The organism is Methylobacterium sp. FW306-05-D (assembly GCF_058782155.1).
In genome coordinates, this window is the sequence record NZ_JBYSXL010000011.1 from 1 (window position 1) to 82,416 (window position 82,416).

An 82,416-nucleotide genomic window follows, 5' to 3' on the forward strand; every position below is an offset into this window, starting at 1 on the left:
AGAAGACGACCGTCAGCTTCATGGGCGTCCTCTGTCTTGCCGCGGCCCTCGATTGGCTCAAGCGATGACAGACCCTAGCCTCTTGGGTGCTAACGCGTCATGGGCTCGAAGTGACACCAAGCAGCCGTCTTAAGCTACTGCAACAGGTCGCCGAGGCCGCGCTCGATGCGGGCTGGGCAATGAAGCGAGCCGCGCAGGGCGACTATACACCAGACCCAAAAGCTGCTCGGTTCCCAGCGATTGCAACCGGAGCCCCAGCGTCAGGCATCACCCTCCTCAGCATATTCGAGCATTGGCAGAGGGAGACAAGGCCGTCCCCTGCTACGCTGGCAACATGGAAGCCCGTTCTTGTGTCCCTACGCCTCCACGTCGATGACCAGCCTGCTGCTCGGCTGACGGTCGAAGACATCACGACTTGGAAAGACAAGCTGATTGCACAAGGCCGTTCGGCCAGCAACATCAACGGCACCTACCTCGCATGCATCCACGCCCTCCTAGCCCACGGCGTACGCAGCGGTCTGATTTCGCAGAACGTAGCGGCGGGAATTGGTGTGAAAGTTAAGCGCATAGCCGGCACAAGTATGCTGCCCTACGAAGACACGGAGGTCGCGACACTTTTGGCACTTGCTGCCAAACAGGAGCATGTAGCTCGGCGTTGGATACCCCTGCTGGCAACGTGCTCCGGTGCGAGAGCGGGCGAACTCGCACAACTCTGGGCCGAGCGCGTGCGCGAAATCGATGGTATCCTCGCGATGGAGCTGCGACCCGCTGAGGACGGCGGCACATTCAAGAATGCCGGTTCAGAGCGGGTCGTACCACTGCACCCGGCGCTTGTTGAGGCAGGTTTCCTAGACTTTGTTCGAGAAAAAAGGCGTGGGCCATTGTTCTACGGCCGAAGCACGGGACATGGCGAGCGCCATGCCTCGAAGGGCACCGTCAATCACCTTGCTGGTTGGATTCGCAAACAGCCCGGCTTCGACAATCGACGCAAAGCACCGAGCCATGCGCTACGGCACTGGTGGAAAAGCACCGCTTCAAGGGTCGGCATTCCTGACAGCCGTGCCGATGCCATTCAGGGACATAGAACACACGGTGAAGCCGCTCGATACCGTCATTTTGACCTCGCAACGCTCGCAAGAGACGTAGCTTGTATACCCGTACCTGGGATCGCGAGTGCGTGGGGGTCTAATGGATCGACTTCGCGATAAGAAGGGCTGCGCGGATGCTGATCAGCAGGAAGGACCTTGTGGACGCGAGCTCGCCAGAGGCGCTCGTCAAACGCATCCTACAAGCCGAGCCAAACCTTTCGGCGTCCGTGCCAATCCATGAGCTGTGCGCGCGCGTCGGCATCCTGAGGGTCGAGGACGCCGAGACTGCATAGTTCGAGGGCGGCGTCGTTACCGATGCGAAGCGGTTCGAAGGAGTTATCCTTGCCAAGCAGCGGAGGCAAACCGCGCTGCCACTTCACCATCGCGGATGAACTCGGCAACTTCCTGATGGCGCACCAAGTCCTAGATCAGGCCGGCCGGTTCCTGTGCAGGAATTCTGACCTTCTGCGCCTTACGGCCAAGGCCCGCGACCAGCGGCAGCGCAGGGAGATAGAGGTCAACCACTTCGGCGCTCTCGTGCTGATGCCCCTGCACCTGCTGCGGGACGCGATAACGGCTTTCGCGCCTCCGAATTGCAGATAAGCACTACAACCGCCGTCGTCGGGAATGCCGGGCATGCGAGATCCTGCCTCGCATCGCGCGCTGCGGAATCGACTGATGTGAGCGCTTGGGTCGGCACTGCTGGGTCAGGAAGCTCACCCTGACGCGACCGACCTGCTTTCGCCGCTTCACCTTCTGCTACGAACCGCGCGTCGACATCCATATCGCCCCCCAACGGTATTTGTTTACGGACTCGTTCCACGACGAGTGCCAAAAATTGTATTGAGCACTCCTAAGAGCTGGGCGACGAGTTGTGCATCAATTAAAAAAATCGGTTGCGGAGGGTAGTGCTGGGAAATGAATTGAAGCTCACGCAAGAGCAATTATGGTATGCACGGCCGCTTTTCAAACGGCGATCATAATGATAGGTTTTAGTACCTCAAAAGGCGCATATTATAATAAAATGAATATACTCAAGCCTCGCCTGGGTTCGATCGATCAGGGATCCATTTTCTCATGCGCAAGAGCTCTGAGGTACGAGAATTCTGCTGTATACGGCATTGTACTTACTGCAAGGTGTGACATAGTTCAAGAAAAATTTCCAGTCTTGAACTATATACCAATCGTGACATTAGATGATTGGCTCCAATGTGATGGCGCGGAAATTCTCAAAACAAGAGCAATAAGCGATACCGAGTCTCGTCTGCACTCCTCAATGACAGCCGTCGACGTAGCTATCAGCTTGTTAAATTCTCAAACCCCACATGATATATTGATGAATATTTTTATGGCAGAGTCTGCTGTTCCAAAAATAAAAAAGGGCCTTCCAAAGTTCGCTGAGATTGTTTCAAAAATCGTGTTCTTAGAAGATTTTGAAATAAGCTCTACAGAGCATATAAAGAAACTATACATTGAAAACGCGAGTTTATCAAGAGCGGTTTTGAAGGAGCTGGTTTATCATAAGCTTAGTGGATACTATTTTTTTGAGCAGGTAACAGAGGGAGGGAGTAAGGACGGATTCGTTGCCCTTCTCCGTGAGGTCGCAAATATCCCTCGCGTGCTAGCAAAAAAAATATCAGAGGGGATAGATAAAGATGATCAATTATTCCAAGATCTTCCACATTTAACGCAGCTTTTGAATTTTAAGCACGAAACGTTTGCGATGCCGTTAGGTGAGGTTCCATCCCCTCAACTAGAACATTTCATGCAGGTTTTTTCCAACCTGTTTGGGAGAATTGGCATTGAAGACTTAGATGAAGATTATGCAAATAATATTGTAATAAGACAGCCACGTTGATTGGAAGAAAAATGAAATACATCGTATTAGACTTGCAAGCGATTGACGAGTTCGTAAGCAATCGATTTTTGCAATCAACCGAGTACGAAGCCGGGGCTAATCTCGCATGCTGTCTTATGGGCGAAAAACATGAAACTGAGATTGCAGCAAGGATTAATGCTGTTTCAAATAACGATGGAATATTTATGATTAGAGGGGGTGAAAGTCCTACGTCGAAGTACCTTATCATAGATTGTGAGCAATCTGAAATATTCAGTGGAATGAATAGATCCGATACACTATTCGCATTTCAGAAGTTGATACGTTTCTCGAAGAAACTGTGGCAAGGTTTTACGTTGACATTTTCGGAAAGGGTATTCTCTGGTACTTCCAAGGCCGTTCTTTTTGTCCGTAAAGGGTATCAACCGGCTCCTTTCAGGATAACTCTTGAGAAAGATCCATGGGGTGAACGGCTTGCTAAGCGTGGGCATAAAGGGAATTTTATTCTTGCTTACAAAGCTGGACATGAGGGGGGGGATGCAGCGAAGGAAATTGCTGGCCTTACAAATTTCCGGAAAGCTTATGAACTCATCACGGAAACAAGCGGAAAGCTGACTATAAAGAAAATTTCTAGCACAGGTAATGTTGAGGCTGGTAATCAGCTAAATGTATCAACACTTGCTGACGTGGATGGGAAAAGTACCAATTCGCTATTCAAGGCCTATAGCGACTGGCTACCCTTGATGACGACTCAGCAGCGTAGATTTGTGGAGGCGCCGCTTGGCGTCCCATATCGAATTGAAGGGGCGGCAGGAACAGGGAAAACCTTGTGCTTGATGCTCAAGTCTATTTATTCGTTGAAAGCTGCAGAACAGGAGGATCAGAATCTCAATCTTGTATTTGTTACCCATAGCGATGCCACTAAGCGATCCATACTTGATGTCCTCAATGTGATGGGTGGGCAAATCTATGTTAGTGCAGACAGAAATTCGAGTTCGCAAACCCTGAAGGTTTGTACTCTGTCTGAATTATGCGCGGAGGAATTGCGGCAATCGATCAGTGCGTCCGAGTTTATTGATCGTGATGCGATGGAGTCGAAAGGGCTTCAGTTACTCTATATTATGGAGTCTATAACTGAGGTCATGGAAGTAGATTTTCCATCACATGAGAGGTTTCTATCGGAAAAATTTGCAAGCTTCATGCGCGCAGACGATAAGTGGAAGCTTGCAGAAATGCTTCAGCATGAAATAAGCGTCGTTATTAAAGGTCGCGCTGCGGAAAATCTTGATGTTTACAAGAAGCTTCCGCCTTTAAAATATGGAGTTCCTATATCAAGTAATTCGGACAAGGGCTTCGTATATACTGTTTTTAGGGCATATCAAAAGAGACTGGGTGCCGTGGGGCAATTCGATACTGATGACGTGGTCATTTCCGCTATAGGTCAATTAGACACCCCAATCTGGCGCAGGCGTCGTGTCCGAGATGGATATGATGCTATTTTTATAGATGAAACTCACTTGTTCAACATTAATGAGTTGAGCATATTCCATTTCTTTACTAAAGTTTCGGGTCCTTACGCTATAGCTTATTCGGTCGACCGTTCTCAGGCGGTTGGAGATAGAGGCTGGACTACCCACGATATTACGCTCGGCCTTACGGCGCAGGAGGGCGATGAATCCTCAAATGAAGGTGAGCGTATAAATACAGTATTTCGGTCGTCGCCTGATATTGTTAATCTCGCCTTTTCAATCGTGTCGTCAGGTGCAACGCTGTTCACGAATTTTGACAACCCGCTCGATCATACCGCTTCGGGTTTCACTGACGCTGAGGAAAGGTTGTCTGAAGCACCAGTATTTCTTAGCGTGCCAAACGAATCAGCGATGATCGATGTCGCGTTCGAGCGGGCTGAGCAGCTACAAAAAGATCTCGGATGTAAGCGCAGCGAAATATTGATTGTCACGTTGGATGAGAAAATACTCGATAAACTTTCTAGCTTTGCGCATGAAAAAAACAAAGCGCATTTAGTTCTACGCAAGCGTGGAGATTCATTGGCAGTAAAATCAGCAAGTGCGTCGGGGCAGATGATTATCGGTCATGCTGACTACGTTGGTGGTCTAGAGTTCTTTGCAGTGGTTCTTGTCGGAATCGATGGAGGCCGAGTTCCTCCGGCGGCAGACGATCTCAATGAAAGCAGCAAGAATTTTCTGAGCTATGCTTCCCATAATCGCCTTTATGTCGCGGTAAGTCGGGCGAAATATCGTGTAGAGTTTATTGGTGAAAAAGCGAGAGGGCCGAGTAAGCTGTTGACCTCGGCGATTGCGGAGGGACTTTTGAACATACGGGATGCTGAATAACGATTTTAATGGAACGGCATTTTTGTGTTTCCACGTAGCAGGCGTAACTCCAAGGTATACCCCTGCGTGACGTAACTCTTCGAGGCCGGCTAGCGTCACATCGGGGTTGACGGGGCTATTTGACGTTACGGTACTGACCTTGGGCCTAACACCTTGAGGTGACACCCCATGGCCCGCATCGGTTACGCCCGCGTCAGCACCCTCGACCAAGATCTCGACACCCAACTCGCTCGCCTCAAAGCCGAAGGCTGCGGCATCGTTCGCTCAGAGAAAGTCTCTGGGGGCTCGCGCCACGGCCGGGCCGAACTCGCCACCGTCATCGAGTTTCTACGCCCAGGCGATGAACTGGTCGTCACCCGCCTCGACCGTCTCGGGCGCGACACGCGCGATGTGCTCAACCTGATCCACGAGGCCGAGCAGCGTGGGGCCTTCGTCACCGTGCTCGACCCGCATGTTTCGACACGGGGCGAAATGGGCCACGTCGTGCTGACCGTTCTCGGCATGGTGGCGCAGATGGAGAGACGCTTCATCAAGGAGCGGCAGCGTGAGGGCATTGAGCGGGCGAAGGCTGAGGGCGTCTACACTGGCGGTGCTCGCCGGCTCGACCGCGAGCGCGTTCGAGCCCTGCACGCCGAGGGCATTGGCCCAGCCGCCATCGCTCGTGCGGTCGGCTGCTCGCGGATGCAGGTCTATCGCGTGCTTCAGGAGCAGGCGGCAAGCTGATACAGCTCTGCTTGGTACGAAGAGCATGTGAGGGTTGAAGCGGTGGCGCAGCGCGGACGACCGAGGAAGATTGCGGGAAGCGACACCATCCCGGCGAAGAAGGCCGTCGGGAACGGAGGCAACCTCGGTTTCGAGGCCGAAATGTTTAAAGCCGCCGACAAACTGCGCGGCAACATGGAGCCCTCAGACTACAAGCACGTCGCGCTCGGGCTTGTCTTCCTCAAGCACATCTCCGATGCCTTCGAGGCGAAGCATGCTGCGCTCCTCGGGGAGGATGCAGCGGCGGCCGAGGACAAGGATGAGTACGTCGCCGAACGCATCTTTTGGGTGCCGAAGGATGCCCGTTGGTCGCACCTGAAGGCGAATGCGAAGCAACCGAGCATCGGGACGATGATCGACGATGCGATGCGAGCTATCGAAGCCGAGAACCCATCGCTCAAAGGCGTCCTGCCAAAGGACTATGCCCGGCCCTCTCTCAACACAATCATGCTGGGCGAGTTGATCGATCTATTCTCCAACATCGCCATGGGCCGCGAGAGCGGCGAGTCGCTCGACATGCTCGGCCGCGTCTACGAGTACTTCCTCGGCCAGTTCGCGGGAGCAGAGGGCAAGCGGGGGGGCGAGTTCTACACGCCTCGATCCGTCGTGCGCCTGATGGTCGAGATGCTGGAGCCCTTCACCGGCCGTATCTACGACCCATGCTGCGGCTCGGGCGGTATGTTTGTTCAGTCGGAGCGCTTCGTAGAGAGCCACGGCGGCCGGCTCGGTGACATTGCCATCTATGGCCAGGAGTCGAACTACACGACGTGGCGGCTCGCCAAGATGAACTTGGCCGTGCGCGGCATCGACGCGGACATCCGCTGGAACAACGAAGGCTCGTTTCACAAAGACGAACTCAAAGACCTCCGCTTCGACTACATCTTGGCCAATCCGCCATTCAACGACAGCGATTGGGGCGGCGAGCGCCTGCGAGAGGATGCGCGCTGGAAGTTTGGCGTGCCGCCGGCTGGTAACGCCAACTTCGGCTGGCTCCAGCACATCGTCCACCATCTCGCGCCTGCTGGGACGGCAGGCGTTGTGCTCGCCAATGGCTCGATGTCGTCGAACCAGTCCGGGGAGGGAGACATGCGGCACGAACTCATTCGCGCCGACATGGTAGATTGCATGGTCACGTTGCCGGGGCAGCTATTTTACTCGACACCGATACCGGCTTGTCTGTGGTTCTTCGCCCGCAACAAGAACCCCGGCAATGGCATGCGCGACCGGCGGGGCGAGGTCCTGTTCATCGACGCTCGCAAGCTCGGACGCATGGTGGACCGAACCCGGAAGGAGTTTACCGAAGGCGACATCGCCACGATCACAAACGCCTATCACGCATGGCGAGGCAAGCGGGAGGCAGACGACTACGCTGACGTGCCGGGTTTCTCAAGAGCTGCGAAGCTTACCGAGATTGAAAGCCAAAGCTTTGTGCTGACGCCTGGGCGCTATGTAGGCGCGGCTGATATCGAGGGCGACGAAACGCCGTTTGAGCAAAGAATACTAACGTTACAGGCAGACCTGGAGGGGCATTTCGAGGAGTCAGCGCGACTAACCTCCGCCATTCAAACACGGCTTGCGCAGATCATATGAACACAGGACTTCGGCTTGGGGATTGCTGCCTCAAAATTGGAAGCGGCGCGACACCGCGCGGCGGAAAAAGTACGTATTCTTCCGCCGGGCCATTTGCTCTTATTAGAAGTCAAAATATAAGGAATGAAGGATTTGAGCGCGTCGGACTTGCGTTCATTTCTGCCGAGCAGGCCGATGCGCTCAACGGAGTTACTGTTTTTGTCGGTGACGTCTTGCTGAACATCACGGGAGACAGTGTTGCTCGCGTGTGCCAAGTGCCGAGTCATGTCATTCCAGCTAGGGTCAATCAGCACGTCGCAATAATTAGACCTGATCCAACCAAGATCGATCCGAGATTTCTGCGTTTCTATCTAATCTCGCCTCCTATGCAATCTCATATGCTTGGAATGTCGGCGGCAGGCGCTACGCGGAACGCTCTGACTAAAGGAATGATCGAGAACTTCCGCGTTCCTGCTTTGGCGATACAGGAGCAGAGAAAAATCGGAGACCTTCTTGGCATTCTTGAGGACAAGATCGACCTCAATCGGCGCATGAACGAGACCCTGGAAGGGATGGCGCGGATGATCTTCAAGGATTGGTTTGTCGATTTTGGGCCGGTGCGCGCCAAGATGGAAGGCCGCGATCCGCCCGGCCTTGCGCCTGAGATAGCGGCGCTTTTTCCGGATCGGTTCGGTGAGGATGGGCTGCCGACAGGCTGGGTCCAGCTTGCATTGGCTGAGGCCGCCAATCTCTCCTCTGGAGGAACTCCTTCTAAGGCCGAGCCGGAGTTCTGGGGTGGATCGATCCCGTGGATCAGTCCGAAAGCCATGACAGGCATCCACGTCTTCGATGCAGAGGATCGGGTTACCGAGACAGCCGTCGGGCGCGGAACACGTCTGGCTTCGAGCGGCTCGGTGTTGGTGATGGTGCGCGGCATGGGCCTTCACGACGGCGTGCGCATTTCTCAAGCCCGTAGGGAGGTGGCGTTCAATCAGGATGTCAAAGCAGTCATTCCAAAGCGACTGGACGGAGTTCACCTCCTTTACGGCCTCCTCGAAAGGAGTAATTGGCTGTATTCAAAGGTGGAGTCATCCGGCCACGGAACTGGCAAGCTGCCTACGGATGTTATCGAGAGCATCTGTTTTGCAGTACCCCCCGAAGATATTCGAGGTAGTCTAATCGATATAATTATATCTTTGAACGACAAGATCGCTGAGAACGAAGCCGAGGCTCGCACCTTGGCCGCTCTTGGCAAACTAATTCTCCCTAAGCTGATGTCCGGAGAGCTTCGCGTCAGAAACGCAGTGAAGTTGGTGGAAGAGGTCGCCTGATGGAGTCGGCCGCCGCAGCAGTCGTGAGCGTCGAGGAGGTTTCCCTATGGCGTTCCTAACCGAAGCGGTGGTCGAACAGGCACTCATCGAGCAGCTTCGCGATCTCGGCTACGCCTATGCGACCGATGCCGAGATCGGGCCAGACGGGGCTGCGCCGGAGCGGGCGAGCTACGGTGAGGCCCTCCTTCGTCCGAGACTGAGCGCCGCCGTCGCCCGCCTAAACCCCGGCATCCCGGAGGCAGCTCGAAACGATGCGATCTCGAAGATGCTCCAAACGGAGACGCCGACGCTCGTCACTGAGAACCGGCGCATTCACAAGCTGCTGATCGAGGGCGTTCCGATCGAGTTCGAAGGGTCTGACGGATCGATCCGGGGTGGGCACGTCCGACTGCTCGACCTCGATGATCCCGAAGGAAACGACTGGCTCGTCACCAACCAGTTCACCGTGGTCGAAGGCGGAGCGAACAGGCGGCCGGACACCATTGTTTTCGTGAACGGCCTACCGCTCGGCGTGGTCGAGTTGAAGAACCCCGGTAGCGGCACTGCGAGCCTTGCTGGAGCCTACAACCAGCTTCAAACCTACAAGGCCCAGATCAGCACCCTCTTTCGAACCAACGCGGTCCTTGTGACCTCGGACGGGCTGACGGCGCGGATCGGCTCGCTCACGGCGGATGCCGAGCGATTCATGCCCTGGCGCACCACTGACGGCATCGAGATCGCGCCGAAGGGGCAGCCGGAGCTTCAGACGCTGATCGAGGGCGTGTTCGACAAGAAGCGGTTCCTGGCCCTCTTGAAGGACTTCGTCGTGTTCCGCGACGGCATCGAGATCGCGAAGGTCCTGGCCGGCTACCACCAGTTTCACGCCGTCCAAAAGGCCGTGCGAGAAACCGTCATCGCTTCGGCTAAGAACGGCGACCGCAAGATCGGCGTCGTCTGGCACACACAGGGTTCGGGCAAGAGCCTGCTCATGGCTTTTTATGCCGGCCAAATCGTCAAGCACTCGGCGATGGCGAATCCGACCATCGTCGTGATCACCGACCGCAATGACCTTGACGATCAGCTTATGGGCACTTTCGCGTCCTGCGTGGACCTGATCCGGCAGGTGCCTGTTCAAGCCGCCGACCGCGACGACCTCAAGGCCAAGCTCGCAGTCGAGGCCGGCGGTGTGATCTTCACGACCATGCAGAAGTTCGCGCCCGAGAAAGGTGAGACGAGCTTCCCGCTCCTGACTGAACGCCGCAACGTCGTGGTCATCGCCGACGAGGCCCACCGCAGCCAGTACGGCTTCGGAGCCAGAGTGGATGCGAAGAGCGGTGCGCTCTCCTACGGCTTCGCCAAGTACCTTCATGACGCACTGCCGAACGCCTCTTTTATCGGCTTCACCGGAACGCCCATCGAGAAAGAGGACGTGAACACTCGGGCGGTTTTTGGCGACTACATCGATGTCTACGACATCAGCCGGGCCGTTGAGGACGGTGCGACCGTCCCGATCTTCTACGAGAGCCGACTCGCCCGGATCGAACTTAACGCGGACGAAAAGCCGAAGCTCGACGCTGAGATCGAGGCGCTGACTGAGGACGAGGCGAGCAGCGAGCAAGAGCGGCTCAAGCGGAAATGGGCTACGGTCGAGGCCCTGGTTGGCACAGGCAAGCGGCTCGACATGGTCGCGGCGGATTTGGTCCAGCACTTCGAGGATCGCTCCGCCGCGCTGGGCGGCAAGGCCATGATCGTGTGTATGAGCCGGCGCATCTGCGTGGCTCTCTACGATGCCATCGTGAAGCTACGCCCCGACTGGCACAGCAAAGACGACACGCAAGGGGCCTTGAAGGTGGTCATGACCGGGGCCGCGAGCGATCCGCCCATTTGGCAGCCGCATATCGGCAATCGAGCACGCCGCGACCTGATCGCGAAGCGCGCTAAGGACCCGACCGATGCCCTGAGGCTCGTGATAGTGCGGGACATGTGGCTGACGGGTTTCGACGCGCCCTGCATGCATACGATGTACATCGACAAGCCGATGCAGGGGCATGGCTTGATGCAGGCCATCGCGCGGGTGAACCGCGTCTTCCGCAACAAGGAAGCCGGGCTCATCGTCGATTACATCGGCATCGCTCAGAACTTGAAAAGTGCCCTCAGCGTCTACTCCCCTGGCGACCGCAAGGAAGTCGAGATGGAGCCAGGCGCGGCCGAGGCCGTGCTCCGGGAAAAGGTCGAGATCGTGCGGGCCATCTTCCATCGCTTCGACTACGCCTCGGCCCTCCACGGCTCGGCCGGCGAACGCCTCGCCATGATGGCGTCCGCCATCGAGTGGGTGCTCGACCTTCAGCAGAAGGCGGCAGCCGAGGAGACCTCGGAGGAGGGCAAGAAGAAGGCGCTTCGCCGCTTCGACGATGCTGTGGTCGCGCTGACGAAGGCGTTCAACCTCGCGTCGGCCTCGGACTTCGCTCGCGACATTCGGGACGAGGTCGGCTTTTTCCAGGCGGTCAGGGCCGCTTTGATGAAGTCGGCACCCGGTAGCGGAGTGTCCTCGGCTGACCGAGACCTCGCGGTGCAGCAGATCGTCAGCCGCTCGGTGGTCTCGACCGAGATCGTGGACATCCTTAAGGCCGCCGGAATCACCACGCCGGACATCTCGATCCTGTCCGACGAGTTCCTGGCTGAGGTCCAGACGATGAACCGGCCAAATCTCGCGCTGGAAGCGCTCAGGAAGCTAATCGCGGGCGAGGTGCGATCTCGCAGCCGCACGAACGTCGTCGAGACCCGCGCTTTCTCTGAGCGTTTGGACGCCGCCATCGCCCGTTACCACTCGAACGCGCTGACGACCGCCGAGGTGCTCCAGGAACTGATCGCCCTTGCCCGCGAAATCCGCGCCTCACAACAGCGGGGCGAGGAGCAGGGCCTCTCGCCCGACGAGATCGCCTTCTACGACGCGTTGGCAGAGAACGAGAGCGCCGTTCAAGCTATGGGTGACGTGAACCTACGGGTGATCGCTCACGAGCTTCTCGTGCAGGTTCGCGGTAGCCTATCGGTCGATTGGGTGCATCGAGAATCCGCCCGCGCCCGCCTCCGTGTGCTCGTGAAGCGCATCCTACGTAAATACGGCTATCCGCCCGACCTCCAGGACATAGCTGTGCAGACCGTGATCCAACAGGCCGAGGTGCTCTCGGCGCGGTGGGCCGCCTGACGGGCAGATTGCCTGTCGCCGTCCTGCTCTGTTTCGGTGCAGCTCACCGACAGCGCACCCACTCCGACACCCGCCCCTGTTGCCGCAGCACGAAGCCGTCGCGCGTCAGCCGGTACGTGCTCGATTGGAAGATCTCGGGCACGGTGGCATCGTCGATGCGGTGAGAGCCGTCGATCTCCCAAGCCCCGCGCCCCAGCGCCCGGACCGCGTTGATGCGCTGGGGGAACTCGTACTCGTAGGCCCCTGTGCGAGTCTGCGGCCCAAACTCCATCCAGGCATATCCCTCGTAGTCGTCCTGATGGCGGCCCGGATCGGCGCAGGCGCGACGGTCGGCGAACCACCGCCCGCGCAGCTCCTGCGGAAAGGCGGCGCGGGCATCGCGGAACACAATCTCCGGACCCGCGTCAGGGTTTGCCCCTGGGCAGAGGGCGCTGAAGCCGGTCCTGATGATCGGCTCGGTCGAACCCGGCAGCGAGTCCGCCCACAGGTTCTGGCTAAGGTCGAGGAACTGCCACCTTGGCGTCTCGGCAGGACGCTCCCGCAGTTGGTAGGTGCGGCCGTCGAACGCCAGCCGTTTGGCGGAGCAGTTCGCTTGAAGCGTGATGGTCCGGTCCGGCTGATCGTAGCAGGAGCGGAAGCCCTCGACATTCTCCTCACCCTCGTACTCGGTGCAGAAGGTCAGCCGCTCCTTCGCCCCCGACCGGAACGTGGCAGACGCGGTCTCGCTACCCTGGCCCTTCAGCGCCACCGCAACCTGGGACGCCCCGTGCGTGATCGAGACGGCGAGGTCGGAGAGCTGCGTGGAGAAGCGCAGGGGCGGGGCCAGGGCCACGACCTTGAAGGCATTCGCGCTCGCCCAGCCGCCCTTCAACACCGGATGCTCGACCTCGATGAGCTTGCGCGGGTTGTCCGCTGCCGGCACGCCGCCGGGCTTCAGCACGTTGCCCGGAACCATCAGGCGGCAGGCCGGCTCCGCCAGGACTGCTGCCCGGCGCGCATCGCCGGTCTGGCTCATGATGCGTTCGTAGCCCGCCCGGTCGGGACAGAACACCGATCCCACCGGGATGACGCACCAGTCTCCTGGCCTGCACCAGCCCCGCGAGGTCGGCGTCGGTGTCGATATCAGGTCGAGGTCGACAAAATCGCCCCGTGCGGCGTAGTAGAGCGTCGGCACCAGAGGAGTGCCCCCGACCATGTTGAGTAGTGCGATGGCCTCCCCTTGAGCTGTCGCGACTTCGAGGGCAGCGCTATCAGCGATCTGTAGGCATCCCGCCGCCCGCTTCGCCTCCGGCGTCGGCAGCGTGAGGCTTTCGGCCTGGGTGCAGATCCAAATCGGTGGTCCCGGCCGCACGGCGCAGAAGCCGGGTACGCGGCAGGCGGTGGTACCAGCCTGATCGACCGGCGCGAACACGCTGACCGGCAAGTAGCCGACGTGACGGCCCTGCTCGGTCGCGTAGACGACGTTCGGGGACTTCGTTGTCTCGATCATGAGGGAGCGGCCGGCGGCGACGATTTCGCAGGTGCCAGCCCGAACCGCCGTGAGGCCCATCTCCCGTCCTTGCACGGACCCTGCCCCGGCAATACGTGCGGCGTCGTCGAGGTTGCAGGCGAAGGCCGGCTGCGCGAGCCTGCAATCACCTGCCACCCGGCAGTCCAGCGACGTTGAGGCGGCGAACGGGGTAGGCTGCGGGGCCGCATTCGGCGGCGTAAGACTCGGTGGGGTAACTGAGGGCGCGGCCTGCGCAAGCGGCGCGGGTGGGGTGCGCTCCTGCCTAGGCGAGGGCTCGACTGACGGTCGCGGCAGCGGCTGCGAGCGGGACGACGTCAAAGGTGGATCGTCCGCCGGGAGTCGCTTCAGCGTGGAACTTCGGGGGGGCTGAGTGGCTGGGGTGTTGTCGATGCCGCGACCTCCGTTCATCCGGGCAATTGTGTCTGCGGCGCTGCCGGGCACGGGAGGCTGCGGCGGGCGCGCCTCGGCTTCGCCTGAGATGCTCCTGCCCTCTCCTTTCAAAAGCTGGTTGAACTCGGCGAAGACAGCCTGATCGAAGGTAGCGGCGTTGAAGTAGACGATGGCGGCGTTGCCGATAGCGAGGCCGTAGACCTTGCAGTCTGAGGCCCCCTGGATCCGTGCCATGTTGCGGGCGGCAGTCAGCCCGTCCGGCCCCAACCGCTTACTTTCCACCCAGCGGTAGGCGTCCTGCCGGTTCAGGAAGGCATCGATGTCGGCAAGCGCCGCGCCCATCTTGTCGGAGTAAACACACTTATCCTTGCTCGCCTCGTAGGCGGCGATGGCGAGCGCGCCGCTGCCGAAGACGTCGTACTGGGATTGCGCCCGGCAGACGCTTGGGACGAGGCCCACGACCGCCATGGCGGCCACGCCGATGCGGCGCAGGGCCTGCGCGATCCGCTGATGCCACCCCATCGAGTTCCCCTCGTCCATCGTCTGCCTCGTCTGTAATGCGGGACTGTCGGTCCGTCGATTGTCAAGCCGCTGCTCTGGCCCTCTCGCGCGATGGATGCGCGCTCAATCATCGGCTGGAACCTACGGCGGCTGCGCGTCGCGCACGGGCTGTCGCAGGAACGGCTCGCGTTGGCCGCCGGCATCGACCGGGCCTATGTCGGTCGCGTCGAGCGCGGCTCGGAGAACGTCACCATCACGACGCTGGAGGCCATTGCGGGCGCACTCGCGGTGCCGGTCGCCGATCTGCTGCACGAGCCCGCACCGGGTGCGCCCCGGCCGCTGCCGCTGCGAGCAGGCCGACGCGCGAAGAGTGAACGAGCGCCGACCTGAGAGGCGAGCGACGCGGGTGAGGCTGCCGCTCATATCTCGAGGTACGGCGCGATCCGCACGAGCACATCCTAGGCGGCCGTGATCGTCGCCCGCATCTGCAGGTCGAGGTCGCAGTGCATCAGGTTGGACGCAGCCAGCAGCCAGCAGCCACAGCAGCACGGCCGTCATCCGCTTCGCGTCGGCTAACCGCCGGATGCCGCCCTCGAGGTGCAGTGGGCAATCACCCGGTGCGAACGGCCGGTCCTGGCGGATCAAGGAGGGCCAGCCGCCCAGCCGTTCATCGCTCGCCGGCTCGACCACAAACAGTGCGACCCCGGTGGGTGTATTCGCGTCGGCCGTGCCGCGCACCAGCCAGGGGCCGGAGGTCGGTTTGCCGGCGGCCGACAGCTTGCGCCCGCCGACCACCTCAATACTCCTCGGCCAGCACGACGGTGAGCACCCGCACGGTCACCGCCGGGTTGGCGGGGTCAGGCGAATGCCCGTGCAGGTCGCCGTCGTAAGCGTCGATTTTCCAAAGGGCGCGCAGATCGCTGGCCGTGAACGCCCCGACGTCGTGCTCGCCGTGCGAATCGTTGTCTGCGTTGAAGCGCTCGAAGCCTCGCACTGCCGCTGGGACGGCGGCGCGAGTAGCTTCAGGCAAGGCTGCGATGCCGGCTGTGACGACGACCCGCCCGCCGGAGAAGCTCCGGCGGAAGGCATTGTTGAGGTCGCGCACCGGATGACGGCACTCGGCCTCGCGCGAATGGGCCACGGTGCTAGCCCAGCCCCTCCCGCGAACCGGGCGGCATCAGCGCAAGATCCTTGCGAGCGCGGGCAATTTCCGGCTCAGCGGGGAAGTCCCGCCATTGTAGGATAAAGCGGTCGTCCGCCTTAGTGTAGAGAACGACCGCCTCCCACCAGCCTTCCATGGGACCTTGGCAAGCAAGCACGGTGCTGCCGATGCCGATGCTGGCCCAGTCACCTGGGGCCTTGGGGGCACCGCTAGGGCCATCCACCCCGCCCTTGCCGCCCGAGCTTGCCCCAGCGGGCTGAGGGGCCTCAACGGGCTTACCAGCGGCTTTGACGGGCCTAGGCTTGTCGAGGGTGCCGGTAGCAGCGAGTAGCCGGTCGTAGAGGTCACCCTTCACGAAAGGGACGAAGCCCTTGCCGCTTGGGAAAAGCCGGCCGGCGGGCAGGCGCTCGGCGAGGCTCCGCAGGGTCTCCGTGTCGGCAACGGCGAGGTGCAGGCCCATCTGCCGGGCAGCATCCTCGGCTCCCTCTATTTCCTTGCCGGCGAAGCGCGAGGCATGGGGCCGCCCCCGCTCGTCGCGACCGAACAGGATGATGGCCGGCAGCGATTGGGCAGCAGGGGCAGGCGGCGTCAGCAAGGGGGGCGGCATGTGCGGGACCGCGGCGAGGGTGATTTCAGTGCGCAAGGAAGACCTCCTGAAACGAAGAGGCCGCCCGGAGGCGGCCTCGTGAGGGGTAGGATGTGCCCTGCCGACGCAGTGCTGACTGGCCTGTTGGCAAAGCTCGGCGCAGCGGCGTCATGGGCGGCATCCTGGTAATCGCGGCAGTGCCAACGATATAACCTTGTAACAGGACTAATGTCCTATTGTCAACCTCGGGTTGTCAACGGTTCGAAGGCGATGGTTTTGAGGGAGCGCGCCGCCCGCTACCGTGTTCGACCAGCGCCTTGAGGGCGTCGCGCTGGTCGGCGTTCAGGCGCGGACGGGCACCAGGGGCCTTGCTGTCGATCAGCCCGGCAGGGCCATCGGCGTTGAAGCCTATGACGAAAGTCGCGCACCGTCTGCAACCCGACCACGCCAACCTCGGCCGCCCCCGAACGCAGACCACCCGCGGCGATCACAGACAGCGCCAACAGGCGGCGGGTCTGCGCCGGATCACGTGAACCCTTGGCCAGACCGCGCAAGGCTTGCGCGTCGAAATCCGATCGCAGCGGCACTGGAGGAGCCATCGCATCCTCCTCAGGCTGAAAACCCAAGGACTGAATCACAGCCCGCTCAGTACCGCCACTCAGTGCGAGTCCTGATCAACGATGCCTAGTATTACGACTAGGTCGGCTGCTATCCCTTCATGCCAGCAGAGCGAGGAGAATAAGATCCTTTTCTTTGGCGCGGAGGTTAAAGGCTGGATCACCCTATTGTCTTCTACATTGAGCAGCCCGAGCTGCTCGGCCGGCTCCGCGGTCAGCAGATGCTTGCCAAATGACCACCTTTTAGAGGATGCTCTCAGAGCAAGACGGGAATGCACTGAACCAGTCGCCTCCTTGTCAACCAAGTAGACGCTCGAAGCGCTTAAAAAAGTACAGGCAATCTATGCAAGGAAATTGGCTAAGAAAATCAGTGAGCGGGAACACTGTTGTATTTATTCATGGTGTTTTGTCAAGTTCAGATGCTTGGCGGCATCCTACCGGTGCTTATTGGCCTGCCATATTGCATGATGAGCGCGATCTAGAGAACTACGGTATCTACGTATTTGAGTACGGAACAGGCTTGTTTTCTGGGACGTACAGCTTGTCAGATGTAGTAGACTCTCTTAAAGAATTTTTTATTTTGGACGATGTTATAGATTCATCTGGTATAGTTTTTATCTGCCATAGCATGGGCGGCATCGTCGCAAGGCGATACATTGTCCAGCGAGCAAGTGAACTCATAGCATCAAGCAAAAAGATAGGCTTGTATTTAGTAGCAAGCCCTTCACTTGGATCGGCATACGCAAACTGGCTTGGACCACTCGCTCGAGCGTTCGAGCACACTCAAGCGGACGTTCTCCGATTCGAGCAGACAAATGTTTGGCTGAACGATCTTGATCACGATTTTATTAATTTGAAAGAAAGCAAAAAACTTAACATCATAGGCAAAGAGATCGTAGAAGACAAATTCTCGATATTGAGAAAATGGTGGCGGAAACAGGTTGTAGAGCCATTTTCAGGCGCACGTTATTTTGGTGAGCCATACAAAGTACCCAATTCTGACCACTTTTCGATCGCCAAAATCGAGAATTCATTGGCAGTCCAACACAGATTGTTGGTAAAATTTCTGAAGGAGTTTGCACCGGTCGGATTGCCTACAGAGAAAATCTCTAAAACCAAGCATATAACCGCTACTACTTCTCGGCTTGATGAAACGTATAGTGGTGCGCTGGAACAAGCCCGTGTAGATTACGTATCCGATGCACCAAGGGTGATGAGGGCTGTCCTCCCGAGATTGAAATTGATAAACTCAGCCTTAGAGATTTTAGCGCCCTTAGTGGATGCAGGTACTGCTCAAAGTGTCACTCTGATCGGATCAGGAGGATCGGGTAAAACTACACTTGCTACGATGATCGCAGATAATACACGTATCCGTACTCGGTACCCTGATGGTGTGTTTTGGGTTACCGTTGGTCAGAGTCCAGACATTGCCGCGCTCCATGTCAATTGGACGATGAGTCTGCCCGACCGACCAATTACTTTCCTAAATATTGATGCATCAACTGCCTTTCTTCGTTCTTATTTCAAAAGCCGCTCCGCCTTGCTGATCATCGATGACGTGTGGGACGTCACGGACCTATCATACTTCGCTGTTGTAGGTGCATCGTGTAGATCTTTGATCACGACCCGCGAAATGAAGATAGCCACCGCCGCCGATACCGTTTTACTGAAGATTGACGCGCTCTCGCTAGCAGAGTCAAAAGAGCTGCTCAGCATTTCTTCTGGCAAAGAACTCGAAAATGACCTTAACGCAAATTCCCTTGCTGTTAAACTTGAAGGCCTCCCGCTTGCTTTGGTGCTTGCCTCTTATCAGCTCAAAACTGGCATTTCAACAATAGAGCTCAACTCTGCCCTCGAAGCCGAAGTCACCGCCCTGAATCTGTTAGATGTTCCAGGGTTTGAACATGAAAAAAGGTCGGAGATTGCAAAAAATTTAAGCCTAAACGCTTGCATGAATCTTAGCATTCGCCGCCTTGGGTCTAATGATGCTCAGCGTCTGGCTTTGTTGTCATCCTTAGAGCGTGGTCAATCTTTTACAGCAACCACGGCTAAATACCTCTGGGGTGATTTTGATTATCAAGACCCAAAAAATACTCTCAGAACTTTTTGGTCAATGTCGCTTTTGGAACGTGTCGACGAAACAAATACTAGTCATCCAACCTGTTACCGAATGCATTCTTTAGTTAGGTCTCGGTGTAAATCGATGCTCGTAGCTGCGGGGGGCGGCGAACATATGATTGCAGCCGCTCTTACGGCGATGCTGAGGAACATCAACGGCGAGTATCCAGCGCATTGGGACAAATTGGATTTGCAGGACAACCATTTATCTGAAAATATAGTCCAGTATATTTGTAATAGTGGCAACCCGGAACCTCTTCAACATATTCTCACATCGCGCGTGAATGATTCGTCTACTTACTCGCCAAACGCTTGGCGGACTTACCGGGATGCACACTCTAGACCAGAGGAATTTGCGCTAGATATTCAGAAAATTAGAGCTCGTGGCTCATCAAAGGTACGAGATATTCTGGAGTTTGATATATTAACGCGCGGCGCGCTGACTTGGATATCGTTACTTAACATGAACAAGGAGATCGACGCTAGTTTATGCGTAGCGTTAGCAGATGCTCGGCTTTGGAGCGACGGCCTTGCAGCTGCACATGCGCGTCGCCGCTTCAGGCCGCAGGAAATGCTTTCCGTCTCTCACGCACTGGCTGAGCCACTTAGGACGCAACTGGTTTTATCTGCGTTTACCGCTGCATGTATAAATCAATCGAAGATTGAATTGGCTTCCGATCTTGTAGAGTGCGCTGTTCTTGTAAGAGGAGAAGCAGCGACCGACGTGATTAAAAAAGCTACCGCCGTGGTATACTTCCATCTATCTGGCATAAAGTCGTGGGATCGGTGGGAAAATATAAGTTATTACTCTCTTGAAGTGATGCGCGCTGCTATCTTTATGGAGACGAATCATGCGCCTTCGCTGTCTTTGGAACCGCTGATTGCCCGTTCTGTCGATACTTTCCTGCGCAGTTTGTACAAATGGACGTCCGACAACATTAGACCACTTCAGGCAGCTCAAAAGGATGAGCATATCAAGTTTGTACTAATGATCGAGACTGCTCTGCACCTAGCTCAGGTGGGACCGCTTCGGTTCAGAGACGTAGCATCTAAAGCGCTGATTTACATCAACAGCCAGATTGCTAACACAGATGAATACGGGATCATTTCTGCAAAAATCTGTTTGCAGCTCAATATCCTATCGCATCAGGCTTTGAAGAGCATGCTTGTAGATATGATTTGTAGAAAATCTGTGTACGATATCGTTGGAGAGGCGAGTATTAAACTCAGACTGTCGCCAAGCGAAGGGTTAGAAGGGTTGGTCAGGCTTATCATCGACGCCTATAAAGACGACAGCGATTTCTTTGACCGTGTTTGGCAGGAAAAGCCTCTTAGTCGCGTTGCCCTGAGTTTAATTGAGCCATACTTCGTTCTATGGCTCAACAGATCAACCCCGCTTGAGGGGGATTGGCTTCGAACTAAGTGGTTAAGGGAGCTTCTACGTGGATTAGAGGATCGAGGCTCGTTTCTCCCTCAGGGATCCGATCGAGTGAGCCTACAGCGAGGCTTCGGGCAAGTTGTATCGCACTTAGTTTCCCTGGGCCTTGCTGAGGGACGTATTACAAATGCGACCCTAGCAATGGATTTGTTGCGGATCCGCGACGATGTGGACCGAGTCAGTTTGCTTGAAGCCATCTTACCTTGTTTACCCGCTCTCACGATCGACACTGCTGAGAGGATTTGGGTCTCGTTCTCCCATCGGGAGAGTGAGGGGCTTGCATGTTTAATCCTAGGAGCGAAAGTGCCTGCTGAGGCGCAGTTGAGCTACTTAAAAAAAGCGACTACCGCGTTCGTTGCTGCGGAGGCTACAGTGCCAGCTTTACGTGGGCTTTCCGCGTATGGTCGTTACTACGACGGTGAGCATGCGCACGAAATTGCCCGTGCGGCCGTGTCGTTCGCCAGTGGGATTGGTGACGCAGGACGATTAAAAGCGTTCTACGCGATTGCGTCTCTGGATCTACCTCTGAGCGATAGAATGGCGAATCTGCGAGCACCGTTCTGGTTCTCTCCGGACACGATGCCCGTCCATGGATCAATAAGCCCGCTTCAGCGGTCACAGAGCCTGATTTGTAAGCCATTCTGGAAGCATGATGATGCAAGCGAGCTTGACAAAAAACGCTTCCACGATGTTTCGGATCATGATTTCCTTGAAGGAGTTTGTGCTTATTTGTCGGATCTTGTTTTGGACGAAGAGCGTAGCATTGTTTACAAAAAGCTATCCGACATCGCTTGTGAGCTTTCTTTACGAAACATTAAAAGTCATTCATCTGTTATCTCAAGGGCCATGTACGACACGGCGCTAATGTATCCTTGATATATGCAGTTTGCCGCTATGATATATAAATCATAAATATCTATCGCGATATAAATTTCAATTTTCGAAGACATCTGCTTAGCATCGAACTCATTTTAGTTCTGTCAGGGGAAAAATCCACTTTATCAATCTCGTCGATTCCTTTTTTCTTTGGTATGAAGTCGACCGCGTAGGTGTGCGGGACTAACTTAGAGCCTCCCACGGCTCTACTCCAGTCGACGAATTGGCATTGAGCAAAAACCTCAGGTACCTCTACTGGAAGCTTTCAAGAAGGATGCCTTGAAGGGGCGGAGCGAAACATCAGATCGAGGATGCGTCCGCTGCTCGGCAGCAGCGTGCGGTAGAGGTTGGTGACGGCTTCGATGGCCGCCTCGTCGATATGTGTGACGAAGCGGGGCTGCGCGTAGAACAGGGTGTCCGGCGACTTGTCCTGCTTGGCAAATGCCTAGGAGGGTAGCTCGGTGAGGGTTGTCATCGCATTCCTGTTCGCTCGCATCGACTTACAGCAGAAGAGGCTTATTCGACGACGAAGCCCAGTCGCAACCGTGAGCCCGAAACATGAGCCCCGATCCTCGGCACTGTGCTGAGAGTGATCGTCGCGCCTGCCTTCCAAGGGATTGGGAACGATGGGCGATGACGCGACTACGCTTGCAGCCTCAACGGGCCTTGGTCACGACCCAATCCATGATGGCATCGGCAACCGCGCCGTTGTTCAGCTCCAGCATCATCATATGGCCGTTGCCGTGGATGCCGAGATCCGCGAGCGCGAGACGATCCGGCTTTGCACCAGCCTGAGCGAGAAAGGCCCCCGTGCAATCGTCCATCGTCGCTCGGAATGAAGCCTCCCCGGTAACGATGACTGCCGGCACTTTCGCGAGGTTCGGAAGCTGCCGAGCTGGTTCAGCCTGGAGCCAGCAGCGAATCTGACCAGGTCTGGTTGGCTGGCAGCCTGTACCACTGTTAAATCGGCTGGCGAGCCCACCGGTGGCTCGAAGCGGAGCGGCACACGAGTAATGCCGTAGGGCCGGGCGCTAGCCTCACCGACACGCTCGTACCATTCCTCTCCACGCTTGAACTTGATGTCATAGAAGGTTGGCCCGTTCGGCTCGACGGCGACATGCGCCTTCACGAGGTCGGGCCGCTGGTCGGAGATCGCCCAGCCGAAAACCCCGACCTGCGAGTGGGTCAGCACCACTGAAGGACCGATCTTCTCGAGGAGGGCGATAAGCGCCGGATTGACCAACTCCTCGCTCTTCAGCGCATTCGCGATGTACGGCACCTGCGAGAGGTAGAACTGGTCGAAGGCGGCGTTGCCCCGTACACCCAGACCTCGCGGCCATTGGGTATGAAGCCTCGCCTGCGGGAACAATTCGAACCGCTCCTGGCTGGTGAAGATGCTTTCGAGGTCACCCGGAGCAAGGCGGGCGTAGGGGCCGTAGACCTCCGGGTTGTCGCCTGACCGGCCTCGGCCGACCTGATCAACGACGTAGACGGCAAAGCCGCGCTCGACGAAGTGATCCACCCATCCCTGCCGGTCATCGGGGGTGGCGAGAAAGTTGACGCCGGTCTGCGCTGTGCCGTGCACCAGTACGACGGGATAGGGCAGGGTCACCTCAGCCGGGGCGTGGAACTGGACGAACATCTGCCCGGTAGCGAGTTCCTTTCCGCCAACGGTCTCGTAGCGACCACCGACGAAGAAGTAGCCCTCACGCTGGGCCGGTTTAAAGGTCGCCGGTACGCTGGGTGTGACGGCGGCAGGTTCGGCTTGGGTCGTCACTGTGAGCCCGAACAGGGCGCAGACCCCAAGCAGCGCTGGCTTCCGCATCGACATCCTCCCGTGGACGTCTGATGCGTCCTGATGGAAGTACCGGCGCGGGAGGCAGAGCGTGTCCATCCATAGGTCTCGCACGCTCGGCACGCTCCACGGGCAGCTGGTCGCTGCAGTGCTGTGTACGGTCCTTAGGAAAATCGCCGGGCCATCATCCTGGCACCCAGTCTGATCCGATTAAGTGGTCAAAACGAGCAGCCGACGCGGGCAAGAGCAGATCGCGGTAACCCCAGGTCGCACTATGCGAGGCGACCGCCAGTTCGAGTTCGATGGCCCGAAGATCGTTCGGCAGGTCATGCACCGGCAGGGCCGCGAGTTGAGAAACCCGAACGCAGCCCTGTTGGGTTGCCGTCGGGACGTTCCACTGGTGATGCGCCAAGCGGCACGCGCCCTCGACACCAGCGTCACCCGCCTCGACCGCTGCTGCTGCCCGGAAGGCTAGGAGCGAACCCAGCGGCTGCTCGTCGAAGCGTCCCGAGAGATCGTGGTAGGGGCCGGTTGTCGCTGCCGCCGCAACGGTGATCGTGATGCTGTCCTCGCGAGTGGCAAGGCTCGACTGGACCGAAATGGCGAAGCGGCCGTGCCACGACAGGTGATCGAGTCCGAGCAGTCGAAGAGACTGGTTGAACTCGCTGGCGAGGCGGCGCGGCGTGTAATCAGCAAAGGCTGCAATCGGATCTCGGTCCAGAATGACGCCGCCGAAGGCGACCCAGCCGTGCGGCTTGGCCCGGAGAAGCTGGCGGCAGGTTCCGGTCAGCCAAGCGTCGCCGAGGGCGCGACATACGGGACAAGCAGCCGAGGTGCAGGGCGCTGAACTGCTGCACTCGGCGAGGCGGCGTCTGCCCCACTGAGCGAGGGCACCGGGTATCTCGTCGCTGAGATACCGGGCGAGAAGGGCCTGATGACCCACAATCTGAGCCAAGGCGGGGGAGGGACTGACAAAGCGAGCGCGGTTGTGGAGGCCGGCGCGCCACAGGTTAGCGGCGCCGGGGCCGCTGCACCCGCCAGCCGCAACATCGCGGTCCATAGCTTCGATTTCGGCGAGAAGTTCTGTCGACATGAGCGCTGGTCCTCTTGGTGAGGCTGCTCGCGGCAGCCCCGAGCCTTTACGGGACCGGGTGGAGGCCCTTCTCAGCCGTTCGGCAGGCCTGGGCTCTTACAGAGGTGCCGCTCAAGTCTTAACGTCGTCGAGTTCGAGGCTGAATTGCTGCGAGAGCATGCTCTCGAGCTTCGGCGGCTCGGGACGCCGTTCCGGCTTCGAAGTTGATAGCTTTCAACAAGGCCCGACCCTCTCCAGCAGCGAAGCTGAGCGTGTCAAGAGTTTTGCCTGACATGATGTTGGCCATACGAACGAGATCACCAGGGCCAAGCTGATACTTCTTCGTCCTAAACCGACCCGTAGTGGGTGTCGTGATCTCACCAGTGTCGTCGTCGGCAAGAGTCTCCTTCATGGGGTAGATTCGGTACTCATTCACCGGGGCCTTCAGCATGTAAAGGACCTGCCCCTCGATCTCGTCGGGCTGAAGTTCCCGACGGTGAGCTGCCTTCACCCCTGGGATCATGGTGCTGACCCGCCGGTTGATGCCGTCGCGCAGCTCCGTCATTTGCTGGGCCGTTACCCCCCAAACTAGTAGGTGAACATGCCAGGAGACAGCTTTTTGCATGCCATGCAGCACCAAACCGACGTTGCTGTAGAGCGCAGCTTCGACCATGCCGACAAAGCTACAGCCGGGTAGCATCGCGCGTGCCCATTGCTGAAGTGGGAATGGATCGAAGCCGCTCGCTTGATCCAAGGGGTCGGTGAATCGCTCCGCAATGAGGGTGACCCAAAACACCGGCGTGCTCCGGGGGAGCGAGTCGGTGAAGCGGATAACGTGGGCGGTGGCGATCCGGGCGTAATTGATCCGAGCGGTGTAATTGTTAGCCGGTATGTAGAGGGCCGAACTGGGCTCCATATCGATTTGCGCTTCGCGCGTTAGCTGAACATGATTCTTGTGGCCCAGGTCGAGGTAGCGGGCGATACGCCCAGGGTCCTCTGTGTGGGCCGCGATGAACCGAGGCCACGTGTTGAGCGGCTTACGGGCCGGTGGCCGAGGCTGTAGCTTGGGCCGTACACGTCTGGGTCGGGCACGAGGGGCTTTGATGGCGGTTTTGGCTGTAGGTGCCTCTGGCACGGTGGCCGAGGGCATCGGTGGGCTGAATGGTGCCCTGTTTCGACGTTTGGGCGTGGTGGGCTGCGTTACAAAGGTTTGAGCCCCGCTGCCGCGTTGTTGCGTTGTATCGTCTGTGTTTGTCAGACCATTGAGAGGTCCATGTCCCCGTGCAATGATGATGTGTTCAGGAATGTGAAAGCGGGGCATGTTTTCAAATCCTAGTTGTGTGACACAACTGATTTACGGCGCGCCAATCCTTGTTCCTTCGCGCATTTGCAATCCGCGCCCGCGCGAGAGCCTCGTTGATTATATCGAGAGCAGACGCGTCGTCTAAATTTAAAGTGAATATCCACTGTTTTAAATCGATATCGAATCCATCATCAAACGTGTGAGCTAAGTCGACGACTACGGTCGCAAAGATGTCGGTTGCGGGCTTATTAGCGACGACGCCACGTGGATTTCGCCCCTTGATCGTCAGACTGCTCACGCCCGGCACCTGTCAGACCACGCGAGCGCGGCTGCTTAGCCCGTTCAGCCCGATCTGTGAGGTAGCGCAGCATCACTCCGTTGAACGTGTTGAGCACGGCGACGCACTCATCGACCTGCGCCGGCGTCAGCTCGCGCCACTTCGGCCTCGGCAAAATCACGGGGGGAGTGGGGTCATCGTTTTCAGCGTTGAGGTCGTCGAAGTAGGTAGCCTTCGCACCTTTCTTGCGCAGCGCCACCCCCTCGACCCGAAGGGCTTCGATGCCACGACTGTTGATCAATGGGATCACGCGCTCTGGTTTGAACCCCTTATCGAACCGATCCTGAAGCATGCCCGCGTACACCCGCACACGCCGACGAGCGGTCTCTCCCTCTGCCCGAAAAACATAGCGCAGCACGTGCATCAGCATGTGGTTGCGCGCCCGCATCGTGTTCTTGGGCCGATTCGATAGGTTGTCCCAACCCAGATCATTGATGAACTGCGCCCAGGCCCCGTCCGTGCGGAGCATGTAGTAGGCCGAAGCGTAGCCAGCCCCGATGATGCCGACTCGGTGGTCATTAAAACCCGTTTCGAGCGTCGTCATTGCAATCTGAGTTTCGCGGGCGGCTGAGACCGGTGCTTCGCGTGCTAGCGCCACGAGCGCGGCCGGATCGGTAATGGTGACCGTTGCTATCTCTTTGTCGAGCCGCTCAGAAAGGTGCGTCTCGCACCTTTTTGCGCCTTGCTGCTTCCCGTCATCAATCATTGTCTACCTCGGCACTGAGTTCGTCGCCGAGCATGTAGTCTGAGGGTCAGCGCGCAAGTGGGCGAGCAACTGCGAAGGCTTGTGATCGGCATTCAGCACCGTTATACATGCTGCCGAAGGTCAGCCCGTAAGCCGTTGATATCTTTGCCTCTCAGGGGGGCTTGGTGCAAGTCCGTCCCTGGGCACCATTCTCCTGATTTGGCTTTTGCCGTCAGAAACTTGAGCTGGCACAGAGTGTTGCGACAGGCCGACCGTGTTACAACGGCGTGCTTCAGATGCTCTTTCGGCTGGCTCGCTCCGTGAAGCGTTCCGACTCCTCCGCCCGCCAGTTCGTGCAGCGCATCCCTGCCGATGTGCGCCACCTCGCTGTCGGCCGCACGTTGGTGGTGCCGCTAGGCCCACTGACGGTTCGCACGACCCTCACGCCTGCTATGGAAAGCGTCCGGTTCGAGAGAGGCGCCGCGGGTGGCGAGCCTAAGGGGCCGCCGCGCAAAGGCCATCCGGATGCCGTGCGGTTGATGGACGAAGCGTTCGGGCGGGCGGTGGCTGCGTCAGGGACCAACGTGTTGCTGTTCGTGCGCAGGGAGCCGGCCGAGGGCTGAGCTGAAGAGGAGGCCGGGAGTGGGCATTGCGTGCTTCCGGCCTCCACCCATCATGCCTGCATCAAGATCGAAAACGAGCGGCGAGCTTGTCCGCTGCCAAGGGGTCCGCCTTTTGGACGCGAGCGAGAGCACGCTCAGCATCTCGCACTACCGCCTCCCGGTGGCGAGTTTTGATCTCGTTAATGTCTTTCACAATGACTTGCAGCTTGGCGACGGCCGACTCCCTCTCGGCAGAAGTCGGGGCGACCAGTGCCGGCTCGCTGACATCCAGCGCGGCAGGCTCCAGCTTCCTGGCGATCTCCAAGACCGCCTCTGAGATGATCCCGAGTTGCCGGCCGTAGCTGGCGACCTCCTGGATCACAGCGGCCTCAATCTCCGGCACTCCCTCGTACAGGCGCGGGGAGATGTCTTGGCTAACGGGTCCGCTGAGCGGCGCATAGAATGGGAAGGTGAACCACGAGAACCACGTTGGGCTTTCAGACATGCCGCTCCCCTCCAGTCGTGCATGGTGCAATCCTGATGTGAGGCCGGCAGCGACTCAAGCGGTATCTAGGAGAGTCTGGACGCGAGCGGAGGCGCGGAGCGGCTCACAAGCGCGAGCGCCGCAACGGGCGGAGCCCGCACTTCGCCCCTACCTTCCGCAGACATGGCCTTCAGGATGGCTTGTTCCGCAACTCGTGCCGCGCCTGCCAATCAGGGCGATGGCATTAGGCGCCGCCTCAAGTTTTCTAGGATACTGCAGCAACGAAGCATTAGGGCTTCCCACTCGATAATTTGAGCCTGATCAATCTCCCAAATGAAGGTCGCATCCGCAATATAGAGGCGGAAGCCGGTTGTTCGTCCCTTCGGAAGAGTGGGATCATTCCCAGCACTCGCATCATAATCAGCCTCAAGCCACGAAGGGCGATGAGCCATCAAATTTCGCAGGCGAACATACTCCTTGTGATCTTGAATCAGGTTGTCCGCCTCGGCTTGCAGAAGCTCTCGGCGGAATATAAATTTTGATTGATCGACTAGGGTTCCAAGCTTGGCATTGCTTCGCAGGCGTTCCTGCTTGGTTTGGAAAGCAGACCCTCCAATAGCAGCTTCGATCGTTCCAAATTCCTCTAGTAAATTAATATTGACGAGTTCGTTATCGGTAGCGAAGCCAGCGCCTAAGACCCAACCTCGCACGCGCCTCATAGTATCGATCTGACCACTCTGCGTCGGGTGAGGAGTAAAGTCGTCAAACAATGCCACCATACCGCCTGGAGGGATGGAGACCCATCCATCAACACCAATCATGTCAAAGCCTGCTGGCCGGTTCCGTCGCATTGTTCCCCCTCAGAAATCTGACGAACAGCAGGATTTAACATAGGATGTTAAGGCACCGGGAACCATGATCTATGCGACTGTGCTCTCCGCTGCACTCGTTAGGACTCATCTTTAGCCTGATGACCGCGTCGTGCTACAGAACCGTGTCACAAAGGTCCTCAGCGTCTCGGTCGGTGGCTTTAATTTCAACCACTTAGCGGTTAACCTGTCCAATCCATCCCTGGGCACCATTCTCCTGACGCGACATCCGAACCCGGAAACGGCAGTCGATCCAGATCCTTGCGATCGGTCGACCGTGGGTTTGCGGTGTGCCTCGGGACCTCGCTGATCCTGACCTTTCCCTACAGTGCTCCGAGCTGCCCGCCGACGCGTTCGCGAAGCAGGGGCATTCCGCTGGCGTGACAGCGGGCGGTTTCGCGCCCGCAGCGCGCGCGGCCCCCTGCCGCCGCCTTCGTCCTCTACCGGGAGCGCCGATCCGAGCCGGGCGATGGCCGGGCCGCCTTCAGCGCATCGCTGCGCGCGAGGGAACGAACCGCGCACAAGGGGCGTCATCCTTCGACTCTGCGAAGGTGAGGAGACTGCCCATGGACGATGATCGCGTTTGGTCGTTCGAGAAGAGCCTGTGGACCGGGGACGCGGACCATTACCGCGAGCTGGTCGATGACGAATGCCTGATGGTCCTGCCGCATCCGCCCTTCGTGCTCAGCGGCACGCAGGCGATCGAGGCGGTGGCCGCCACGCCGCGCTGGTCCACGATCGAGATCGCCAAGGGGCAGATCTCGCGGCCCCAGGAGGGCCTGATCGTCATCGCCTACAACGCCAAGGCATCGCGCGACGACGAATCCTACGAGGCCAACTGTACCTCGACCTACCGGCGGATCTCGCACGAGGTCTGGCGCGTCGTGCAGCACCAGCAGACGCCCCCCCTCGCCGTTCCCGCGGCCAACGACTGAGTCGCCCGGACGTCGCTCGGATCGGCCGACCACGAGCCTGAGGGTGTTCTGCGCCGAGCGGAACACCCTCTTCGCGGGACTCGGTGCGGTCAGGCGGGCGGCGTGTCCCCGCCGACGTGCAGGGCATGCATTCCCAGCATCACGCTCTCGACCACCGCCCGGGTGTACTCCTCGATCAGGGCCTCCGGCGTGCCGCCGTCGCGCAGCGCCCGGGCCTCGTCCTGCAGGCGCAGGCCAATCGACCCGATCAGGTCCTGGACCTCGGGGGCTTCCGCCCCCTCGCCCCGCATCCGGGCCGCCAGGGCCTCGGCATGGGCCCGTCCGGCCGCGAGGCCGCGGGTTCGCCAGGCGGCCCGTTCCGCGTCGTCCGTCATCGTCCCCCCTTAGCCAGCGCCATAGCCGCCCTTCTCGTTCGTCGGGTGTCGGCTCGGCGAGTGGTCGTCGTAGCCCCCCGTTTCCGGGCCGGGGTCACGGGTGGGCGTGGCCCGGCCAGGCGAGGTCGGGCCAGCCTCGGCCGGATCGTCGCCGACCCGGGGTTCGACCAGGGACCTGCCCTTGGGTGGCGAAACCCCGTCCCTGGACGGCAAGGTCCCGTCCGCGGCGGAAGGCGCCCTGCCCCCGGACGGGTCGGCGTGGGCCTGCGTCGGCGTCGTGTCCGAACTCATGGTGCCGTCTCCGGTTCTTCTCTCATAATGGGAAGAGGCCGCCGAGGCTCGGGTTCCATGCGGAAGGGCCGCGAGGGACGCGGCGTGCTTGTCCCGCGCGTCGGCGCGGCTCGCGAAGCACCGGGGATCGGGGTCGGTGGCGTACAGGCCCCGGAAGGACCCGGTATCGCGGGTCTTCGGTCGCCGGCCCGTCGGGGCCGCACGGTCCGACTCGGTGCGCACGGAATCCCCTGGTCCCGGCATCGCCGACACCACGATCCCGCCGGTCCGCAGCAGGCGGCGGCGCGACGGCATCCGCGCCGCAATCTCGATGGGCCTCGGCAGGTCCGTCGGCAGATCGGTGCAACCGTGCGTGGGCGGGGCAGGTCCGGAGCGGTGCCTGCGACCGGTCGAGGGACTTATCCAGGCAGGCGCGACGGGCCCGGCTGCGGGCATCCTCCGGCCGCGCGTCCGGATGCCGGCATCGCCCGGGAGGGCGGTCGACGAGGCCGCACCGCGACTTCCTGACAAGCACGCCGGGAGCCGCTACGGTCGCGCGGTGATCGGCCCCAATAAATGGGCCCGAAGAAATGGGCCCGAGGAACGGTGGGGTTGATGAGCGAGCAGGGATCGGAGACGGCACCCGTGGTGGGCGCCCGCGTCTCCACCGGCGTTCCCGGGTTGGACGACATCCTCGGCGGCGGCCTGACCGGAAGCCGCCTCTACCTGCTGGAGGGGACGCCGGGCACCGGCAAGACCACCCTGGCGCTGCACTTCCTGCGCGACGGCCTGGATCGCGGCGAGCGCACCCTCTACGTGACCCTCTCGGAGACCGCCGATGAACTGACGGCGGCGGCGGCCGCCCACGGCTGGTCCCTCGACGGCATCGAGGTCTACGAACTCGTCAACGAACTCGGCCTCGACCCCGACAGCGAGCAGTCCATCCTGCACCCGTCCGAGATCGAACTCGGCGAGACCGTCACGGAGGTCATCGCCCGGGTCGATGCGGTGAAGCCCGCCCGGGTGGTGTTCGACAGCCTCTCCGAACTCCGCCTCCTCGCCCAGAGCCCCCTGCGCTACCGGCGCCAGATCCTCGCCCTCAAGCAGTTCTTCGCCAAGCGCGCCTGCACCGTGCTGATGCTCGACGACCGCACCTCCGAGACCGGCGACGTGCAGCTCCACAGCATCGCGCACGGCGTCATCTCCCTGGACCAGACCACGCGCGAGTTCGGCTCGGAGCGCCGGCGCCTCCGCGTGGTCAAGATGCGCGGCATCAAGTTCCGCGGCGGCTACCACGACCTCGTCATCGAGACCGGCGGCCTCCAGATCTTCCCGCGGCTGGTGGCCGCCGAGCATCGGGCGACCTTCGATGCCACGGGCAAGTCGACGGGCTCGCCCGAACTCGACCTGCTCCTGGGCGGCGGGCTCGTCCCGGGCACCAACACCCTGCTGATCGGGCCCTCCGGCGTCGGCAAGACCACCACGGGCATCGCCTGCATGCTGGCCGCCCTGACGCGGGGCGAGACCGCGACCTACTACCTGTTCGACGAGGGCCTCGCGACCCTGCTGACCCGGGCCGCCATGCTGGGCATGGACCTCACGCCCCACATCGCCGCGGGTCACCTGACGATCACCCAGATCGACCCGGCCGAACTCTCGCCCGGCGAGTTCGCCGCCATGGTGCGCCGGGCCGTCGAGGAGCGCGGCTCCACCTTCGTGGGCGTCGACAGCCTCAACGCCTATTTGCACGCGATGCCGGGCGAGGATTTCCTCATCCTGCAGATGCACGAGCTCCTGAGCTACCTGAACCAGAAGGGCGTCACGACCCTGCTGGTGCTCGGCCAGCACGGGATCGTCGGCGAGGTCCGCAGCGACGTCGACCTGAGCTACCTCAGCGACTGCATCGTGCTGTTCCGGTTCTTCGAGGCCAAGGGCGAGGTCCGCACGGCGATCTCCGTGGTCAAGAGCCGGGTCAATGCGCACGAGCGCAGCATCCGCGAGCTGCGGCTCGGGCCCGGGGGCCTGCGCGTCGGCGAGGCCCTGGGCGATTTCCAGGGCGTGCTGACGGGCCTGCCCGCCTATCACGGCCGCGTCGCCATGCTCTCGGGCGCCTCCGACGGCGGGGCCGCGTGATCGGGGCAGGCCCCCTCGAGGAGCGCGTCCTCGTCCTGGCGCCGCGGGGGCGGGACGCCGCCGTGATCGTCCAGGTGCTGGCCGGAGCCGGCGTCGCGGCCGAGGTCTGCGCGGACGCGGCGGCCTGGGTGGACGGCCTCCGGGACGGGGCCGGCACCGCGCTGGTCACCGAGGAGGCGCTTCCCGAGGGCGACGAGGGCCCGCTCTTCGCCTGGCTCGAGGCCCAGGCCCCGTGGTCGGACTTTCCCTTCGTGGTCCTCGCCACCCGCCAGGCCGGCCGTCGCCCGACCCGCGCGGCCGACGTTCTGGAACGCCTCGGCAACGTCGTCCTGCTCGAGCGTCCGATCAATGCCGAGACCTTGGCCAGCGCCGTGGCCTCGGCCCTGCGCGGCCGTCGCCGCCAGTACCAGGCCCGCGCCTATCTCGGGGAGCGCGAGCGGGCCCAGGCGCTGCTGCGCCAGGCGAACGAAGGCTTGGAGATGCGTGTCGCCGAGCGGACGCGGGAGGTCGAGACCGCCCGCGAGACCCTGGCCTTCGCCCTCGATGCCGCCGGACTGGCCTCCTGGGACGTCGATCACATCACCGCCACATCCCGACGCTCGCCCCGCTTCGATGCCGTCTTCGGCTACGCGGCCCCGGGGCGCGACTGGGACCGGGAGACTTTCCTCGCCCACGTCGTGGAGGAGGACCGGGACGCCGCCGAGGCCGCCTTCGCGGCCGTGCCCCATACGGACCGGCTCGAGCTCGAATGCCGGATCCGGCGCACCGACGACACCGTGCGCTGGATCGCGATGCGCGGGCAGGTCAAGCGGGACGAGGCGGGGGTTCCGATCCGCACCGCCGGCATCCTGATGGACCGGACCGACCAGCGCGTCACCGAGGAGGCCCTGCGCCAGGCCCAGAAGATGGAGGCCATCGGGCAGCTCACCGGCGGCGTGGCGCACGACTTCAACAACCTCCTCACCGTCATCGTCGGCGGCCTCGACATGATCCTGCGCCGCCCGGAGCAGCTCGACCGGGTGACGCGGCTGGCGGAGGCCGCCATGGGCGCGGCCCGGCGCGGCGAACAGCTGACCCAGCAGCTCCTGGCCTTCTCGCGCCGGCAGATGCTGCGTCCGCAGACCCTCAACCCGAACCGCCTGCTCCTCGAATTCAAGCCGCTCGCCGAGCGCGCGGCCGGCGGCGCGGTCGAGCTCGCCTTCGAGCTCGATCCCGCCCTGGACCCGATCCGCATCGACCCGGCCCAGTTCGAGGCCGCGGTACTGAACCTGATCGTCAACGCCCGCGACGCGATGGAAGGCATGCCCGGCCATGCCCGGGTCGCAGTGACGAGCCGCAACATCCACCTCGGGACCGCGGCCGTGGCCGACCGGGGCGTGCCCCCCGGTCCGTACATCGTTGTCACGGTCGCGGATACCGGCGCCGGCATCGCGCCGGACCGGCTCCAGCGGGTGTTCGAGCCCTTCTTCACCACCAAGGAGGTCGGCAAGGGCACGGGCCTCGGCCTCAGCCAGGTCTACGGCTTCACCCGCAGTGCCAAGGGCTTCGTCGACATCGCCTCCGAGGTCGGGGCCGGCACCAGCGTGCGGCTCTACTTCCCGCGCTCCACCGACCCCGCCGGCGAGGAACCGAACGCCGCGCCGATCGGCAGCCTTCCGCTGCGCCGCGCCGACGAGGGCGAGACCGTCCTGCTGGTGGAGGACGACGAACAGGTGCTCGGCATGGCCGTGGAGAGTCTGGAGGAGCTGCGCTACCGGGTCATCGTCGCCCGCAATGCCGCCGAGGCCCTGGACCACCTGAAGGGGGTCGGGCGCATCGACATCCTGTTCTCCGACGTGGTGATGCCCGGGGGCATGAACGGCTCGCAGCTGGCGGCGGAGGCGCAACGGGTGCGCCCCGGCCTCAAGGTGCTGCTCACCTCGGGCTACGTCGCCAACCTCGACGAGGGCCAGGTCATCGGCCAGGGCGAGCTGCCGGTCCTGAACAAGCCCTATCGCCGCGACGAACTCGCCCGCTCCCTGCGCCTCGTCCTCGGCGGCGGACGGCCCTGACCCGCCGCCTGTGTTGCGCCCGGGCGACGCCGGCCCCGCAACCGCGCGTTCCCGGCATGGCAAGCCCCCCGACGGCGCGCCGACATGCCATGAGAGCCGGGGGACGATGGGCTGGTTTTGGACCGCAGCATGACGACGACAGGGTTACTTCGGACGACGTACCGCGCGGCGGTCGCCGCCCTCGCCCTCGGGATGGCCGGCACCGTCGCGGATGCCGGCTCCTCGGCCCAGCCGGGCCAGACGGTGGGGCAGCCGCCGGGCGCGCCGCTGCCCGTGGGCCTCTACGTCATCGACACGTCGAGCTTCGGCTCGCGCGACACCCGCCCGCGCGGGACGGAGTCGAACATCAACCTGCCGTCCTTCATCTGGGCCACGCCGGCCGAGATCGTCGGGGGACGGCTGCAACTCGTGGTGCTGCAGCCGATCACGGCCTCCAGCACCCAGGGCGCCGCCTACCAGAGCGGGCTCGGCCAGACGCTCCTCGCCGCGCAGGTCGCCTGGAAGCTCGGACACGACCTCAACTTCAGCTATCTCCTCGGCGCCTATCTCCCGAGCGAGACCAAGATCGTCATCCAGAACCCCGTGCTGCACCAGCGCTTCGCCATCACCTATAACGGCGACGGCTGGAACCTGACCGCCAACGTCCTCTACGGCACCTTCTTCGACACGCGCTCGTCGAGCGGAACCTTCTACCCGGACTTCCTCAACCTCGACCTCACGGCGACGAAGCATTTCGGCAAGTGGGAGATCGGGCCGGTGGCCTTCGGCTCGACCGACCTGCCCACCACCAACCCGGCCTATGCGCGCCAGGGCCAGTTCGCGGTGGGCGGCCTCGTGGGTTACAATTTCGGCCCCGTGAACCTCCAGGCCTACGTCACTCGCGACATCGTCCAGCGCAACTACGCCGGCTTCGAGACCCGCGGATGGTTGCGGGCCACGGTGCCGATCTACCAGGAAAAGAACGAGGCCGCCGAGACGCGGCCCATCCTGCGCAAGTTCTAGGCGCGTTCTCGGGAAGGTTCTGGATAGATCTCGTTCAGATCCGGACAAGCTTCAGGCTAGGTCGAGCACGCCGCCCGCCTGGGCGAAATGCGCGCAATGCGACACTGCACGCAACGGGCGGCCGATCTGTGCGTCTTCCCTTCGCCGGTTGTTCACTCCGGTTCGCTGAGGAGTCCGGCGCATGAAGCACAAGCCCCTGCGGGATCAGGTCATCGTCATCACCGGCGCCTCCAGCGGCATCGGGCTCGCCACCGCCCGGATGGCCGCGCGGCGGGGCGCCCGGGTCGTGCTGGCGGCGCGCAGCACCGACGTGCTCGCCCGCGTGGTCGACGAGATCGCGGCGGAGGGCGGCCATGCCGTCGCGGTGACGGCGGATGTGGGCCGGCGCGCGGACGTGCAGGCGATCGCCGACGAGGCGCGGGCGAGCTTCGGCGGGTTCGACACCTGGGTCAACGTCGCGGGTCTGACCGTCTACGGCCCCTTGAGCGAGATCGACCAGGCCGATCACGAGCGGCTGATCCAGACCAATCTCTGGGGCACGGTGAACGGCTCCCTCGTGGCGGTGGACCACCTGCGCCGGCACGGCGGGGCGCTGATCAATGTCGGCAGCGTCGCGTCCGACCTCGCCTTCCCGTTCCAGGGCCTCTACGCCACCTCCAAGCACGCGGTGAAGGGGTTCACCGATACCCTGCGCATGGAACTGATCGCCGAGAGTGCACCGGTCTCCGTCACCCTGGTCAAGCCGGCCTCCATCGACACGCCGCTGCCGAACCGGGCGCGCAACTACATGGACCGCGAGCCGACGCTGCCCCCGCCGATCTACCCGCCCGCCGAGGTGGCCAACGCCATCCTGCACGCCGCCGTGCATCCGCAGCGGGACATCTTCGTGGGCGGCGGCGGCAAGATGTTCGTCATGGGCAAGGAGTTCGTGCCCGGCGCCTACGATGAGCTGGCCCCCACTATCATCGCCCTCCAGAAGCGCTCGGAGGCGCCCCGCGACCCGAAAGGTGCCCTGCACGCCCCGGTCCGGGCCGGCGAGGAGCGCGGCGACCCGCCGATCTACGTCATGCGCACGAGCGCCTACACGCGCGCCACGCTCCATCCGCTGACCACCCTGACGATCGCCGCCGGCCTGGCGACGGCGGGAGCCCTGGCCCTCGGGCGCCGGGCGAGGCGGCCCCTCTGAGGCGGCCCTTCCCAGGCGGAGGATGGGGTCGCCTCAGGCTTCCGGATTGGTCCGGATGGAGAAGCGGTCGCGGGCGGTGATCCGGTCGGCCACGAGGTCGTGGACCTCGCGCTGATAGATTTCCCGACACAGGAACGCGCGCTCGAGGTCGAGGCGTTCCTCCTCGATGTCGATGTACCAGCAGCGCCGCCGGCCGCTCCAGCGGTAGCTGCGTCCCTTCAGGACCTCCTTGGTGGCGATGGGCGAGCCGGCGGCCCAGACCCGCACCGTCGGTTTGCGGGCGGTCTCGAGCAGGCAGGACAAAGCGAGGCGCCCGGAGGTCTTCAGGGGCGCCGCGAGCAGTGCCAGCAATGCCTGGCAATCGTCGATGGCCCGGTGGCCGTTGTGGAAATAGCCGTAGTCGATCAGCAGGTAACCGAGCTTCAGCCCCTCGTGGCCCTCGTCGCGCCACGGCACCTGGTGGCAGGAGCAGGCCCAGTTCTTCTCGGCGAAGACCGGCCAGCGGGTCTCGCACATCTGGCGGTCGAAGCTGGCATTGTGGGCGATCACCACGGCGGCATCGGCGGCCATGGCCGCCACGGCCGCGTCGTCGATGCACTGACCGGCCACGTCGGCGTCGCCGATGCCGGTCAGGCGCGTGATCTCGGGCGGGATCGGCCGGCCGGGATCGTGGAGCTGGTTGAGGGTGTCGAGCACCCGGTAGACCCGTCCGCTCGCACCGTACTCGAACTTGATCATCCCGAGTTCGATCACCGTATCGCGGGTGTGATCCACCCCGGTGGTCTCGGTGTCGACGATCAGGCCGATGAAGGTCGGCTCGTCCGGCCGCACGACGTCGTCCGCGAAGGGTCGGATCTGGCGGAGCACCCGATACGCGCCCGTGGTCTCGAGGGCGTCTGCGATCGTGTCGAGGGCGTGCATCGATGCCACCATGTCCAGGTCCGGCGGGTCTCCGTTCGCGCGGGCTCGGAACCCGTGCGGCCTCGGCCGGAACCTAGGGGGAGAGGGACGCGGCCGGATAGCCTTGCAAATCCGGCATCCCCAGAAGAATGCCCGTCCTCGGGCAGAGGATCGTCCCGTCCCGGCGCCCCGTCCGGTTCTTCGATCGGCCGCTCAGCGTGAAGGCCCGTCGAGTCCCAGATGCCCGTGAGCTTCGGACGGCGTCATCGTTCTGATGACTTCGTCGGAAAACCCGCGGATGCGAAGCTCGGCCCTCTGACGATTGGTGATCATCAGCGAAACGGCGGTCGATTCCGCCGGGATGCTCTCCGGGATCTCTGGCCGTGCCTCGGCCGCCTGGTCCAGGCGCGCCCGAAACACCGCCTCCGCCGCATCGCGGTCGAGGAACCGCAGGAGATCGTCGTCACCCTCCGCCATCGCGCCGTCCGTTCATCCCGCGCGCCGACAACGCCGCCCGTGCCAATCCGAGCGCGCCCAACGGCTTCGCCCGCAGCTTAATCGAACGCGCCTGACTTCGGCAGCTTCGGATCGCCGGGCGGCCGGCGACCCCCTGTCGCGCCGGCGACGCCGGAGACCCGGGCCCGCCCCCTGTGTCTCGCGGGATCACCCGCCGCCGGTCGCCCGAGGATGCCTCACGGCTTGGCGCAGATGGCCCTGGCTTTGACGGGGACGGCCTCGACGGAGAAGCAGTAGATGTTCGCCTCGTCCATCACGGGACGCTCGCCGCGGCTGCACGTGCCGCTGACGGCGAACTCGTCGGCGTTGCAGGATGCCCGGCAGCGGGTGCCCGCCTCGCAGGTCTCCATCTGGACCCGCAAGGGGGAGCCGACCGGCCCGGGCTTGCCGTCCTGCCCCGCCGGTCCCTGCGCGCCGACAGGTCCGATGGGACCCGCCGGGCCGGGCGGCCCCGGAGCCCCCTTCTCGCCGCGCTCGCCCGCGTCGCCCTTGGCGCCGGCCTCGCCCTTGTCGCCCCTCTGGCCCTGCGGGCCTTCGGGTCCCTGGGCCCCCGCGATGCCCTGGGGTCCCCGGGGACCGACCTGCTGGGCTCCCGGCGGAACGACGGGGGCGGACCTCGCCATGTTGGCGGCATTCGTGATCGCGGGCGCCTGCGGGTCCGGTCGCGCCGCCTGTCCCTCGGGACCGCGCTGCCCGCAGAAGCCGATCACGGATTGGCGGCTTTCGGTGCCGGATCGGAGCGTCACGATGCAGTCGGCCGGGTGATAGGCAAGGCGGAACGCGAAGCGTCCCGTCGCATCGGACGAAACCTTGCCCTTGTCGTCGAGCGTCACCTCCGTCGAGCGCGGTGGATTGAGGCGCCCGGCGACCCGCAACTCGCCGTTGGTGATCATGGACTGCTCGACGACGATCTCAGCGGCCGCGGACGTGCCTGCGAGAGCGAACATCAGCACGGAGACGAGGGGCAGGATCACGGGTGCTTCCTCGATCTGAGAACCCGGAGCAAGCTAAGGAGCACGGCGAGACGTCGTCAAACGCGCATTCTGGTTAGGCCCATCCTCCTGTCGGCCTAGCCGGCGCCCCGAGCCGCCGCGTGAGGGCGGCCCTGGAAGCGGGCGCGGCGCCGAAGTGGGCCCGCATGGAATGGAATTCCGGCCGAACGTGTCGTGGAGCGAAGCGTCCGGGGAGCAGGCCCCATCGGGAGGGCCGCCTCAGATGTAGGTCGAGGCCAGGGCCGGCGAGCCTTCGAGCGCGTGCGCCAGCATCTCCAATCCCTGCGTGATCTGCTGGCGGGTCGAGGGGCCTCCGAGGCAGAGGCGCACGGCCTCGGGCGGCGTTCCGGCCACGCAGAACGGGTCGCTGGCGACGACGCCGAGCCCGGCGGAACGCCCCTGGCTGGCGAAGGCCGAGCGGGTCCATCCCTCCGGCAAGGCGATCCAGGCGTGGAAGCCGTGCGGGTCCGCCGTGTAGGTCTCGGCCGGAAGCAACGCGGTCGCGATGCGCTGGCGCGCGGCGGATTCCGCGCGCACGAACTGCACGATGGCGTCCGCCGTGCCGTCCATGATCCAGCGTGTGGCGAGCGTGGTCGAGATCGGCGAGGCCATCACGGTCGCGGCCCGCAGAGCTCCGCCGAGTGGGAGCGCGGAGCGGGCGCTCGGAGCCACCAGGAAGGCGAGGCGCAGGCCGGCGCCCAGGCACTTGGCGAGTCCGGCCACGTAGTAGGTGATCTCGGGGGCGAGTTCGGCGAAGCTCGGGGGCGGCGCCGGGCAGATATGCGCGTAGGCGTCATCTTCGATGATGGTGACGGCATACCGGCGCGCGACCGCGATGATGGCCTCGCGCCGCGTCCGGGACAGGGTCGTGGTGGTCGGGTTCTGCAGGAGCGGGTTCAGGTAGATCGCCTTCGGGGCGACCCGGGTGCAGGCGGCGGCGAAGGCGTCGGGGTCGACGCCGTGCCGGTCCATGGGCAGGTCGACGAGGCGCAGCCCCAGATGCGCCGTCAGCGAGCGGATGCCCGGATAGGTGATCCGCTCGGCGCAGATCGCGTCACCCGGGCAGGCGATCTGGCCCAGGACGCTGAACAGGGCGCTGTGGGCGCCAGGGCAGATGAGCAACCGCTCCCGCGGCGTGACGATACCCCGCCCCCTCAGCCAGCGCAGGGCAGCTTCCTTATCCTCGTCCGTTCCGCCGAAGCCCTGATAGCGCAGCAGGTTGGAGAGGTCGCCGGAGAGTTCGGCGAAGGAGGCCTGCATCCGCGCCCGCAGGGCCGGGGCATCGGGCTCGGGGGGCAGGTTCATGGTGAAGTCGACGGGCCCGACCCGCCCGGCGGCCGGGCCCGCCGGGCGACCCGCAGGGCCCGGATCGACCACGAAGGTGCCCTGGCCGACGCGTCCCTCGATCAGGCCGCGCTTGTGGGCCTCGGCATAGCCGCGGGACACCGTGGTGAAGTTGAGAGCGAGGGTTTCGGCCAGGGCCCTCTGGGTCGGCAGGCGGGTGCCCGCCGGCAGGCGCCCCGTCCGGATGTCCTCCGAGAGCGCCTCCGCGATGGCGAGGTAATGCGGCTTGCCCCAGCGCTTCAGGTCGGGGGTCCACATCCCGCTCACGACATCCGAGGGCGTCGGTCGCCCGTCTCGCGCTTCTGAGGTCATCCGTTCTCCGAGCACGCCACCAAGATACGATCAATATCTGATTGTATGGGTAGCAAGCTCCATGCCGTGTCGGGACACCACGCATCCACGAATTCCAATACATACAATACGATCAGCTTATGCGATCAAACTATGCATGGTGTGATGCGATGTTGTGCAGATGCCGCTCGAACTATCAGTGCAAGATAGTCATCCAAAACCGCGGTAGGCCGATGATTGAATGTAACTTTGTATGCATTCAACTTACGGCCATTGATGGCTCCATTGATCGGCCTTCGTTGGCACGTCGCTTGCCATGGGGGGAGGTGACCACCGGAGGCTTCGGCTGACGTGGCCCGACCCATCACGGAGTGAAATCCATGCCCGCAGTGAATCGCGAACCCCACAAGAAGGGCGACTTTCTGGTCGACTACGAGGAGAAGGTCTTCGAGGACGTGAAGGCCGAGCCCGGCCAGAAAGCCCTCGTCACCTTCCACACCGTCGCCTTCGAGGGCTCCATCGGCCTCGTGAACCTGCTCCAGGCCACCCGCCTGCAGCGCAAGGGCTTCGACACCTCGATCCTGCTCTACGGTCCCGGCATCACCCTCGGCGTCCAGCGCGGCTTCCCGCGGCTCGGCGACGAGGCGTTTCCGGGCCATCTCAACTTCAACAACCAGCTCGAAAAATTCATGGCCGAGGGCGGCAAGGTCTATGCCTGCCGGTTCTCGACCCAGGCGCTCTACGGCCACGGCGAGGCCGCCTTCATCGAGGGCATCCGCATGATCAACCCCCTCGACGTCCTCGACTGCATCCTCCTGCACAAGCGCGACAACGCGGTGATCATCGACACCTGGACCGTCTGAACGGGCGCTCGGCCCATCGACCGGGACGTCGCACCCGGGGGCCGCGCACCCCCCCCCCCCCCCCCCCCCCCGCCACCGCCGGAGGATCATTCATGTCTGAGAACCGGATCGTGCGGGCCGCCGCCGTCCAGATCGCACCGGACCTCGACCGGCCCGAGGGCACGCTCGAACGGGTGCTCAACGCCATCGACGAGGCCGCCGCCAAGGGCGCCCGCTTCATGGTCTTCCCCGAGACCTTCGTGCCGTACTACCCGTACTTCTCCTTCGTGTTGCCGCCCGCCCTGCAGGGCGCGGAGCACCTGCGCCTCTACGAGCGGGCCGTGACGGTGCCGGGCCCCGTCACGGACGCCGTTTCGGCCGCCGCCCGCCGGCACGGCGCCGTCATCGTGCTCGGGGTCAACGAGCGCGACCACGGCTCGCTCTACAACGCGCAGCTCGTGTTCGACGCCGATGGCACCCTGGCGCTGAAGCGGCGCAAGATCACGCCCACCTACCACGAGCGCATGATCTGGGGTCAGGGCGACGGTGCCGGTCTGACGGTGGTCGAGACCGCGGTCGGGCGCGTCGGGGCGCTGGCCTGCTGGGAGCACTACAACCCGCTCGCCCGCTACGCCCTGATGGCCCGGCACGAGGAGATCCACGCCTCCCAGTTCCCGGGCTCCCTGGTCGGCCAGATCTTCGCCGACCAGATGGAGGTGACGATCCGCCATCACGCCCTGGAGGCGGCCTGCTTCGTCGTCAACGCCACCGGCTGGCTCACCGACGAGCAGGTGGCGCAGGTCTGCCCGGAGGAGCGCCTGCGCGGCGCCTGCCGCGGCGGCAACTGCACCGCCATCGTCTCGCCCGAGGGCCGGCACCTCGCCGATCCGCTCGGCCCCGGCGAGGGCATCCTCATCGCCGACATGGACCTCGCGCTGGTGACGAAGCGCAAGCGGATGATGGACTCGGTCGGCCATTACGCCCGTCCCGAACTCCTCAGCCTCCTCCACGACGACCGCCCGGCCTCGTTCGTGCACCAGCCCATCCATTCGCAACATCAATCCCGGAGCCTCGACCATGGGCAGTTTCCCGCTTCCGACGAGCCTTCCCTCGCTTCCGCCGGACATGGCGGGCCTGGTCGGAATGCCGACGGAGCGCCTGATCAACGCGTTGCAGTCCTACGGCGTTAGGCTCGCCGACAGCCGCGCCGGGGCGCCGAGCCGCCGCGGCGGTGCCGGCCCCTCCGACCACAAGGCGATGACCATCGCGGGCCGCACCGTGATGGTGCCGGTCCATACCGAGACCGCGTTCGAGTCACCGTTCCTGGTGCGTCGACCGGACCCGGACGGGGTCTCGGTGATCGAGCACGAGGGCGCGGTGATCGGGCGGGTGACCTTCCCGGGCAAGCCGCGCTTCTACGCCCTATCGACCTTCGACGGGGTCCCCTACTCGAAGATCGCCGTGCTGCACGGACGCGACGTGCTCGCGACCACCGTGCTGCAGACCTGCATCCGCTACCAGAGCCGAACGAAGACCTGCCAGTTCTGCTCCATCGGGCAGTCGCTCTCGGCCGGCCGCACCGTGGCGCGCAAGACCCCCGAGCAGCTTGCCGAGGTCGCCCGCGCCGCCGTCCTCCTCGATGGCGTCAAGCACATGGTGATGACCACGGGGACACCGAACGCCACCGACCGCGGTGCCGCGATCCTCTGCGAGAGCGCCTTCGCGGTGAAGGCGGCGGTCGATCTTCCGATCCAGGCCCAATGCGAGCCGCCGGACGACGACCACTGGTTCGAGCGCATGAAGGCGTCGGGCATCGACGCCCTGGGCATGCACCTGGAGGCCGTCACCCCCGAGGTCCGGGCCCGGATCATGCCGGGCAAGGCCAGCGTGCCGCTGGAGCGCTACTACGACGCCTTCGCAGCCGCGGTTCCGGTCTTCGGGCATGGCCAGGTCTCGACCTACATCCTCGCCGGCCTCGGCGACGCGCCGGAGGCGATCCTCGCCATGGCCGAGCGCCTGGTCGGGATGGGCGTCTATCCGTTCGTCGTGCCCTTCGTACCGATCTCCGGAACCCCCTTGGAAAGCCACCCGGCCCCGTCGCCGGATTTCATGCACGCGATCCTGCAGCCCCTCTCCGAGATGCTGGGACGGGCGAACCTGCGCTCGACCGACATCAAGGCCGGTTGTGGTCGCTGCGGCGCCTGCTCGGCCCTCTCCACCTACGAGCGCGCGGGGGCGGCGGCATGATCCTCGAACCCGTCGCGCCCTACCGGCCGAGCCACTTCCGGGTGAAGTTCGCCACCTCGCCCTGGGAGCGGCGCGCCTGCGCGGCCCTGCGCCGGCAGGTGTTCTGCACGGAGCAAGGCATCTTCGCGGATGACGACCGCGACGCCATCGATGAGCACGCGATCCCGATCTGCGCCCTCTCGACACTGGCCGGGGACGCCGATGCCGTCGTCGGCACCGTGCGCATCCATGAAGTGGCGGAACGGCCCGGCGAATGGTGGGGCTCGCGCCTCGCCGTCGCCAAAACCTTCCGCGGCACGGCGGCCCTCGGTGCCGGACTCATCCAGGTCGCGGTCTCGTCGGCCCATTCACGGGGGTGCACGCGCTTCCTGGCGCACGTGCAGGACCGGAACGTGCCGTTGTTCCAGGCCCTGCACTGGGCGAGCCTCGACGCGGTGGAGCTCCATGGCCGCCTCCATCACCTGATGCAGGCGGACCTCGCCGCCTACCCGCCGATGCACGACCCCGAGCACGGGCTCGTCACGTTCCGCAGGGCCGCGTGATGACCGCGGCCGTCGACCTCAAGACCCTGGCAGGCCAGATCCGGGATGCCCGTGGCGTCGTCCATAAGCGCGACATCGATGCCGTCGTCACGCGCCTCGGACTGGGGGACCGGCATGCCGCGGTGCCGGTGGGCGACGATTGCGCCGCGATCCCCGACGGCGACGGTCACCTGCTCCTCGCCATCGAAGGCTTCATCGACAGCTTCGTGACCGCCGATCCGTACTTCGCCGGCTATTGCGGGATCATGGTCAACCTCAGCGACGTGGCGGCCATGGGCGGTCGCCCGCTCGCGGTCGTCGACGCCTTGTGGAGCCGGGACGCCGCATCGGCGGACCCGATCCTGGCCGGCCTGTCCGACGCCGCCTCGCTCTACGGCGTACCGGTCGTCGGCGGCCACACGAACACGCGTTCGGAGACCGGGAACCTCGCGGTGGCCGTGCTCGGCCGGGCAGGCCCCCGCCTCCTGACGAGCTTCGATGCTGCGCCCGGCGACGACCTCATCGCCGCCATCGACCTGCGCGGCCGTTTTCGCGAGCCGCACCCGTACTGGGACGCCTCGACCGGGTCGCCGGGCGAACGCCTGCGCGGCGACCTCGCCCTGCTGCCGGGGCTCGCCGAGGACGGTCTCTGCCGCGCCGCCAAGGACATCAGCATGGCGGGCGTCGTCGGCACGGCGCTGATGCTGCTCGAATGCTCGAACGTCGGCGCCGTCATCGACGTCGATGCGATCCCGCGCCCCGACGACGTTCCGATGGCGCGCTGGCTCCACGCCTTCCCGAGCTTCGGCTACCTCCTGAGCGTCCGCCCCGACCGCACCCCGGCCGTCCTCGCGCGCTTCGCCGAGCGGGGCATTGCGGCCGCCAGGATCGGAGTCATCGACGCGAGCCGGGTCGCCCGCATCCGGGATGCCGGGGGCGACGAAGCCGTGGTCTGGGACTTCGTGGCCGGCCCGCTGATCGGCTGCGGCCAGGATGATGGGGGACCGGCATCATGACCGGCCTGCGCATCGCCCTCCTGACGCATTCCACCAACCCGCGCGGCGGCGTCGCCCATTGCCTTTCCCTCGCCGAGGCCCTGTGCGGGCTCGGCCATGAGGCGGTGGTCCACGCCCCCGACCCGTCCGGCCGCGGCTTTTTTCGAGATGCCGCCTGCCCGACGGTCTCCGTCGCCGCCCGCCCCGTCGCCGGCAACACGGTCGATCTCGTGCGGACGCGCATCAACGACTACCTCGTCCACTTCGGATCGCCGGCGGCCTGCGACTTCGACGTCTTCCATGCCCATGACGGCATCGGCGGCAACGCCCTCGCGACCCTGAAGCACCGGCGCCTGATTCCGGGTTTCGTTCGCACCGTCCATCACCTGGACTCCTTCGCCGAACCGCAGCTTGCGGATTGGCAGGACCGCTCGATCCAGGAGGCTCGACACCTCCTCTGCGTCAGCCATGGCTGGACCGACCGCGTCCGGTCGGATTTCGGTGCGACGCCGGAGGTCGTCGGCAACGGCGTCGACACGGCTGCCTACCGGCCCACGCCCGACCTACGGGAGGCCGTGGTTCGGGAGCGCTGGGGGTTGGGCACCGGCCCCATCGTCCTGAGCGTCGGCGGCTTCGAGGCGCGCAAGAACACCCTCGGCATCATCGAGGCGTTCGCGCGCCTGCGTGAGCGCCATCCCGGAGCCCAGCTCGTCATTGCCGGCGGCGCCTCGCTCCTCGACCACGCCTCCTACCGCGCGCGGTGCCAAGCGGCCCTGACCGTTCATGGCCTCGCGGCGGGCTCGACCGGTCCCGTGATCGAGACCGGTCCGGTCCCGCAGGCCGACATGCCGGCCCTCTACCGGGTCGCCGACATGCTGGCCTTTCCTTCCTTGAAGGAAGGGTTCGGCCTGTGCGTGCTGGAGGCCATGGCCTGCGGCGTCCCGGCCATCGTCTCCGACCGGCCGCCCTTCACCGAATACCTCACGCCCGGCGACGCCCTCTTCGTCGATCCGGCCGACCCCGACGACATCGCCCGAGCCATGGCAACCGCCCTGGTGCCGGAGACGCGCGACCGACTGAGGGGGACGGGCTTCGCGCGCGCCGCCGCCCATTCCTGGCAGGCCTGCGCGGAGCGTCACCGCGACGCCTACGCGGGCTGCGCCCGCCTGAGACAGGAGCCAACCCATGCCTGAGATGCATTTTCACGTCCGCTGGCCCGACGGTCGGCGCGAGGCCTGCTACTCGCCCTCCCTCGTCGTGAAGGACTTCCTCACGCCGGGCGAGAGCTACGCCGTCGACGAGTTCGTCGAGAAGACCCGAACCGCCCTCAACATCGCCAGCGAGCGGGTGCGCGAGAAGTACGGCTTCGCCTGCTCCTCCGCCCTGGACCAGCTCGCCCGGATCGAGGCCGCCGCGAAGCTCCAGCCCTCCGATGGCCGGGTCACGGTCGAGACCTTCGAGCCCTGAACCGGCACCCCCCTTGCTGCAAACTCACGGAGTGAGAGCCATGACGTCCCCCTCCCGTCACGTGTCCGTTGCCGTCGTCGGCGGCGGCCAGGCCGGCCTCTCGGTCAGCTACCACCTCAAGCAGCGCGGCATCGCCCACCTCGTCTTCGAGAAGCATACCGCCGCCCACACCTGGTCGACGCAGCGCTGGGACACGTTCTGCCTCGTCACGCCGAACTGGCAGTGCGACCTGCCCGGCCATCCCTATGACGGGCCGGACCCGGACGGATTCATGCGCAAGGACGAGATCGTCGCCTACCTGAAGGCCTTCGTCGCCAAGGTGGACCCGCCGATCCGCGAGGGGGTCTCGGTCACCCGCGTCGCGCGGCGGGAAGACGGCATCTTCTCGGTTCAGACCTCCGAGGGCGACTACACCGCCGACGAGATCGTCGTGGCATCCGGCGGCTACCACACGCCGATCATCCCGCGGATGGCCGAGAAGCTGCCGGACTCGATCGCGCAGATCCACTCGAACCAGTATCGGAACGCCGACCAATTGCCCGAGGGCGAGGTCCTGGTGGTCGGTTCCGGCCAGTCCGGCGCGCAGATCGCCGAGGACCTGCACCTCGCGGGGCGCAAGGTGCATCTGGCCGTCGGGGATGCGCCCCGCTGCGCCCGGTTCTACCGCGGTCGCGACGTCGTCACCTGGCTCGCCGACATGGGCTACTATGAGATGACCGTCGACAACCATCCGCTCCGAGACGGCGTCCGCGACAACACCAACCACTACGTGACAGGCCGTGACGGCGGACGCGACATCGACCTGCGCCGCTTCGCCACCGAGGGCATGAAGCTCTACGGCCTGATGGAGGACTACCGGGACGGCAGACTGCGCTTCCGCGACGACCTCAAGAGTTCCCTCGACCAAGCGGACCGGACCTACAACGGCATCAACGCCGCCATCGACAAGTACATCGCCGAGAAGGGCATCGAGGCCCCGGCGCAGGAGCACTACACCCCGGTCTGGGAGCCGGACGAGCCGGTCACCAGCCTCGCCCTCGACGGCTCCGGCATCACCTCGGTGATCTGGTGCATCGGCTTCTCGCCGGACTTCCGCTGGCTCGATGCCTCCGTGTTCAACGGCGCGGGCAGCCCCAAGCACAGGCGGGGCGTCACGAACGAGCCCGGCGTCTCCTTCATCGGACTGCCGTGGTTGAACACCTGGGGCTCCGGCCGCTTCGGCGCCGTCGGCCGCGATGCGGACTATCTCGTGCAGGTCATCGAGAAGCGTCTGAGGGCCGAGCGGTTCGCCTTGAAGTTCGCGGTCTGAGGCTGGCCTCTGCGGTCGCCGGGATGTCACCCGGCGGCGTCTCCGCGAAAACGTCTCCGAGCTCGTATGCCCCCAAAGCCCCAAGGGACCGTCCAGACACTGTAGAGCCTGTGCCGTTCATGCAACAAGACATGACGACAAGCATTGACAAAGCGAAATTCGGTAGACTCGGCATACTTTAGTCTTAGAATATAAGCATTGATGGATATACATACAAATTGTGTGCAGATCCAGTCAATCAAGATAAATATTCAAAATTGTCGCTACGTCGCCGACGCCGATGCTTCTCGGCGGACGAGGGCGGCTGCCCAATGAAGATCCGAGAAGGGGATTGATGATGTTGAAGAAGTTCGCGGCCGCGGCGGGGGCGTTCGCTGCAATCACCCTGAGTGCGACCGCCTCGTTCGCGCAAGCCACCACCATCCCGGGCGAGCAGGTCGGTCTCGCCGCCGGCGCGCCGCTTCCCGAGGGCATCTACGCCATCGATACTTTCATCTATCGCCGGAACGACGCGCGGTTCTCGACGGATACCGCGATCAACGTGCCGCTCCTGGTCTGGTCGACGGGCTTCAAGCTGTTCGGTGCCAACGTCCAGCCAATACTCGCCCAGCCCACGGTGTTCGGGTTCCCGAACAATCCGGCGGGCGTCCCGAACCGCGACTTCTCGGTCAACGTCGGTACACTCATCGGGTCGATCTTCGCCTGGGATCTGGGCAACGGCTTCGGCGTCAGCTACCTCGCGGCGGTTCACCTGAACGATCTCGATGCCGGCCGCGGGCTGACGCAGTTCTCCTCGAACACCTACCGCCAGGGCTTCGCCGCCAGCTACACCAACGACGGCTGGAACATCACGGCCAACCTGACCCACAACTTCTACGACTCCCCCGGCCGGTTCGAGGGTGCCATCGGGCGGGCCATCGGACCGCTCTACCTCGCGGACGCCCTCCTGCTCGACCTCACGGCGACCAAGAAATTCGGCAAGTTCGAGGTCGGTGCGGTCGCCTACGGGGTGACGGACCTGCCGCTCGGCGGCGGCGACTTCGCGCGAGCCACCGCGCAGGGCTACACCCGGGCCGGGCGCTTCGCGGTCGGCGGCCTGATCGGCTATGATTTCGGGCCCTTCACGGCGCAGCTGATGGTCGCCCGCGACGTCGCGGTCCGGACCCGTGGCACCGAATCCACGGACGGCTTCATCCGTCTCATCGCCCCGCTCTACAGCGCGCCGAAGGCTGCAGACCCGATTCCGGTCAGTCTCGTCCGCAAGTATTGATCCTGAGATCCGCGGCCCGGATCGCCCACACGTGAGGCGAGGTTGCCGCGTCTGCAATCGAAGTGAAAATCCTTCCCAAGGACCCCGCTTCGATAGGGGCCGGGTGGTTCAGTCTCAACAGCTACCGCCACCCGGTCCCGCCCTCCGCAACGGAGTCGGTCGATGAGTTTACACATGCGGTTGGCCGGTGCTGGCTCGCCCCTCTCGGACGCTTCCGGCTACGTCCTGGGCATGCCGCACCTCTGCCCCAACGGCCTTTCGGAGAACTGGCTCTGGAAGGAGTTGGGCCATCGTCACTGGAACTTGATCGCCAAGGCCTATGGCAGGGCGGCGACCGGGTTCGGTTCCATGGGCGACCAGCCCATCTACGCCGCCTTCCGAAACATCTCGCTGCATGGTGGCGACCTTGGCGGCGTTCGGGAGAACGACAGCCTGGATGTACGCTCGACGCTGACGCACCTCTCGGAGACTCGGGTCGTCAGTCGCCATGTCGCCGCGTGTCGGGACCGGTTGATCGCGGATGTGGAGATGACATCCGTGTTCGTCAGGCGCGAGGCCGCGGGCGTGAACCGATCCATCACCCGTGTGAGAATCGCGGGTGCGGGAAGCGCGGAACCGTCCCTGGAGACCATGCCAGCGCAGCCCACGTCTCGTTGTCATGAGACGTTGGCTCACGATACGTGCGTCGATGAGCGCGCGCTCGGTACGACAGATATCACGATGTGCCCACATTTGGACTTCAACGGGGCTGGCCTGCTGTATTTCAGCAGCTTCATCGCCGCGGTGGATCGAGCCGAATGGCATTTCATCGGCAAGCGGGCAGGCCTTTTCTCGACCCGAGGGCGTCAAGCTCGGTTCCACGCGAACATCGAAGTCGGTGATGACGTCACCGTCCGTATGTTTGCATCACAAGTGGGTGCGGTGTGCCGGCATCGGGCGCTTCTGAGTAGCCCAGCGGATGGCAAGCTCTTGGCTGAAGTCGAAACGCACCGCGTGATGTCTCAACCCTGCTTCCTGCTTGCGCGTGAGAATTGATTAGACGCTAAATCAGGTTTATAACGTGGCGTTGACAGTTTTATTCAATAAGATTTCCAAGAGCCTTACGCCTTTAACCAGAATTTGATCGCGTTCCGTCTGTATTTTCCCTTCCATATTGATCGAGAATCAGTGGCGGAACGTCCACTGTTATAAGCGACGCGGATGGTCTGATTTGGTGAGTTTGGGTCGGATGCGGAACGTCCGCTCGCAGGCAAAGAGCCAAAGTCTGTTCCCCACCGAGGCTGTGTGAAAACGCTGTGGTTCTGGTCGTCCCTGCGTAACGGTGGAGGCTCGTCTGACGCGGTTGTTGGAGGAGCGGATCGGCATCACGTCACGCGGCTGCCGGTCCGGCTCGTGTCGTCGACCTGTCCTTCGATGAACGCGATCTTGCGGCCCTTGGTTTTGCCGGTGTGATCCCGGCGGCGACGGGTCGGCCCGGTTATCATCCCGCGACACTGCTGAAGCTCTACCGCTACGGCTACCTCGACCAGATCGCCTCGAGCCGCCGTCTGGAGCGTGAGGCCGGTCGCAGGGCGAAGGCGATCTGTTCGTGCGTGACGCGTTCGCGAGGCATGGCATCCGCCCGCCTTCAGGGTTCAGGGTGCCGAAAACCTTACTTACGCTCAGCGCGGACCGGTTTGATGGGTCAGGGTCACTTCGACAGCCTGCTAATCCGGCAGGATCGGCGCGCAGACCGCGTGGGCGTGGCCCGGCAGGGGCACCACCGCGACGGCGACGCCGTAGATCCGCGCCAGGGTCGCGGGCGTGATGGTGGCGGCGGGCGTGCCGAGGGCGAGGAGGCGGCCCTCGTGCAGCAGCGCCACCCGGTCGGCGCAGAGGAAGGCGTGATCGGGGTCGTGGGTCGAGAGGATGACCGCGATGCCGGCCCGCGACAGGCGCCGGATCTGGCCGAGCACCCGGGCCTGGTTGCCGAAGTCGAGGCTCGCGGTGGGCTCGTCCATCACGACGATCCGCGGCTCGCCGGCCAGCGCCCGGGCGATCAGCACCATCTGGCGCTCGCCGCCGCTGATCTCGGTATAGGCCCGCTCCGCGAGATGCCCGATCTCGAGGGTCGCGAGCACCCGCTCCGCCATCGCCCGATCGGCCGGGCCGGGGCTCGCGAAAGTGCCGAGCCGGCTCGCCCGCCCCATCAGCACCACGTCGCGCACCCGGAACGGGAAGAACGCGCCCTGCGCCTGGGGTACGTAGCCGAGGCTCGCCGCCAGCCGGCGCCGGGACCAGCGCGCGATCTCGGCCCCGTCGAGGCGGATGCGTCCGCCGAGGGGCGGCAGCAGGCCCAGCAGCGTCTTGAACAGCGTGGTCTTGCCGCCGCCGTTCGGCCCCAGCAGGCACAGCACCTCGCCGGGCTCCACGGTGAAGTCGAGGCCGGTGCCGACGGGACGGCGTCCGTAGCCGAAGGCGAGGTTCTCGACGCTGAGCATCAGGCCCAGCCCCGCCGGCCGCTGGCGAGGAGCCAGAGGAAGAAGGGCGCGCCGATGAGCGCGGTCAGGATGCCGAGGGGCACCTCGATGGGGGCGATGGTGCGGGCCACGAGGTCGACGGCGAGGAGGTAGCCGGCGCCGAGGACGAGGGAGGCCGGCAGCAGGCGCCGGAAGTCCGGGCCCACGAGGAGCCGGGCCACGTGGGGCACCAGAAGGCCGATCCAGCCGATCACCCCCGTCACCGAGACCGAGGCGGCGGTGACCAGGGTGGCGGCGGCGATGAGGACAGGGCGCAGGAGGCGGGTCTCGACCCCGAGGGCGCGGGCCTCCTCCTCGCCGAGGCTCATCAGGTTCATGCGCCAGCGCAGGAGCACCAGGGGCACGAGGCCGAGGCCGATCGCCGGCAGGATCGCGCCGAGATCCGCGAGGGTCGTCGAGGCGAGGCTGCCGAGGAGCCAGTAGGTGATGGCGGGCAGCTGGTTGTAGGGGTCGGCGAGCACCTTCAGGAGCGAGATCGCCGAGCCGAGCACCGCCCCGATCGCGACGCCGGCCAGCACCAGCGTCAGCACCGGATCCTGCCGGCGCACCGCCGCGCCGACGGCGTAGACGGCCGCGACCGCGCCGAGGCCGCCGGCGAAGGCCAGGCCCTGGATCGCCGCCACCGGCAGGGACAGGAAGATGCCGAGGACGGCGCCGAGGCTCGCGCCGGCCGAGACCCCGAGGATGTCCGGCGAGACCAGGGGGTTGCGGAACAGGCCCTGGTAGGTCGCCCCGGCCGCCGCGAGGCTCGCCCCCACCACCAGGGCGGCGAGGACGCGCGGCAGGCGGACCTGGAGGATGACGGTCTGCATCGCAGGGTCGGCCCGTGCGGGCAGGCCGAGGAGCCGGGCACCGAGGATCTCGACCACGTCGCCGAGCGGAACGGCGAAGCGCCCGGTGGCCAGCGCCAGCACCACCAGGGCGAGGAGCCCCAGCCCCGGCAGCAGGACGGGCCAGATCCGCGCCCAGGGCCGGCGGCGCGCATCCTCCGCCAGGGCGAGGGCCTCGGTCTCGGGCGTCACGGCTTCGGACCGGCCGCCGCACCCGCGAGGAGCGCCGCCACCTGCCCGTCATCGAGCTCGACATGATAGAAGTGCCGGTAGAAGTCCCGCGTCGCCGCCTCCAGGCCGGTCGGGAACAGGTCCGGATAGAGCACCTGCGCCAGCCAGCGGACGCCGATCAGGCGATTGGCGCCGGGCGGGGCATCGAACCAGCCGAAGGGCAACGCCGGCACCTGATACACCCGCCCCGCCCGCACGGCCCGGAGGCCGGACCAGAGCGGGTCCTCGGCGATGCCGCGCCGGAAGCCCGCATCCTGGGTGAGGATCACGTCCGGGTCCCAGGCCAGCACCTGCTCCGGCGAGACGGTGGCGATGCCGCCGGACCCGGCCGCGGCCGCGACGTTGCGGGCGCCGACCACGCCGAGGAGTTCGACGTTGATCGACCCGCCGAGGCCGGTCTCGAGCCCCTTCGGCCCGCGGGCGTAGTAGACGCGGGGGCGCCGCTCGTCCGGCACCCTGGCGATCACCCGCGCCACCTCCGCCACCGCGGCGTCCGCCGCGCCCGCGAGCTCGGCGGCGGCCGCCTCCGTGCCGAGGAGGGCGCCGAGGCGCCGGTAGCTCTCCGCTGTCCGCTCGAAATGCCCGTCGAGGAGCACGTAGGGAATGCCGGTCTGGGCCTGGACCCGGTCGGCCAGCGAGACGTAGGTCGGCGCGGTGCTGCCGACATCGACGATGAGGTCGGGCCGCAGCCCGAGGACCGCCTCGACATTGGCGGTCCCGCCGCGCCCGGTCAGCCGCCCCGTGGCCGGCAGGTCCCGGGCCGCGGGGGCGAGGTAGGGTTTCTCCTCCGGGGTCGGGCTGCGAATCCAGCCGATCATCCGGTCCGGCGCCAGGGTGTAGAGCAGGACGGAGGCCGGCGGCCCGGCCGCCAGGATGCGGGCCGGGCGCTCGGGCACCTCGACGGTCCGGCCGGCGGCATCGGTGAAGGGCCGTGCCGCGGCCGGCAGCCCGAGGGCCAGGCCCAAGGGCAGTGACAAGGGCAGTGACAGGGAAACGAGGCGGAGGAGGGATCGAAGGCCGGACCGGGATCCGTGGCGGGGGCGTGGAGACGATGCCGTGTTCACAGTCAAAGAACGATCCTCGGCCGGGCCGGCCCTGGTGGCAGTGTAAACGCTCCGGCCCGCCGCGCCTATGGATCGGCCCGCACCGAAGGGCACCGGGCCGGCGGTCACGGCGACGCGCTCCGGCCCGCCGGCGGTCGTTCCGGAGGGCGATGGGGCAGGAGGTCGCCGGTCCTGGGGCGCGGCATGCCCTGGAGCGTCGGCCGGCGCCCCACGGCCGAGAACACCCCGAGGCCCCGCAATTCGACCCGGTCGTCCGCCGCCAGGGCATCGCCGATCCGCGTCAGGACGGCGTTCACCACCGCCTCCACCTCCGTGAGGTCGAGATGCGCGGACTGCTCCCGGGCGCGGGCGATCCGTCCGGACCTGATCACAGGCGAACCTCGCAAGCGTGGGCGGCGTGGGGGCCATGCGCGAGGGCGCGGCCTGTCAGCCGGCCGGAGATCGGACGAGGACGGATCGCCCCGGAGGCTGCCGGAGGCCGGGATCGCACCGGACGACGGCTCGGGGTCGCGCGATCAGGCGGATGCCGACAAAGGTCGCGCCGCCCGCCGATCAGTCCCGTCTCGTCGGCGCGCGGGCGGCATGGGGACGGGCCTGAAAACACAAAAGCTCCGGACATTTGTCCAGAGCTTCGGTCGCTTGAAAGGATTGGTGGGTGCACAAGGGTTCGAACCTTGGACCCGCTGATTAAGAGTCAGCTGCTCTACCAACTGAGCTATGCACCCAACGCCTTGCGGCGGTCGCTGCGGCCCACCAAGTCCGCCGCGACGAGGGGGCTGATAGCAAACGGCCCGGGGGGTGTCCACCCCCGGGGCGTTATTTTCTCGGCTAAACCGAGGCCGGGCTCTGAGCGTGCAGCCGCACGGCCCAGGCTTCGAGCTTGTTGAGGGCCGAGAGGTAGGCGCGGGCCGAGGCGACCAGGGTGTCGGGGTCGGCGCCGCGGGCGGTGACGCTGCGCTCGCCGCTCTTCAGGCGCACCGAGACCTCGGCCTGGGCGTCCGTGCCCTCGGTCACCGCATGGACCTGGTAGAGTTCGAGATCGGCCGCGTGCGGCACCAGGGCCTGGATCGCGTTGAAGACTGCGTCCACGGGGCCGTTGCCGTCGGCCTCCTCGGTGACGACCCGGCCCTCGATGTCGAGCTTCAGCGTCGCCCGCTGCGGGCCGCGGGTGCCGGCGATCACCGACAGCGAGACCAGGCGGATGCGGTGGTGCGCCGTGGCGAGGTTCTCGTCGACCAGCGCCTCGATATCCTCGTCGTAGACGTGCTTCTTGCGGTCGGCGAGCGCCTTGAAGCGCTCGAACACGTCCTGCAGCTGGTTGTCGCTCAGCACGAGGCCGAGTTCGTCCAGCTTCGAGCGGAAGGCGGCCCGGCCCGAATGCTTGCCCATCACGAGCGAGGTCTTGGCGACCCCGACCGAGGCCGGGGTCATGATCTCGTAGGTCTCGGTGTGCTTGAGCATGCCGTCCTGGTGGATGCCGCTCTCGTGCGCGAAGGCGTTCCGACCGACGATGGCCTTGTTGTACTGCACGGGGAAGTTCGTGGCGTGGCTGACGAGCTTCGAGGCGCGGGTGAGCATGGTGCTCTCGATGCCGGTCTCGTAGGGCATGACGTCGCCGCGGGTACGAATCGCCATGACGATCTCCTCCAGGGCGGCGTTGCCGGCGCGCTCGCCGATGCCGTTGATGGTGCACTCGACCTGACGGGCGCCGCCCTCGACCCCCGCCAGGGAGTTGGCGATGGCGAGCCCGAGATCGTCGTGGCAATGCACCGAGAAGATCGCCCGGTCGGCGTTCGGCACCCGGTTGCGGACATCCTGGAACATCCGGCGGTACTCGTCCGGCGTGGCGTAGCCCACGGTGTCGGGCAGGTTGATGGTGGTGGCGCCAGAGCGGATCGCCGCCTCGACGCAGCGGCAGAGGTAGTCGATCGGCGTGCGGGTCGCGTCCATGGCCGACCACTCCACGTCCTCGACGAGGTCGCGGGCCTGGGCCACGGTCTTGAGGATGATTTCCACCACCTCGTCCTCGGACTTGCGCATCTGATGCGCGAGGTGGATCGGCGAGGTCGAGACGAAGGTGTGGATGCGCCCGCGCCTGGCCTGCCGCACCGCCTCGCCGGCCCGGGCGATGTCGGCGGGGATCGCGCGGGCGAGGCCCGCGATGGTCGCGCGCTTGGCCCGGCGGGCGATCTCCGAGACCGCCTCGAAATCGCCGTGCGAGGCGATGGGGAAGCCCGCCTCGATGATGTCCACGCCCATCGTGTCGAGGAGTTCGGCGACCGCGAGCTTCTCGTCGAGGGTCATGGTGGCACCGGGGCACTGCTCGCCGTCGCGCAGGGTGGTGTCGAAGATGAGGACGCGGTCCTTGGGGCGGTCCTGTCCGCGGGCTTCGGGCGCCGGGGTCGGGGAAGTGGTCATGACGGATGTCCTGTCGCGGCGCGGTCCGGGGAGGGACGCGGCGCCCTGAAGATCGAAGGGGTCCGGGCCGAGCGCCGCAATGCCGGCGCGGGCCTTCGCGAATTGCGCTCCCCTGAGAGCCCAGGCGCACGCGCCCGGACGGCCCTCAGGGGCGGATAAGGAGCAGCAGGGCGGCAAGAGACGCGCGCGACCGGGCGGCCGCGAAGGCGGCGTCGGTGGTGCTGCGCGTGGAGCCGGCGCTGGCCAAGGCTCGTCTCTCCCGAGGGGCAGGGGCGCACCGCGGCGGCGCGCGAACCCTTGCGACGGCGGTGTACCTAGCCGCTGAGGGCCGGCTTGACAAGGTTCGCCCCGGCGGCCCCGCCCCGTGCCCAGCCACGGGACGGGGACGAAGCCGACCACCGGGCCTGGTTGCCCACAAGGTCTTGACGGAATGCGCGATCGTTTCGGCCGGACGCATTGCCGTCGAGGCCGCGCCGCCTAGCTTCGCAGGTGGATCGAATACGATTCGGCGGCGCAATCAGTCCGTCCACGCAAGAAAAAATCTGGAAGGAACCCCCATCATGTCGCGGACGCTCTCGCGCACCCTCGCCCTGCCCGCCCTCGCCGTGCTCGCCGGAACGGCGCCGGCTCTGGCGCTCGATGCCGCCAAGACCATCGATGTCGCCGCGCCCCCGGCCAAGGTCTGGGCGACGATCGGAGACTTCTGCGGAATCGGCCAGTGGCATCCGGCCATCGAGAAGTGCGTGCTGTCGCAGGACGGCGGCAAGACCCTGCGGACCCTGAGCCTCAAGGGCGGCGGCACCATCGTGGAATCGCAGACGAAGCGCGACGACAAGGCGATGTCCTACACCTACGCCATCGTCTCCGGCCCGCTGCCGGTGAGCGACTACTCCTCGACGATCTCGGTGGTGCCGAAGGGCTCGGGCTCGACGGTGAACTGGACCGGCAACTTCAAGGCGAAGGGCGCCCCGGACGCCGTGGCCATCGACGCGGTCTCGGGCATCTACGATTCCGGCCTGAAGGCCATCGCCGACAAGTCTAAGTAACCGACAGGCCCAAGTGACCGACAAGTCCAAGTAAACAGACCGCAATTCGACAGACCAAGGTCACGCGGACCAAGATCGTGGGCGGCTCTTCCCGGGCCGCCCTCCCCTCACGTCCGTTCCGCCGCGCACCCGATTGACCGGCCGGAGCGCTCGGCGCAAAACCGCCCCGGATCAAGCTGTGCCGTTTCCCGGCACGGGTACAGTCAGGAGCCGCCGTGTCCCGGGTCAGCCTCGCCGTCGCCGTCCTTCTCTCCGCCGCCCTGCTCGGCGCCTGCAAGCCGACCGCCTCGGCGCCGCCCGCGCCCGCCGTCGCCGCGGCGCCCGCGGTCGCCGCTCCCCTACCCCAGGGCAATGGCTGCGGCCCGGCCATCGCCCGCACCCAGGCGGTGGTCGACAGCGACGTCGCCACCGGCAACCTGAACCCGCCGGTGGGCGAGCGATTCAGCGCCGACCTGCGCCATGCCGCCGACGCCTGCGCGGGCGGGCGCGAGCGCGAAGCCCTCGGCCTCCTGGGCGCGGCCAAGGCGCGCTACGGCTACCGCTAGCGCATCTCCTTCACGCGAGCCGGCATCCACCGCGCTGGAAAAGGCTTTCGTCGCCCGCGAAGGCCCGGGCGAGATAGGCGCGCACGAAGCCGGGCATCCGGGCGGCATCGAGGTCGTCCGGTCCGCGCACGACGGTGAAGCCCGCGAGTTCCGGCGCGGTCTCGCCCCGGCGATGCGCCTCCATCCGGGCGTGCAGCACCGCGGCGGTCTCGGCGAAGCGCACCGGGCGCAGGAAGGCGTGCTGGCTCTGGCCCGAGACCAGGACCCACGCCTCCGGCGCGTCGACGGCGAGGGCGAGGCCCGTCTCCTCCAGGAGTTCACGCGCGGCGCTGCCGGCGAGGTCGACGCGGCCGCCATCGCGGATGTCGGCCCGGTCCGGGGTGCCGCAGGCGAAGTAGACCTGCCCTGCATTGGCGGTGTGATCGCCCATGATGCCGAGGAGGGCCGCGCCGTCGGCGCTCCAGGGCACCACCGCCGCGAAGGCGTTGCTCACCGCCGGGTCCGGGGAGCCGGCGAGGCGGAAGGCGAGGAACTGGGAATATGCCACCTCGAACAGGTCGATGAGGCAGGTCGATCCGTCGATGCGGCAGTCGCGGGCGAGGAGCACCCGCCCGTCGAACAGGTCCGGCCGCTCGGCGCGCCGGCGCGCCCAGATCTCGGCGATCGTCCCGGCCTCGTCGCGGGCCCAGGCCCAGTCGGACGCCACCAGCCGGGCCTCGATCCGCCGGAGCGGCGTCAGCGTGAAGCCGTCAGACAAGCAGCGTGCCTTCGCTCACCAGGACCGCCGCCCCGCTGATCTCCACCGAGCGCAGGGCGCCGGCCTCGATCACGAGCTGGACCCCGATCGTGCTCGGCCGGCCCATGGCGACGCCCTGGTGCAGGACGATGTCGTGCTCGCCGTCGCCGAGGGGCTCGAACTGCATCATCACCCCGGCGAAGGCCGCCGCCGCCGACCCGGTCGCGGGGTCCTCCGGCACGCCGAGATGGGGGGCAAACATCCGGGCCTGGTAGCGGTGGCCGACCGCCTCGGGATCGAGGGTGTAGCAGTAGAGCGCGGCCGGCGTGCCGAGGTCGTCGAGGGCGGCCGGCACCACGCGGGCCCGCTCGAGGGCCGCCCGGCTGGCGAGGGGCACGAACAGGAAGGCGGGCCCGGCCCGGTGCCGGCTCGGGGCGTGCCGGCCGAATCCGATCTCGCCCGGCTCCAGGCCCAGGGCGGCCGCGATGGAATCCGCCTCGGGCCCCGCCCCCAGATATTCCGGCAGCACCGGCATCTTGAAGCGCCCGGTGCCGCGCCCCTCCCCGGGCTCGACGACGCAGGCGAGCGTCCCCAGCGCGGCCTCGAGCCCGAAGGCCACCGCGTCGGCGAGGCCCGCCCGCTGGTCGCGCAGGGCGAGCAGGATCGCGGTGCCGAGGGTGGGATGCCCGGCGAAGGGCAATTCGGAGGCGGGCGTGAAGATGCGCATCCGGGCGCGGTGCCGGGGCGCCTCGGGCGGGAGCAGGAACACCGTCTCGGAGAGGTTGAACTCGGCGGCGAGGGCCTGCATCGCGGCGGTGTCGAGACCCTCGGCATCGAGCACGACCGCGAGGGGATTGCCGGTCAGCGCGGTGTCGGTGAACACGTCGAGGGTCACGAAGCGGCGTGGCATCGCAGGGTCTCCGGGCTTCAGGAGCGTCGACCTTAGACGGTGTCGACCGGGAACGTCTCGCTCGGCGTGACGAACTCGTCCTGCGCCGCCACCGTGAGGATCTCGCGCGAGCCCGCCTCGGCCGTGCGGCGCAGGAGGCCGTAGATCGAGGCCCCGGCCATGCCGAGCGCCAGGGCGGCCGAGCGCGTCCGGGCGTAGTGCACCAGAAACAGGGCCGCGATGGCATCGCCCGCGCCGTTCACGTCGAGATGGAGGCGCGGGGTGCGCAGGCGCCAGACATGGCCGCCCTCTCCCGCCAGGAGGTCGATGGCGTCGTCCGGCGTGTCGTCGGTGATCAGCGAGGTCACGAGGACCACGCGGGGCCCCAGCGCCTGGACCGAGGCCACCGCGCGCTTGGCCTGCGCGAGGGTGCCGGTGGGCAGGCCCGAGAGGTGGTTCAGCTCGAACTGGTTCGGGGTGACGATGTCGGCCGCCGGCACCGCCTGATCGCGCATGAATTCGGGGATGCCGGGCCGCACGTAGATGCCGCGGTCGGTGTCGCCCATCACGGGGTCGCAGGCGTAGAGGGCCTGCGGGTTGAGCGCCCGCACCGAGGCCACCGCCCGCACGATGGCGGTGCCGATATCGGCCGAGCCCATGTAGCCCGAGAGCACCCCGTCGCAGGTCCCGAGCACGCCGCGCTCGGCGATGCCGGCCACGAGGTCCTCGATCGCCGGACCGTCGAAGACCCGTCCGCGCCAGGCGCCGTAGCCGGTGTGGTTGGAGAACTGCACCGTGTGGATCGGCCAGACCTCGACGCCGAGGCGCTGCATCGGAAACACCGCGGAGGCGTTGCCCACGTGGCCGAAGGCGACGTGGGATTGGATCGAGAGGATGTTCATGCCGGTATCTCCCGAAGTCGCGCGGCGAAGGAGCGGTGGCGCCAGCCCTTAACCCGGTTTTCCGGTCCGACGCACCCCCACGGGCGCCCCGCGCGCTTGCCCCGATGCGCCCCCTCGGTCACAGCGAGGGACCGAACCTTGAGCGAGATCCATGGACTTCGACGCAATCCGCACCAGCACCCTCGCCTTCGTCGAGGCGAACCAGGGCTGGACGCCGCTCATCGTCGGCGTGCTCGCCTTCTGCGAATCCCTGGCCTTCCTGTCGCTGCTGGTGCCCGCCACCTTCCTGCTCCTCGGCATCGGGGCGCTGATGGGCTCGATCGGCATCCCGTTCTGGCCGGTGATGCTCGCGGGCGCCCTCGGGGCGGCGCTCGGCGACTGGGTCTCCTACGAGTTCGGGCACTACTACAAGGAGGGTGCCAAGCAGATGTGGCCGATGCGGCGCTATCCCGCCATCGTCGCCCGCGCCGAGGAATTCTGCCGCAAGTGGGGAGCGGGCGGCATCCTGATCGGGCGCTTCATCGGGCCGGCCCGGGCCGTGGTGCCGCTGATCGCCGGGGTGTTCGGCGTGAAGCGCCTGCCGTTCCAGGTCGCCAACGTCACCTCGGCCCTGGCCTGGGCCTTCCTCATGCTGGCGCCGGGGGCCGGGCTCCTCGGCTACCTGAAGGGCTGAGGCGCCGTGCGCCGGTTTCCGCCCGAGCGCATCGTCTGCCTGACGGAGGAGACCGTCGAGACGCTCTACCTGCTCGGCCAGGAGGGCCGCATCGTCGGCGTGTCGGGCTACGCGGTGCGCCCGGCCCGGGTCCGGCGGGAGAAGCCGCGGGTCTCGGCCTTCACCAGCGCCGACCTCCCCAAGATCCTGGCCCTCGCCCCCGACCTCGTCCTCGCCTTCTCCGACCTCCAGGCCGAGATCGTGGCCGACCTCGCCCGGGCCGGCGTCGCCGTGCACCTGTTCAACCAGCGCGACCTCGCCGGCTGCTTCGCGATGATCCGGACCGTGGGCGCCCTGACCGGCGTGCCGGCCGAGGCCGAGGCCCTGGCGACGCGCCTCGCCGAGCGGATCGCCCAGGCGGCCGCGGAGAGCGCCGGGCAGCCGCGTCCGCGCGTCTATTTCGAGGAATGGGACGCGCCGCTGATCTCCGGCATCGGCTGGGTCTCGGATCTCATCGCGGCGGCCGGCGGCGACGACGTCTTCCCCGAACGCAGCCGACAGGCGGCGGCCCGGGACCGGATCGTGAGCCCGGAGGCCGTGATCGCGGCGCGGCCCGACGTGATCATCGCCTCCTGGTGCGGCAAGCGCGTGAACCGCGAGCGCATCCGGGCCCGCCCGGGCTGGGACGCGATCCCGGCGGTGGCCGCGGGGCGCATCCACGAGATCAAGTCGCCGCTCATCCTGCAGCCGGGGCCCGCCGCCCTCACGGATGGATTCGACGCGATCCGCGCCGCCCTGCGGGACGCCCCGGGGACCGGGGCCTGAACGCCCTCACCACGCCGGCAGAGGATCGGGATTCCGCCGGCGCGCTGGGAGCCCGCCAAGACGGAGCCGCGCGCCCGGCTCGCGCACCCGTCTGGCGGCGGCAAAGGGGTCGCAGGTGACAAGCCGTGCCGCGGCTGGTTTCCTGGGCGGCGTCCCGATTCGGGACGTCGTTCCGATGCATCAGAGCCGTATGTCCGCAGCCCTCGCGTCCGTGATCCTCCCGCCCGACCGGCGCCAGTCGGCCACCGCGCTCCAGGTCCAGCGCGGCGTCCGGCGCCTGTTCGCCGAACTCGGCCACGTCACCATCCCGGAATTCTCCCTGGCGAACGGACGGCGCGCCGACGTCATCGCCCTGTGCCCGGCCGGACGCCTGACCATCGTGGAGATCAAGTCGAGCGTCGCCGACTTCCGGGCCGACCGGAAATGGCCGGACTACCGGGATTACTGCGACCGCTTCTACTTCGCGATCCCCGAGACGCTCTCCACCACCCTGACCCCGGAGGATGCCGGTCTCATCGTCGCCGATGCCTTCGGCGCCGCGATCCTGCGCGACCCGGCGGACCACCCCCTGAGCGGCCCCCGGCGCAAGGCCGTCACCCTGCGCTTCGCCCACAGCGCCGCGCGCCTGCTTCACGCCCTGGCCGACCCCGGCGCCATCCGCGAAGGGGCGCTCTGAGCCACGGCGAATCGCCGCCGCTGCGCCGGCGGCCCGGCATGGTAAGGAGCCACGCCCACTCACCGACGGCCGAAGACATGCGCCTGCCCTCCCGTCGCCGTCCCAACGACGGCGATCCCACCATCCTGCGACGGCTCCAGGCCGCCTCGGGCCGCCGCTCCCTGGTGCTCTACTTCATCATCGTCCTGGTGCTCCTGGCCACCGCCCAGGGCTACGACGGCTCGAGCCATTCCGCTCATCACTGGATCGGCCTCGGGATCTACGCGGTGTTCTCCCTCGGCCTCGGAATCGCCGATTGGCGCGCGTCCCGGAGCGACGGCGGGGCGGAGCCCGGGACGGAATGGCTGGCCTGGACCGCGACCCTGCTGAATGCCGGCGTCGCGCTGTTCCTCATCGTCGAGCACATGCTGATCGGCGCCGTGGAGACCGAGGAGACCGCCACCGCGGTGAGCCGGCTGCCGGCCTTCCTCCTCCTGCTCCAGACCGGCCTGAGCATGCGGGTCTGGCACACCGTCGTCTTTTCCGGACTGGTGAGCCTCGCCTGGGGCACCACCATCCTGGTCGCCTACCTCGCCCCCGAGAGTGCCCTTCTCGGCCCGCACGTCACCCTGGAGGAAGAGGTGCCGGGCCTCCTGACCTTCCTGGCCGCGAGCCTGGTGGTGATCGACGGCGTCCGCCGCCTGCAGATGGCGGTGACGACCGCCCTGCGGATGGAGCGGGAGCGCACCAGCCTCGCGCGCTTCGTGCCGCGGCGGGTGGCGGGAGACCTCGCCGAGAGCGGCGGCGGGGTCGGCGCGGTCCAGTCCCGCCATGCGGGTCTGTTCGGTCTCGACCTGCGCGGCTTCTCGGCCTTCTCCCGAGATCAGGCTCAGGAGGAGGTGGTGCGGGCCCTGCTCGATATCCGCGCCCTGACCCATGTGGCGGTGAGCGAGCACGGCGGCATCGTCGACAAGTACGTGGGCGACGGCATCCTGGCGCAGTTCATCGTCGGTCGGCCGCAGGCCCAGGCCGAGGCGATGCTGGCCTGCGCTCGGACCATCGTCGCACGCCTTGTGACCCTGAACGGGGACCGGCGCCGGGACGGGCGCCCCGAGTTGCGCATCACCATGGCGCTGCATGCCGGCGAGGTGCTGGTCGGGGTGTTCGACGATGGCCACCGGGCCGAGTTCACGGTGCTGGGCACGGCGATGAACCGCCTCGCGCGGATCGAGGCCCGAGCCAAGGCCGCCGACCTGACCCTGGCGGCCTCGGACGAGGTGATCCGCCTCCTCGCCCCCGCCACCCGGGCGTCGCTGCAGCTCTCAGGGATGCCGCCGTCGGATTGCCGGGACACCCGCGACATGCAGCTCTTCGCAGTGGACTGGACCGAGGGCGTCGCGGCGTCGGAGCAACCGGTCGTCTCCCTGGCGTGAGACGGCGCGCTCAGCCCGAGAACGAGCCGAAGCCCTCGAACCCGACGCGCTGGCTCGCGGCCTCGTCGGCCTGGGGCGGCTCGAGGTGCGTAGGATCGATCTCGGGGGCCGGGGCCTCCGGCCGGCTGGTCCGGGGCGGCGGGACGTCGTCCGGGACGGAGGGCCAGATCGGACGGTCGGGCTTCAGGGTCTGGTTCATCGGGACACCCCTGGCATGCGCTGACACTGGTCAGTGAAATACAGTATACCAGAAATGCCGAAAGCCAAGCCGCGTTCCCCTGTGGCTTGGGGAGAACCGATCCGGCTCGGCCCTCGGCCCTATCGCCCCGCCCGGTCTTCGCGTGGCCCGTGCGGAGCCGGTTCGGATCAGGTCCCGCAGAAGGTCTGCAGCACCCGCTCGTGCGGCTGGGGCGGCTCGGCATAGGCCGCGAAGGCGGGCTGGTCGTCGTAGGGCCGGGCCAGAACCGTCACGAGTTCGTGGAACGGCGCGAAGTCGTCGCGGGCGATCGCCGCCTGGATCACCGCCTCGACCCGGTGATTGCGCGGGATGAAGGCCGGGTTGACCCGGTCCATCGCCGCCCGGCGCGCGGCCGGGTCCAGCGGCTCGGCGGCGAGCCGCGCCCGCCAGCGGGTCGCCCAGGCGTCGTATACGGTGGAGTCGTCGAACAGGTCGCGCACCGGTCCGTCGTTCTCCGGGCCCAGGGCGGCCTGCCCGAGGCGCCGGAAGGTCAGGGTGAAGTCGGCGCCTCCGGCCTGCATCGCCTCCAGCAGGGCGCGGCCGAGTTCGCCGTCCGCGTCCTGGTCCGTGGTGAGGCCGAGCTTGGCCCGGAGGCCGCCGTAATAGGCCGCCTCGAACCGGGGCCCGAAGGCGGCGAGGCCATCCTGCGCCACGGCGATGCCCGCCTCGGGCTCGTGGGCCAGCAGGGGCAGCAGCGCCTCGGCGAACCGCGTCAGGTTCCAGTGCAGGATGCCCGGCTGGTTGCCGTAGGCGTAGCGGCCGTGCTCGTCGATGGCGCTGAACACGGCCGAGGGGTCGTAGGCGTCGAGGAAGGCGCAGGGGCCGAAATCGATGGTCTCGCCGGAGACCGCGCAGTTGTCGGTGTTCATCACCCCGTGGATGAAGCCCACGAGGAGCCAGCGGGCGACGAGGTCGGCCTGGCGCTCGACCACCCGGGTCAGCAGGGCGGCGTAGGGGTTCGGGGCCTCCGCCAGGTCGGGGTCGTGCCGGCCGATGACGTGGTCGGCCAGCGCCCGCACGCCGTCCACGTCGCCCCGCATGGCGAAGTACTGGAAGGTGCCGACGCGGATATGGCTGGCGGCGACCCGGGTCAGGACCCCGCCGGGCAGAACCGTCTCGCGCATCACCGAATCCCCGGTGAGCACCGCCGCCAGGGCCCGGGTGCTGGGGATACCGAGCGCCGTCATGGCCTCGCTGACCACGTATTCGCGCAGGACCGGCCCGAGGGCGGCACGGCCGTCGCCCCGCCGGGAGAACGGCGTCGGGCCCGACCCCTTCAGCTGGATGTCGCGGCGCAGGCCGTCGCGCCCGACGACCTCGCCGAGCAGGATCGCCCGCCCGTCCCCGAGCTGCGGCACCCGGTTGCCGAACTGGTGGCCGGCATAGGCCATGGCCAGGGGCTCGGCGCCCTCCGGCACCCGGTTGCCCGCCAGCACGGCGACGCCCTCCGGGCTCTCGAGCCAGGCGGCGTCGATCCCGAGTTCGGCGGCGAGGTCCCGGTTGACCCGGATCAGCCGCGGCGCCGCCACGGGCGTGGGATCGACCGACGCGAAGAAGTGCTCCGGCAGGCGGGCATAGGTGTTGGCGAAGGGGATGGCGGCTGTCATCGAGGGCTTGGGTCCCGTATGCGGCGCGGCGGCCGGCTCTGGTCACGAGGTGGGGCGCCGCGCCCCACAAGGCAAATCATGCCGGTCCTGATGTCCAGCCCTCCGGCGGGACTCTCAGCGGTCGGCGTGCCGTCCCCGGGCCGTGTGGTGGCGGGCGGCGCGGTGGCGCCGACGCGGCGGGGCCTCGACCGCGTCGTCCGGCGCGAAGCGGGCGCCGCGCAGGCCGTATCGCTGTCCCGGCCCGATCCCCTGCACGGCGTCGTAGGGGCCGCGCCCCGTGCGCGCCCGGTAGGCGGCTCCGGCGAAATCGCCCGGGGTCGGCGGCGTGCCCGGCTGCGAGAAGCTGGTCTCGGGGCGATAGGCCGGACCCCAGCCGATCTCGTCGTCGCCGGCCGGGTCCTTGCCGGGAAAACCGGTGACGTAGCCGGTGCTCTGGGCGGCGGCCGGCAGCGGCAGGGCGCAGACCCCGGCACAGGCCAGGGCCGCCGCGAATCCGAGGCTGGGACGGCGCATGTCGATCCTCTCCGGGATGGGGCCACTCGGGCTGGGGCTACTCGGGGACGGGGGCGCACGGACCGTGTCCCGCGCCCTCATCCCGGATAACGCGACCCGCACGGGGCAGGTTCGGGCCTGCGGCCCGATGGCCGGGCGCGGCGCCCCCGCAGGATCGCGCGTCCGCCGATGACCGCGACCGAGAGCACGAAGCCGGCGAGGAGGTCGGGCAGGTAATGCCCGCCGGCCCCGAGGGTCGCCACGACGACGACGGCGTTGAGGGCGATCGCCAGGGGGCCGAGGATCGGGATCGGCGCCAGCGCCCAGGCGGTCAGCACCGCGAGGCAGACGTGGAAGGAGGGAAAGGTCACGAGACCGCGGATGTCCTCCAGGGCCAGAATCGGCAGGGTGCCGGCGCGCAGGTGCTCCAGGGCGTCGAGGTGCCAGAGGGCGCCCAGGGTCTCGATCGACCCGTCCGGCACGGTGACGAGGCCGTACCGCACGAAGGGGCCGGCGGCCGGCACCAGGGCGGCGACGAGCACGACCGTGAGGAGCAGCACCGCGAACATCCGCACATAGGCCCAGAGCCGGCCGACCCGGAGGGTGGCGCTGAGCGCGATCACCGTGAGCCCGACCTGCGGACCGCTGGTGTGGTAGGCGAGGGCCAGCCACCAGGCGAGGCGCGGATGCGCCTGCAGGGCGGCGAGATAGGCCGGCCAGTCGAAGCCGAGGGCGGCCTCGGCCCGCGCCAGCCGCGCATCGGCCAGCGGCAGGGCCCAGGTCGCGGTGAGGTAGTGCAGCACCGCGAGCGGCACGGTCACGGCGATCAGGCTGGCGCTCGCCAGCGCCATGGCCCGCAGCTTGGGCTCGGACAGGATCGGCCCGAACAGGACCGCGAGGGCGAGGAGCGCCGCCACGAGGCCCGCCGCCAGGCCGAAGCCGGCGGGCGCCAGGGCGATCCCGGCCCGGCGCAGCCACACCGCGTCGAGGAGGGCCACCGCCAGGGCGAGGCCCCAGAGCGCCGGATGCGGCGCGGCCAGGGCGGCCGAGATCCGGCCGATCGGGAGGACGGGTCTCGCGGGGGGGAAGCGCGTGAGCGGGGTGGGGGCGGAGTCGGCGAGCCAGCGGCGCGTCCCGCGCGCGGGCATCGAGATCGGTGTTGCGTCGCTCACCCGGGGTCCTTCGCGATTCGTCGAAGCCGGAACTCGGCTTTGCGCCGGTTTGTTGCCCGACGTCGCTTCTTTTCCCATCCCGAGCCGGTTTCCGCCCCGAGGGTCCCGCCTTGAGCCGCATCGCCTTCCTGGATTTCGAGGCGTCCTCCCTCGCCAGGACCAGCTACCCGATCGAGGTCGCGTGGGTGTTTCCCGAGGGCGGTTCGGAAAGCTTCCTGATCCGCCCGGCCCCGGGCTGGACCGACTGGGCGCCCGAGGCCGAGGCGGTGCACGGGCTCGCCCGGGAGCGCCTGGTGCGGGAGGGAATCGCCCACGACTGGGTGGCCCTGCACATGCTCACGGCCCTGCGCGACGTGGCGCTCTACGCCTCGGCGCCCTCCTGGGACGGCCAATGGCTGAGCCGGCTCCTGCGCGCGGCCGGCCTGCCGCGCCACGCCCTCCGGCTGAAGGCCACGGCGGAGGCGCAGCGCCGCGCGATCCTCGACGTCCTGGCGGCGGGCGGCCTCGCCCCGACCACGCGCGACGCCCTGGCGGGCAAGCTCATGGCCTCTTTGCGCCAGGACGCGCGGGACGATCCGGCCTCGGAGCACCGCGCCCTGTCGGATGCGCGCCGCGAATGCCGGCGCTGGGCGCGCGCCCGCACCCGCGCCGAGGCGCTGCTCCGCGAGGAGGTCGCCCGCGGGGTGGGGTGAGCGGTCTGACGGCGGCTGGGCCGAGCCCTTGGCGTTCGCGGGTGCGCTCTGCTCGGGCCGAGGGCGCTTCCTGCGTCGCCCGGCCGCCGTCCGAAGATCAATCCGAAAGGCTGACAGGCGTCGGTCCGCTGTCGACACCCGCCGGTCGCAGGCCCCGGCTCCACTCGGGCCGGCGAGGGATCGCGGCGGCCGAGGTCTACCGCGCCGTCGTGGTCCCGAACGCCGGCTGGCGCAACGCAGGCGCCGCAAGACATCGGCTGGCGCTCCGAACGCAGGCCGGTGCGACCCTCGACCCGAGATCGGAATTTGGAATTGTTCGCACTTACGTGCATCCTGCCGGTGCGCCGGGCCGGCCCGCTAGAACAATAAAGCGAGACGCTCGGCCGTGGAGGAAACATGAACGAGATCGTCAAGCCCGACTCCCTGCTGGTCGCCGAGGCCGAGAGCCTGACCGAGACCTTCTTCGGCGGCTGCCCGCACGATTGCCCGGATACCTGCTCGATGCTGTTCGAGGTCAAGGACGGCGAACTGCTCGGCGTCCGCGGCAACCCGGACCACCCGATGACCCGGGGCGGCCTCTGCGTGAAGCTCAAGGACTACGAGAAGCGCCACTACCACCCCGACCGGCTGCTCTACCCGATGAAGCGGGTCGGGCCGAAGGGCTCGAAGCAGTTCGAGCGCATCACCTGGGACGAAGCCCTCGACACCATCGTGTCGCGCTGGAAGGCGATCATCGACCAGTACGGGCCGCAGGCCATCGCGCCCTACAGCTACCTCGGCAACCAGGGCCTGGTGCACGGGCTGAACGGCGGCGACGCCTTCTTCAACCGCCTGGGCGCCACCGTGACCGAGCGCACCTTCTGCGGCGAGGGCTCGTGCACCGCCTGGCTCCTCACCGTCGGCCCGACGGCGGGCCTCGACCCGGACAGCTACATCCACTCCAAGTACATCGTGATCTGGGCCTGCAACTCGGTCAGCACCAACCTGCACCACTGGGCCATCGTCAAGGACGCCCAGAAGAAGGGTGCCAAGGTCGTCGTCATCGACGCCTATGCCTCGCGCACCGCCAAGGCCGCCGACTGGCACATCGCGCCGAAGCCCGGCACGGACGGCGCGCTCGCCATGGCGCTGATCAACTCGATCATCGAACAGGGCCTCGTCGACCAGGACTACGTCGACAACTACACGGTCGGCTTCGAGGAACTGAAGGAGCGGGCTGCTCCGCGTACCCCGGAATGGGCCGCCGGGATCACCGGCGTTTCCGCCGACGACATCCGCAAGCTCGCCCGCGAGATGGCGACCGAGCAGCCGGTCGGCATCCGCATGGGCGTGGCTTTGGAGCGGCACTACGGCGGCGGCCAGACCATCCGGGCGGTGTCGTCCATTCCGGCCCTGACGGGCGCCTGGCGCCATGTCGGCGGCGGCGTCACGCAATTCGGCGTCTGGGAACATCCCTACAAGTTCGACGTGATGTGCCGGCCCGACCTGATCCCGGAAGGGACCCGCGTCATCAGCAACCTGCAGATCGGGCGGGCGCTGACCGGCGAGCTGAAGCTCGATCCGCCGATCCTATCGATGATGTGCTGGAACTCGAACCCCGTCACCCAGGCGCCCGAGACCGACAAGATCGTCGAGGGGCTGATGCGCGAGGACCTGTTCATGGTCTCGGCCGAGCACTTCATCTCGGATACCGCCTCCTATGCCGACATCGTGCTCCCGGCGACGATGGGCGCGGAGATGGAGGACATGATCCTGTCCTGGGGCCACCTCTACCTGACCTACAACACCAAGTGCGCGGACGCCCCCGGTGAGGCGATCCCGAACAACGAGATCTTCCGCCGGCTCGCGGCCCGGCTCGGGTTCGAGGAAGAGAACTTCAAGTGGACCGACACGGAGTGCCTGGAGCACTACGTCGATTGGGACGCCCCGGCCTGCGAGGGCATCGACCTCCCGTACCTGCGCGAGCACGGCTTCGCGCGCCTCAAGGTCGGCACGCCCGACGACCGCGCCCCACACCGGGAGGGCAACTTCCCGACGCCGACCGGCAAGTGCATGTTCATGGTCGAAGGGGCCACGAACTTCGTCGCGCCGCCGTTCCGGCAGATGTACGAGGGCTTCCAGCCCGGCGAGGCGCTCGACCCGCTGCCCGACTACCTCGGCCCGCGCGAGTCCCACACCAACGACCCCGAGCTGGCCAAGCGCTTCCCGCTCAACATCGTCTCGCCGAAGAGCCACTACTTCCTGAACTCCTGCTACGCGAACATGGAGGACAAGCAGAAGGGCCAGGGCGAGCAGTTCGTGATGATCAGCCAGCACGACGCCGATGCGCGCGGCATCCGGGATGGTGACCGGGTCCAGGTCGCCAACGACCGCGGCGCCTTCAAGGGCGTGGCGCGCATCACCGAGGACGTCAAAGCCGGGATCGTGGTCGCGACGCTGGGCTACTGGCGCCAGCTCAACGAAGGCACCGTCAACAGCATCTCGTCGGGGGCCTTCACCGATATGGGCCACGCCCCGTCGTTCTCGGACAATCTCGTCGAAGTCGCCCGGGCGAACTGACCGCGCCGCCGATCGACGGAGCGACCCATCCGATCGACCTCACAGGCGCCCTGTCGGGCGCCTGTTTTTCGGCAGGACGCGAACAGCGCGCTTCGACGCCGAGCGGAACACGAGACAACCGAGGCCGATCAGCCTGACGGCAAGCGGAGGTTCGCAGCGTCCGCACACGGTCGAAGGCCGCCCCGCCTCGGTTGGAACGGACTGGAATCCGGCCCGACGGCCCGCCTCCGGGGTCAGCGCAGACCGGCGCGCGAAAACGGCGTCGGCGATGCGCCGATGCAGCCCGGCCCCCCGTCAGGCGGCGCCCAGATAGGCGGCTTCCAGGCCGGCATCGGCGCTGAGTTCGGCGGCGGTGCCGGCGGTGACGACGCGGCCCTGCTCCAGCACGTAGCCGCGATCGGCCACCGTCAGGGCCAGGGCCGCCATCTGGTCGACGATCAGGATGGTGACGCCCTGGTCGCGCAGGTCCGCCACCACGGCGTAGAGGGCGTTGATCATCGCCGGCGCCAGGCCGAGGGAGGGCTCGTCGAGGAGGAGGATGCGGGGCTGCGCCATCATCCCGCGGGCGATGGCCAGCATCTGCTGCTCGCCCCCCGAGAGCAGGCCCGCCCGGCTCGTGGCCCGGTCGCGCAGGCGGGGGAAGCGGGTGAGCAGCACCTCGATCTCGGCCGGGTCGATGGGCGCCTTGCGGCCATGCGCCCCGAGGCGGATGTTCTCGATCACGGTCAGCTCGGGAAAGACCTGCCGGCCCTCCGGCACCAGGGCGAGGCCGAGGCGGGCGATGGTGTGGGCGGGCAGCTGCGCGATGCTGCGGTCCTCCAGGACGATGCGGCCGTCCACGGGGCGCAGCAGGCCGGCGAGGGCCCGCAGGGTCGTCGACTTGCCGGCGCCGTTAGCGCCCAGCAGCGCCACGGTCTCGCCGGGGCGAACCTCGAGGGCGACGCGGTCGAGGACCGGGGCGGCGCCGTAGCCGGCGGTGAGGCCCAGGGTGGAGAGCACCGCGTCGGCCGGCGGCGTCCAGGGGGCGGCACGGGGCCGCGCGGGCGTGTCGGCCCCGCCGAGATAGGCGCGGATCACCGCCGGGTCGCGGCGGATCGCGGCCGGATTCCCGTGGGCGATCGGGCGGCCGGCATCCATGACCAGGATGGCGTCGGAGACGCCCATCACCAGGGGCATGTCGTGCTCCACCAGCACCACGGCGATGCCCTGCCCGGCGATCCGGCGCAGGAGGCCGCCGAGCGCGTCGGTGTCGGCCCGGGTCAGGCCGGCGGCGGGTTCGTCGAGGAGGAGGATGCGCGGCCGGCCGGCCAGCGCCCGGGCGATCTCCACCAAGCGGCGGTCCACATGGGGCAGCTCCGCGGCCGGCCGGTCGAGGTCGCCGGCATAGCCGACGAAGTCCAAGAGGGACGCGGCGGCGGCGCGGTCGCCCTTGCCGGAGGGGTGCCGGAGGCGGCCGGGCTCGAAGGCCAGGGCGACGTTGTCGAGGACGCTCAGCGAACCGAACAGGCGCGTGGTCTGGTAGGTGCGGGCGATGCCGGCCCGGGCGATGGCGTGGGCCGGGGCCCCGGCGAGGTCGCGGCCGCCGAGCCGGATCGCGCCGGCCTGCGGCCGGTAGAAGCCCGAGACCATGTTGAGCACGGTGGTCTTGCCGGCGCCGTTGGGGCCGATCAGGCTCGTCACCGCCCCGGCCGCCGCCGTCACCGAGACGCCCTCGGCCGCGCGGATGCCGCCGAAGCGGATGCCGATGCCCTCCACCACCAGAGGGTCGCCGCCGCGCTGCCCGATGAGCCGGCCGAAATCGATCGCGGCCGGACGGGCGCCGGTCCGCGGCCGCGGCAGCAGCCGGGCGGCGCTGCCGACGATCCCCGCGGGCACCAGCCAGAGCACCACCAGGGTGGCGAGGCCGAAGAACAGCAGCCGGTACTCGGCGAGCCCGGCCAGCGTCTCGGGCAGCAGCACGGTGACGAGGGCGCCGAGGAGCGGCCCGAGCACGGTGCCGGCGCCGCCGACCACCACGGAGAGCACGAACAGGATCGACTGCGAGAACGGAAACGAGCTCGGGGCGATGAACAGCATCAGGGGCGGCAGCACCGCTCCGGCGAGGCCCGTCAGCGCCGCCGAGATCGCGAAGGCCAGCGTCTTCACCCGCACCGGGTCGAATCCGAGGGAGGCGGCCGCCACGTCGGCGTCGCGCACCGCCCGCATCGCCCGGCCGAGACGGCTGCGGGCGAGGCGGTGGAAGCCGTAGAGGCTCAAGCCCGCGCCGAGGACGGCGAGGAAGGCCAATTCGCGCTCGGCGAAGGGGAAGCCGAACAGGCTCGGCCCGGCGGTGACCACGAGGCCGTTCTGGCCGCCGGTGAGGGACCCGCCCTCGATCAGGGCGTGCTCGACGATGAAGCCGAACGCGATGGTGACCATCGCGAGATAGGGGCCCTTCACCCGCATGGCCGGCACCGCGAGCCCGGCCCCGACCAGGCCCGAGAGCAGGCCGGCCGCCGGCAGGGCGAGCCAGAAGTTCAGGCCGGCCCCGGTGAGGATCGCGCTCGCATAGGCGCCGATGGCGTAGAAGCCCGCATGCCCGAAGGAGATCAGCCCGGTCAGGCCGAGGAGGACGTTGAGCCCGGTCCCGGCGACGGTGGTGAGGGCCACGAGGGCGATCACGAAGTGGCTGTAGCCCCCCGTCAGCCCCACCAGGGCGAGGCCCGCCAGGGTCAGGGCCAGGATCGTCAGCGGCATCGCCGCCGGGGCGCGCAGGGCGTGCATCGGGCTCAGACCTTGTTGATCGCCGCGCGGCCGAGGAGCCCGTCGGGGCGCAGGGCCAGGGCCAGGATGATCACCGAGAAGACCACGAGCTGGGTGTAGGTGGAGCCGAGGGTCGCGGTGACCCCGGCCTCGACGAGGCCGTAGAGCAGGCCCGCCAGCACCACGCCGGTGGCCGAGCCGATGCCGCCCAGGATCGCCACCGCGAAGGCCTTGATCCCGAACAGCGCCCCCATCTCGGCCGAGACCGAGAACAGCGGCGCGATGAGGAGGCCGGCGGCCCCGGCCAGCAGCGCCGAGAGCGCGAAGGCGCAGGCCACCGTGCGCCGGACGTCGATGCCCATCAGCCGCGCGGCGTCGGCGTTCTGCGCCACCGCCAGCAGCACCCGGCCGAGATCGGTGCGGCGGAACAGTGTCTGGATCGCCGCCGCCACCGAGAGCCCCACCACCGGGATCAGGAGCTGGAGCGGGTAGAGGCCGGTGCCGAGGATCTCCACCGGCGTCACCGCGAGCGCCGAGGGCAGGCTGCGGGGCTCCTTGCCGAAGGTGAACAGCATCGCGTTGTCGAGGACGATGCCGCCCGCCACGGTGGCGAGCAGCCAGGCCTCCGAGCCCTTCTCGACGAAGGGCCGCACCAGGAGGCGCTCGACCGTGAGGCCGAGGAGGGCGCAGCCGAGCAGCGGCCCGAGGATCGCCGCCGGCATCGGCCAGCCCAGCGTGACCGCCAGGGTGTAGCCCAGCACCGCCCCGAGGGTGACGGCGCTCCCTTGCGCGAAGTTCACGGTGCCGGAGACCGCGTAGGTGATGTGGAAGCCGAGCGCCACGAGCCCGTACATGCTGCCGAGGCCGAGGCCGGTGATGAGGGTTCCCGTGAGCATCGGCGCGGCGCCCTCAGTTCGTGACGGCGACGATCTCGCCGTTCTGGAAGCGGGTGAAGACGTAGTCCTGGGGCCCGAGGGCGTCGTGCCGGCCCGGCGCGAAGGGCGTGTCGTAGGTCTTGATCAGGCCCGGATAGGTCGCGACCTTGTAGAAGCCGTCGCGCACCTCCGGTCCCTTGGTCGAGCCGGCGGCCTTGATCGCCAGGGCGAGCAGGTGGGTGGCGTCGTAGGCGTTGGCGATGCCCACGGCCGGGGTGACGTCGGCCATCGACTTGATCGCCGGGTACTTCGCCTTGAGCGCGTCGAGGACGGCCAGGGCCTTGGGGCTGGTGTTGCCCGCGAAGGTGAAGGTCTGGATGAAGTGGACCTTGGCCGCGCTCGGCCCGGCGAGCTCGTCGAAGCGTCCGCCGGCCGGGCCCCAGTGCGAGACCACCGGCACGCTCCAGCCCATCCGGTCGAGGGATTTGACCACCTGGGCCGAGGGCCCGACATTGCCGACGAGGAACAGGGTGTCGGCGCCGGCCTCCCGCAGGCGGGTGAGCTGGGGCACCATGTCGAGGTCGGCGGCCTCGTACTTCTCGATGCCGGCGGCGGGCAGGCCGGCGGCCTTCAGCGCCGCCGTCAGGCCCTGCTGGTTCGACTCGCCCCAGGCGTTGTTGACCAGGATCATCCCGGGCTTCTTCGCCCCGTGCGTCTTCACCGCGTAGGCGACCAGGGCCTCGTCCACCAGGGCGTCCACGGCCGAGACCCGGAAGGCGTAGTTGTCGGCGGCCCCGTTGCGGGTGATGCCGGTGCCGGCGGCCCAGGGGCCGAGGAAGGGCACCTTCATCTGGTTGGCGATGGGCACCAGCGCCATCGAGACCGGCGTGTCGAGGCCGCCCACCAGCGCCACCACGCCGACCCGCTGGATCAGCTCGCGGGCGGCGAGCACGCCCTTCGACGGATTGGCCTCGTCGTCCCGCGCCACCAGCTCCAGGGGCCGGCCGAGCACGCCGCCGCCGGCGTTGATCTCGTCGATGGCGAGCCCGATGCCGCGGGAGATCGCCTCCCCGGACTTGGCCGACTGCCCGCTCAGCGCCGTGACGAGGCCGATCCGGATCGGTTCCTCGGCCCGGGCCGCGCCGGCGAGCGGCAGCGCGAGGGCAAGGCAGGCGCCCAGGGCGAGGCGGCGGGTCAGGGGCGGCATCGGACGGCTGCGCATGGGGGTGTCTCCGGCGGGTGCTTCGCGCTCCGGTCCGCAACCCCCGTGCCAGTGCCTTCGGCCTTGAACTTGCTGCGGAAATTTTGCGACGCCCCGGTTCACTGCCTCCGGAAGCGCCAAAGTGCATACACTTGTTGCATGCACTTTGGCGGCATTTGCGGCAGGGAGGGGCGTGCCCCCGGAGACCCCGCCATGACCGCGCATTCGACCGACACCACCGCCCGCGACGCCGCCAACGTCACCGCCTATCTCGAAGCCTCGATGGTGCCCGACCCCGAGCGGGCGGCGACCTACATGGCGCCGGGCATCACCATCGTGTTCACGGGCGGGCGCACCTTCGGCCATCCCCGGGAGGTCACGGCCTTCAACGCCGGACGCTACGCCTGGGTGAAGAAGCGCATGGAGCGTCTCGACGTGGTGCCGGGCGAGGGCGTCACCACGGTCTACAGCCTCGGCACGCTCTACGGCGCATGGCCGGACGGGACGCCCTTCGAGGGCAACCGCTACGTCGACCGGTTCACGGTGCGCGACGGCCTGATCGTGACCATGGAGGTCTGGAACGACAGCGCCGAGCGCATCCTCAGCCGGCACGGCCTGAACACCTGAGCGACCGTCAGCCGCCCACGGGCTCGACATAGGGCGCGAGCAGGCGTCCGAGGTCGCGCTCCCGGGGCGGGGTCGCGACGATCCGGGCCCGCTCGGCCACCGCGTCGAGGTGGTGGTCCATCAGCGCCATGGCCCGCTCGGGGTCGCCCGCGACCAGGGCGGCGACCAGGGCGCGGTGCTCGCTCACGCCGCACTCGGCGGAATGCGGCCGGCTGTAGAGCGAGAGCACCAGGGCGCAGCGATAGCCGAGCTCGGCCACGTAGCGCTCCAGCACCGGGCTGCCGGTCATCTGCGCGAGCAGCAGGTGGAACTCGGTGGCGAGGCGGATCGAGGCCCCGTCCGCGCCGCCCTGGGCCGCCTCCTCCCGGCCGATATGGGCCTCGAGCGCCGCCTGCTGGTCGGGCGTGAGCCGGCCGGCGAGGCGAGCGACCACGAGGCGCTCCAGGCTGATGCGCACGTCGAAGGTGTCCCGCGCCTCCGCCCAGCTCGGAGTCGCCACCACGGCGATGCGGTTGCGCCGCAATTCCACCAGCCCCTCCCCGGCCAGCTGCCCGAGGGCCTGGCGGGCGATGGTGCGGCTGACGCCGAAGCGCTCGCCCAGCGCATCTTCGGGCAGGCGGTCGCCGGGCATGATCGCCCGCTCGACGATGGCCCGGCGCAGGGAGCGGCAGATCGAGCCCACCCGGTCCCGGCTCTCCGCCCGCGTCTCGTCGTCCGGCAGTTTTCCCCGCATGGCGTCCCGATCCATCCCGTCCGTTCCGACGGTTCGGAAGCAGGAGCGGGACCAGACGGGGTCCTGTGCCGGCGAGCGGGTTTCCGCAAGCGTGGGCGCGCGCCCACGGAACCCGCTCGACCCCGCCGGCGCCGGGCCGCGCCACCGGATGCGGCGGCGATCCGTGCAGATTCCGGCAGCCGATGGCCTCCGCCGCCAGGCCTGTCGCCGGCCGCTTTACTGGATCAGCGGCTCCCGTCGTCGCCCGAATACACAGGCCGACAGCAAACCCCGTGCAACAATCGCCAAGATGACGATTTCATCTCTACAATCCCGCAGGAGTGAATGAGATTGTTCTAGACTGTGCAATTGTAGACCGACGGAGTATCGGGGATTTATTGCTTCGGTTAACCCAGCGTTGAACTTTCCGGTGGCACAGTGGTCCGCATTCGGGTCCGGATTGCCGATCATGCCGCAAGGTCTCCATCGCCGACGTTTTCTGAAGGTCGGTGCCGCCGCCGCCGCCATGCCGGTTGGCGCGATCCCCTCGGCCACAACGGCCCGGGACGTGCGCGGCCTCGACGCCCTCGGCCGGGATCTGCGCGGGCGCCTGCTGCGCCCCGGGGACAGCGGCTACGCCTATGCCGCCTGGCCCAACAACGCGCGCTGGGCGGAGGTTCGTCCCTCCGCGATCGCGATGTGTGCGAGCCCCGCGGACGTGCAGGCCTGCATCGCCTGGGCGCGCCAGGAGGACCGGCCCTTCGCCGTGCGCTCCGGCGGCCACAGCTACGCCGGCTTCTCGACCACCGAGGGCCTGCTCATCGACGTCAAGCCGATGAACCGGGTCGCGGTGGACCTGGAGGCCGGCCTCGTCACCGTCGCGGGCGGCGCGAGCAACCAGGACATGGCCGACGCGCTTCGGGGCACCGGCCACGCCGTGCCGTCGGGGCGATGCCCGACGGTGGGAACGAGCGGCCTCGTCCTCGGCGGAGGCTGGGGCTTCTCGGCGACCCATTTCGGCCTGACCTGCGACAGCCTCCGCGCCACCGAGGTGGTGACGGCGGACGGCCTGCTGCGCCGGGCCAGCGAGGTCCGCGGCGAGAACAGCGACCTGTTCTGGGCGGCGCGCGGCGGCGGCGGCGGCAATTTCGGGGTGCACACGGATTTCACCTTCGCCCTCGACCCGGTCGGCCACGTCACGACCTTCAACATCGCCTGGCCGGCCGAGCGCCAGGTCGAGGTGATGCTGGCGTTGCAGCGCATCCAGCGCGACAACGCCACCATGCTCTCGACACGCAGCAAGATCGCGCCCGCGCACCCCGGCGTTCCGGACCGGCGCGACCTGCGGGCGCAGACGCTCGGGATCTACTGGGGCACGCCGGAGGACCTGCGTCAGGTCATGGCGCCGGCCTTCTCGATCCTGAAGCCGGACCTCGCCCAGATCAATCACCTCGATTACTGGAGCGCGCGCGACTACCTGGCGACCGACGATCCGACCGGGCTCTACGACATGCGTTCGAGCTACGTGCGGGACGGCCTCACCGGCGAGGCCCTGGAGACCATGCTCGCCTGGATGACGCGCTGGCCGGGAGGCTCGGTGCGCCAGGACAATCTCGGCATCCTGTTCGCGGTGGGCGGCCGGGTGAAGGACAAGCGTCCGACCGACACCGCCTACGTTCACCGCGAGGCCGATTTCATCTTCGAGATGGAAACCTCGTGGGCGCCGATCGACCCGCCGGACGTGGTGGCGCGCCAGCAGGCCTGGCTGGCCGAATACTTCGCGGCGATGCAGACCTTCGTCACGCCCCGCTCCTACGTGAACTTCCCAAGCCGCGACCTTCCGAACTGGGCGCGGGCCTATTACGGCGAGAACCTCGAACGCCTCCAGGCGATCAAGCGGCAGGTGGACCCGGGCAACGCCTTCCGCTTCCCGCAAAGCATTCCGCCGGCTTCGGCCACGGCCCGGGCGGAATCCGCGCTCCGATGATCCGGTCCTTCCGGTTCCCCCGCATCGTCCTGGGCCTCGCGGCGCTCGCGGGATGCCTCCTAACGCCGGGCCCCGTCCCGCGCACCCGCGCGGGCGAGGCGGCCGCGCCCGCCAGGGAAACGGCTACGCCCGCCAAGGAAGCGGCCGCGCCCACCAAGCAGGTGACCTGGACGCTCTATACCGCCGCCCCCTACATGATCACCGACGGCCCGCAAGCCGATGGCGGGGTCGCGGATCGGGTCCGGCACATCCTGACGCAGCGCCTCGGCGACTACCGGCATCACACCATCAACGCGCCCTTCCCCCGCGTGGTCAGCGCCATGAAGCAGGGTGCGGACTGGTGCTTCGTCGGCGGCGTGCGGACGCCGGAGCGCGACGGGTTCGCGTATTTCTCGCGTCCCACCGGCATGTTCTATCCCCTGCGCATCATGGTCCGGGAGGAGCAGCGCGCCCGCTTCGAGGCCCTCGCCCCCCTCTCCCTGCGCAGCCTGCTCGCGGACCATCCGGAGCTGCGCACCAGCCTGCTGCGCAGCCGCTCCCTGGGCCCGGCGATCGACCCGGTCCTGCGCAGCGCGGGGGCGCCGCAGCTGCATTCCGAGTTCGACGAGGCCTTCCGCATGTTCCAGAACGGCCGGCTCGACTACCTCGTCGAGTACGCCGACATCGCCGCCTACTACGCCGCGGCCCTGGGCGAGCCGAAGCCCTGGGTCGGGCTGCCCATGACCGAGGACCCGGAGCCGGTGTTCAGCCGGGTGATGTGCTCGCGCACGCCCTGGGGCCGGGAGATCATCGACCGGATCGACGCGATCCTCCTGGAGGTGCGGACGAGGCCGGATTACCGGCGGATCATCGAGGCGTGGTCCGCGCCGGAGGACCTGCCCAGGCTCCGGGCCGTCTACGACGCGTCCTTCCTGTCGAGCGAGTAGCACCCCGGATGTCGAGACCGCTCCTCCGCTCGCGGACGCCCAAGCCCGCAGGCGCCAAGCCCACAGACGCCACGTCCACAGGCGCCAAGCCCGCAGGCCCTGAGACCGCCGCCGGAGCCGAGGCGCCCGTCCCCAGCCGCGCCCTCGCGACCCGGCTGATGCGGGTCATCTTCGGCTGCTACATCGTGGTGGCGGTGGCCCTCACGGGCGTCCAGATGGCGATCGAGTACCGCCGCGCCAGCGATCGCCTGCAGGAGGACCTGTCCGCCATGGAGCGGACCTTCAGTCCCGGGATCGAGGACGCGCTGTGGCGCTTCAACGCCGCGGTGCTCACCGGCATCCTGACCGGCATGACGGAGCTGCCCGCCGTGCTCGGCGTCGAGGTGCGCGACGAGAGCGGCCGGCGCGTCCAGGCCCTCGGAACCGTGATCGGGCCGGACGGCAGCGCCGTGCGGGTGGCGCGCGACGGCACCGAGACCCCGGTCGACCCCGGCTACGGCCGGCCCATCAGCCGCACCTTCGCCCTGGTCCACACCGAGCGCGACGGCCAGCGCTATCCGACCGGCGCGTGGACGCTCCACTCGAACGACGCCATCGCCATCGACCAGGTCACGAACACCCTGATCGTGATCCTGATCAACTCGGCGCTGAAGTCGCTGGTGCTCGGGCTGATCTTCTTCCTGGTGATCCGCCGCATGGTCGGCCGGCCCCTGGCGCAGATCAGCCGCTTCCTGGGGCATCTCGACGCCGACACCCTAGGCGCGCGGCCCCTGATGCTGACGGCGGGGGGACGCCACGAACTGCATGCCCTGGCGAATACCCTCAACACGATGGTCCGGCGCCTGCGCCGCGCCTTCGAGGAGAATGCCCGGCTGATGCAGGACCTGCGCGAGATGAACGCCTCGCTGCAGGTCCGCGTCGCCGAGCGCACGCGGGACCTCGAGCGCCTGGCCAACACCGATCTGCTCACCGGCCTCGACAACCGGCGCCGGCTCGACGCTGCCCTCGAGGCCGCGGCGGAGGCGGCAAAGGCGCAGGGCGCCCCGCTCTGCGTGATCCTGGCCGACGTGGACCACTTCAAGGCGATCAACGACCGCCACGGCCACAAGGTCGGCGACCGGGTGCTCGTCGCCCTCGCGGCGGTCCTGGCGGAGGGCGTGCGCCCCGCCGACACCGTCGGCCGCTGGGGCGGCGAGGAATTCCTGATCGTCTGCCCGGGGACCGGCCTCGACGGCGCCCTCGCCCTCGCCGAGCGCCTGCGCCAGCGCTTGGCGGCGACGCCCCTGCCCGTCGCCGGCGCGCGCACCTGCTCCTTCGGGGTCGCGGAGTTCCGGCCCGGCGAGACCAGCGACAGCCTGGTGACCCGGGCCGATGCCGCGCTCTACCGCAGCAAGCACAATGGCCGGAACCAGGTCACGGCGCAGACGACCGACCGTATGGTCGGGACGGGCCTCATGACCCGCGGCGCCGCCTGACCGCGCCGGCGCGAGCCGCCGCTGCCCCTCGCCGCGCGGTCTCCGGCCGAGGCGATTCCGTCACGCCGGCCGTCCCCCGATCCTTGGATCCCGTGATCCCTCCCATCCCGTGATCCCCTGCCCCGGAGATCCGCGATGTCCGAGACAAGCAAGCCGTCCGACGCTCCCGCCCGCCCGAACCTGCGCGACTTCGACCCCTACACCGATCGCAACGGCCAAGACCTGGGCCAGGATCTGGGCCAGGATCCGGGCCAGGACGAGGCCCGGGACGTCGGATTGCCGGACCGCCTGCAGCACGCGCTGCGATCGGACCCGGGCGGGGAGGCGGAAGCGGCCCGGATCGCCTCCGACGTCCCGCGCCGGGATGCCGTCTCGGGCGGATCGATCGCCAGCGTCGAGGCGGTCGGGGCGGCGACCCCGCCCGAGACCCTGCGCCACATCTCGGACCCGAGCCCGAAGCCGAAGGGCGACGCCCCCGACCGGTCCTGAGCCTGCATCGCTGGGCGGCGGCGAACGGGCGAGGCCAATTGCGCGTTGCCCCCTCGACCGATACGCGCCCCGACACGGAGCCCCCGATGACCTTGCGATCCGAAACGCCGCCCGCCCCGGGCAACCTCGCGGTCGAGACGCCGCCCGATTCCGAGCGGCCCACCACCGCCATGCTGAAGGCGGACATCGACAGCGGCCGGACCGGCGACAAGATCGCCCATTACGATCCCGGCCTGTCGCAGCTCGGCACCGACGACGAGGCGGCGGGCAACGCGCCCTCGCACGAGCGCATCGCCCTCGCCCGCAGGACCGAGGCGGCGCCGCCGAAGGCGCGGACGGCCGCCACGCCCGAGAACGGCAGCGGCTGGATCATGCCGCTGTTCATCGGCGTCGCCGCCCTGGTCCCGGTGGTGGTCGGCGTGTCGCTGTTCGTCTTCGCCCGCTGAGGCGGCGGGCGCCTCGGGTCAGGCCGTCCGGCCGCGCCGGCGGGCCACTTCCGCCAGGGCGGCGAGATCCTTGTCGGCATCGCCGTGGCCGATCGCCTCGATGAGGTTGTCGCGCAGCACGCTGGCGAAGGGCATCGGCACGCCGGCCGCCCCGGCCGCGGCGAGGGCCAGACCGACGTCCTTGGCGCCGAGCTTGAGGTTGAAGCCCGGCGGCTCGTAGCGCCGGGCGGCGATGAGGCCGCCGTAGTTCTTGTAGACCGGCGAGGCGAACAGGGTGCTGGTCAGGAGGTCGAGGAGATCGGCCCCCGCCACCCCG

Annotated in this window: 69 protein-coding genes, 1 tRNA gene and 3 pseudogenes; 40 read left to right on the top strand and 33 right to left on the bottom strand. The window is 66.6% G+C overall.

Annotated features, from left to right (window positions below; translation table 11 throughout):
• Window positions 1-350: 350 nt before the first annotated feature.
• From AC3WLN_RS06355 to AC3WLN_RS06385, 7 genes are all read left to right on the top strand, one after another.
• Window positions 351-1,208 carry a site-specific integrase gene (locus AC3WLN_RS06355; protein WP_492480214.1) on the top strand — a complete coding sequence of 286 codons (858 nt, stop codon included), beginning with the start codon at window positions 351-353 and terminating at the stop codon, window positions 1,206-1,208.
• Window positions 1,209-2,256: 1,048 nt separating this feature from the next.
• On the top strand, window positions 2,257-2,946 hold the full coding sequence (locus AC3WLN_RS06360) for a hypothetical protein (RefSeq protein ID WP_492480215.1): 690 nt from the start codon (window positions 2,257-2,259) through the stop codon (window positions 2,944-2,946).
• 11 nt (window positions 2,947-2,957) lie between these two features.
• Window positions 2,958-5,279 carry a UvrD-helicase domain-containing protein gene (locus AC3WLN_RS06365; RefSeq protein WP_492480216.1) on the top strand — a complete coding sequence of 774 codons (2,322 nt, stop codon included), beginning with the start codon at window positions 2,958-2,960 and terminating at the stop codon, window positions 5,277-5,279.
• A 168-nt stretch (window positions 5,280-5,447) separates the two neighbouring features.
• Window positions 5,448-6,002: a recombinase family protein gene (locus tag AC3WLN_RS06370; protein WP_492480217.1), complete on the top strand. Its 555-nt coding sequence runs from the start codon at window positions 5,448-5,450 to the stop codon at window positions 6,000-6,002.
• A gap of 27 nt (window positions 6,003-6,029) precedes the next feature.
• The gene (locus AC3WLN_RS06375) at window positions 6,030-7,631 is read left to right on the top strand and encodes a type I restriction-modification system subunit M (protein ID WP_492480218.1); all 1,602 of its coding nucleotides are present in this window, start codon (window positions 6,030-6,032) and stop codon (window positions 7,629-7,631) included.
• Window positions 7,628-8,941 carry a restriction endonuclease subunit S gene (locus AC3WLN_RS06380; protein ID WP_492480219.1) on the top strand — a complete coding sequence of 438 codons (1,314 nt, stop codon included), beginning with the start codon at window positions 7,628-7,630 and terminating at the stop codon, window positions 8,939-8,941. The genes AC3WLN_RS06375 and AC3WLN_RS06380 overlap by 4 nt, the downstream gene beginning before the upstream one ends.
• A gap of 46 nt (window positions 8,942-8,987) precedes the next feature.
• A complete protein-coding gene (locus AC3WLN_RS06385) occupies window positions 8,988-12,125 on the top strand; it encodes a type I restriction endonuclease subunit R (protein WP_492480220.1) in 3,138 nt (1,045 codons plus the stop codon).
• Window positions 12,126-12,168: 43 nt separating this feature from the next.
• Here the strand turns inward: AC3WLN_RS06385 and AC3WLN_RS06390 are convergent, their stop codons facing one another.
• Entirely contained in the window at window positions 12,169-14,565 is a 2,397-nt protein-coding gene (locus tag AC3WLN_RS06390; RefSeq protein WP_492480221.1) for a hypothetical protein, read from the bottom strand.
• Window positions 14,566-14,637: 72 nt separating this feature from the next.
• On the opposite strand from AC3WLN_RS06390, the gene AC3WLN_RS06395 reads away from it, so the two are divergent.
• Window positions 14,638-14,916, top strand: a complete 279-nt coding sequence (locus AC3WLN_RS06395) for a helix-turn-helix domain-containing protein (RefSeq protein ID WP_492480222.1) — start codon at window positions 14,638-14,640, stop codon at window positions 14,914-14,916.
• A gap of 406 nt (window positions 14,917-15,322) precedes the next feature.
• Here the strand turns inward: AC3WLN_RS06395 and AC3WLN_RS06400 are convergent, their stop codons facing one another.
• The 3 genes and pseudogenes from AC3WLN_RS06400 to AC3WLN_RS06410 form a co-directional block, all read right to left on the bottom strand.
• The gene (locus tag AC3WLN_RS06400) at window positions 15,323-15,667 is read right to left on the bottom strand and encodes a DUF3768 domain-containing protein (RefSeq protein WP_492480223.1); all 345 of its coding nucleotides are present in this window, start codon (window positions 15,665-15,667) and stop codon (window positions 15,323-15,325) included.
• 4 nt (window positions 15,668-15,671) lie between these two features.
• Window positions 15,672-16,331 (bottom strand): hypothetical protein, encoded by a 660-nt coding sequence (locus AC3WLN_RS06405; RefSeq protein ID WP_492480224.1) that lies wholly within the window; start codon window positions 16,329-16,331, stop codon window positions 15,672-15,674.
• Between the two features lie 247 nt (window positions 16,332-16,578).
• Window positions 16,579-16,912: pseudogene (locus tag AC3WLN_RS06410) on the bottom strand (helix-turn-helix domain-containing protein); the annotation flags it as partial.
• A 349-nt stretch (window positions 16,913-17,261) separates the two neighbouring features.
• Here AC3WLN_RS06410 and AC3WLN_RS06415 point away from each other — a divergent pair.
• The gene (locus AC3WLN_RS06415) at window positions 17,262-21,323 is read left to right on the top strand and encodes an alpha/beta fold hydrolase (RefSeq protein ID WP_492480225.1); all 4,062 of its coding nucleotides are present in this window, start codon (window positions 17,262-17,264) and stop codon (window positions 21,321-21,323) included.
• Window positions 21,324-21,979: 656 nt separating this feature from the next.
• Here AC3WLN_RS06415 and AC3WLN_RS06420 read toward each other — a convergent pair.
• The 4 genes and pseudogenes from AC3WLN_RS06420 to AC3WLN_RS06435 all read right to left on the bottom strand — a co-directional run bounded on the left by AC3WLN_RS06420 (window position 21,980) and on the right by AC3WLN_RS06435 (window position 26,536).
• Window positions 21,980-23,148, bottom strand: a pseudogene (locus AC3WLN_RS06420) (alpha/beta hydrolase).
• Window positions 23,149-23,302: 154 nt separating this feature from the next.
• On the bottom strand, window positions 23,303-24,211 hold the full coding sequence (locus AC3WLN_RS06425; protein ID WP_492480226.1) for a hypothetical protein: 909 nt from the start codon (window positions 24,209-24,211) through the stop codon (window positions 23,303-23,305).
• A 118-nt stretch (window positions 24,212-24,329) separates the two neighbouring features.
• Entirely contained in the window at window positions 24,330-25,106 is a 777-nt protein-coding gene (locus AC3WLN_RS06430; RefSeq protein ID WP_492480227.1) for a hypothetical protein, read from the bottom strand.
• Between the two features lie 635 nt (window positions 25,107-25,741).
• The gene (locus tag AC3WLN_RS06435; RefSeq protein WP_492480228.1) at window positions 25,742-26,536 is read right to left on the bottom strand and encodes a hypothetical protein; all 795 of its coding nucleotides are present in this window, start codon (window positions 26,534-26,536) and stop codon (window positions 25,742-25,744) included.
• 299 nt (window positions 26,537-26,835) lie between these two features.
• Between AC3WLN_RS06435 and AC3WLN_RS06440 the strand changes: the two genes are divergently transcribed.
• Window positions 26,836-27,138 carry a hypothetical protein gene (locus tag AC3WLN_RS06440; protein WP_492480229.1) on the top strand — a complete coding sequence of 101 codons (303 nt, stop codon included), beginning with the start codon at window positions 26,836-26,838 and terminating at the stop codon, window positions 27,136-27,138.
• A 61-nt stretch (window positions 27,139-27,199) separates the two neighbouring features.
• Here AC3WLN_RS06440 and AC3WLN_RS06445 read toward each other — a convergent pair whose 3' ends face one another.
• Together AC3WLN_RS06445 and AC3WLN_RS06450 are read right to left on the bottom strand one after the other, a co-directional pair.
• The gene (locus tag AC3WLN_RS06445; RefSeq protein WP_492480230.1) at window positions 27,200-27,622 is read right to left on the bottom strand and encodes a hypothetical protein; all 423 of its coding nucleotides are present in this window, start codon (window positions 27,620-27,622) and stop codon (window positions 27,200-27,202) included.
• Window positions 27,623-27,831: 209 nt separating this feature from the next.
• Window positions 27,832-28,422, bottom strand: coding sequence for a hypothetical protein (locus AC3WLN_RS06450; protein WP_492480231.1), 591 nt, complete (start codon window positions 28,420-28,422; stop codon window positions 27,832-27,834).
• 614 nt (window positions 28,423-29,036) lie between these two features.
• Here AC3WLN_RS06450 and AC3WLN_RS06455 point away from each other — a divergent pair.
• Entirely contained in the window at window positions 29,037-29,405 is a 369-nt protein-coding gene (locus AC3WLN_RS06455) for a DUF4440 domain-containing protein (RefSeq protein ID WP_492480232.1), read from the top strand.
• A gap of 89 nt (window positions 29,406-29,494) precedes the next feature.
• Here AC3WLN_RS06455 and AC3WLN_RS06460 read toward each other — a convergent pair whose 3' ends face one another.
• On the bottom strand, window positions 29,495-29,779 hold the full coding sequence (locus AC3WLN_RS06460) for a hypothetical protein (RefSeq protein ID WP_492480233.1): 285 nt from the start codon (window positions 29,777-29,779) through the stop codon (window positions 29,495-29,497).
• A gap of 885 nt (window positions 29,780-30,664) precedes the next feature.
• On the opposite strand from AC3WLN_RS06460, the gene AC3WLN_RS06465 reads away from it, so the two are divergent.
• The 4 genes from AC3WLN_RS06465 to AC3WLN_RS06480 all read left to right on the top strand — a co-directional run bounded on the left by AC3WLN_RS06465 (window position 30,665) and on the right by AC3WLN_RS06480 (window position 36,421).
• On the top strand, window positions 30,665-32,182 hold the full coding sequence (locus AC3WLN_RS06465) for an ATPase domain-containing protein (protein ID WP_492480234.1): 1,518 nt from the start codon (window positions 30,665-30,667) through the stop codon (window positions 32,180-32,182).
• Window positions 32,179-34,233 (top strand): ATP-binding protein, encoded by a 2,055-nt coding sequence (locus AC3WLN_RS06470; RefSeq protein WP_492480235.1) that lies wholly within the window; start codon window positions 32,179-32,181, stop codon window positions 34,231-34,233. The genes AC3WLN_RS06465 and AC3WLN_RS06470 overlap by 4 nt, the downstream gene beginning before the upstream one ends.
• Before the next feature lie 129 nt (window positions 34,234-34,362).
• Complete coding sequence (locus AC3WLN_RS06475) at window positions 34,363-35,235, top strand: transporter (protein WP_492480236.1); 873 nt, start codon at window positions 34,363-34,365, stop codon at window positions 35,233-35,235.
• Window positions 35,236-35,416: 181 nt separating this feature from the next.
• A complete protein-coding gene (locus AC3WLN_RS06480; RefSeq protein WP_492480237.1) occupies window positions 35,417-36,421 on the top strand; it encodes an SDR family oxidoreductase in 1,005 nt (334 codons plus the stop codon).
• Between the two features lie 33 nt (window positions 36,422-36,454).
• Here AC3WLN_RS06480 and AC3WLN_RS06485 read toward each other — a convergent pair whose 3' ends face one another.
• The 4 genes from AC3WLN_RS06485 to AC3WLN_RS06500 form a co-directional block, all read right to left on the bottom strand.
• Window positions 36,455-37,354, bottom strand: coding sequence for a 3'-5' exonuclease (locus tag AC3WLN_RS06485; RefSeq protein ID WP_492480238.1), 900 nt, complete (start codon window positions 37,352-37,354; stop codon window positions 36,455-36,457).
• 180 nt (window positions 37,355-37,534) lie between these two features.
• Window positions 37,535-37,798, bottom strand: coding sequence for a hypothetical protein (locus AC3WLN_RS06490; RefSeq protein WP_492480239.1), 264 nt, complete (start codon window positions 37,796-37,798; stop codon window positions 37,535-37,537).
• Window positions 37,799-38,013: 215 nt separating this feature from the next.
• The gene (locus AC3WLN_RS06495; protein WP_492480240.1) at window positions 38,014-38,811 is read right to left on the bottom strand and encodes a hypothetical protein; all 798 of its coding nucleotides are present in this window, start codon (window positions 38,809-38,811) and stop codon (window positions 38,014-38,016) included.
• Between the two features lie 237 nt (window positions 38,812-39,048).
• A complete protein-coding gene (locus AC3WLN_RS06500) occupies window positions 39,049-40,485 on the bottom strand; it encodes an aminotransferase-like domain-containing protein (RefSeq protein WP_492480241.1) in 1,437 nt (478 codons plus the stop codon).
• Between the two features lie 359 nt (window positions 40,486-40,844).
• Here AC3WLN_RS06500 and AC3WLN_RS06505 point away from each other — a divergent pair, with 359 nt between their 5' ends.
• From AC3WLN_RS06505 to AC3WLN_RS06555, 11 genes and pseudogenes are all read left to right on the top strand, one after another.
• Window positions 40,845-41,327, top strand: coding sequence for an MSMEG_0572/Sll0783 family nitrogen starvation response protein (locus AC3WLN_RS06505; RefSeq protein WP_012452016.1), 483 nt, complete (start codon window positions 40,845-40,847; stop codon window positions 41,325-41,327).
• A gap of 92 nt (window positions 41,328-41,419) precedes the next feature.
• Window positions 41,420-42,496 (top strand): Nit6803 family nitrilase, encoded by a 1,077-nt coding sequence (locus AC3WLN_RS06510; RefSeq protein ID WP_492480242.1) that lies wholly within the window; start codon window positions 41,420-41,422, stop codon window positions 42,494-42,496.
• Window positions 42,450-43,553: an MSMEG_0568 family radical SAM protein gene (locus tag AC3WLN_RS06515; RefSeq protein WP_492480243.1), complete on the top strand. Its 1,104-nt coding sequence runs from the start codon at window positions 42,450-42,452 to the stop codon at window positions 43,551-43,553. Before AC3WLN_RS06510 ends, AC3WLN_RS06515 begins: the two co-directional genes overlap by 47 nt.
• Window positions 43,550-44,095 (top strand): MSMEG_0567/Sll0786 family nitrogen starvation N-acetyltransferase, encoded by a 546-nt coding sequence (locus tag AC3WLN_RS06520; protein ID WP_492480244.1) that lies wholly within the window; start codon window positions 43,550-43,552, stop codon window positions 44,093-44,095. Before AC3WLN_RS06515 ends, AC3WLN_RS06520 begins: the two co-directional genes overlap by 4 nt.
• A complete protein-coding gene (locus tag AC3WLN_RS06525; protein WP_492480245.1) occupies window positions 44,095-45,090 on the top strand; it encodes a sll0787 family AIR synthase-like protein in 996 nt (331 codons plus the stop codon). The genes AC3WLN_RS06520 and AC3WLN_RS06525 overlap by 1 nt, the downstream gene beginning before the upstream one ends.
• Window positions 45,087-46,262 (top strand): MSMEG_0565 family glycosyltransferase, encoded by a 1,176-nt coding sequence (locus tag AC3WLN_RS06530; protein WP_492480246.1) that lies wholly within the window; start codon window positions 45,087-45,089, stop codon window positions 46,260-46,262. Before AC3WLN_RS06525 ends, AC3WLN_RS06530 begins: the two co-directional genes overlap by 4 nt.
• A complete protein-coding gene (locus AC3WLN_RS06535) occupies window positions 46,255-46,536 on the top strand; it encodes an MSMEG_0570 family nitrogen starvation response protein (protein WP_492480247.1) in 282 nt (93 codons plus the stop codon). Before AC3WLN_RS06530 ends, AC3WLN_RS06535 begins: the two co-directional genes overlap by 8 nt.
• Before the next feature lie 40 nt (window positions 46,537-46,576).
• Window positions 46,577-47,845 (top strand): MSMEG_0569 family flavin-dependent oxidoreductase, encoded by a 1,269-nt coding sequence (locus tag AC3WLN_RS06540; RefSeq protein WP_492480248.1) that lies wholly within the window; start codon window positions 46,577-46,579, stop codon window positions 47,843-47,845.
• A gap of 337 nt (window positions 47,846-48,182) precedes the next feature.
• Window positions 48,183-49,115 (top strand): transporter, encoded by a 933-nt coding sequence (locus tag AC3WLN_RS06545; RefSeq protein WP_492480278.1) that lies wholly within the window; start codon window positions 48,183-48,185, stop codon window positions 49,113-49,115.
• Window positions 49,116-49,277: 162 nt separating this feature from the next.
• Window positions 49,278-50,150, top strand: coding sequence for a Pnap_2097 family protein (locus AC3WLN_RS06550; RefSeq protein ID WP_492480249.1), 873 nt, complete (start codon window positions 49,278-49,280; stop codon window positions 50,148-50,150).
• Window positions 50,151-50,500: 350 nt separating this feature from the next.
• A pseudogene (locus AC3WLN_RS06555) lies at window positions 50,501-50,692 on the top strand (transposase); the annotation flags it as partial.
• 129 nt (window positions 50,693-50,821) lie between these two features.
• On the opposite strand, the gene AC3WLN_RS06560 reads toward AC3WLN_RS06555, so the two are convergent.
• From AC3WLN_RS06560 to AC3WLN_RS06585, 6 genes are all read right to left on the bottom strand, one after another.
• Entirely contained in the window at window positions 50,822-51,598 is a 777-nt protein-coding gene (locus AC3WLN_RS06560; RefSeq protein WP_492480279.1) for an ABC transporter ATP-binding protein, read from the bottom strand.
• Window positions 51,595-52,593 (bottom strand): FecCD family ABC transporter permease, encoded by a 999-nt coding sequence (locus tag AC3WLN_RS06565; RefSeq protein ID WP_492480280.1) that lies wholly within the window; start codon window positions 52,591-52,593, stop codon window positions 51,595-51,597. Before AC3WLN_RS06565 ends, AC3WLN_RS06560 begins: the two co-directional genes overlap by 4 nt.
• Window positions 52,594-52,652: 59 nt before the next feature.
• The gene (locus tag AC3WLN_RS06570; protein WP_492480250.1) at window positions 52,653-53,672 is read right to left on the bottom strand and encodes an iron ABC transporter substrate-binding protein; all 1,020 of its coding nucleotides are present in this window, start codon (window positions 53,670-53,672) and stop codon (window positions 52,653-52,655) included.
• A gap of 191 nt (window positions 53,673-53,863) precedes the next feature.
• The gene (locus tag AC3WLN_RS06575) at window positions 53,864-54,130 is read right to left on the bottom strand and encodes an HU family DNA-binding protein (protein WP_492480251.1); all 267 of its coding nucleotides are present in this window, start codon (window positions 54,128-54,130) and stop codon (window positions 53,864-53,866) included.
• Between the two features lie 278 nt (window positions 54,131-54,408).
• Window positions 54,409-54,484, bottom strand: a tRNA-Lys gene (locus AC3WLN_RS06580).
• 103 nt (window positions 54,485-54,587) lie between these two features.
• On the bottom strand, window positions 54,588-56,177 hold the full coding sequence (locus AC3WLN_RS06585; RefSeq protein WP_492480252.1) for a 2-isopropylmalate synthase: 1,590 nt from the start codon (window positions 56,175-56,177) through the stop codon (window positions 54,588-54,590).
• Between the two features lie 560 nt (window positions 56,178-56,737).
• Here AC3WLN_RS06585 and AC3WLN_RS06590 point away from each other — a divergent pair.
• Together AC3WLN_RS06590 and AC3WLN_RS06595 are read left to right on the top strand one after the other, a co-directional pair.
• Window positions 56,738-57,223, top strand: coding sequence for an SRPBCC family protein (locus AC3WLN_RS06590; protein WP_492480253.1), 486 nt, complete (start codon window positions 56,738-56,740; stop codon window positions 57,221-57,223).
• A 215-nt stretch (window positions 57,224-57,438) separates the two neighbouring features.
• Window positions 57,439-57,768 (top strand): hypothetical protein, encoded by a 330-nt coding sequence (locus AC3WLN_RS06595; RefSeq protein ID WP_492480254.1) that lies wholly within the window; start codon window positions 57,439-57,441, stop codon window positions 57,766-57,768.
• A gap of 10 nt (window positions 57,769-57,778) precedes the next feature.
• Here the strand turns inward: AC3WLN_RS06595 and AC3WLN_RS06600 are convergent, their stop codons facing one another.
• The 3 genes from AC3WLN_RS06600 to pdxY are packed head-to-tail and all read right to left on the bottom strand — an operon-like array spanning window position 57,779 to window position 60,295.
• Window positions 57,779-58,525: an NUDIX hydrolase gene (locus tag AC3WLN_RS06600; RefSeq protein ID WP_492480255.1), complete on the bottom strand. Its 747-nt coding sequence runs from the start codon at window positions 58,523-58,525 to the stop codon at window positions 57,779-57,781.
• Complete coding sequence (locus AC3WLN_RS06605; protein ID WP_492480256.1) at window positions 58,518-59,414, bottom strand: PhzF family phenazine biosynthesis protein; 897 nt, start codon at window positions 59,412-59,414, stop codon at window positions 58,518-58,520. The genes AC3WLN_RS06600 and AC3WLN_RS06605 overlap by 8 nt, the downstream gene beginning before the upstream one ends.
• Before the next feature lie 32 nt (window positions 59,415-59,446).
• The gene (gene pdxY, locus AC3WLN_RS06610; RefSeq protein WP_492480257.1) at window positions 59,447-60,295 is read right to left on the bottom strand and encodes a pyridoxal kinase PdxY; all 849 of its coding nucleotides are present in this window, start codon (window positions 60,293-60,295) and stop codon (window positions 59,447-59,449) included.
• Between the two features lie 151 nt (window positions 60,296-60,446).
• On the opposite strand from pdxY, the gene AC3WLN_RS06615 reads away from it, so the two are divergent.
• The 4 genes from AC3WLN_RS06615 (at window position 60,447) to AC3WLN_RS06630 (ending at window position 63,860) form a co-directional block, all read left to right on the top strand.
• Window positions 60,447-60,968: a DedA family protein gene (locus tag AC3WLN_RS06615; protein ID WP_492480258.1), complete on the top strand. Its 522-nt coding sequence runs from the start codon at window positions 60,447-60,449 to the stop codon at window positions 60,966-60,968.
• A 6-nt stretch (window positions 60,969-60,974) separates the two neighbouring features.
• The gene (locus tag AC3WLN_RS06620; protein ID WP_492480259.1) at window positions 60,975-61,772 is read left to right on the top strand and encodes a cobalamin-binding protein; all 798 of its coding nucleotides are present in this window, start codon (window positions 60,975-60,977) and stop codon (window positions 61,770-61,772) included.
• Between the two features lie 190 nt (window positions 61,773-61,962).
• Window positions 61,963-62,448, top strand: a complete 486-nt coding sequence (locus tag AC3WLN_RS06625) for an MmcB family DNA repair protein (protein ID WP_056477827.1) — start codon at window positions 61,963-61,965, stop codon at window positions 62,446-62,448.
• Window positions 62,449-62,525: 77 nt separating this feature from the next.
• Window positions 62,526-63,860 carry an adenylate/guanylate cyclase domain-containing protein gene (locus AC3WLN_RS06630; RefSeq protein ID WP_492480260.1) on the top strand — a complete coding sequence of 445 codons (1,335 nt, stop codon included), beginning with the start codon at window positions 62,526-62,528 and terminating at the stop codon, window positions 63,858-63,860.
• Between the two features lie 10 nt (window positions 63,861-63,870).
• Here the strand turns inward: AC3WLN_RS06630 and AC3WLN_RS06635 are convergent, their stop codons facing one another.
• The 4 genes from AC3WLN_RS06635 to AC3WLN_RS06650 all read right to left on the bottom strand — a co-directional run bounded on the left by AC3WLN_RS06635 (window position 63,871) and on the right by AC3WLN_RS06650 (window position 67,369).
• The gene (locus tag AC3WLN_RS06635) at window positions 63,871-64,059 is read right to left on the bottom strand and encodes a hypothetical protein (protein ID WP_492480261.1); all 189 of its coding nucleotides are present in this window, start codon (window positions 64,057-64,059) and stop codon (window positions 63,871-63,873) included.
• A 167-nt stretch (window positions 64,060-64,226) separates the two neighbouring features.
• Window positions 64,227-65,705 (bottom strand): protein adenylyltransferase SelO, encoded by a 1,479-nt coding sequence (locus AC3WLN_RS06640; protein WP_492480262.1) that lies wholly within the window; start codon window positions 65,703-65,705, stop codon window positions 64,227-64,229.
• Between the two features lie 114 nt (window positions 65,706-65,819).
• Window positions 65,820-66,218: a hypothetical protein gene (locus AC3WLN_RS06645; protein ID WP_492480263.1), complete on the bottom strand. Its 399-nt coding sequence runs from the start codon at window positions 66,216-66,218 to the stop codon at window positions 65,820-65,822.
• 77 nt (window positions 66,219-66,295) lie between these two features.
• Window positions 66,296-67,369: a phosphatase PAP2 family protein gene (locus AC3WLN_RS06650; protein WP_492480264.1), complete on the bottom strand. Its 1,074-nt coding sequence runs from the start codon at window positions 67,367-67,369 to the stop codon at window positions 66,296-66,298.
• Between the two features lie 110 nt (window positions 67,370-67,479).
• On the opposite strand from AC3WLN_RS06650, the gene AC3WLN_RS06655 reads away from it, so the two are divergent.
• Together AC3WLN_RS06655 and AC3WLN_RS06660 are read left to right on the top strand one after the other, a co-directional pair.
• Entirely contained in the window at window positions 67,480-68,061 is a 582-nt protein-coding gene (locus AC3WLN_RS06655) for a 3'-5' exonuclease (RefSeq protein WP_492480265.1), read from the top strand.
• 396 nt (window positions 68,062-68,457) lie between these two features.
• Complete coding sequence (locus AC3WLN_RS06660) at window positions 68,458-70,620, top strand: molybdopterin-containing oxidoreductase family protein (protein ID WP_492480266.1); 2,163 nt, start codon at window positions 68,458-68,460, stop codon at window positions 70,618-70,620.
• 294 nt (window positions 70,621-70,914) lie between these two features.
• On the opposite strand, the gene AC3WLN_RS06665 is transcribed toward AC3WLN_RS06660, so the two are convergent.
• From AC3WLN_RS06665 to AC3WLN_RS06675, 3 genes are read right to left on the bottom strand one after another with little or no spacing between them, the layout of a single operon-like run.
• Window positions 70,915-73,383, bottom strand: coding sequence for a branched-chain amino acid ABC transporter ATP-binding protein/permease (locus AC3WLN_RS06665; RefSeq protein WP_492480267.1), 2,469 nt, complete (start codon window positions 73,381-73,383; stop codon window positions 70,915-70,917).
• Between the two features lie 5 nt (window positions 73,384-73,388).
• Window positions 73,389-74,258, bottom strand: a complete 870-nt coding sequence (locus AC3WLN_RS06670) for a branched-chain amino acid ABC transporter permease (RefSeq protein WP_492480268.1) — start codon at window positions 74,256-74,258, stop codon at window positions 73,389-73,391.
• A 13-nt stretch (window positions 74,259-74,271) separates the two neighbouring features.
• A complete protein-coding gene (locus AC3WLN_RS06675) occupies window positions 74,272-75,459 on the bottom strand; it encodes an ABC transporter substrate-binding protein (RefSeq protein ID WP_492480269.1) in 1,188 nt (395 codons plus the stop codon).
• A 192-nt stretch (window positions 75,460-75,651) separates the two neighbouring features.
• Between AC3WLN_RS06675 and AC3WLN_RS06680 the strand changes: the two genes are divergently transcribed.
• Window positions 75,652-76,065 carry a nuclear transport factor 2 family protein gene (locus tag AC3WLN_RS06680; protein ID WP_492480270.1) on the top strand — a complete coding sequence of 138 codons (414 nt, stop codon included), beginning with the start codon at window positions 75,652-75,654 and terminating at the stop codon, window positions 76,063-76,065.
• 7 nt (window positions 76,066-76,072) lie between these two features.
• Here the strand turns inward: AC3WLN_RS06680 and AC3WLN_RS06685 are convergent, their stop codons facing one another.
• A complete protein-coding gene (locus AC3WLN_RS06685; protein ID WP_492480271.1) occupies window positions 76,073-76,798 on the bottom strand; it encodes a GntR family transcriptional regulator in 726 nt (241 codons plus the stop codon).
• Between the two features lie 448 nt (window positions 76,799-77,246).
• On the opposite strand from AC3WLN_RS06685, the gene AC3WLN_RS06690 reads away from it, so the two are divergent.
• The 5 genes from AC3WLN_RS06690 (at window position 77,247) to AC3WLN_RS06710 (ending at window position 82,100) form a co-directional block, all read left to right on the top strand.
• Complete coding sequence (locus tag AC3WLN_RS06690) at window positions 77,247-78,764, top strand: FAD-binding oxidoreductase (protein WP_492480272.1); 1,518 nt, start codon at window positions 77,247-77,249, stop codon at window positions 78,762-78,764.
• Window positions 78,761-79,690: a hypothetical protein gene (locus AC3WLN_RS06695; RefSeq protein ID WP_492480273.1), complete on the top strand. Its 930-nt coding sequence runs from the start codon at window positions 78,761-78,763 to the stop codon at window positions 79,688-79,690. The genes AC3WLN_RS06690 and AC3WLN_RS06695 overlap by 4 nt, the downstream gene beginning before the upstream one ends.
• Window positions 79,691-79,698: 8 nt before the next feature.
• Window positions 79,699-81,165, top strand: coding sequence for a diguanylate cyclase (locus AC3WLN_RS06700; RefSeq protein WP_492480274.1), 1,467 nt, complete (start codon window positions 79,699-79,701; stop codon window positions 81,163-81,165).
• Between the two features lie 135 nt (window positions 81,166-81,300).
• Window positions 81,301-81,654 (top strand): hypothetical protein, encoded by a 354-nt coding sequence (locus AC3WLN_RS06705; protein ID WP_492480275.1) that lies wholly within the window; start codon window positions 81,301-81,303, stop codon window positions 81,652-81,654.
• An 86-nt stretch (window positions 81,655-81,740) separates the two neighbouring features.
• Window positions 81,741-82,100, top strand: coding sequence for a hypothetical protein (locus tag AC3WLN_RS06710; RefSeq protein WP_492480276.1), 360 nt, complete (start codon window positions 81,741-81,743; stop codon window positions 82,098-82,100).
• An 18-nt stretch (window positions 82,101-82,118) separates the two neighbouring features.
• On the opposite strand, the gene AC3WLN_RS06715 is transcribed toward AC3WLN_RS06710, so the two are convergent.
• On the bottom strand, window positions 82,119-82,416 hold a 298-nt coding region (locus AC3WLN_RS06715), incomplete at its 5' end, for an NAD-binding protein (protein ID WP_492480277.1).

Coding starts and splice junctions, on each gene's coding strand:
- AC3WLN_RS06385 (WP_492480220.1), top strand. CDS start 8,988: ATGGCGTTCCTAACCGAAGCGGTGGTCGAACAGGCACTCATCGAGCAG.
- AC3WLN_RS06450 (WP_492480231.1), bottom strand. CDS start 28,422: ATGATTGGTGTTGATGGATGGGTCTCCATCCCTCCAGGCGGTATGGTG.
- AC3WLN_RS06490 (WP_492480239.1), bottom strand. CDS start 37,798: ATGGCGGAGGGTGACGACGATCTCCTGCGGTTCCTCGACCGCGATGCG.
- AC3WLN_RS06660 (WP_492480266.1), top strand. CDS start 68,458: ATGAACGAGATCGTCAAGCCCGACTCCCTGCTGGTCGCCGAGGCCGAG.
- AC3WLN_RS06540 (WP_492480248.1), top strand. CDS start 46,577: ATGACGTCCCCCTCCCGTCACGTGTCCGTTGCCGTCGTCGGCGGCGGC.
- AC3WLN_RS06475 (WP_492480236.1), top strand. CDS start 34,363: ATGACGACGACAGGGTTACTTCGGACGACGTACCGCGCGGCGGTCGCC.
- AC3WLN_RS06550 (WP_492480249.1), top strand. CDS start 49,278: ATGAGTTTACACATGCGGTTGGCCGGTGCTGGCTCGCCCCTCTCGGAC.
- AC3WLN_RS06670 (WP_492480268.1), bottom strand. CDS start 74,258: ATGCTCACGGGAACCCTCATCACCGGCCTCGGCCTCGGCAGCATGTAC.
- AC3WLN_RS06510 (WP_492480242.1), top strand. CDS start 41,420: ATGTCTGAGAACCGGATCGTGCGGGCCGCCGCCGTCCAGATCGCACCG.
- AC3WLN_RS06640 (WP_492480262.1), bottom strand. CDS start 65,705: ATGACAGCCGCCATCCCCTTCGCCAACACCTATGCCCGCCTGCCGGAG.
- AC3WLN_RS06710 (WP_492480276.1), top strand. CDS start 81,741: ATGACCTTGCGATCCGAAACGCCGCCCGCCCCGGGCAACCTCGCGGTC.
- AC3WLN_RS06480 (WP_492480237.1), top strand. CDS start 35,417: ATGAAGCACAAGCCCCTGCGGGATCAGGTCATCGTCATCACCGGCGCC.
- AC3WLN_RS06705 (WP_492480275.1), top strand. CDS start 81,301: ATGTCCGAGACAAGCAAGCCGTCCGACGCTCCCGCCCGCCCGAACCTG.
- AC3WLN_RS06500 (WP_492480241.1), bottom strand. CDS start 40,485: ATGACCTCAGAAGCGCGAGACGGGCGACCGACGCCCTCGGATGTCGTG.
- AC3WLN_RS06700 (WP_492480274.1), top strand. CDS start 79,699: ATGTCGAGACCGCTCCTCCGCTCGCGGACGCCCAAGCCCGCAGGCGCC.
- AC3WLN_RS06390 (WP_492480221.1), bottom strand. CDS start 14,565: ATGGACGAGGGGAACTCGATGGGGTGGCATCAGCGGATCGCGCAGGCC.
- AC3WLN_RS06605 (WP_492480256.1), bottom strand. CDS start 59,414: ATGCCACGCCGCTTCGTGACCCTCGACGTGTTCACCGACACCGCGCTG.
- AC3WLN_RS06685 (WP_492480271.1), bottom strand. CDS start 76,798: ATGCGGGGAAAACTGCCGGACGACGAGACGCGGGCGGAGAGCCGGGAC.
- AC3WLN_RS06445 (WP_492480230.1), bottom strand. CDS start 27,622: ATGTCTGAAAGCCCAACGTGGTTCTCGTGGTTCACCTTCCCATTCTAT.
- AC3WLN_RS06485 (WP_492480238.1), bottom strand. CDS start 37,354: ATGGTGGCATCGATGCACGCCCTCGACACGATCGCAGACGCCCTCGAG.
- AC3WLN_RS06675 (WP_492480269.1), bottom strand. CDS start 75,459: ATGCGCAGCCGTCCGATGCCGCCCCTGACCCGCCGCCTCGCCCTGGGC.
- AC3WLN_RS06695 (WP_492480273.1), top strand. CDS start 78,761: ATGATCCGGTCCTTCCGGTTCCCCCGCATCGTCCTGGGCCTCGCGGCG.
- AC3WLN_RS06645 (WP_492480263.1), bottom strand. CDS start 66,218: ATGCGCCGTCCCAGCCTCGGATTCGCGGCGGCCCTGGCCTGTGCCGGG.
- AC3WLN_RS06525 (WP_492480245.1), top strand. CDS start 44,095: ATGACCGCGGCCGTCGACCTCAAGACCCTGGCAGGCCAGATCCGGGAT.
- AC3WLN_RS06585 (WP_492480252.1), bottom strand. CDS start 56,177: ATGACCACTTCCCCGACCCCGGCGCCCGAAGCCCGCGGACAGGACCGC.
- AC3WLN_RS06465 (WP_492480234.1), top strand. CDS start 30,665: ATGAGCGAGCAGGGATCGGAGACGGCACCCGTGGTGGGCGCCCGCGTC.
- AC3WLN_RS06435 (WP_492480228.1), bottom strand. CDS start 26,536: ATGATTGATGACGGGAAGCAGCAAGGCGCAAAAAGGTGCGAGACGCAC.
- AC3WLN_RS06690 (WP_492480272.1), top strand. CDS start 77,247: ATGCCGCAAGGTCTCCATCGCCGACGTTTTCTGAAGGTCGGTGCCGCC.
- AC3WLN_RS06515 (WP_492480243.1), top strand. CDS start 42,450: ATGCCGACGGAGCGCCTGATCAACGCGTTGCAGTCCTACGGCGTTAGG.
- AC3WLN_RS06455 (WP_492480232.1), top strand. CDS start 29,037: ATGGACGATGATCGCGTTTGGTCGTTCGAGAAGAGCCTGTGGACCGGG.
- AC3WLN_RS06590 (WP_492480253.1), top strand. CDS start 56,738: ATGTCGCGGACGCTCTCGCGCACCCTCGCCCTGCCCGCCCTCGCCGTG.
- AC3WLN_RS06680 (WP_492480270.1), top strand. CDS start 75,652: ATGACCGCGCATTCGACCGACACCACCGCCCGCGACGCCGCCAACGTC.
- AC3WLN_RS06395 (WP_492480222.1), top strand. CDS start 14,638: ATGGATGCGCGCTCAATCATCGGCTGGAACCTACGGCGGCTGCGCGTC.
- AC3WLN_RS06625 (WP_056477827.1), top strand. CDS start 61,963: ATGTCCGCAGCCCTCGCGTCCGTGATCCTCCCGCCCGACCGGCGCCAG.
- AC3WLN_RS06380 (WP_492480219.1), top strand. CDS start 7,628: ATGAACACAGGACTTCGGCTTGGGGATTGCTGCCTCAAAATTGGAAGC.
- AC3WLN_RS06370 (WP_492480217.1), top strand. CDS start 5,448: ATGGCCCGCATCGGTTACGCCCGCGTCAGCACCCTCGACCAAGATCTC.
- AC3WLN_RS06615 (WP_492480258.1), top strand. CDS start 60,447: ATGGACTTCGACGCAATCCGCACCAGCACCCTCGCCTTCGTCGAGGCG.
- AC3WLN_RS06630 (WP_492480260.1), top strand. CDS start 62,526: ATGCGCCTGCCCTCCCGTCGCCGTCCCAACGACGGCGATCCCACCATC.
- AC3WLN_RS06545 (WP_492480278.1), top strand. CDS start 48,183: ATGTTGAAGAAGTTCGCGGCCGCGGCGGGGGCGTTCGCTGCAATCACC.
- pdxY (WP_492480257.1), bottom strand. CDS start 60,295: ATGAACATCCTCTCGATCCAATCCCACGTCGCCTTCGGCCACGTGGGC.
- AC3WLN_RS06505 (WP_012452016.1), top strand. CDS start 40,845: ATGCCCGCAGTGAATCGCGAACCCCACAAGAAGGGCGACTTTCTGGTC.
- AC3WLN_RS06425 (WP_492480226.1), bottom strand. CDS start 24,211: ATGTCGACAGAACTTCTCGCCGAAATCGAAGCTATGGACCGCGATGTT.
- AC3WLN_RS06635 (WP_492480261.1), bottom strand. CDS start 64,059: ATGAACCAGACCCTGAAGCCCGACCGTCCGATCTGGCCCTCCGTCCCG.
- AC3WLN_RS06460 (WP_492480233.1), bottom strand. CDS start 29,779: ATGACGGACGACGCGGAACGGGCCGCCTGGCGAACCCGCGGCCTCGCG.
- AC3WLN_RS06365 (WP_492480216.1), top strand. CDS start 2,958: ATGAAATACATCGTATTAGACTTGCAAGCGATTGACGAGTTCGTAAGC.
- AC3WLN_RS06520 (WP_492480244.1), top strand. CDS start 43,550: ATGATCCTCGAACCCGTCGCGCCCTACCGGCCGAGCCACTTCCGGGTG.
- AC3WLN_RS06535 (WP_492480247.1), top strand. CDS start 46,255: ATGCCTGAGATGCATTTTCACGTCCGCTGGCCCGACGGTCGGCGCGAG.
- AC3WLN_RS06430 (WP_492480227.1), bottom strand. CDS start 25,106: ATGGAGCCCAGTTCGGCCCTCTACATACCGGCTAACAATTACACCGCT.
- AC3WLN_RS06530 (WP_492480246.1), top strand. CDS start 45,087: ATGACCGGCCTGCGCATCGCCCTCCTGACGCATTCCACCAACCCGCGC.
- AC3WLN_RS06665 (WP_492480267.1), bottom strand. CDS start 73,383: ATGCACGCCCTGCGCGCCCCGGCGGCGATGCCGCTGACGATCCTGGCC.